The organism is Hallella multisaccharivorax DSM 17128 (genome assembly GCF_000218235.1).
GTDB classification, from domain to species: Bacteria; Bacteroidota; Bacteroidia; order Bacteroidales; family Bacteroidaceae; genus Prevotella; species Prevotella multisaccharivorax.
Genome location: NZ_GL945017.1, coordinates 1,819,775 through 1,935,117, shown reverse-complemented (window position 1 = coordinate 1,935,117; position 115,343 = coordinate 1,819,775). Strand labels below are relative to the sequence as shown.

At 47.6% G+C, this 115,343-nt stretch carries 93 protein-coding genes, 3 pseudogenes and 1 riboswitch (1 of these 97 cut by a window edge); of the genes and pseudogenes, 54 read left to right on the top strand and 42 right to left on the bottom strand.

The genetic code is table 11. The annotated features are described in order from the left end of the window. On the bottom strand, positions 1-1,204 hold the 5' portion of the coding sequence (locus tag PREMU_RS08360; RefSeq protein WP_007574509.1) for a nucleotide sugar dehydrogenase. The gene continues 47 nt to the left of window position 1, outside the view; only the first 1,204 of its 1,251 coding nucleotides appear in the window; its start codon is at positions 1,202-1,204; its stop codon lies off the left edge, out of view. 14 nt (positions 1,205-1,218) lie between these two features. Then, a complete protein-coding gene (locus tag PREMU_RS08355; protein ID WP_007574508.1) occupies positions 1,219-2,064 on the bottom strand; it encodes a lipocalin-like domain-containing protein in 846 nt (281 codons plus the stop codon). Between the two features lie 146 nt (positions 2,065-2,210). On the opposite strand from PREMU_RS08355, the gene PREMU_RS08350 reads away from it, so the two are divergent. The 4 genes from PREMU_RS08350 to PREMU_RS08335 all read left to right on the top strand — a co-directional run bounded on the left by PREMU_RS08350 (position 2,211) and on the right by PREMU_RS08335 (position 8,179). Beyond that, a complete protein-coding gene (locus PREMU_RS08350) occupies positions 2,211-3,980 on the top strand; it encodes a biotin/lipoyl-binding protein (RefSeq protein WP_007574507.1) in 1,770 nt (589 codons plus the stop codon). Positions 3,981-4,111: 131 nt separating this feature from the next. Beyond that, positions 4,112-4,648: an HDIG domain-containing metalloprotein gene (locus PREMU_RS08345; RefSeq protein WP_007574506.1), complete on the top strand. Its 537-nt coding sequence runs from the start codon at positions 4,112-4,114 to the stop codon at positions 4,646-4,648. 297 nt (positions 4,649-4,945) lie between these two features. Next, positions 4,946-6,169 carry a peptidase T gene (gene pepT, locus PREMU_RS08340; RefSeq protein ID WP_007574505.1) on the top strand — a complete coding sequence of 408 codons (1,224 nt, stop codon included), beginning with the start codon at positions 4,946-4,948 and terminating at the stop codon, positions 6,167-6,169. A 99-nt stretch (positions 6,170-6,268) separates the two neighbouring features. Next, the gene (locus PREMU_RS08335) at positions 6,269-8,179 is read left to right on the top strand and encodes a peptidase U32 family protein (RefSeq protein ID WP_007574504.1); all 1,911 of its coding nucleotides are present in this window, start codon (positions 6,269-6,271) and stop codon (positions 8,177-8,179) included. A gap of 7 nt (positions 8,180-8,186) precedes the next feature. Here PREMU_RS08335 and PREMU_RS08330 read toward each other — a convergent pair whose 3' ends face one another. The 11 genes from PREMU_RS08330 to PREMU_RS08280 form a co-directional block, all read right to left on the bottom strand. After that, entirely contained in the window at positions 8,187-10,073 is a 1,887-nt protein-coding gene (locus tag PREMU_RS08330) for a polysaccharide biosynthesis protein (protein ID WP_007574503.1), read from the bottom strand. 467 nt (positions 10,074-10,540) lie between these two features. Next, positions 10,541-12,649, bottom strand: coding sequence for a TonB-dependent receptor plug domain-containing protein (locus tag PREMU_RS08325; protein WP_007574501.1), 2,109 nt, complete (start codon positions 12,647-12,649; stop codon positions 10,541-10,543). A gap of 79 nt (positions 12,650-12,728) precedes the next feature. Then, a complete protein-coding gene (gene pnuC, locus PREMU_RS08320; protein ID WP_007574500.1) occupies positions 12,729-13,349 on the bottom strand; it encodes a nicotinamide riboside transporter PnuC in 621 nt (206 codons plus the stop codon). Next, complete coding sequence (locus PREMU_RS08315; RefSeq protein WP_007574499.1) at positions 13,346-13,981, bottom strand: thiamine diphosphokinase; 636 nt, start codon at positions 13,979-13,981, stop codon at positions 13,346-13,348. The genes pnuC and PREMU_RS08315 overlap by 4 nt, the downstream gene beginning before the upstream one ends. Positions 13,982-13,991: 10 nt before the next feature. Continuing rightward, positions 13,992-16,310 carry a TonB-dependent receptor gene (locus PREMU_RS08310; RefSeq protein WP_007574498.1) on the bottom strand — a complete coding sequence of 773 codons (2,319 nt, stop codon included), beginning with the start codon at positions 16,308-16,310 and terminating at the stop codon, positions 13,992-13,994. 29 nt (positions 16,311-16,339) lie between these two features. Continuing rightward, a riboswitch (TPP riboswitch) is annotated at positions 16,340-16,438 on the bottom strand. Between the two features lie 195 nt (positions 16,439-16,633). Continuing rightward, positions 16,634-17,833, bottom strand: coding sequence for a tetratricopeptide repeat protein (locus tag PREMU_RS08305; protein ID WP_007574497.1), 1,200 nt, complete (start codon positions 17,831-17,833; stop codon positions 16,634-16,636). 442 nt (positions 17,834-18,275) lie between these two features. Further along, a complete protein-coding gene (locus PREMU_RS08300) occupies positions 18,276-19,334 on the bottom strand; it encodes a relaxase/mobilization nuclease domain-containing protein (RefSeq protein ID WP_007574495.1) in 1,059 nt (352 codons plus the stop codon). Continuing rightward, the gene (locus PREMU_RS08295) at positions 19,324-19,749 is read right to left on the bottom strand and encodes a plasmid mobilization protein (protein ID WP_007574494.1); all 426 of its coding nucleotides are present in this window, start codon (positions 19,747-19,749) and stop codon (positions 19,324-19,326) included. Before PREMU_RS08295 ends, PREMU_RS08300 begins: the two co-directional genes overlap by 11 nt. 401 nt (positions 19,750-20,150) lie before the next feature. Then, positions 20,151-20,585, bottom strand: coding sequence for a DUF3408 domain-containing protein (locus tag PREMU_RS08290; RefSeq protein WP_007574491.1), 435 nt, complete (start codon positions 20,583-20,585; stop codon positions 20,151-20,153). Positions 20,586-20,587: 2 nt separating this feature from the next. Continuing rightward, entirely contained in the window at positions 20,588-21,568 is a 981-nt protein-coding gene (locus PREMU_RS08285; protein ID WP_007574490.1) for a toprim domain-containing protein, read from the bottom strand. A gap of 182 nt (positions 21,569-21,750) precedes the next feature. Then, complete coding sequence (locus PREMU_RS08280; protein ID WP_007574489.1) at positions 21,751-23,016, bottom strand: virulence-associated E family protein; 1,266 nt, start codon at positions 23,014-23,016, stop codon at positions 21,751-21,753. Positions 23,017-23,470: 454 nt separating this feature from the next. Here PREMU_RS08280 and PREMU_RS08275 point away from each other — a divergent pair, with 454 nt between their 5' ends. The 9 genes from PREMU_RS08275 (at position 23,471) to arsB (ending at position 28,818) form a co-directional block, all read left to right on the top strand. Further along, positions 23,471-23,761 (top strand): helix-turn-helix domain-containing protein, encoded by a 291-nt coding sequence (locus PREMU_RS08275; RefSeq protein WP_007574488.1) that lies wholly within the window; start codon positions 23,471-23,473, stop codon positions 23,759-23,761. Between the two features lie 23 nt (positions 23,762-23,784). Beyond that, entirely contained in the window at positions 23,785-24,090 is a 306-nt protein-coding gene (locus tag PREMU_RS08270; RefSeq protein ID WP_004359048.1) for a helix-turn-helix domain-containing protein, read from the top strand. 278 nt (positions 24,091-24,368) lie between these two features. Then, positions 24,369-24,692: an ArsR/SmtB family transcription factor gene (locus PREMU_RS08265; protein ID WP_028899680.1), complete on the top strand. Its 324-nt coding sequence runs from the start codon at positions 24,369-24,371 to the stop codon at positions 24,690-24,692. Positions 24,693-24,753: 61 nt separating this feature from the next. Next, positions 24,754-25,194 carry a nitrophenyl compound nitroreductase subunit ArsF family protein gene (locus tag PREMU_RS08260; protein WP_004359044.1) on the top strand — a complete coding sequence of 147 codons (441 nt, stop codon included), beginning with the start codon at positions 24,754-24,756 and terminating at the stop codon, positions 25,192-25,194. Between the two features lie 8 nt (positions 25,195-25,202). Then, positions 25,203-25,910, top strand: a complete 708-nt coding sequence (locus PREMU_RS08255) for an aromatic aminobenezylarsenical efflux permease ArsG family transporter (RefSeq protein WP_028899679.1) — start codon at positions 25,203-25,205, stop codon at positions 25,908-25,910. A 33-nt stretch (positions 25,911-25,943) separates the two neighbouring features. Continuing rightward, on the top strand, positions 25,944-26,177 hold the full coding sequence (locus PREMU_RS08250) for a thioredoxin family protein (protein ID WP_004359040.1): 234 nt from the start codon (positions 25,944-25,946) through the stop codon (positions 26,175-26,177). Positions 26,178-26,283: 106 nt separating this feature from the next. Next, the gene (locus PREMU_RS08245; protein ID WP_007574486.1) at positions 26,284-27,252 is read left to right on the top strand and encodes a permease; all 969 of its coding nucleotides are present in this window, start codon (positions 26,284-26,286) and stop codon (positions 27,250-27,252) included. A gap of 72 nt (positions 27,253-27,324) precedes the next feature. Continuing rightward, positions 27,325-27,753 (top strand): arsenate reductase ArsC, encoded by a 429-nt coding sequence (locus tag PREMU_RS08240; protein ID WP_007574484.1) that lies wholly within the window; start codon positions 27,325-27,327, stop codon positions 27,751-27,753. Between the two features lie 12 nt (positions 27,754-27,765). Next, positions 27,766-28,818: an ACR3 family arsenite efflux transporter gene (gene arsB / locus PREMU_RS08235; RefSeq protein WP_007574482.1), complete on the top strand. Its 1,053-nt coding sequence runs from the start codon at positions 27,766-27,768 to the stop codon at positions 28,816-28,818. 234 nt (positions 28,819-29,052) lie between these two features. On the opposite strand, the gene PREMU_RS08230 is transcribed toward arsB, so the two are convergent. The 3 genes from PREMU_RS08230 to PREMU_RS08220 are packed head-to-tail and all read right to left on the bottom strand — an operon-like array spanning position 29,053 to position 32,019. Then, positions 29,053-29,469 (bottom strand): hypothetical protein, encoded by a 417-nt coding sequence (locus PREMU_RS08230; RefSeq protein WP_007574481.1) that lies wholly within the window; start codon positions 29,467-29,469, stop codon positions 29,053-29,055. Continuing rightward, positions 29,466-30,761, bottom strand: coding sequence for a site-specific integrase (locus PREMU_RS08225; RefSeq protein WP_007574480.1), 1,296 nt, complete (start codon positions 30,759-30,761; stop codon positions 29,466-29,468). Before PREMU_RS08225 ends, PREMU_RS08230 begins: the two co-directional genes overlap by 4 nt. A 28-nt stretch (positions 30,762-30,789) precedes the next feature. Beyond that, the gene (locus PREMU_RS08220) at positions 30,790-32,019 is read right to left on the bottom strand and encodes a site-specific integrase (protein WP_004365301.1); all 1,230 of its coding nucleotides are present in this window, start codon (positions 32,017-32,019) and stop codon (positions 30,790-30,792) included. A gap of 519 nt (positions 32,020-32,538) precedes the next feature. On the opposite strand from PREMU_RS08220, the gene nth reads away from it, so the two are divergent. From nth to thiL, 6 genes are read left to right on the top strand one after another with little or no spacing between them, the layout of a single operon-like run. After that, entirely contained in the window at positions 32,539-33,189 is a 651-nt protein-coding gene (gene nth, locus PREMU_RS08215; RefSeq protein ID WP_040558802.1) for an endonuclease III, read from the top strand. Between the two features lie 25 nt (positions 33,190-33,214). Then, positions 33,215-33,928: a DUF2461 domain-containing protein gene (locus PREMU_RS08210; RefSeq protein WP_040558172.1), complete on the top strand. Its 714-nt coding sequence runs from the start codon at positions 33,215-33,217 to the stop codon at positions 33,926-33,928. Between the two features lie 51 nt (positions 33,929-33,979). After that, positions 33,980-35,773, top strand: coding sequence for a signal peptide peptidase SppA (gene sppA / locus PREMU_RS08205; RefSeq protein ID WP_007574476.1), 1,794 nt, complete (start codon positions 33,980-33,982; stop codon positions 35,771-35,773). A 26-nt stretch (positions 35,774-35,799) separates the two neighbouring features. Then, positions 35,800-36,975, top strand: coding sequence for a tetraacyldisaccharide 4'-kinase (gene lpxK / locus PREMU_RS08200; RefSeq protein ID WP_007574475.1), 1,176 nt, complete (start codon positions 35,800-35,802; stop codon positions 36,973-36,975). Continuing rightward, on the top strand, positions 36,860-37,672 hold the full coding sequence (locus PREMU_RS08195) for a purine-nucleoside phosphorylase (RefSeq protein ID WP_083819231.1): 813 nt from the start codon (positions 36,860-36,862) through the stop codon (positions 37,670-37,672). The genes lpxK and PREMU_RS08195 overlap by 116 nt, the downstream gene beginning before the upstream one ends. 15 nt (positions 37,673-37,687) lie before the next feature. Further along, positions 37,688-38,803: a thiamine-phosphate kinase gene (gene thiL, locus PREMU_RS08190; protein WP_007574472.1), complete on the top strand. Its 1,116-nt coding sequence runs from the start codon at positions 37,688-37,690 to the stop codon at positions 38,801-38,803. A gap of 93 nt (positions 38,804-38,896) precedes the next feature. Here the strand turns inward: thiL and lolA1 are convergent, their stop codons facing one another. Beyond that, positions 38,897-39,505, bottom strand: coding sequence for an outer membrane lipoprotein periplasmic chaperone LolA1 (lolA1, locus tag PREMU_RS08185; protein ID WP_007574471.1), 609 nt, complete (start codon positions 39,503-39,505; stop codon positions 38,897-38,899). Positions 39,506-39,550: 45 nt separating this feature from the next. Further along, on the bottom strand, positions 39,551-42,037 hold the full coding sequence (locus PREMU_RS08180; protein WP_040558168.1) for an FtsK/SpoIIIE family DNA translocase: 2,487 nt from the start codon (positions 42,035-42,037) through the stop codon (positions 39,551-39,553). 188 nt (positions 42,038-42,225) lie between these two features. On the opposite strand from PREMU_RS08180, the pseudogene PREMU_RS14570 reads away from it, so the two are divergent. Next, positions 42,226-42,492, top strand: a pseudogene (locus PREMU_RS14570) (NanQ anomerase/TabA/YiaL family protein); the annotation flags it as partial. Positions 42,493-42,651: 159 nt separating this feature from the next. Here the strand turns inward: PREMU_RS14570 and PREMU_RS08170 are convergent. Continuing rightward, complete coding sequence (locus PREMU_RS08170) at positions 42,652-43,284, bottom strand: HD domain-containing protein (RefSeq protein ID WP_007574469.1); 633 nt, start codon at positions 43,282-43,284, stop codon at positions 42,652-42,654. 187 nt (positions 43,285-43,471) lie between these two features. On the opposite strand from PREMU_RS08170, the gene rplU reads away from it, so the two are divergent. The 3 genes from rplU to ltrA all read left to right on the top strand — a co-directional run bounded on the left by rplU (position 43,472) and on the right by ltrA (position 46,055). Next, entirely contained in the window at positions 43,472-43,789 is a 318-nt protein-coding gene (gene rplU, locus PREMU_RS08165; RefSeq protein WP_040558800.1) for a 50S ribosomal protein L21, read from the top strand. A gap of 18 nt (positions 43,790-43,807) precedes the next feature. Continuing rightward, entirely contained in the window at positions 43,808-44,098 is a 291-nt protein-coding gene (gene rpmA, locus PREMU_RS08160) for a 50S ribosomal protein L27 (RefSeq protein WP_007574467.1), read from the top strand. Positions 44,099-44,609: 511 nt separating this feature from the next. Beyond that, positions 44,610-46,055, top strand: a complete 1,446-nt coding sequence (gene ltrA, locus PREMU_RS08155; protein ID WP_007572400.1) for a group II intron reverse transcriptase/maturase — start codon at positions 44,610-44,612, stop codon at positions 46,053-46,055. Between the two features lie 186 nt (positions 46,056-46,241). Here ltrA and PREMU_RS08150 read toward each other — a convergent pair whose 3' ends face one another. Then, complete coding sequence (locus PREMU_RS08150; protein ID WP_007574466.1) at positions 46,242-47,645, bottom strand: S8 family serine peptidase; 1,404 nt, start codon at positions 47,643-47,645, stop codon at positions 46,242-46,244. Beyond that, positions 47,645-47,959 (bottom strand): tetratricopeptide repeat protein, encoded by a 315-nt coding sequence (locus tag PREMU_RS08145; protein WP_007574465.1) that lies wholly within the window; start codon positions 47,957-47,959, stop codon positions 47,645-47,647. The genes PREMU_RS08150 and PREMU_RS08145 overlap by 1 nt, the downstream gene beginning before the upstream one ends. Positions 47,960-48,169: 210 nt before the next feature. Here PREMU_RS08145 and rho point away from each other — a divergent pair, with 210 nt between their 5' ends. Further along, positions 48,170-50,134: a transcription termination factor Rho gene (gene rho / locus PREMU_RS08140; RefSeq protein WP_007574463.1), complete on the top strand. Its 1,965-nt coding sequence runs from the start codon at positions 48,170-48,172 to the stop codon at positions 50,132-50,134. Here rho and PREMU_RS08135 read toward each other — a convergent pair. From PREMU_RS08135 to PREMU_RS08115, 5 genes are read right to left on the bottom strand one after another with little or no spacing between them, the layout of a single operon-like run. Further along, a complete protein-coding gene (locus tag PREMU_RS08135) occupies positions 50,131-52,338 on the bottom strand; it encodes a tetratricopeptide repeat protein (RefSeq protein WP_007574462.1) in 2,208 nt (735 codons plus the stop codon). The two genes, rho and PREMU_RS08135, sit on opposite strands and share 4 nt — an antisense overlap. A gap of 6 nt (positions 52,339-52,344) precedes the next feature. Beyond that, on the bottom strand, positions 52,345-53,289 hold the full coding sequence (locus PREMU_RS08130; protein ID WP_007574460.1) for an ABC transporter substrate-binding protein: 945 nt from the start codon (positions 53,287-53,289) through the stop codon (positions 52,345-52,347). Beyond that, on the bottom strand, positions 53,279-53,932 hold the full coding sequence (gene queC, locus PREMU_RS08125) for a 7-cyano-7-deazaguanine synthase QueC (RefSeq protein WP_007574458.1): 654 nt from the start codon (positions 53,930-53,932) through the stop codon (positions 53,279-53,281). The genes PREMU_RS08130 and queC overlap by 11 nt, the downstream gene beginning before the upstream one ends. Positions 53,933-53,956: 24 nt before the next feature. Continuing rightward, positions 53,957-55,366, bottom strand: a complete 1,410-nt coding sequence (gene radA / locus PREMU_RS08120) for a DNA repair protein RadA (RefSeq protein ID WP_007574456.1) — start codon at positions 55,364-55,366, stop codon at positions 53,957-53,959. A 9-nt stretch (positions 55,367-55,375) separates the two neighbouring features. After that, a complete protein-coding gene (locus PREMU_RS08115) occupies positions 55,376-55,699 on the bottom strand; it encodes a hypothetical protein (RefSeq protein WP_156803985.1) in 324 nt (107 codons plus the stop codon). 183 nt (positions 55,700-55,882) lie between these two features. On the opposite strand from PREMU_RS08115, the gene lepA reads away from it, so the two are divergent. Together lepA and PREMU_RS08105 are read left to right on the top strand one after the other, a co-directional pair. Then, entirely contained in the window at positions 55,883-57,664 is a 1,782-nt protein-coding gene (gene lepA / locus PREMU_RS08110) for a translation elongation factor 4 (RefSeq protein ID WP_007574452.1), read from the top strand. A 41-nt stretch (positions 57,665-57,705) separates the two neighbouring features. Beyond that, entirely contained in the window at positions 57,706-58,296 is a 591-nt protein-coding gene (locus PREMU_RS08105) for a Crp/Fnr family transcriptional regulator (protein ID WP_007574451.1), read from the top strand. A 244-nt stretch (positions 58,297-58,540) separates the two neighbouring features. Here the strand turns inward: PREMU_RS08105 and PREMU_RS08100 are convergent, their stop codons facing one another. Genes PREMU_RS08100 through lon form a run of 5 tightly spaced genes read right to left on the bottom strand, consistent with a single transcriptional unit; the run spans position 58,541 to position 66,641 of the window. Further along, a complete protein-coding gene (locus tag PREMU_RS08100) occupies positions 58,541-59,974 on the bottom strand; it encodes a C69 family dipeptidase (RefSeq protein ID WP_007574450.1) in 1,434 nt (477 codons plus the stop codon). Positions 59,975-59,999: 25 nt separating this feature from the next. Further along, positions 60,000-61,658: a DEAD/DEAH box helicase gene (locus PREMU_RS08095; RefSeq protein WP_007574449.1), complete on the bottom strand. Its 1,659-nt coding sequence runs from the start codon at positions 61,656-61,658 to the stop codon at positions 60,000-60,002. Positions 61,659-61,716: 58 nt separating this feature from the next. After that, on the bottom strand, positions 61,717-63,000 hold the full coding sequence (locus tag PREMU_RS08090) for an LptF/LptG family permease (RefSeq protein WP_007574448.1): 1,284 nt from the start codon (positions 62,998-63,000) through the stop codon (positions 61,717-61,719). A gap of 13 nt (positions 63,001-63,013) precedes the next feature. Then, positions 63,014-64,141 (bottom strand): tRNA guanosine(34) transglycosylase Tgt, encoded by a 1,128-nt coding sequence (gene tgt, locus PREMU_RS08085; protein ID WP_007574447.1) that lies wholly within the window; start codon positions 64,139-64,141, stop codon positions 63,014-63,016. Positions 64,142-64,175: 34 nt separating this feature from the next. Beyond that, on the bottom strand, positions 64,176-66,641 hold the full coding sequence (lon, locus tag PREMU_RS08080; protein WP_007574446.1) for an endopeptidase La: 2,466 nt from the start codon (positions 66,639-66,641) through the stop codon (positions 64,176-64,178). A gap of 71 nt (positions 66,642-66,712) precedes the next feature. Between lon and PREMU_RS08075 the strand changes: the two genes are divergently transcribed. Beyond that, positions 66,713-67,411, top strand: a complete 699-nt coding sequence (locus PREMU_RS08075) for a tRNA1(Val) (adenine(37)-N6)-methyltransferase (protein ID WP_007574444.1) — start codon at positions 66,713-66,715, stop codon at positions 67,409-67,411. 139 nt (positions 67,412-67,550) lie between these two features. On the opposite strand, the gene PREMU_RS08070 is transcribed toward PREMU_RS08075, so the two are convergent. Then, positions 67,551-68,063: an HD domain-containing protein gene (locus PREMU_RS08070; protein WP_040558796.1), complete on the bottom strand. Its 513-nt coding sequence runs from the start codon at positions 68,061-68,063 to the stop codon at positions 67,551-67,553. 136 nt (positions 68,064-68,199) lie between these two features. Between PREMU_RS08070 and PREMU_RS08065 the strand changes: the two genes are divergently transcribed. The 7 genes from PREMU_RS08065 to PREMU_RS14560 all read left to right on the top strand — a co-directional run bounded on the left by PREMU_RS08065 (position 68,200) and on the right by PREMU_RS14560 (position 72,463). Then, complete coding sequence (locus PREMU_RS08065) at positions 68,200-69,138, top strand: cation diffusion facilitator family transporter (protein WP_007574441.1); 939 nt, start codon at positions 68,200-68,202, stop codon at positions 69,136-69,138. A gap of 81 nt (positions 69,139-69,219) precedes the next feature. Then, positions 69,220-70,086, top strand: a complete 867-nt coding sequence (map, locus tag PREMU_RS08060) for a type I methionyl aminopeptidase (protein WP_007574440.1) — start codon at positions 69,220-69,222, stop codon at positions 70,084-70,086. Between the two features lie 65 nt (positions 70,087-70,151). Then, positions 70,152-71,177 carry a tRNA (adenosine(37)-N6)-threonylcarbamoyltransferase complex transferase subunit TsaD gene (tsaD, locus tag PREMU_RS08055; RefSeq protein WP_007574439.1) on the top strand — a complete coding sequence of 342 codons (1,026 nt, stop codon included), beginning with the start codon at positions 70,152-70,154 and terminating at the stop codon, positions 71,175-71,177. Between the two features lie 21 nt (positions 71,178-71,198). Beyond that, positions 71,199-71,696: a CinA family protein gene (locus tag PREMU_RS08050; protein ID WP_007574438.1), complete on the top strand. Its 498-nt coding sequence runs from the start codon at positions 71,199-71,201 to the stop codon at positions 71,694-71,696. Between the two features lie 117 nt (positions 71,697-71,813). Continuing rightward, positions 71,814-72,077 carry a 50S ribosomal protein L28 gene (rpmB, locus tag PREMU_RS08045; RefSeq protein ID WP_007574437.1) on the top strand — a complete coding sequence of 88 codons (264 nt, stop codon included), beginning with the start codon at positions 71,814-71,816 and terminating at the stop codon, positions 72,075-72,077. A 5-nt stretch (positions 72,078-72,082) separates the two neighbouring features. Further along, a complete protein-coding gene (gene rpmG, locus PREMU_RS08040; protein ID WP_004340645.1) occupies positions 72,083-72,271 on the top strand; it encodes a 50S ribosomal protein L33 in 189 nt (62 codons plus the stop codon). 36 nt (positions 72,272-72,307) lie between these two features. Further along, entirely contained in the window at positions 72,308-72,463 is a 156-nt protein-coding gene (locus PREMU_RS14560) for a DUF4295 domain-containing protein (protein WP_007574436.1), read from the top strand. 81 nt (positions 72,464-72,544) lie between these two features. Here PREMU_RS14560 and PREMU_RS08035 read toward each other — a convergent pair whose 3' ends face one another. Next, positions 72,545-73,366, bottom strand: a complete 822-nt coding sequence (locus tag PREMU_RS08035) for a hypothetical protein (RefSeq protein ID WP_007574435.1) — start codon at positions 73,364-73,366, stop codon at positions 72,545-72,547. A 136-nt stretch (positions 73,367-73,502) separates the two neighbouring features. Here PREMU_RS08035 and PREMU_RS08030 point away from each other — a divergent pair, with 136 nt between their 5' ends. Together PREMU_RS08030 and mfd are read left to right on the top strand one after the other, a co-directional pair. Beyond that, positions 73,503-74,252, top strand: a complete 750-nt coding sequence (locus tag PREMU_RS08030; RefSeq protein ID WP_007574434.1) for a polyprenol monophosphomannose synthase — start codon at positions 73,503-73,505, stop codon at positions 74,250-74,252. Further along, positions 74,249-77,653: a transcription-repair coupling factor gene (gene mfd / locus PREMU_RS08025; protein WP_007574432.1), complete on the top strand. Its 3,405-nt coding sequence runs from the start codon at positions 74,249-74,251 to the stop codon at positions 77,651-77,653. Before PREMU_RS08030 ends, mfd begins: the two co-directional genes overlap by 4 nt. Here the strand turns inward: mfd and PREMU_RS15680 are convergent. Further along, positions 77,648-77,815: pseudogene (locus PREMU_RS15680) on the bottom strand (carbon-nitrogen hydrolase); the annotation flags it as partial. The gene mfd and the pseudogene PREMU_RS15680 overlap by 6 nt on opposite strands. Before the next feature lie 130 nt (positions 77,816-77,945). Here PREMU_RS15680 and PREMU_RS08020 point away from each other — a divergent pair. The 3 genes from PREMU_RS08020 to PREMU_RS08010 all read left to right on the top strand — a co-directional run bounded on the left by PREMU_RS08020 (position 77,946) and on the right by PREMU_RS08010 (position 82,975). Next, complete coding sequence (locus PREMU_RS08020) at positions 77,946-78,839, top strand: Cbp1 family collagen-binding glycoprotein adhesin (RefSeq protein ID WP_007574430.1); 894 nt, start codon at positions 77,946-77,948, stop codon at positions 78,837-78,839. A 240-nt stretch (positions 78,840-79,079) separates the two neighbouring features. Continuing rightward, complete coding sequence (gene gyrA / locus PREMU_RS08015; RefSeq protein WP_007574428.1) at positions 79,080-81,716, top strand: DNA gyrase subunit A; 2,637 nt, start codon at positions 79,080-79,082, stop codon at positions 81,714-81,716. Positions 81,717-81,739: 23 nt separating this feature from the next. After that, positions 81,740-82,975, top strand: a complete 1,236-nt coding sequence (locus PREMU_RS08010; RefSeq protein ID WP_007574427.1) for a tetratricopeptide repeat protein — start codon at positions 81,740-81,742, stop codon at positions 82,973-82,975. A gap of 248 nt (positions 82,976-83,223) precedes the next feature. Here the strand turns inward: PREMU_RS08010 and PREMU_RS08005 are convergent, their stop codons facing one another. The 3 genes from PREMU_RS08005 to PREMU_RS07995 form a co-directional block, all read right to left on the bottom strand. Further along, the gene (locus PREMU_RS08005; protein WP_007574426.1) at positions 83,224-83,484 is read right to left on the bottom strand and encodes a SemiSWEET family transporter; all 261 of its coding nucleotides are present in this window, start codon (positions 83,482-83,484) and stop codon (positions 83,224-83,226) included. Between the two features lie 464 nt (positions 83,485-83,948). After that, a complete protein-coding gene (locus PREMU_RS08000; RefSeq protein WP_007574425.1) occupies positions 83,949-85,790 on the bottom strand; it encodes a hypothetical protein in 1,842 nt (613 codons plus the stop codon). Beyond that, positions 85,778-85,990, bottom strand: coding sequence for a hypothetical protein (locus PREMU_RS07995; RefSeq protein WP_007574424.1), 213 nt, complete (start codon positions 85,988-85,990; stop codon positions 85,778-85,780). The genes PREMU_RS08000 and PREMU_RS07995 overlap by 13 nt, the downstream gene beginning before the upstream one ends. A gap of 766 nt (positions 85,991-86,756) precedes the next feature. Between PREMU_RS07995 and yihA the strand changes: the two genes are divergently transcribed. From yihA to PREMU_RS07975, 3 genes are read left to right on the top strand one after another with little or no spacing between them, the layout of a single operon-like run. Further along, complete coding sequence (gene yihA / locus PREMU_RS07985) at positions 86,757-87,359, top strand: ribosome biogenesis GTP-binding protein YihA/YsxC (protein WP_007574422.1); 603 nt, start codon at positions 86,757-86,759, stop codon at positions 87,357-87,359. Further along, positions 87,356-89,146 (top strand): ribosomal protection-like ABC-F family protein, encoded by a 1,791-nt coding sequence (gene abc-f, locus PREMU_RS07980; protein ID WP_007574421.1) that lies wholly within the window; start codon positions 87,356-87,358, stop codon positions 89,144-89,146. The genes yihA and abc-f overlap by 4 nt, the downstream gene beginning before the upstream one ends. Then, the gene (locus tag PREMU_RS07975) at positions 89,119-91,182 is read left to right on the top strand and encodes a DUF5686 family protein (protein ID WP_244863879.1); all 2,064 of its coding nucleotides are present in this window, start codon (positions 89,119-89,121) and stop codon (positions 91,180-91,182) included. Before abc-f ends, PREMU_RS07975 begins: the two co-directional genes overlap by 28 nt. 43 nt (positions 91,183-91,225) lie before the next feature. On the opposite strand, the gene PREMU_RS07970 is transcribed toward PREMU_RS07975, so the two are convergent. After that, entirely contained in the window at positions 91,226-92,500 is a 1,275-nt protein-coding gene (locus PREMU_RS07970) for a DUF3078 domain-containing protein (protein WP_156803984.1), read from the bottom strand. Between the two features lie 154 nt (positions 92,501-92,654). Between PREMU_RS07970 and PREMU_RS07965 the strand changes: the two genes are divergently transcribed. The 7 genes and pseudogenes from PREMU_RS07965 (at position 92,655) to PREMU_RS07935 (ending at position 101,232) form a co-directional block, all read left to right on the top strand. Further along, complete coding sequence (locus PREMU_RS07965; protein WP_007574417.1) at positions 92,655-94,262, top strand: CTP synthase; 1,608 nt, start codon at positions 92,655-92,657, stop codon at positions 94,260-94,262. Further along, positions 94,263-96,206, top strand: a complete 1,944-nt coding sequence (gene yidC, locus PREMU_RS07960) for a membrane protein insertase YidC (protein ID WP_007574415.1) — start codon at positions 94,263-94,265, stop codon at positions 96,204-96,206. It begins immediately after the preceding gene. 5 nt (positions 96,207-96,211) lie between these two features. Continuing rightward, entirely contained in the window at positions 96,212-98,398 is a 2,187-nt protein-coding gene (gene dpp5, locus PREMU_RS07955) for a dipeptidyl-peptidase Dpp5 (RefSeq protein ID WP_007574412.1), read from the top strand. Between the two features lie 25 nt (positions 98,399-98,423). Further along, a complete protein-coding gene (locus PREMU_RS07950; RefSeq protein ID WP_007574411.1) occupies positions 98,424-100,040 on the top strand; it encodes an MFS transporter in 1,617 nt (538 codons plus the stop codon). Positions 100,041-100,050: 10 nt separating this feature from the next. Continuing rightward, a pseudogene (locus PREMU_RS15980) lies at positions 100,051-100,481 on the top strand (transposase); the annotation flags it as partial. Beyond that, positions 100,481-100,711: an IS66 family transposase gene (locus PREMU_RS07940; protein WP_040558155.1), complete on the top strand. Its 231-nt coding sequence runs from the start codon at positions 100,481-100,483 to the stop codon at positions 100,709-100,711. The pseudogene PREMU_RS15980 and the gene PREMU_RS07940, both read left to right, overlap by 1 nt. Before the next feature lie 230 nt (positions 100,712-100,941). After that, the gene (locus tag PREMU_RS07935; RefSeq protein WP_007574410.1) at positions 100,942-101,232 is read left to right on the top strand and encodes a hypothetical protein; all 291 of its coding nucleotides are present in this window, start codon (positions 100,942-100,944) and stop codon (positions 101,230-101,232) included. Positions 101,233-101,283: 51 nt separating this feature from the next. On the opposite strand, the gene PREMU_RS07930 is transcribed toward PREMU_RS07935, so the two are convergent. The 4 genes from PREMU_RS07930 to PREMU_RS07915 all read right to left on the bottom strand — a co-directional run bounded on the left by PREMU_RS07930 (position 101,284) and on the right by PREMU_RS07915 (position 109,317). Then, on the bottom strand, positions 101,284-101,661 hold the full coding sequence (locus tag PREMU_RS07930; RefSeq protein ID WP_040558153.1) for a hypothetical protein: 378 nt from the start codon (positions 101,659-101,661) through the stop codon (positions 101,284-101,286). A 202-nt stretch (positions 101,662-101,863) separates the two neighbouring features. Continuing rightward, positions 101,864-102,724 (bottom strand): 4-hydroxy-3-methylbut-2-enyl diphosphate reductase, encoded by an 861-nt coding sequence (locus tag PREMU_RS07925; protein WP_007574408.1) that lies wholly within the window; start codon positions 102,722-102,724, stop codon positions 101,864-101,866. Beyond that, on the bottom strand, positions 102,721-103,779 hold the full coding sequence (locus tag PREMU_RS07920) for a DUF1573 domain-containing protein (RefSeq protein ID WP_007574407.1): 1,059 nt from the start codon (positions 103,777-103,779) through the stop codon (positions 102,721-102,723). Before PREMU_RS07920 ends, PREMU_RS07925 begins: the two co-directional genes overlap by 4 nt. Positions 103,780-103,815: 36 nt before the next feature. Beyond that, positions 103,816-109,317 carry an MG2 domain-containing protein gene (locus PREMU_RS07915; RefSeq protein ID WP_007574406.1) on the bottom strand — a complete coding sequence of 1,834 codons (5,502 nt, stop codon included), beginning with the start codon at positions 109,315-109,317 and terminating at the stop codon, positions 103,816-103,818. A 485-nt stretch (positions 109,318-109,802) separates the two neighbouring features. Here PREMU_RS07915 and PREMU_RS15670 point away from each other — a divergent pair, with 485 nt between their 5' ends. The 5 genes from PREMU_RS15670 to PREMU_RS07895 all read left to right on the top strand — a co-directional run. Next, positions 109,803-110,267, top strand: coding sequence for a transposase (locus PREMU_RS15670; protein ID WP_083819229.1), 465 nt, complete (start codon positions 109,803-109,805; stop codon positions 110,265-110,267). A gap of 105 nt (positions 110,268-110,372) precedes the next feature. Next, entirely contained in the window at positions 110,373-110,648 is a 276-nt protein-coding gene (locus PREMU_RS15665; RefSeq protein WP_050796391.1) for a transposase, read from the top strand. After that, a complete protein-coding gene (locus PREMU_RS15880) occupies positions 110,617-110,757 on the top strand; it encodes a transposase (protein WP_156804063.1) in 141 nt (46 codons plus the stop codon). Before PREMU_RS15665 ends, PREMU_RS15880 begins: the two co-directional genes overlap by 32 nt. A 76-nt stretch (positions 110,758-110,833) precedes the next feature. Next, positions 110,834-113,161 carry a TonB-dependent receptor domain-containing protein gene (locus PREMU_RS07900; RefSeq protein ID WP_007574403.1) on the top strand — a complete coding sequence of 776 codons (2,328 nt, stop codon included), beginning with the start codon at positions 110,834-110,836 and terminating at the stop codon, positions 113,159-113,161. 103 nt (positions 113,162-113,264) lie between these two features. Next, positions 113,265-115,343, top strand: a 2,079-nt coding sequence (locus PREMU_RS07895) for a peptidase domain-containing ABC transporter (RefSeq protein ID WP_007574402.1), incomplete at its 3' end; no start/stop codon positions are given.

Below are 115,343 nucleotides of genomic sequence, written 5' to 3'. Positions count from 1 at the left end.
CGCCAAGAACCTTGTCGTAACGGTTGGCAATGATGGCCTGCGATAATCGTTTGAACGTATTGAGGTCGTTGACAACCTTTGATCCGAAGAAGGTGGAACCGTCTTTCAGTGTCGGTTCATAAATAATGACTGTGGCTCCCTTTGCCTTGACGCGCTTCATGACACCTTGGATGCTCGACTGCCGGAAGTTGTCAGAGTTTGATTTCATGGTCAGCCGGTAGACGCCAATGGTGCAGGGGTGCTCGCCGTCAGCATTGTAGGCGTTCTGGTCATTGTAACTGTAGTAGCCGGCGCGGCGCAACACTTGGTCGGCAATGAAGTCCTTGCGGGTACGATTGCTTTCCACAATGGCCTGAATAAGGTTCTCTGGCACGTCCCTGTAATTGGCAAGCAGTTGCTTGGTGTCCTTAGGCAGACAGTAGCCTCCATATCCGAAAGACGGGTTGTTATAGAAAGATCCGATGCGCGGGTCAAGACAAACGCCGTCGATGATGTTCTTGCTTGACAGTCCTTTCACCTCGGCATAAGTGTCAAGCTCGTTGAAATAGCTGACGCGCAGCGCAAGATAAGTGTTGGCAAAAAGCTTAACGGCCTCCGCCTCCGTAGTGCCCATGAAGAGGGTGGGGATGTCTTGCTTGATGGCCCCCTGTTGCAGCATGGCAGCAAAAGTGTGGGCAGCCTCGTCGAGACGTATGTCACCCTCAGGCCTTCCCACGATGATGCGCGACGGATACAGGTTGTCGTAGAGCGCTTTTGACTCGCGCAGGAATTCCGGTGCGAAGATAATGTTATCGGAATGGTATTTCTCCCGCACATGTGCCGTGTAGCCAACGGGGATGGTCGACTTGATGACCATGATGGCTTGGGGATTGACGCGCATGACGAGTTCGATTACTTCCTCGACGTGAGAAGTGTCGAAAAAGTTCTTTACGCTGTCATAATTGGTGGGCGTTGCGATGACGACGAAGTCGGCATCCTTGTATGCGGCCTCGCCGTTGGTAGTGAAATCGATGTCAAGCCGCTTTTCCTTGAGATACCCCTCAATATATTCGTCTTGTATAGGCGACTGATGCTGCTTGAGCATTTCCACTTTTTCGTTCACCACATCTACTGCGATGACGTGTTGGTGCTGGGCCAGCAGCGTGGCGATGCTTAGCCCCACGTAGCCTGTTCCGGCAACGGCGATATGAAGTTTCCTTTGCATGGATGGATAGGTTGTTAGTTCACAGTCTCTTTAAGTGCATTCTTCTTTAGTCTGTCGGCAATGGCTTGAGCTCGACGGTTCAGGTCGTTGATGTTCTCTTTCCGGTAATAACTGCGCGAAACGCCATCGCTTGACAACACCAGAGAGTCGCCTTCAAGGTAGTCGATGAAGCAGGTGTCAGTGCGTTGGTCCACTACATCGATATTCCCATTCTTATTTGTTTTCGGTGTTCCACTGGTGATGACGAGCATGCCATTCCACATGTGCCAGCCGATGAAATAGCCTAAAGGTGGATAGACAACAGGGCTTTCCTCTGCCAAAGCATTGTTATCGTCGACATAGCCCACGCTTTGAGCCACCCAGTCAGGTTTGAGATAGAATCCGTATTCACGTGGAATGAGGTAAGTCTCCTTGAGTGAATCGCTCATCTGGTCCATCATTTTAGACTGTACCTTGGCGCTCATGTTTTCTGCATAACGCATCTTCGGCATGACAATATAGCACCAGATACCCATGAGCTTGTCCATATTTACCACGAGGTCTGCCTTCGTCTTGTCGCGTTTGTTGAGCATGACACAAAGACGGTCACCAATCTGTAACTTCCCCAGAATGCGTTTGTTGCGCTTGGCGTCAATGGTGTTATAGGTGACGGGATCGCTGTTGTCTTCTGGCAACACCACGATAGTCGTGTCATTGCACCCGTCGCAGGCAAGACCGTAAATGGCCTGGTCACCAGGGAGCCGCTGCGTGAAGGCAGGCGTCTCTTCTTCTCTTATTTCCTTAGAGTTGCATGATCCTAAGAGAATGGCGGCACACAGAAACAGACATTCGGAGAGGAATGTGGTATATGCTGTTTTCATTTGTCTACTTGATTTCGGTTTACAAAGTTAGTTATTAATTATAAAAAAACGGATGTCCAAACATCATTTTGATGATTTTTATCTAATTTTGCACGTGGAATGTGAGGATTAGGTATTTCGAAAAACATAAAATAGAAGAAATAAAAATGAAGAAAAGAATTCAGTTTAGTCTCGTCTATCGGGACATGTGGCAAAGTAGTGGCAAGTTCCAGCCGCGTGCCGACCAGTTGGCTCGCATTGCTCCGGTGTTCGTTGAGATGGGTTGCTTCTCGCGTGTAGAGACTAATGGCGGCGCCTTTGAGCAGGTACAACTTCTCGCAGGTGAGAATCCGAATAAGGCCGTACGTGCTTTCACAGCCCCTCTCCATAAGGCTGGCATCAAGACCCACATGCTTGACCGTGGTCTCAACGCCCTGCGTATGTATCCCGTACCCGATGATGTGCGTGCGATGATGTACCGTGTCAAGCATGCCCAAGGCACTGATATCACCCGCATTTTTGATGGTTTGAACGATATCCGCAACATTGCGCCATCCATTAAATGGGCAAAGGAGGGCGGCATGACTCCGCAGGGCACGCTCTGCATCACAACCTCTCCGGTACACACGCTTGACTATTATGAGCAGCTTGCCGACGCCGAGATCGCCGCCGGTGCTGAGGAGATCTGCCTCAAGGATATGGCCGGCATCGGGCAGCCTGCATTCCTTGGTCAGCTTACCAGGCGCATCAAGACCAAGCATCCTGACATCATCATCGAATATCACGGTCACTCGGGTCCGGGTCTCTCCATGGCTTCAGTGCTCGAAGTGTGCGAGAATGGGGCCGACATCATCGATACAGCTATAGAGCCGTTAGCATGGGGCAAGGTGCATCCCGACGTGATCTCCGTCCAGAGCATGCTCCGCCACGCCGGCTTCGATGTGTCAGACATCAACATGAATGCTTACATGAAGGCGCGCGCCATGACACAGGAGTTTATAGATGAGTGGCTTGGCTACTTCATCAATCCCGGTAACAAGGTGATGTCTTCACTGTTGCTCACCTGCGGACTACCTGGCGGAATGATGGGCTCGATGATGGCCGACCTCGGCGGTATGCGTGAGACAATCAACCATCTGCGTGTGAAGAAGGGTGAGCCGGAGCTGTCTATGGACGACCTGCTCATCAAGCTGTTCGACGAGGTGGCTTATGTGTGGCCGCGTGTGGGTTATCCACCACTCGTGACTCCGTTCTCACAATACACCAAGAACATTGCGCTGATGAACCTCCTCACCATGGAGCAGGGCAAGGGCCGCTTTGTAATGATGGATGATAACATGTGGGGCATGATTCTTGGCAAGAGCGGAAAGGTGCCCGGTGAGATTGCGCCGGAGCTCGTGGAGCTTGCCAAGAAGCAAGGCCGCGAGTTTACTGACGTTGATCCCCATACGCTGCTTAAGCCTGCTCTCGACGATTTCCGCAAGGAGATGGATGAGAACGGCTGGGAGTATGGAGAGGACGACGAGGAGCTCTTCGAACTTGCCATGCACCCTGAGCAGTACCGCAACTATAAGAGCGGACAGGCAAAGAAGAACTTCCTCGCCGACCTGCAGAAGGCAAAGGATGCCAAGCTGGGTGCCAAGGTGTCGCCGGAGGAGGCTGCTGCCTACAAGCACGCGCAGGCCGACGCCATCGTGGCTCCCGTGCGCGGGCAGATCTTCTGGGACTTCCAAGGTGACGGTGAGGCCGAGCCTGCTGTGGAGCCCTACATCGGTAAGGATTATCAGGCGGGCGATGCCTTTTGTTGGATCCAGTCTCCTTGGGGCGAATTTGTGGAAGTAAAGGCTGATCTCGGCGGCAAACTGGTTGAAATCAACGCCAAGCAGGGCTCTAAGGTGCAGAAAGGCAACGTGATCGCCTACATTAAAAGGAATTAATGAGCATGCTGGAAGTTCAGAAGTTCTGAGGTTCATGAGTTCAACCTGCATCTTTCGCATCAATTGCTTGAGCCTTTGACGCAGCTTACGGGCTCCAGGACTTCTGAACAGCTGGACTCTTTCCATAGAATATGAATTATCATCTCATCATTGACAAATATTATCCCGAGGCCAATCGGCTTCGGGATATTTTGATGATCCACTCCACATTGGTCACGCGAAGGGCGCTCCATATCTGCGACGCGCATCCTGAACTGCAGCTCGACCGCCGCTTCGTGGAGGAGGCTGCGATGCTTCACGACATAGGCATCTGTCGTTGTGATGCGCCGAGCATCTGTTGCTTCGGCACGGAGCCTTATCTTCGCCATGGCCTGATTGGCGCGGAGATGATGCGGGCTGAGGGCTTTCCCCGTCATGCGCGCGTCTGCGAACGACATACGGGAGCTGGTCTCACGGCTAAGGAAATCATCGCACAAGACCTGCCTTTGCCCCACCGCGACTTTCTTCCGGAGACTCTCGAGGAAAAGCTTATCTGCTATGCCGACAAGTTTTATTCGAAGACGCATCCGGAAAGAGAGAAGACGTTTGAGCAAGCGGAACGGAGCATTGCACGTTTCGGTGAGGAGGGCTTGCAGCGCTTCCTTTCCTGGAAGGCATTGTTCGAGTAAATCCATCCCTACTTTGACGTATCGCCTCTACAGCGTAATGGCATTGCCTCTACAGTGTAGACGCATTGCCTTTACAGTGTAGAGGCAATGCCTTTACGGCGTAGACGCAATCCTAATGCAATGGCCTTATTTTATGCGGAATCACGAATTGTTTTTTCAGAAGGGCACTGTGGAGAGGCATTTGTTTTATAACTATATGATTTTTTGGTCTTTTAATAATTATTAAGTCATTATTCATCCTTTCTGTTGAATTATTTATTACTTTTGCGTTGTAAATAAAATCGACTTACCCGATATATGGATTTAGTAGAACGATTCATCAATTACACCAAGTTTGACACACAGTCGGCAGAAGATTCCCAGACTGTCCCCAGTACCCCAAAGCAGCTCGTCTTTGCCAAGTATCTCAAGGAGGAGCTTGAGCATGAGGGTTTAGAAGATGTGGAAATGGACGATATGGGTTATATCTACGCCACGCTTCCCCGCAATACACGAAAGGATGCGCCGACGATCGGGTTCATTTCCCATTACGATACCGCACTCGACGCCAGCGGTGCTAATATTCAGGCGCGTATCGTAGAGAACTACGATGGCAGTGACATTGAGCTTTCGCCGGGCATCGTCTCCTCTCCAAAGAAATTCCCTGAGCTGCTGCAGCACAAGGGCGAAGACCTGATTGTGACTGACGGCACCACGCTGCTCGGGGCTGACGACAAGGCGGGTGTGGCTGAGATCGTGCAGGCAATGTGCTATCTCCGCGACCATCCTGAGATTAAGCACGGCGACATTCGTGTGGGCTTCAATCCTGATGAGGAGATCGGTATGGGCGCACATCATTTTGATGTGGAGAAGTTCGGGTGCCAGTGGGCGTACACTATGGATGGAGGCGACATTGGCAACCTGGAGTATGAAAACTTCAATGCGGCTTCCGCCAAAGTCACTATCAAGGGCGTTAGCGTGCATACGGGCTACGCAAAGGGCAAGATGATCAATGCCTCGAGGCTCGCATGCGAGTTCAACAGCCATATCCCAGAGACAGACATTCCGGAGACAACGGAGGGCTATGAGGGTTTCTATCACCTGCTGTCCATCAACAGTCACTGTGAGGAGGCGAAGCTGTCCTATATCATCCGTGACCATGACCGCCGCAAGTTTGAGCAGCGAAAGGACTTCATGGAACAGATTGCGGAACAGATGAACGCTAAGTATGGCGCCGGCACCGTTGCCATTGAGATCAAGGACCAGTACTACAACATGAAGGAAAAGATAGATCCTAACATGTATGTCATTGACATTGTTCTCAAAGCCATGCAGGAGAGTGGCATCACGCCGAAGGTAGAACCTATCCGTGGCGGCACCGATGGGGCTCAGTTGTCGTTCCGTGGCCTGCCCTGCCCTAATATCTTCGCGGGTGGTGTCAACTTTCATGGACCTTACGAGTTCGTATCTGTACAGGTCATGGAAAAGGCGGTGGAGGTCATCGTGAAAATCTGTCAGATCACGGAAAACTTCAACGAATAAGATTTCACCAAACTGATAGACAGCACAGTCTATTAGCTTTTATAGTTGAACCGAAGGGGTTATTGCCAGCGGGCATACACCCCTTCTTTTTTCTTTTTTATGCGAACACTTGAACTTTTAGCTCCGGCCAAGAATCTTGTTTGCGGCATGGCCGCCATCAGTCATGGCGCTGATGCTGTGTATATTGGTGCCGACCGTTTCGGGGCACGTGCCTCAGCGGGAAACAGTGTCGACGACATCGCGCGCCTCTGCGATTATGCCCATCTCTTCGGTGCAAAGGTTTACGTGACAGTCAACACCATTATCTATGAGTCTGAGCTTCAGTCAACGCAGGAGCTTATTACGCAACTTGCAACGGTTGGCGTTGATGCGCTCTTGGTTCAGGATATGGCCACGCTTGCCATGCGGCGTGTGGCCTTGGAGCAAGTAGGGCATGTACCAGCACTCCATGCGTCCACACAGATGGACAACCGCACGGCAGAGAAGGTGGAATGGCTACGAAGTCTGGGGTTCGAGCGGGTTGTATTGGCGCGCGAGCTCTCCGCAGAGGAGATACGGGTCATCCATACAGCAGTACCCGATGTGGAGCTTGAGGTCTTTGTGCATGGAGCGCTTTGTGTGAGTTACTCGGGGCAGTGTTATGCCTCACAGCATCTCTTTGGGCGCTCTGCCAACCGTGGCGAGTGTGCACAGGTGTGCAGAATGAAGTACAATCTGGTGGATGCCGGTGGCAATGTCGTTGTGAAAGACCGTTATCTTCTTTCAATGAAAGACCTGAATCAATTGGACCATCTGGAGGCTCTCGTTGATGCCGGAGCGTCATCGTTCAAGATTGAGGGCAGGCTCAAAGAGGCGGATTATGTAAAAAACGTTGTTGCGGCTTATTCGCAACATCTTGATAATATCGTGAGAAAGCATCCTGCCGAGTATTGCAGGGCATCATGGGGAAAAGTGAACTATCGCTTTCAGCCTGACCTTAACAAGACATTCAATCGCGGTTACACCGATTATTTCTTTAAAGGCCGTGGGAATGGTCTTCCCACTATGGTGACTCCCAAGGCCCTGGGCGAGTTTGTGGGAACGGTAAAAGACCTTCAGGGCGACTCTTTCCGTGTTACCGGTACGGCCATATTTTCCAACGGCGATGGACTGTGCTTCATCAAGGACCGGTCCGGCAGCAGCGATCGCGAAGGCGAGCTGTTGGAAGGTTTCAGGGTCAACCGTGCAGAGGGCAACCGTCTCTTCCCCTTCCGCATGCCGCAGGGCTTAAGAAAGGGCATGTCGCTTTATCGCAACAACGATGTAGCTTTTGAGAAGACACTGTCAGGTGACACTGCTGTGCGCTCGATTCCCGTGCGGATGTTTTTTGACGCGACGCCGGATGGATTCTCTCTGAGAATGTCGTTCGCTACGCCAACAGGCAGCGAGCACTCCTGGTCGGCAAAGGTCGTGTTCGCCCATCGGGCTGCCAACCGTCCGCAGGAAGAGAATATCCGTAAGCAGTTGTCGAAGTTAGGTGGCACCGTTTTTGAGGCAGAGGATCTTCAAATAGGGGAGGAAGTGTCTCGTCTTTTCATCCCTTCCAGCTTGTTGGCACAGCTTCGTCGTGATGCGGTGGCTGCTTATCCGGAGGCTCTCGGCAAGAGTATAGAGTCTCATCAACAGGCTCTTCCTCAGGCGGATGCTATTGCATCTCCCGCTCATTTCTGGTCAGAGGAATACCGGAAGCATCCTTATTTGTTCAATATAGCGAACCATGCGGCACGCGAATTTTATGCTGCCCGTGGCTTGGAAAACCTTGCTCCCGCATTGGAGACATCGGAGCCGGAAGGCAGCGTGGTCATGCAGTGCCGTTATTGCATCCGTTATGAACTTGGGTTCTGTGCGCGGCGCGGCGGGAAGAAACCGTCGTGGCGCGAGCCATTGTCGTTGAGGCTGGGTGACGGACGTGGGTTCCGCCTCGATTTCCATTGTGATGAATGTCAGATGAATCTTATTGCAGAAACGTAATCTTGGCTTATCCCCATTGGCTGTTTGCCGGCTGATACTCTGGTACAAGCTGCTTCATCTGATCCACAACGGCGCGTGAGTTGCAGGTGATGGCCGTGTTGATGAGCTTGTCAATGGTTGTCGACACTTCTTTAAAGTCGTATTGCCGCACTTTGGCAATGCGGATCTTCTTGTTGAACGATGGCTCTGTGTTCTCGTCGTTGGCGAGCAATTCCTCGTAGAGCTTCTCTCCCGGCCTGAGTCCCGTGTATACTATTTCCACGCCTTCTGCATTGGAGAGCTTGACCATTCGCTTTGCGAGGTCGGCGATGCGCACAGGGTGCCCCATGTCGAACACGAAGATCTGCCCACCATGCCCATGCGTGCCGGCTTCCAATACCAGCTCACAGGCCTCGGGAATGAGCATGAAGAAGCGCGTCACTTCAGGGTCTGTAACCGTCACAGGGCCGCCTTCACGTATTTGTTTCTCAAAGATGGGAATGACAGAGCCATTACTTCCTAATACGTTGCCAAAGCGCGTGGTGACAAATTCCGTTGTCTGTTGGAAGCTGTTGAGACTTTGGATGTAGATCTCGCAAATGCGTTTTGAGCATCCCATCACATTAGTTGGGTTGACAGCTTTATCGGTAGAGATCATCACGAACTTCTTAACGCCGTATTTTACACTGAGGTCAGCGATGATTTTCGTGCCATACACATTATTATATATAGCCTCTGCTGGCATGTCTTCCATCATCGGAACATGCTTGTAGGCAGCTGCATGGAAGACGTAATCAGGTTGCCATTCCTTGAAAAGAAGCTCCATGAGCGCATCCTGTGTGATGCTGGCCACGAGGATATGGCTGTCGAGGTCGGGAAATTCCTTGCGCATCATCAGGCGGATATCATGTTGAGGTGTTTCCGCTTCATCCACAAGAACGAGATGCGCGGGTTGATAGGCGGCGATTTGCCTCACCATTTCCGAGCCGATGCTGCCTGCTGAGCCTGTAATAAGGATGGTCCGCCCGCGGAGCATGGCGCCGATGGCCTCCATATCCACGTGGATCTCGTCACGCGGCAGCAGGTCGGAGACGTCCACCGATTTGAGATTGTTGGCGCTGATGCTCTCTTTATCGCGCCATTCCTGCATATTGCGTATCACGTAGATGTGCACACCGAGGGCAAGCAGGCAGTCCTGCAAGTCGGTGTCTTCGCGGAAGAGGTTGATAACAGCCGGCGACACCAGCACAGCTTCTATGTTTCTTTCGGTGATGACTCTGTCAAGTGACTTGTTGTTGGCATAAACACGCTGGCCCATGATGATCTTTCCGCGCTCCTGATTGTTGGGTGAGATAAATCCCTGGAGGCGGAAGTGGTGTCCTGGGAAGCCGCTTCTCACGGCACGTGCCATGGCAGCCGCGCCCTCATGAATGCCGTAGATGAGCACATGTTGGGAATTGTGGCTTCCAATTACCTCGTCGTAGATTTCCTTGATGAGCAATCGCCACGACCACATGAGGACGGTTGAGATGGAATACATCAGTAAAATCTGGCGACCTTCCAACGGCAGTAACGGCAAATTGAAATAGAAGACGGCGTAGTGGAATATTTCTGCGAACGCGCATGCCAACACTTGTGAGGATAAGATACGTCGCAAGTCTTCTGTAGTAGAGTAGCGAATGATGCCGCTATAAGTTCTGAAGACGCGGCAGCCAATGATGTTGAATATCAGGTAGACAGAGATGGTCTGGGAAAGGGGGATGATATTGCCCACCGTGACGGCGCCACGGTAATACAACCAAAAGACTAAGAGTCCGGAGATGTAGCTGAACAGCAGGTCGGTGACGAAAATGCACCAGTAGGGCAGCGCGCTCCGTGTGAGGTACCAATGGGTGATTCTATGGACGATGTTCATGTGCAATGCTTTTATTATTGTAATTCTGAGAAGTTGCCTTTAAGAGGACCTTTCAGCACGTGGGGAGTCTTATGTATGGAGGCGCTCGCCCGACAAGACATGGGTAAGCACTTGAACCAGCCTGGACTCCATCACGTCTTTTCCAAGCTTACAGTTGCAAATTTACACATTTTTTCTGTTAAGGTGATAGTTTTCGCTTAAGTTTCTTTTGTTTTTATGTGTAGATGGCTTTTGATTACAGTATAGAGGCATTGCCTTTACAGTGTAGACGCATTGCCTTTACAGTGTAGAGGCGTTGCCTTTACAGTGTAGACGCATTGCCTTTACAGTGTAAAGGGAATGAGCTGGAATCGTGCAGAGGAAAATGGACGATAGCCACCGTAGGAGCAGGGCGAAACTGGGGGGAGGAAACCAAATTGTAAAGATGAAAAAGCGGCTGCCCCTACGGTGTCAATCGGAAGATGTCGCTACAGTGTGACTGTGGCGCCAGCCATGACCCACAGGCCGGGTTGTCGCACAGCACCGAGGTCGTAGTAACGATGGCAGGTAAGGTTGTCGGCCTTGACGTAGAGCACGCAGTGGGGGAGGGCATACTGCACCTTGCCGTCGAGCTTAAAGTAAGGATGATATCCGTTCATGCGTTGCTGCCAACGCAGTGACCACGATGCGGAGAGCCGGTTAACGATGGGGTGGGTGAGTGTCGCCACCACTTTATGACGCAGATACTCCAAGGCGTAGAGCGACCGGTAGATAGTCCGGTCAGTGTCGTGCTTCTGATGGATGTAGGCATATCCAAGGGTGAAGAGCCATGGTTCCTGCGGATTGCTATCTTTAGTATCTACTTGTGGTGCAAAGAGCTCGCTGAGATTGAACTTCGTATTGATGCTGAAGCCCATGTTGTTGAGCTTACCGATGTTCAGAGCATGGTATTTTTTAGCCTCCGGAGTTTCGTAGACCCAGTCGATCATATCGCGTCCACGGCTATAGAATGCGCTGGCGAGGGCACTGAAACCACGGTTACGGAAGCGCAGTCCTGTCTTGAAGGTACTGTTACGCTCCGGCTTGAGATTGCGGTCGCCCTGCTGCGCCGAGTTGTTCGTGAAGAGATCGGTGAAGGTGGGCAGTCGCAAGGCCTTATTCCAACTGGCATAGACTTTCCAGTGATCGTTTGGCCGGAAGCTGATGTCTGCACCCGGATAGAACCGGAAGTCATTGTCAAGTCCTGTGTTGCGATTGGCTAAAACGCCCGCAGAGACCGTGAGCCCTCCTATGATGACGTTGTGTTCAGCAAAGAGACTCGTATTGGTGCGGTTGCCCAGATGGTCGTAGACTCTGTCGGAGTGGCTGACAGCCTTCCAGTCGCTCTTTTGCATGAGGTCTCCGTAGGCTGTGGAGAGAATATGCTCCTTGCGGATATCAGCTCCGACGGCAGTCTTGCCGAGCGGCCAGTCGACGTGCGCGTTAAGCGAAGCCCCATAGACATCCATGCGATGATAGTTCTCTCCCTTCGCGGCCCCTGTACTGCCCTTGATGAGTTGGTAGTGGTCAATGTCGCGATGAGCATAGACGCTGGGGATGACCATTAATGAGCTGAGCCATCCGTCTTTGTGGAGGAACGGTCGGATGGAGGCGTCGGCGGAGGCGATGTAGCGGCGAGTCCATTCATATTGATTGGGGAAACGCGCGGAGTAGAATGTATTGGCGCCATAATCCTTCGACGTGATTCCTGCCTGCCAGTTGATGCTGACGACGTTGGCAGCATAGTTACCCTGATAGAACGCGTGTCGGTGGCGGAAGTCGGCGTTTTGTGTACCGCCGTCGCTCTGGGTGTAGCCCGCAGACAAAGCCGATGCCAGCCGCGGGGATGCTGTCGTTGAGAGCTGGAAATGTTTTTGAAACGCCACACGTGCATTTCCTCCAAAGGTGCCGAATGAGCCGCCTTCCAAGCTCATCTTACCCTCCCATGGTCTGCTTGCGGCAGGTTTTGGAGTGGTAACGATGTTGATGGCTCCTGAGAAAGCGGAGGCGCCGAAAACACGTGCCGCTGCGCCTTCGAGCACTTCGATGTGGTCGATGTCGTTGAGCGAGACGGGGAAGTCGGCTGCGTTGTGTCCGGTCTGCGGCGAATTCAGGGGCATGCCATTCAGGAGAATGGTGATCTGGTCGAAAGTGCCGCCGTTGATGGAGATGTCCGTCTGTACACCAAAGCCACCGCGCTGACGGACATCCACGCCCGTGGCTAATTTCAATACGTCGTTGATGGTCTGTGCCTCAGCACGATGAATGTCGTCGCGCGAGATGACCTCAACGATTTTGGCTGACTGCATGGCAGTCAGCGGCGCTCGCGATCCCATGACCTGCACTTCGTCAAGCCGCTGCTCTCCGAAAGAGAGCGTGTCGGCACCTTCCGTTGCGGGCTTGGTGGCAATGCCACCTGCACGGGCATAGGTAAGGGTAGGAATGGCAAGGACACCAATGACGACCACTTTGCCCAATGCAACAAAGAGGCTGTAGCCCTTGCGGTTGAAGTGCTTGAAGACGATCGCGTTGCGCTGGTTGAACGTTGTTGTTTTCATAAGCGCATGCAAAGGTAGGAAGAAAACGCCGCTTTCCGGCGTATTGACCGCATTTTTTTTTTCAAATCTTAGTGGAAAGTCAATGTTGGCGGTCCCCCGTCAGGTTGGTTTGGTGTTGACGGGCCATTGCTTTCCATTTATAATAGCCCATGATGGCAATGGCGACATAGAGGCCGTAGAGCGAGGCTTTGAAGGGAATACCTTTGATGATATAGAGGTAACAGCTCACGCCGTCAACAAGAATCCAGAAGAGCCACTGCTCAACATATTTGCGGGCGAGTGCCCACAGGCCCACGAAGCTCAGCGCATTGGTGAAGCCGTCAAGCACTGGCACCGTACTGTTGGTGTAGTGGGCGAGGACATACCAGGTAGCCAACCATGCCACGAGAAAAAACGAAATGGTGGCGGGATAAAGGTGTGCGGGCATATGGGTGACAGGCATTTCCTGCCCCTTCTTCTGCAGGTGCTTGCGGCCGAACTTCCATACGAGCCATCCGTAAATGGCGGCGAGGGTGTAATAGACCGCCATGGCTGCGTCGCCGTAAAGACCGTGGCTGTAATAGAGACAAATGTCGAGAGCCGGCATAACGATGCCCACGAGCCACAGCAGGATGTTAGCGCGGTATTCAAGATAGATGTAGAGAAGCCCCAAAAGGGTTGTGGTGATGTCGAGCCAGTGCTCGATGAGATAACTGTTCATTTAGCTTCGAATGTTTGATATATCAGATATTCGCCGTCTCCATTGATTTCAAAGCTGCTGTCTTCAGCCTCATTGAGTGTCCCCTGCCACAAGGAGGAGAAAGGATAGAGGTCCCATCTCAGCCCTTTGCCCTGCAGTTTTGTGCAATTGATGTTGAAAACACTGACCTGCTGTCGTGGAAAGGCTTTGAAGGTGCGGCAGCCTCCGGCTGCGACAAACCAGCCCTTGTCGGTGACCATCATCGCCTCTACGCCCAGACACTTGTGGTAATAGCCCAGAAGCGAGATATTGGCGAGGGTGTGGTCCTCACGTTTGCCTGTAGCACCGAGATAGACTATGTTTTTGAATCCCTTTGCAATGACAAACCGTGTGGCCTTTGTCAGATCGTTGTCGTCTTGCTCAGCGACGTGGTGGAAAATAGCGGCATATCGCTGCCTGAAGTTCTCAGGCAGCGAGTCTCCGTCGCCAACGATGGCGTCGGGCATGTATCCCTTTTGGATGGCCGTCATGCCGGCACGGTCGCAGCAGCAGAGATAGGTGGTCCGTCTCAACAGCGACAGGGGTATCTCATGTGTGGGGAAAGAGCCGTTGGCCAGAATGACGGTGGCTGGTGTGTTGAAGGAAATGCCCATGAATAGATGCTTAGAAGTCCAGGCTCAGATGCGCCATGACGTTGAAGGGCGCACTTGGAGCAAAGCCCGCAGCCCCCTGATCGCGTGTGCCCCAATCGTTGAAGGCAATGGCTTTGCCGTCTTTGGTCTTGGCGATCTGTGGGGACCCCCAGCCGTTGTTGTCGTATTTGGCGTTGAAAATGTTGTAGAGCGAGAGCCCCAATGTGGCACTCTTGATGCCAAGACGCCGGAGAGCGAAGTGGTAAGAGAGGTCGACATTGGTGGTGAAGTGGTCTTGAAGCATGAGCGTCTCACGGGTCTCGTTGCCATTTTTGTCGTGACACGCCATTTCCTTGAAGTTGGTATTGGTGAGATATTGTTCACCGATGTACTGGCTTTGCACTGAGGCGATGAAGCCCTTATAGTTGAATGTGAAGATATTGTTGACAATGATGTCGGGCGAGAAGGCCGTGTGAGTGTTGCCGAGATTGATGTTCTCGCCTGCTATATTGTTGCCTTTGGCGTCGTAGAGAGGTTTATTCTTTTCGTCGACACGGACGGTACTCTGCACCCAGTCCTTGTTGATGCTGCGCGAGAAGGTAGCATTGAGATCCCATCTGAAGAAGGGACAGGGCTTCCATGCACCTTCAAGCTCGATGCCTTCGCGGTAGGAACTCTTGCCATTGCTGGAGGCAATCATCTCGCCGATGTCGTTAAGGGCACCCGTGAGGACGTACTGGTGGTTGTAATACATATAATAGAGGTTGATGCCGGCTGTGAGTTGCCGGCTCCCAAACTTGTATCCGAGCTCAATATCCTGTAGTTTCTCCGCTTTGAGATGCTGCAATTCATTGTCTTGATAGTCGTTGCGAGTGGGCTCTTTGTGGCTGATGGCGTAGGAAGCATAGAGCCGATGATGATCGTTAAGCTGGTAATTGAGTCCGAACTTCGGATTGAAGAAGTCGAAATCGTCGTGTGCCCAGTAGCCTTTAGTGCGGTCTTCGTTGATAAAATAGTCGCGGGGATCCTGCAAGCGGTAGCCCACATGGCGGTATTGCAGGTCTATATAGCCATTCGCTCCAGGCAGGAAGGTCCACGATGCTTTCCCGAAGACGTTGAAATCCGACTTCCATGCGCGGTTGCGGTAATACTCATAGCCAGGATAATAGTCTTTTACCTTGTCTTTGGTCCACAGTACTTCACCCCAGTGGTCGCCGATATACTTGTTCCATCCGCCGCCGAATATGGCTTTATAATTGCGACGGTTGTCGTAGTTGACGCTTGCAATGATACCGTAAAGATTGTTTTCCATGAGTTTCTTTCGTGTGAGATCACTCTTGAATTTGGTATCAGAAAGCCCATAATCATGGTAATTTTTGTTCACCTTATATTCGTTATAATAGCCGTAACCGTGTGTGTAATGAAAGGTTACGTTGGTGTTCCAATATTGCCCATAGAGCTGATTCCAGATGGCCTGGTAGTTCTGTTGGAAGTAGTTGTCGGTCTGGTCGGGGTAAAAAGCCATGTTGCCATTGCCGTCTGTGTAGGCGCCACACGAGTTATAACGCCGGCCATAGAGGCTCTGATCATATTTAGACGTGTAGTTCCATGCATGGTAGGTGTTCTCTACACTATTCCAAGTGAGGAATTTTACCATTGTATTGTCAGAGAAATAACCACCTTGGAGGAAATAAGAGTTTAGCTTAGTCCATGCGCGGTCGATGTAGCCTTTTGATCCTATGTTAGACAGTCGGCCTTGCAGTCCCCAGTGATCGTGGAGCAGGCCTGTACCAAAGCGGAGAGTCTCTTTGTGGCTGTAGTATGAACCGCCGCTGACGTCAAGGCCAAAGAAAGGCTGCGTACCGATATTTTCTGTCTGCATGTTAATAGAGGCCCCGAAGGCACCACCGCCATTAGTGGACGTTCCAACGCCTCGCTGTATCTGCATGCTTTGGAGAGAAGAAGCAATGTCACCCATGTCGACAAAGTACAGTTGCGAGCTCTCTGCGTCGTTAAAAGGTACGCCGTTGGCGGTGACATTGATGCGGGTTGGGTCTATACCACGTATGCGGATAGAGGTGTAACCGATGCCGTTGCCGGCGTCGGAAGTGGTGGTGACCGATGGTGTGAGTGATAGAAGATAAGGGATGTCCTGTCCGAAATTGATTTGCCTGATTTGTTGTTGAGAGAGCGTTTGGAAAGCCATGGGTGTGGTTTTTGAAGCGCGTGTTGATGTCACCTGTACGTCTTGCAAGGTGTACGTGTTGAGCGTGTCGAGCTTTTCGGGATTGCTGGCAATGGCAGCCACCGCCGAAAGCGTCAGGCTCATCATGAAAAACAGTCTTTTCATAGATACCTTTTGTTTGTTTTAAATAATAACTAAAGGGATTATCCTTTACCTACGCCGGCATTGTCCGGATCAGGTTTATGGGTATGATCTCAGCCACAACACATGTTGTAGCACCCCTTAGAACACAATTCTTGTATTCCGATTGCAAAGTTACAAAGAAAAAGCGAAAGGGCGTCGCAAATGTTTAAGAAAAATATCAAAAGGTGAAATTTGCGTACACATACAGTGATTGAAGGCGGCAAAGTGTTGTCGCCCGCTTTCAGCAGATCGTCTGAAAAGCCTACGGGAACGCCCTCTGTTTATGCCTTTATCCTTCTTCTATATCATGGTTTCCTCATCAGTTTGTCGATTTCGTCAAACTGCTTGCCCATATTGAGGTTGAGGTAAATGGTATAGAGTGGTAAAGCCCATTTGTTTTGCTCTTGCGGTCTCATTTTTCTATATTGTTCCAGATAGGGCAGTGCCTGTTTATAGTAATTGACCATCTGTTGTCGTTTCTGCCTGACGGTTTGCGTGTTTTTGTCAAGCCGTACGCCTTGGTTGTACTTTGCCAGACCGGCATTGAGCCATGCCTCAGCCATCGTGCTGTCCTTTTTTATCAGGGAATCGGCAATGACGAAACTGCTCACATAGTCTCCAGTGTTGATGAGTATGGTGCTTTTGGCAAGCCATACCGTGGCGTTGGTACTGTCAGCCTTGATGGCTTTGTCCGTAAGTGCGGAGGCTTCTTTCCAGTCAGAGTGCATGGAGTAATATTCCATTAGATGCGAATAGAAGTATTCTGATTTAGAATTCAGGGAGAATCCTTCTTTCAAGGTGGTGATACTCCGTGTGGTATCCTTTTCCGACATATAAGTTTCCGCGAGATATTGCAGCATGGACTCATGGTGTTCCGTATCTTTCAGGGCAAGGTATGTGTTATGAAGGACCTTTTGCGTGTCTTTCATCTTGTAGCCGCAATATGCTGCCCAGTAAGCGGCCGATGGCAGATGCTTGTCCTTTGAAGAGTAATTAAACGCCTGGAACATAGGCATTTCCGCCGCACAGATGTATTGATTGAAAAGCTCATAAGCCCGGGCATAGTCATGCTTTCCTATGAAATAGATGCCTCCATTGAAGAGATTGGGACGCAGGGTGTTCAATATTTGTGCGTTCTGTTTGCGCATGTTGGGTCTTATTCTGCCTTTTTTGTCGGGAAGGGCATCAATGCTGTCATAGGCCGTCATGGCTGTGAACATGCGTGAAGCAATGTTGAAAAGAAAAGTAGTGTCGTATTTCTGTTTGAGGTACAGCTTCTCATTTCCAGCCTGATATTGCTTTTGCATTGACTCGAAGAGCAATCGCCATATTTTCTCTTTTCTTCTGTTGGCCGAGTCCTTCAGTAGAGTAGTCATGGAGACTTCGACTTTATCAAGGTTTTTATTGGCCTTGAGATGATCCATGGCTGCATTGATTTCCTTTTTCTGTGCAGCCATAGGTAGGAGAGATACAATAAACAGTAGAGTAAAAACAATCCTTTTCATACCTGCGAAGTTAACTAAAAAAAAGGAAAGGGGGTCGTTTTCCCTTTCCCATTTAATAATTATTATAAGACGCTCATTTGATTCAAGGCCTTCCCGAAAACTGGTAGAGAATGAGCGATGCCGTACGCTTCATTTCCACGATAATACGTTTCGCGATGCGATTACAGTGTAAAGGCGATGCGATTACAGTGTAAAGGCGATGCGATTACGCCGTAAGATATTTATTAAAGTGTATCTAATTGAAAATAAATAAGTTACATTATTAATGCAACTAAACTGGTAACGATTTGGAAACGAGCGAGCTACTTGGCTTCGCTGTTTTCTGCCTAACAAAGAACGCTTGTTATTCTGTTTGCAAAGATAATACTTTACTGGCGAATAACAAGCGTTTTTAATGAGATATTCTTCTTTCTGCACTTTTATAATGCGATTTGTGATTGGACTATAATCCTCGTTTGCGCTTCTTCTTTCTGTTGGCTTGGTTTCTGAGTTTACGCTGCCATGCTGCTTCAGCATAGTCGTCGCCTTGTGCGGTTGGTGTAATCAAATCGCCTAACCCTTCCACTACTTCATCGGCTACGCTAACGATGGTATCCACTGCACCAATGGAGTTCTGCACTTGTGGCGTGTCATTGTCTCGTGAGATTGAGGAACGGCTCTTGGGTACAAGCTCATAACCTGTATCAGGCAGTTCGTTCTTTTCTCTTGATTTTTGTACTGTTTGATGTAAATTCCTTGATTCTTCCCTGTCGGTTGGTTCAAAGCTTTTCTGCAAGGAACGGTAGCCGAATTCTCTGCCAATTTCAGATGCCTTGAAAGATTGTCCTGCGTATGAGAATTTTAAGCCATAGACCTTGCCCTGCTTGTTCTTCATGTGCTCTATGGTAATACCATTCTTGTTCAACTCGTAAAGGAACATGGAATGCCCCGTGACACCTGTTCCTTTGTACTTATCAAGCAGAGCATAACAGATATGTTGCACCTCTTTCTTTGTTTGCTCTCTTGTAGGGCTGGCTTTTTCCTTTTGGTGTTTCCTTTCTGCCTTGACCTCCTTTGCGATGGTCAAGCCTTTCTCCCTGCTGATTTCCTCCGCTACCCTCGCTGCTCTGTTGCTTACAAAGGTGGTATCATAGACTTCTCCATAAAGGCTGATACGATTGGCAATAATATGGATATGCCTGTTGTCGGTGTCCTTGTGCGTTACTGCCACCCATTGGTGGTTGTCAAGTCCCATTCGCTTGGCAAACAGATGGGCTATTCCCATAAGCTCGGATACAGGCAGCTTTTTCTCGTCCTGCGGTGCAATGCCTATTTCGATACGGAGAAACTTGTTCCTGCAACGGCTGTTATAGTCGTTGACCACTTTCATTTCCTCATAGATTGTCTTTGGTTCCCTGCTGCAAAGATTGTGGAAGGCAAGCCGATAGCCGAGCTTACCTTCTCTAAAAATATAGTCCAAAGCCGTGCTGCCGTGGGCTATCGCCTTACATTTACCTATCATCTCTCTTCAGATTTAAGACCTTATATATCTCATCGTCCACACGAAAATGGGGATTATAAAATCGCTTAAATGCCTCTTTTGCACATAGCGAGAGGTTCTTAGTGATATGTACCCACCTTTCATCCTTAACCTTGATAAGGTTAGAAACCTGCCCATAGAATCTTCCTGTATGTTGGAGGATGGCAATGGCTTCCCTCTCGTTGTCGGTCATCTTGGGAACGGCAGTCACTTCTCCGTTAAGGAGTATCTCACGGCAGTAGTCGGAGAACTTACGCCCAGCGCTTTCCGCCTTTGACTTAATACGCTGCTTTTCTTCTGAGGTGCATCTTGCCTTGATGAACTCTGTCTTGTTCATCTTCTGCTCTTCCTTATTCTGTTGCTGCCATTTGGCAGTCTTTCTATTATATCTGTTCATATAAGCTTCTTTGAAAGTTAATCATTATAGATGATTCATTGTCTCTTAATTCTTGAATACTGACCGATGAGAACGGAGTGATTACGGTCTAATCTCCCCGACAGTCTGACGAGGGGAGCAAGAGCAGTTTGTGGGTACAAACTGACGTCTTGCAATGCTACCGAACAAACCATTTACGCTTAAAACGTTTTATAGCCTAAAAACGAATGCCGTGCATTCTGTGTTTAACTGTGTTCGTGGTGTTCTCATCATTCAGATGTCTGCTTGCTAAAAATATGATGTCATATTTGCCCAAATATGACGTCTCATTTACGAGATATGACATCATATTTTAATGCGATAGTAGGATTAGAGCGGGAAATAAATCTTTTGAAATTCATCCCTCGCCCCCTTCCTGCGGTTTATAACCTTCTCCATTTCTCTATATCTTCACCATATTCCTCCAGATGCTGACGAACGATGTTCTCCACAAAGCTTGAAAGGTTGCTGCCCCTGTCGCCTAACCTACGCACAATGAAGTCGGCACGCTCCTGTGTCTCCCTACTCAGATAGACTGCCTTACGGTTGTTTAACTTGGTCGGCACAAGATAGGCTTGCTTGTAGGCTTCGAGTGTTTTCTTTCTCATCTTGGCACTGATACGTCTTTGAACAGTTGCACTCTCAGTGTTCCGTGCAGGCTCGGAGTGCATGGTATTCTCTGTGTCCTGCTTGTTTGTTGGTCTTTCTCTTTCAGGAACTGCAGTCGCTTCTTGTGAAGTAGATTCGTTCTCTGTTTCATCTTCCACACCCAAGAACCATGAAAGGTCTTTGTCACTCATCATAGTTTCCTTTTCCATTTCTATTTCATTTTAAGTTTGACTTGTTTTGATTTCTTGTTTTGTCCTGTAATTGATATGTGTGTCTGTTCCTGCGCTTTCCGTTTCTGCTGCTCACGGACACGGCTGACATGAAAATCGTTGAGATCCTTGAAGTCTTTGTAATGTATGTTCATGTCCTCAACATGGAAGCCTGCCTTTATGAAATCTTGAACAGCCCTCCGTCCTGCTTCATCATTGTCAAGGAAGGCGCGGATATTGGTGAGGTGTCGGTCATTCAAATAGCGGATAGTCCTTGCCACGTTGCTCACGGAGTTCATCACAAGGCAGTGGTTGGTAATCTCTTCTTTCATCGAAAGGAAGGAGAGGAAGTCCATGAAGCCTTCAAAGATACATACAGGCTCCGCTCTATCCGTGAATATCGGAGTAATGTCCTTCGGGGCTATTGTTCCCTTGAACGTCTTGTCGTCCCGAAGCTCATAGCCGCCAAAGAGATTGGCAAAGCCAATGGCTTGATAGCGCCTGCCCCTTGCCTCATAGCTGATACATTTGAGGAAAGGCATAGCCTTTTCCAAGTTGATGCAACGCACCTTTGTAAGGTACTCCTGAAAATGTGGTGGCAGAGTGTCTGATATTTCTATCAGTCTCCTTGCTCCACTTGGCTGCCATGGCGTGACTGGACTGGTATCGATGTCTGACTTCTCTTTTGAAAGACCGTACGCTGCATCAAGGGAAGCGTTCTGTCCCAAACGACGGATGGCTTCCGATAGCGTGCAGCCCTCCATACGCATACAGAGGTCGATTATGCTTCCGCCCCGTCCCTCGCCATAATCTATCCAAAGGTTCTTCTCTGTGTCCACCTTGAAGCTCGGATGCGTTTCCTCCCTGAGCGGTGAACAATACAGGGCATAGGCAGCAGTCCTACGTACAGGCTTGACGCCTTTCCTTTCAAGATACTCCACGATGGGGTATCGCTTGATACGTGATAAATCTTCTTCTTTCATTGTTTTGATACATTAATGGGTTGAATGATAATTATTTATGTTTGTCTGTTTTTGGGGTTTTACCTTTTCCAAAGTTTTCCCCCTCCAAACTTTTTCATCTTTCTTCTTACTACATACTATTTTGTGATAAGTGATTGATAATCAGTATTACTTTGTAGTATAAGACAATACTACACATTCTACTACATTTGGCTACTACAAGTTTGAAGGAGCGGGCATGGCAAGATTTTCCTAATCTTGTAGACATAGATGGGGCTACCACCGTTTCTTCGTTTGCTCACCTTTATGTATCCTGCTTTCTTCAAGGCTTCACCCATACGCTTGGCAACAAGTGGTTGGTGAGTATAAATACCCAAATAGGTGAGTATCTCCGTAGTGGTCATTAACGAATAACTTTCATCCTCCGTTGGCTTTTCAAAACAACGCAACAAAAGCTCCATCTCTGCAGTCTGTACTTGAAAGTCCTCACTCTCTCTGTATAGTTCGGCAATCTCATCATCATCAAACCAATAGCGAAAACCTGACTTTAACAGGGCTTTGGCTTCCGCATAGACATTGTTCATCGAGATCGCTTTTGCTCTCTCAATATCTATGGAAAGCACTTCAAAGGGCAGGAAGCGTCTGCTGCCCGTCGGGTCTGTCAGAAAGTCGTTGCCGTTCACTGATGCCACGAAACTTGCCAAGTGGGGATGTTCCTCGACATACTTGTCGTAGGGCATGCGGTACTTGACCATCGGGCAAGTGATGAGGTTCTTCAGTTCATTCTCGTCACGCTTGTTGAGTGCTTTGAGCTGGTCGTCTATGTTTACGATGAGGTTTTGCCCGATATAGGTGAGCGTGTCCTTCTCCTGCGGATATATCTTGCCAGTGTAGCTATAGCCATGCAATGCAGGTGGGCAGAGCAAATCCAAGAATGTAGTTTTGAACTTGCCCTGCTCGCCCGTCAGCACAAGGCAGGTGTGGTTACGGCACTCACGGTCGTCCATTACGTTGGCGACCACTGCCACGAGCCACTTGGTGAGATATTGTAACCACTTGTCAGAGTTGCGCACGACTACGCAACTTGCCAAGTGGGGAATGGCTTTCAGTGAAAAGGGAGAACTGCTACTTACATCCACCAATGGCAATCCCTTGAAATACTCCTGTATGGGGTTTATGCGTGGAGAGAAGCTGCTCTCGATGATAGAGTATAGATTTTCCGATGAGGTTATTATCCCGATGTCGTTGTCTATCTCCCTGCGGAGCGTGTTGATTTCATAGCGGCCCACCTTTGAGAAGTGAGCATCATTCTTGCTACGATATTCAGTTCTACCCAATACCGTATTGTATCTGAACTCGTAGTGAGTGGAGAGATAGGCTTCTATCTCCGAGTTCTTGGAGGAAATTCTTCTCGGTCTGGGCATATTGTTACTGCCTTCCGATTTGCCTTTATCTGCGCTTGTTTTCATTATATGCTTGGTTTGGTTTCCAAGAGTGAAGTTATTAAGAGAACGGATAAGTTCCAAGCATTCGGAGAGTGCTTGCATAATGTTGCGTCTGTCTGCTATAAAGTTCACATGTATATTTTGTCGTGGCAGGGCAAGAAAATGGGATTTTTGTGGAAAACAGAGTTGGGAATGATAGCTACAGCCAAAGACAGAAATGTGTGTATTGCCTATGTTTGCTGTATTTTGCGCCGATTGGGATTATCCTTCATATAGGATAAACGGTGAAAGAAGAAATCAAAGAATAATGCGAAAAAGGCAACCGATAAGATATGTTGTCTTTTCCTTCAAGTTCCCTATATTTCCCTGCTGTTCCCTGCTGCTTTGAGGTATGGAAAACACATCCTACTTTTGCAGGCAGAAACGTGCGGTAAGACGCAAAACAATAAGGAATTACAAACAAAATAACAATAAAACTATGGGATATTTTATCATTACGGATTCAAATTGGGCAAGGTTGAGGAACGAGATACTCAGTCTTGCCGAGACCTGCCACAAGGCATTCGGGGAACAGAGCAAGCATACCGATTGGCTGCACAATGGTGATGTATGCAAGTTGCTCAACATCAGCAAGCGCACATTGCAGCACTACCGGGATACAGGTGTACTTCCATTCTCTCAAATCGGGCATAAGTGCTATTACAGGCGTGAGGATGTGGAGCTATTGCTCCAAACCAAATCGGAGAAATCAAAACGGACAAATCCATGAATAACAAATAAGGCGAAAGAACTATGGAACAAGTAAGAGATTTGAACATGGAGGCAGACGATATGCAGGTGGTGCTGTCCGCACTAAAAGGGGTAAGCAAGCGGATTAAGGAAGTGGCAAAGACACACAAACCGCTCTTTGGCGGTGAGCACTTTCTCACGAGTAAAGAGGTGTGCGAAAGGCTGTACATCAGCCCTCGCACCTTGCAGGACTATCGGGATAGGGGAATTATCCCCTACACCCAGTTCGCAGGAAAAATCCTCTATAAGGCCTCAGATTTGGAAAAGATGCTGAAAGATAATTATAGGGAACAGAAACAAGTGCCTTAGGATATTTAGATTATATTTCAAAAGTTAAACTAACAGCTTATGATTTCACAAGTACCCTGCAAGAAGGAAGCAGCTATTCCTATGGATTTGGAAACCATAAGATGCTTTCACATAGAATCATTAACAACTTAGACTAGCGACTATAGCATAGGATTACTATTTATATTTTTCTGAGATACAGAAAAAAAACGATTTTCCCCAAAAATAACGATATTATTTGCATGTATCAGATATTGTTCGTAATTTTGCAAACAACAAACAATGATACATATAGAATAATGGAAGATAAACTGCACACAACAAATCTGGAACAGATAGCTCATTTTGCCAAAGCAATGGGACATCCAACGAGGATGGCAATTCTTGCTTTCTTGGCAAAACAAGATAGTTGCTTCTTCGGTGATATTCACGAAGAACTACCTATTGCCAAAGCAACCGTTTCGCAGCATTTGAAGGAATTGAAAGAAGCCGGCTTAATCCAGGGTGAAGTGGAAGCGCCCAAAGTTAAATATTGTATCAACAAGGATAATTGGCAAGCTGCGAAGAAGATGTTTGCAGATTTCTTTGCGCAACCCTGCAATAATAAGGGCTGTCGTAGGTGATTTTTTTTGAAGAATATGTTCGTAGTTTTGCGAATAACTAACAACAAAATATAAAAAAGGTATGAAAAAGTGTTTATTTTTAATCGTGGCATGTTTCACCTTTATCTTTTGCAACATGAATGCAAAGGACGGAACAGATGCCCAGGCTCTAAAAAAGACGACGGTAAAGGATTATGTAGAAGTGTTGTATTTTCATGGGAAACAGCGCTGTGCCACATGTATGGCTATCGAAAGCAACACAAAAGCTACAATGAAAAAGAACTTCGCTGACCAGATAAAAAAAGGCAAGGTGACTTTTAAGGTAATAGACATCAGCAAAAAGGAAAATGAGAAGATAGCAGAAAAGTATGAGGTAACATGGTCTTCACTATTTATCGTTAGACATAAGAATGGAAAGGAAACATACAAGAATATGACTGAATTTGCTTTTGCTAATGCACGCAAATCACCAGATGTATTTAGGGCTGGTGTCGTAAAATCCGTAAATGAAATGCTGAGATAATGGTGGATATGGATTGGTTACAGACATTGCTGGATAACAGTTCCACGCCTATACTGACAGCATTTCTGCTCGGACTACTGACAGCACTTTCACCTTGTCCGTTAGCAACGAACATAGCAGCTATAGGGTTTATCGGAAGAGATATTGAAAACAGGAAGCGCATATTCCGAAATGGCCTGCTTTATACGCTGGGGCGAATTCTTTCATACACCCTACTTGGTGTAATACTGATTACTATTCTGAAAGAAGGTTCCAGTATGTTCGGCATACAAAAGACAATAGGAACGTGGGGGGAGCTTATACTTGGACCTCTTCTACTCGTGATAGGCCTGTTCATGCTTTGGGGGGATAAACTCAACCTCCCCAAGTTTGGATTCACTGGAAATCCGGAAGGTCTTGCCAGGAAAGGCGGCTGGGGTGCTCTGATGATAGGGGTTCTGTTCGCCCTGGCTTTCTGTCCCACCAGTGGTGTGTTCTACTTCGGCATGCTGATACCGATGTCTGCCACGACCTCGGCAGGCTATCTTCTACCCATGATATTTGCTGTCGCTACGGCTATACCGGTACTTGCTGTTGCATGGGTTCTCGCCTTCAGCATACAACAAATGGGAAATTTTTACGGAAAGATACAGAAAGTGCAAAAATGGGCGAACCTTATTGTAGGCGTGGTATTCATCATCATCGGCATATATTATTGCTGGATAATGTATTTGTAAAATGAATTTAATAACAATAATATTTTTACTAATATGGAAATAAAAGTTTTAGGGCCGGGTTGTGCCAAATGTAAATCAACCTACAATGTAATTGAAAAGGTACTTAAAGAGAACGACATCGATGCAAAACTCACCAAGGTGGACGACATCATGGAAATGATGAATTACAATATCATGACATCGCCAGCCGTTGTCATTGACGAAGTGGTAAAATTGAAGGGGAAGGTACCGACAGAAAGTGAAGTAAAGGAACTTCTGGGCATCTGATTGACAGAATATGTTTAACCACGAGCGGCAGAAACAACCATTATGGTATCTGCCGCTTTTTTTCAAGAACATTGTTCGTATTTAAGCGAACAAAAAAAAGACTTCTATGATACAAGAATTTGCAGACAGGCTTGTTTACGGACTGTTCGGACTAAGTGCCGACACACCGATAGGAATTGCCGTAAACTTTTTCTTTTATGATACGATAAAAATACTTATCCTTTTGTTCTTCATCAGCGTATTGATGGGAATTATCAACGCCTACTTCCCAATTGAACGTTTGAGAAAATATCTGGTTACACACAATATGTACGGATTGCAGTACTTGCTGGCTTCCATATTCGGAGCGGTCACTCCTTTCTGTTCATGTTCTTCCATTCCTCTGTTTATCGGATTTGTAAAGGGCGGCATTCCTTTGGGCGTAACATTCGCATTTCTTATCACATCACCGTTGGTAAACGAGGTGGCTGTTGCCATGTTCCTTGGCTCCTTCGGATTGAAGGTGACTCTTATCTACGTCATCAGCGGCATTCTGTTAGGAGTAATAGGCGGTATAGTACTCGGTCGCATGCGCCTTGCTCCTTATCTGAGTGACTGGGTAAAGCAGATGCAGGCAAATTCATCCGCTCAGGCAGGGGAATGGGAAAAAGACCATACCACCTTTACCAAGAGGCTTCCCACTATTATCCGTGATGCATGGAAAATTGTCAGTGGTGTACTTATATATATTCTGATAGGTATAGGTATCGGTGCTTTCATGCATGGCTTTGTTCCTGAAGGATTCTTTGAGCAATACATGTCAAAAGACAACTGGTATGCAGTTCCTTTGTCTGTTATACTTGCCGTACCGATGTATGCTAATGCCGCAGGTATCGTCCCAGTAATCGAGGTATTTGTAGCGAAAGGCATTCCCATCGGAACGGCGATAGCCTTCATGATGGCTGTCGTTGGTCTTTCCTTGCCAGAGGCAACACTGCTCAAGAAAGTAATGACATGGAGACTTATCGGCATATTCTTCGGCACTGTGACGTTTTTCATCATCTTGTCCGGCTATCTGTTTAATTATATTCTATAATATGTAGAAGCTCCTTCCAAAAAGCATTCAAACTATATAGTAAGTCAAATCCCCAAATTTAAAAATAAAAAGATGAAAGTATTGATTCTTTGTACAGGAAACAGCTGCCGTAGCCAAATGGCTCATGGCTTTCTACAGTCATTCGACAAAAATATAGAAGTGTATTCTGGTGGAACGGTACCAGCGAAACAGGTAAACGCCAAGGCGGTGGAAGTAATGAAAGAAGCCAGAATAAACATTGCCTCACATGTCCCAACACATGTTAATACCTATCTTGACAAGGAATGGGATTACGTAATAACCGTTTGCGGTGGTGCAAACGAAAGTTGTCCTATGTTTACAGGTAAAGTAAGAAACAGGCTGCATATAGGGTTTGACGATCCCTCGGAAGCAACCGGAAGTCCCAAGTTTATCAACAGTGAGTTCCATCGGGTACGGGATGAAATTAAAGCCTGTTTCTATGACTTCTACCTGAACGAATTAAAACCACAATTAAAATAAATAGATATTGTTATGGAAAAGAAACAAGGAATTGGATTTTTTGAAAAATACCTGACTGTCTGGGTTGCCTTGTGCATCATTATTGGAATTGCCGTGGGACAATGGCTTCCGGCAATTCCGCAAACATTAAGCAAATTTGAATATGCCAACGTGTCTATACCCGTGGCAATCCTGATTTGGTTAATGATTTATCCGATGATGCTAAAAGTAGATTTTCAAAGTGTTAAGAATGTCGGCAAGCGTCCGAAAGGAATAATAGTCACTGGCGTTACAAATTGGCTGATAAAGCCATTTACCATGTTTGGAATTGCTTATTTGTTCTTCTATGTGGTTTTCAAAGCCTTTATACCTGCCGGATTAGCCGAAGAATATCTAGCCGGGGCGGTATTATTGGGGGCTGCACCTTGTACAGCTATGGTGTTCGTGTGGAGTTACCTTACTAAAGGGGATGCCGCTTATACACTGGTACAAGTGGCTGTGAACGATTTAATCATATTGGTAGCGTTTGCCCCTATCGTTGCTTTCTTGCTGGGAGTTGGCGGCGTATCTATCCCATGGGACACTCTGTTGCTATCCGTAGGGCTGTTTGTTGTGATACCACTTGCTGCCGGGGTCATTACCCGAATAATGGTTGTCCGCCGCAAAGGTGTGGAGTATTTCAACAATGTATTTATTGAGAAATTTAATAATTACATGGTAGGTGGATTGCTATTAACGCTTATTATCCTGTTTTCATTTCAAGGAGAAACGATACTAAACAATCCCCTGCATATCTTATTGATCGCAGTTCCGCTTGTGTTGCAAACGGTTCTGATATTCTTCGTTGCTTACGGTTGGGCGAAATGGTGGAAATTACCCCATGATGTTGCCGCACCTGCCGGAATGATTGGGGCAAGTAATTTCTTTGAATTGGCGGTTGCTGTAGCTATTTCTCTTTTTGGTTTACAATCTGGGGCTGCATTGGCTACGGTGGTAGGCGTGTTGGTCGAAGTTCCGGTGATGTTGATGTTAGTAAGGATTGTCAATAACACACGACATAATTTCACAGAGATATATCATTCTTAGAGGCAATTGCATAATAAGAAGATATAATAAAGGTAAGATACCTAAATATTATGCCCCCAAAGGGCTAAACGGCTCTCAGTTATTCCCATATAAGATAGAATGTAGTCATAGGGTAGTAATTTTCATTTCTTGTTCTAACTACATTATAACCCTTTTTCTTTCACTGCCTTATCTCTTGTTGTAGTAAGTAGTAGGATAATATCGGTGAAAGAAAAAGGAAATCAATACAGATTATCAGTTATCCGTGCTGCCAAGCAGAAATATCGGTGTTATCACGGATGCAGGTTTCTGCAACCTCTCACAGAGATACTTCCTGAACAAATGCGCTTCTGTGCTGTTCAACTGAAAAGATAGAGCAATGATGATAGGAAGCGGATAGAGCGGAGCATAACCTTTTAGTTGTTCGTTTACATAAATATCATCCTCACCTGCACTCCTTTCATCGGGATGCAGGTTAGAAAATCTCATCAACGCTTGCAGTCTATGGTTAAGTTTACTCCACGTTACACCGAAGAACTTCGCAAGTTCTCCCTCCGTCATGGTTATGTCTCCATTTCCTTTTCTGACAACCTGCATATTGCTGCCCCAATCAAAGATACTGCGATGACAGGCAGTGTTTGTTACGGCTTTTAAGTTATCGTTTGCTTTCATGCCGTTTCCTCCATTTTATAGATTGATACCTTCGAAGGTTCACAAGCCTCTCTCTCCATAGTTTCTTTATCCTTTGCCGATTGTTTGGCAATAAGCCTGTCCATATCCTCCGAAATCTTGTTGTCCGTTACCTGCGCATAAATCTGCGTGCTTGATATGGAAGCGTGCCCCATCATCTTGGCTATACTCTCAATAGGTATTCCTGCACTTAGGCTCATCGTACCGAAGGTATGCCTTGCAACATGGTACGACAATCTCTGTCTGATACCGCAAGCCTTGCCAACAATACTCAGTCTGCCGTCTATCACGCTCCGGCTGCACTCACGGGGAAAGATATGTTTTTTACCTTTTTCTTTCACCGTCTGCTGTTCTTCATTCCCTTTCTGCTCTTCCAGACAATGGCGGATAATAGCCTCTGCTATCGGGTGCAATGGTACGACAAACTCAACCTTTGTCTTCTGACGCTCCTTGCGGATATACTTCCGCCCATCCGCTGCCGTTTGGATATGCCTGTATTCCAAATTTTCCATATCAGCGATAGCCATACCTGTGAAGCAGGAGAAGACGAACATCAGCCGTGCCAATTCCGATTCTCTGTCGTTCATCGTCATTGCCATAAGTTTCATTACATCGCCCTTTTGCAAGAAGCGTATCTTCTTTTCCTCCTTCTCATACTTGGCGTTCTCAAAGGAATTGCAGCGGATAATCCTGCTGCTCACCGCACGAAACATCAGTCGGCTCAGCCAACTGAGATTGGTATTGACAGTCGATGCTTTCAGCCCACGCTTTTTTAGGAAGAAACGGTATTCCTCGAACAAACTCTCCGTAATGGTGACGATAGATATGTCTTGTACTCCTTTGTTTTCGATAAAATCTCGGAGATTTTTATCAGAATAGTAAAGGTTCAGATAAGTCCCCTCTGCCCTTGACTTTCCAACGCTTTCCTTGACGGCTTGCAGTTCCGCTTTGCTCATTGCAAGGAGCGTGGTGGGGTTAGTGGCAATGCCTTGCAAACTGTTCTTGATAAGTTCCACACTTACCACTCCGTCCCTCGTCAGTATGTCCCGATAGGTTTTTTCTACCAATTCCCTGAACTCATTGATTCTTTGGTTGGTCTTCCTATTGGTTGTCAAACCCTGTTTGGAGTTCCACTCGGCAGGCTGGCACTCTTCGCCTGTGGTAATGGCTGTGTTCTTTCCGTCTATGGTGATACGGCAGAGAATGGCGGTATTGCCGTCTGCCTTAGTTTTCTGTCTGTTGATATAGAACAGTATCTTGAATGTACTTCTCATAATGATTTTAGTTTTAATATGTCTATTGCTAAATACTCATCTGCATATCCTCCGTGAAAGAAAGAAAACGATTAAACTCCTCAAAGAGTTTTTGGGGTGTAACCTTTGCATAACGCTCGGTCATACTTACGTTGCTATGTCCGAGCATCTTGCTCACAGTTTCAATCGGAACTCCTTGCTCAAGCGTGATGAGCGTAGCAAAGGTGTGCCTTGCCGTATGCGTGGTAAAGGGAAAGGCAATGCCCACTCTAAGGCGCAATGCTTTAAGATACGATTGATAGGTGGCATACTTCATCTGTGGCAGCAGCGTTTCCCTTTCTTCGCTTCGATACTTCTCTATTATCCTAATCGCTTCGGGCAACAACTTAATACGGCAAAGTACACCTGTCTTCTGCCTATTGAACTTCATCCAAAGATTTTCCTCATCATCACGGACAAGATGTGTCTTACTTAATCCCATTAAATCACAATAGGCTGCACCTGTATGACAGGCAAAAACAAACAAATCCCTTGCTGTTTCCATTTCTTCCTCCAACTCTCCGAAGTGGGTATTCATTAGTTTGTCAAGTGAACGTCTGTCAAGTGCCTTTGGGAGTTTCTTATCACCTCTTGCTATCTTTACATTAGCAAATAATAAGGTGTCAGCCAATCCTTCACGGTATGCCAACCTGCATACGGTCTTTATTTGGGATGCAACTGCATAGAAACTACTTTCCTGAAACCCTAATTTGTTCAAGTAGTAGTCCCTGAAATCATAAATGAAATTTTCTGTAAGTTGCGAGAAAGACAAATCTTCCACCTTGTACTTGTCTTCGATAAATGTCCTAAGATTATTACGGGTAGTATAGTAATTGGAAATTGTTTCTCTCTTAATGTCAATTCCAATATGTTCTTTCTTCTCCCTGATGAGGATGTCCAATCGTTCGATAAGCATACATCGTGTCTGTACGCTGCCTTGAAACAGTTCCTTTACATCGGTTGCGTCAAATGGGCAACCTTTGGAAAGTAAGGCTTGATAAGCCGACTGAACAGACAACAGCAAACTCTCCAACCTGCCGTTTATCTCTACTGCCTCACGACTCTTGCCGTCCACTCTACTCTCACGGGGATTCCACAACTCTGGATTGCAGGAGAGTTTACAACTGAACTGGGCAACATTCCTTCCAAGTGTGATACGTCCCATAATCGGAGCCTTGCCCGACTTGTCAAGACCGCTCTTTTTGAGGTAGAGCAACACCTTCATTTTCTCTTGTTTCATACGCTTTAATTTTTATGGGCAAAGTTACCCGAATTAAAGCGTTCCTCACTTATGCAGAAAACTGCCGACCACAGCAACAGCCACACGAGCGAAAATAATTCGGTTACCGGACATTACTCCATCGTTACCTATCCCAAAATCAGGTAATGCTTTGGTAACTGAACTTTTGCCTAAATCTGCATATTCCTACCCTTTTTGAAAAGAGCACCTCTATGCAAATCGTTCCATTTCTCACTCATTATCAGTTAGTTTACGCCAACTTCTACTTTTCTTCATTTTCGTTGATTAGTTACAGTGTAGAGGCATCGCGATTACAGTGTAAAGGCATCGCGATTACGGTGTAAAGGCGATGGCTTATTTGCCGTTCAGGGGGGAAGCTATCCATTAATTTCTGTCAATATGGATCCTTAAATGCCCACGTTTTTTGGTCGTGCCATATTATTTATGTATCTTTGCACGAAATAAGGCCCATTGGGGAGACCTGTTCATATGGGCGAAATTAATTATGCTTTTTTCAGTATGACACGGAAGGAGAGATATAAGTTTATCCTTGACTATTTTAAGGAGCACCAACCTGTCGTTACCACACAGTTAGAGTTTGGTTCGGCATTTCAACTGTTGTGTGCCACGCTTCTCTCCGCCCAATGCACGGACAAGCGCATCAATGAGATTACACCCGCTCTTTTCAGGCGCTATCCGGATGCGGCAAGCATGGCGACGGCAGAGCCGGACGACCTGCTCGAATTTATTCACAGTGTGAGTTATCCCAATGCCAAGGCACGCCATCTTGTGGCGATGGCGCGCAAGCTTGTCAGTGACTTTGGCGGGGAAGTACCTGACAATACCGCCGACCTTGTGAGCCTTCCCGGTGTGGGCAGGAAAACAGCCAATGTGTTGCAAGCTGTATGGTTTGGTAAAGCGGTGATGGCCGTTGACACGCATGTCTATCGGGTCGCGCACCGGTTGGGTCTTGTGCCTTCCACAGCTAACACTCCGCTGAAAGTGGAGGAGAGTCTTGAAAAGAATATTCCGAAAGAAGACATTCCCCGCGCCCATCACTGGTTGCTTCTGCATGGACGCTATGTGTGTCTGAGCGCGAAGCCGAAGTGCGACAAGTGCCCGTTCAATGATATTTGTCCAAAATTACTAAAGAATAGTAAACTCTCTTAGTTTATTGACTATTGACATTCAACCCATGAATATACAGTTAATACTGAATTTTCTCAAAGAAATAGCTGCCAATAACAATCGTCCGTGGTTTCAGGAGCATAAGGCAGAATATGAGCGTGCGAAGCATGAGTTTGAAGATGGCGTTCAGTTGTTCATCAAGGAATTGTCGGCCTTTGATTCAGAAATTACTCATCTGACCCCCAAGGATTGCTGCTATCGCTTTTATCGCGACGTAAGGTTCTCACCTGACAAGTCGCCTTACAAACGGCATTTTGGCGCATATATCTGCGCACATGGCAGGAAGTCGTTGCGTGGGGGCTATTATCTTCATCTTCAGCCTGGACATAGCCTGATGGCAATAGGCTCTTACTGGCTTCCCACCAACATCCTGACGGCCATGCGCAATGAGATCATGGGCAATATTGATGAGTGGCGGCGGTGTGTAGAAGACGGCCGGTTCATTCACTATTTCGGATACCCCAACATGGCGGCATGGGAAGGAGAGTTTCCCACGAGCGGCAAGGGCTTTGGAATCAGCAGCCTGAGGAAAGCGCCCAAGGACTTCCCCAAGGACTATGAGTTTCTGAGCTATCTGAAGATGAAGGACTATTGTGCGTGGCGTAGTGTAGATGATAACTTCTTTGAAAAGCCTGATTGGGCACATCAGGCGGCGGCGATCTGCAGGGTGGGCAAGCCGATGATGGACTTCGTCAATAGCGTGGTCGATGACTATGAATGATGTGAAATAACAATAATTGAATGTTTTACCCGAAAACCAACTTAACAAACAATGAATAATTTCTTGAAAAACGTCTTGGCTACCTTTGTTGGCATTCTGCTGTTCACCGTGGTGGCTACAGTGATCGGTCTTGTCGGCATCTTGGGTATGGCTGCATCAGCCGGCACATCTTCTTCCATCGAAGATGGCAGTGTGCTTGTGCTCAATCTCCGCGGCACCCTGCAGGACCAGGCGTCAGATAGCTCCCCGCTGAAGATGCTGCAGGGCGACGATGAAGCGAATCAGGGACTTGCCGATATGCTTACGGCCGTAAGGGAAGCAAAGACGTCTGATAAGATAAAAGGCATTTATATAGAAGCTGATGGAATGGAATCGGACATGGCGCAGGCTCAGGAGCTACGCGATGCTTTGGCTGATTTCAAGACTTCAGGGAAATGGATCATTGCCTTTGGAGAACAATACGCCACCAACGACTATTACATTGCTTCTGTTGCCGACAAGGTTTATATCAACCCCCAAGGGGAGTTTCAATGGCAGGGCCTGGGTGCAAAAATCGTATTTCTCAAAGACCTGTTTAAGAAGGTGGGCATCAGTACAATGGCTTTCAAATGCGGCAAGTACAAGAGTGCCACAGAAACCTTTACGGAAGAGAAAATGAGCGATCCCAGCCGCGAGCAGGCACAACGCTATCTCGACGGCATATGGGATGTGGTTGTAGATGCAGTCTCTAAGAGCCGTCACATCAGTAAGACAGACCTCAACAGGTATGCCGACGACATGGTGTCGATGGAGGATGCAAGGCAGTTGGTGAAATACAAGTTCTTCGACGGAGTGCTCTATAATGATGAGATAAGAGGCATTATCAGAAAGAAGTTAGGCCTTGACACTGACAAGACCATTCCTCAGGCGACGGTTGCAGACATGATGACTGTGAACAACGATAACAGTGGTGATGAGATAGCTGTCTATTACGCTTCGGGTGAAATTGTCTATCAGGAGCCGAGCGGCAACATTTATAAAAACACCCGCTATATCGTCGGCAAGGACATGAGTCGGGATATGAATGATTTGGCCAAAGATAACGATGTGAAAGCGGTTGTCATCCGTGTCAACTCCCCCGGTGGATCAAGCTATGACTCCGAACAGATCTGGCATGCTATCGGGCAATTGAAAAAATCAGGGAAGCCTGTCGTGGTTTCTATGAGTGGTTATGCGGCTTCTGGCGGATACTATATCAGCAGTGGAGCCGACTACATCTTTGCTGACCCCACAACCATTACGGGTTCCATCGGTATTTTCGGTATGCTGCAGGAAGGATCTGGACTGGCACAAAAGCTTGGCCTGAAGTTTGACGGGGTGGAGACCAACCGCAACGCAACTATGGGCATGTCGATATACGGACTTATGCTTGCACCGCTCAACGCAGAGCAGGGAGCAAAGATGCAGGCAAGCGTCAATAGGGGCTATCAGCTCTTCAAGTCGCGTGTGGCGGCAGGACGCCATCTTTCCATGGATGCAGTGGAGCAATGTGCACAGGGGCATGTCTTTTTGGGTATGGATGCCTTGAAGCTGAGACTCGTCGATGGTTTGGGTGGGATGGACAAGGCTGTTGCCAAGGCAGCGAAATTGGCAAAGCTGAAAAAATACCATACTGTGGATTATCCGACACAGAAAAGTTTCCTCGCCAAGTTACTGGGCAACAGTGATGAAGCGACAGGTTCGCTTTTGGATGAGAAACTGCAATCACTTCTGGGGCCCTATTATATGTCTTTCGTGCTGATGGATCAGGCCAGGTCAATGGGTAAGATGCAGGCACGCCTGCCTTATCTCATCATTCGGAACTGAGGCTGACATTTTAAATTTTACATTCTATGGAGGGTGATCTTATCAAGATACGTGAGTGGCTTTTGCCGTTGAGCTGGATCTACGGCGTGGGCGTAAGCTTTCGCAACTGGCTTTTCAACGTAGGTTTGCTTCATCAACAGTCTTACGATATCCCTGTCATAGCCGTCGGCAACATCACCGTCGGCGGGACAGGCAAGACCCCTCACGTAGAATACCTCGTGCGTATGCTTGACAGTATTGCCAGGGTGGCAGTGTTGTCAAGGGGATATAAGCGGAAGAGTAAGGGCTATGTATTGGCCGACGACAATTCGACTGTGACTGAAATCGGCGACGAACCTTTCCAGGTGAAGCGGAAATTCCGTAATATTTATGTTGCCGTGGATGCCAACCGCAGACAGGGAATAGACCGCCTGATAAACGACGAAGCTACTAAAGACGTGGATGTGATTCTCCTTGACGACGCCTTCCAGCACCGTTATGTCAAGCCTGGAATTAATATACTGCTTGTTGATTACCACCGGCTTGTCATCTACGACAAGTTGCTTCCCGCCGGACGACTGCGTGAACCCTTGTCGGGGAAACAGCGCGCTGATTTCGTTATAGTGACCAAATGCCCGGAGGATTTAAAGCCGATGGATATTCGTGTGTTGACAAAGGCGATGAATCTTTTTCCTTATCAGGAGCTTTTCTTCACTACGATGGAATACGGAGATCTCTACTCGCTTTATCATCAAGGGACAGCAATGGCTTTGCCTGATTTGAAGAAGTATAATGTGCTGCTCTTGGCTGGCATTGCCTCTCCTGAGGAGATGGAGAATGATATCAGATTAAAGTGCCGAAGTTTGATCCCTCTTACTTTTAATGATCACCATTCTTTCACGCAAAAGGATGTGGAAACAATCAATCAAGCTTTTGCCAAACTGGATGGTCCAAAGATAATAGTGACTACAGAGAAAGACTCTACACGGCTCTTGCAGACGGAAGGCTTGAGTCAGGAGGTGAAAGACTCTCTGTATGTTTTGCCTATACAGGTAAGATTTATGCAGGAGCCGGAAGAAGAATTATTTACTAATAAGATAATAAGCTATGTACGAAAAAATTCAAGAGACAGCATCTTGGCTAAGGGAAAGAATGCCCGCACGGCCAACGACGGCGATCATACTGGGAACAGGACTCGGACAATTAGCTTCCGAGATAACTGATACCACAGAATTTCCTTATAAGGAAATTCCCAACTTCCCTGTTTCGACAGTGGATGGACATGCCGGTAAGCTCATCTTCGGTAAGCTCGGCGGAAGGGATATCATGGCCATGGACGGTCGTTTCCATTATTATGAAGGTTATTCGATGAAGGAAGTGACTTTCCCTGTGAGAGTGATGTATGAGCTCGGTATCAATACGCTTTTTGTCAGCAATGCTGCGGGAGGAATGAATCCCAGCTTCAAGATCGGGGACCTGATGATTATTGATGATCACATCAACTTCTTCCCAGAACATCCGCTTCATGGCAAGAACTTCCCCACCGGTCCACGTTTCCCTGATATGCATGAGGTTTACGACAAGCAGTTGCGTGACCTGGCCGATGAGATAGGCAGAGAGAAGGGCATTCGCCTGATGCATGGTGTATATGTCGGCGTGCAGGGGCCCACGTTTGAGACTCCTTCTGAATACCGTATGTACCATCTACTTGGCGGTAGTGCAGTGGGCATGAGCACGGTGCCGGAGGTCATAGTGGCGCACCACTGTGGCATGAAGGTGTTTGGTATCAGCGTTATCACCGATCTTGGAGGATTTGACGTGCCAGTGGAGGTGAGCCATGAGGAGGTGCAGCAGGCAGCAAACGCATCACAACCTCTCATGGCTGAGATTTTCAGGGAGATGATCAGGCGCTGTAACTAAATATCTTTACCATCTATGGAAATAAAGGAACTTGGTGAATTCGGCCTTATTAACCGGCTCACCAAAGATATTAAAGTCGGCAATCCGTCAACGCTGAAAGGGGTAGGTGACGACTGCACGGTGCTTTCCTATCCCGACAAGGAGGTGCTTGTCACGACGGACATGCTGATGGAAGGGGTGCATTTCGACCTTACTTACAACAGCATGGAGCAATTGGGTTACAAGGGTGCAATGGTCAATCTGAGTGATGTGTTTGCCATGAATGGCACGCCGCGACAGCTTTTGGTAAGCATTGCTCTTGGCAAACGTTTCAAAGTGGAGGATCTTGACGATTTTTATGCGGGGCTTCACCAAGCTTGCGACAAGTGGAATGTGGATATCGTCGGTGGAGACACTTGCTCATCAATGACGGGGCTTGCCATCAGTATCACGTGTGTGGGAGAAGCAGCAAGGGAAGATATTGTTTATCGTAATGGCGCCAATGAGACGGATCTCATTTGTGTCAGTGGTGATTTGGGAGCCTCTTACATGGGATTGCAGCTGTTAGAGCGTGAGAAGAGTGTGTATTATCAACAGATTGACGAACTTAACGCTAAAATCAGAAGTGCACAAAAAGACGGTAATGATGCACTTGTGAAGCATTTACAGGAGGAAGGTATGAAGATAATCGATTTCCAACCTGATTTTGCCGGACGTGAGTATCTGCTTCAACGCCAATTAAGGCCGGAGGCAAGAGGGGATATCATCAATCTTCTGCGTGAGAATCATATTCGTCCTACCGCGATGATGGACATCTCGGACGGTCTCTCATCTGAACTGTTGCATATCTGCCATCAAAGTCATTGCGGTTGCCGTATCTATGAAAAAAATATCCCCATTGACTATCAAACGGCAGTCACGGCGGAAGAATTTAATATGAATGTGACTACTTGCGCCATGAATGGGGGAGAGGACTATGAGCTGCTTTTCACTTGCCCCATTGGCGACCACGATAAGCTTAATGCTTTAGAAAGTCAAGGAATTAGGCAGATAGGCTACATCACTAAAGAAGAATTAGGTTGCCGCCTTATCTCGCGTGGGGACGGTCAGGAGTTTGACATTACGGCACAAGGATGGAATCCACTCCTTTAGTTGGATAGACCTTAGTTACTAAAGTGTTGGGTGATAATGATTGTTTTGTTCTGCCTTGACATGTTTCATTATCACCCAAAAGCTAATACTTATTTATCTCAAATCAATAACATCAGCCTTAGGGAAGTCCTTTGCATTGAAAGAGAACTTGCTGTCGGGTTGGTCCTTGGCAACAAAATTACGGATAGTAATAGTGGTCCAATCACGGCCTTGTCGCATTTTTACTTCTGACGGCTTGTAAGATCCTTTGTTGATAGTGATATAAGCTTCTTGTACACTCCGTTGTTTGTTTTCTGCAATCATGTGGACTATATAATTGCCGCCAGCCTTTGTCATTGAGAGTTTATATCCATTCTTGTACATGGAGATGAAGGTACAAGGATTCATGCTCATGCGTTTGGCTTCTGTAGGTGTGGAGATGTTGACCTCATTTGTCATCTTGAGGTAGCTCCACTGTGTTTTTCCGTTATACCATACAACTGCCTTTTTAGTGCGCGCCTGAAACATATTTCCTTTAATGGCAATCGTTCCAGTTTGTGTACCAACCTTTTTACCTGATACAGTGAAATCTGCTTGAGCTCCGCCATTGCGTCCCACGACGGCAGCAGTCTTGTCCAATACTTCCATTGCCTGCTTGCTACCTTGTGCAAAGACGCTTATACAGAGTAACAGCAGGATGTTCAAAACTAATGATTTCTTCATGGTCTTAAATGCTATCCTTTTTATAGAAAACTATATATATTGTCATCAAACACCGTGTATTCTGGCCAACAGTGCATTCAGGCTATTCTCATCCTGCAGCAGCACGTCGCGAGGCTTTGCGCCTTGTGCAGGCCCCACAATGCCAGCTTTCTCCAGTTGGTCCATGAGACGTCCCGCACGGTTATATCCAATGGAGAACCTCCGCTGAATCATACTTGTGGAGCCTTGTTGTGAGATGACGATGGCATGTGCCACCTCATCGAAATATGGATCAAAGTTTTTGGCCTCGCCATCTCCTCCTGCACTGACACCCATGGCATTGGGATCATCGGGCTCAGGCAATTCAAAAGGATCCACGGGACCTGGCTCCGCGGAAACAAAATCGTTGATGGCTTCTATCTCCGATGTATCAATGAAAGCGCATTGTACTCGCACCGGCTCACCGCCACCAAGGAACAGCATATCACCTCTTCCGATGAGCTGGTCGGCGCCCGTACGGTCGAGGATAGTCCGTGAGTCAATTTGCGAAGCAACGCGGAATGCCATACGGCCAGGGAAGTTAGCTTTGATATTTCCGGTAATAATCTTCGTGGTGGGTCGCTGTGTGGCTATTATCATATGGATTCCTACAGCACGCGCTAATTGTGCGATGCGGGCTATGGGCATTTCTATTTCCTTGCCAGCCGTCATAATCAGGTCACCGAACTCATCGATGACTACCACGATATACGGCATATACTCATGTCCATCTGTGAGCCGTAACTTGTGATGAATAAACTTGTCGTTGTATTCGTCAATCTTCTTCACATTGGCGAGTTTCAGCAAATCATAGCGATGGTCCATGAGTTTACAAAGTGAATTAAGCGTCCTCACTACCTTTTGCACGTCGGTAATGATGGGTTCGTCCTCATTTTCAGGCAGCGCAGCCATATAATGGGGCGCAATCTTATTGTAAATGCTGAACTCCACCTTTTTCGGATCTACGAGAACGAATTTCAGTTCGTTGGGATGTTTCTTATATAATAAAGAGGTGATGATGGCATTTAATCCTACCGACTTACCCTGTCCGGTGGCGCCAGCCACAAGTAAATGGGGCAGCTTGGCAAGGTCAACCATAAACACCTCGTTGGTAATGGTCTTACCCAATGCCATGGGGAGTATCATCTTCGTGGTTTGGAATTTCTTGGTATTGAGCACACTCTCCATAGAGACGATCTGCGGCTTTTTATTAGGCACCTCAATGCCGATAGTGCCCTTACCGGGTATAGGCGCTATGATGCGAATGCCCAGCGCAGCGAGGCTCAGCGCAATGTCAGCTTCAAGGCCACGTATCTTGCTAATACGTACGCCCTCTGCGGGCGTAATCTCATAGAGTGTTACCGTAGGCCCTACCGTAGCGTTGATTTTGCTGATGGTGACATTGAAACTCTTGAGGACATCTACAATGCGGGCATTGTTTGATTTTATCTCTTCCATGTCGATCACCGGTTTACTGTCGCACCTCTTAAGCAGGTCATAACTGGGGAACTTGTAGTGTGTGAAGGGCTCCCAAGGATTGATAGGTGTATCGAGATCGCTCAAAGTCTTTGCCGTATTCTGGGTGGCTGCAGCCTCTGTGGATGTCTTCTCCACTGTCAGACTTGCTATCTCATCGGCTTTTCCAACGACGGCATTAGTCTTAGGCATTCTTTTGTCGATGCCTTCCTTCGCGTTTTTTTCTGTATTAGAACCCTTAAATTGGGTGAAGTCAGTGAGATCGACCACAGTTGGCGCACTGTCGTCATCGGTATGTGTCTCTTCAGAAAGCGCCTCTTCCTCATTAGCTTGGGCGTCTGTGTCATCGGAATCAAAAGATCCATCCTCGTTGATTGCATGGTTGTTGACCGTGAGCTTGACGCGCTCTGTGAAATATTTCACCGGATTCAGCGCTTTGCGCACCACCTCTATAGTCTCATGACTGAGGTAAGTAAGAAAGGCGATGGCCGTGACAGCAAGAAGCGCTATTAAGCCGGGAGCACCGATGATGTCTTCTATACGCTTCACGCAGAAAAGTCCGTGCATTCCACCCGGATTATATACTTCTTCGCCCATGAATGGCGAGAGTACCTTCGCTAAAAATATTGAGAGCCATACCATTATGAAGGCCATGCAAAGAAACCATTTCAGTAGGCTAACGGAATAAGCCCTCATTAGTTTCAATGCCACTAAAATCACAAAGGCGGGTATGAGAAAGGCGGGCAACCCAAAGTTGATGGTAATCAGATAATACGATATGATTGCCCCAATAGATCCACAATAGTTGCCAAACTCATGGTTTCCATTGAGAAACTCCATTGGTCTCAATGATTCCAATATGCTTTGGTCCGCTGGGCCTGTTGACAAATAGCTCACCATCGCAATAATGAGATACACAGACACTGCTAAGAGTACAAGGCCGAAAAAGAAGTTAGCCGTGTCACTCTCAAATCTATTTCTTATTCCCACCGCTTCTCCAAAAGATTTGGATTTTTTGGTTGAACGTCTCTTCGTCATTTCTTTGCTTTTATCATGCAAAAGTACCTTTTTTAATTGGAATGGCAAAATATAGCCGTCCACTTTTTTGACGATCTTCTGAGAAAGTGGTCTTTATGGTTGGAAAAGCATTGCGTTATTGTTTTTCTTACTTATCTTTGTAGCAATTGGTATTTTCTTGAAACATTCAATCTCATTTAATTACAATTATAATTTACGGAAAACTCACTCATGCAGGCCGTTATGGATCTCTTCATTCTCTTTTCCATGAACTTTTCGCATACGTTGACGCTCACGATCTTCTCCATGCGCCATTGGGCAGAATAAGGCTCGAGGGCGACAAGCTTTTTATCAACAATGTCAATCCCGACACACTCTCTCAGGATCAGCAAACGCTTGAAGTGCATCGCCGATACATTGATGTGCATATCCTTCTTGAGGGCCATGAGCGGGTGGGGTGGCGAGCTTTGGAAGATTGTACCCAGACACTACATTCCTTCATATGCCCTTTTGTACATCGAATTTGATACCTTTTACCCATGTGTCGGCAAGTGCCGCTGCCGCGTGATCATAATGGTTTCAGCTAAGGGCTGCCGCCGGTCATGGTTGACCGCCTCTTCTTGTTAGTGGGAAGGTTAGAGCTCGTCGCGATCCTGTGGTGTCACTTCCATGATGGCAGCCGCCATGGAGTCAGCACATTGTACGATGCAGCACAATGGGTATTCCTGTCTTGCGGTGTCATAGCAACGCTCGTCCTCATAGGAGTTCATGTTCAGCCCGAACGCGCCCATATGCCATCTGATGGCGAGCATCTCGTCATCGTGCAGGTCCAGGCCGCTGAGCAGGAGCATGATGACCGATTTCTCTCCATGCCCCATGGGAAAATCTTTATAACTGATGTTATAGCCCTCGGCATCTTCCCATTGTCCGAGCTTATTCTTATGCTTTTTGATGGTCTTTTTATAAATGTCGGTTTTGCAGACATCGTGCAGCAGGGTAGCGATGATGACACTTTCGCGCTTCACCTCTCCAGCCGATGCGGCGTCAAGAGTCTTAAGTCCGTCAAAGATCATCAGTCCAGCCTTACACACGTTAAGGCTATGCTGGCACAGTCCGCCGGCAATATTGAGGTGATGTCCGGCTGAAGCCGGCGCTTCGAAAAAGCCGCTCTTCTCTAAGTCCTCGATGACATAGTCCATACCCTCACGCTTAGTAGAGCGAAGCAGCGATTCGAACTCTTCCTGATTCTTTCTCTTGTCTATTTCCATTTAAATCTGATATTTCCCTGCAAAATTAATCAAAAATATTGGTGCGGACTAAAATAATCGGTTGAAAAAGATGGTTCTATGAATAGAAATGCGTAACTTTGCACCCGATTATGAGTCCGTGGAGGCTAAAGAAGAGACGACGATAGCTCGTCCGCCTTGCGGAAAAAACCGTTTATATATTTATAAAATGTACGCAATCGTAGAGATTAACGGTCAGCAGTTCAAGGCAGAGGCAGGCAAAAAGCTTTTTGTCAACCATTTGAAGGATGCTGAGGCCGGCAAGACTGTTGAGTTCGACCGTGTGCTGCTCGTAGACAATGATGGGGCAGTGACTGTCGGTGCGCCTACTGTTGATGGCGCAAAGGTTGTTGCCGAGGTGGTCAACCCACTGGTTAAGGGCGACAAGGTAGTGGTGTTCAAGATGAAACGCCGTAAGGATTACCGTGTGAAGAATGGTCACCGTACTCACTTCACAGAGGTAGAAGTTAAATCAATTAACGCTTAAAACAGGAGGTAAAACAAGATGGCTCATAAGAAAGGACAGACCAGTTCACGCAACGGTCGTGAATCAGCAGCTCAACGTTTAGGTGTTAAGATCTGGGGTGGCCAGAAGATTGTTGCCGGTAACATCATTGTTCGCCAGCGTGGCAACAAGCACTTCGCAGGTGAGAATGTGGCTCAGGGTAAGGATGATACACTCTACGCTCTGACCGACGGTGTGGTTTACTTCCACAAGGGTGCCCGCAATAAGAGTACTGTTTCCGTGCTCAGCCCCGAGGCTTACGCAGCTAAGACAAACAAAGCTGACGCTTAACGTTAATAAGTCGTTAAGACAAATAAAAACTTATTCCAAACAAACATAGGAGCCTGCACCCGTGAGGGAGCAGGCTCCGCTCTTTTAGTATGCTCGGCATGAGTATTGTCTAACGGGTGCAAGTCCCGAGTAAGCCTTAATAGCGGGAATTACATAGCCAAAGGCAAGGGCGTCCATCGTGAGGTGGAATCTGAAAGAAGCCGGCGGCAAACATCTGACCTAACGAACAGAAACTTCATACAAGGCATATGACCGTGGGTAAGGTTGCTAAACAAATCAAAGCCCTATAGCTATTCGGAACGGTTGGTGTAAATGAAGTGGGTATAAGATGGAAAGACAATGCCCTTATCCGAGGAGGTCTCACGGACACTTCAAATAGTTTTTTTTTACGAAAGAAGTGGAGTAAAGCTTGCCGTGAGAAGTCAGCAGACGCCATAGTAGTGCAATACTCGATAACGTTGCATGAAGGGCTGAACCTAACAATCAAGCGATAGTAATTGAAACATACCTCATGAAGGAAAGAATGCAGAAAACATTATCCCAAGTTAATGGCTGCCCCCAAAGAGATAGGTCGGAAACCGAATGGTATGGGGGAGTGCAGACCTACATGTGGATGTGTGAAGACAACATCGTGGAAGTACCATTCGACAAGGAACACCTTTTCGAGCAAATCCTTAGCCCTTCAAATCTCAACCGAGCCTACAAGGCAGTTATGAGAAACAAAGGCTGTGGTGGTATCGACAAGATGTCGTGTGAGCAGTTGCTCCCATGGCTATTGACCAATAAGGACTTGCTCATCCGTTCCTTGATGGACGGCTCTTACCGTCCAAACCCAGTGAAAAGGGTAGAAATACCCAAAGACAATGGCAAGATGCGCCTGTTGGGAATACCTACAGTAGTAGACCGTTTGGTGCAACAAGCCATAAACCAAGTATTGACCCCCATCTATGAGAACCAATTTTCCAAGACGAGCTACGGCTTCCGTCCGAGAAGAGGATGCCATGACGCAATACGAGGAGCGCAAAGTATAATTAATGAAGGCTACATATATGTAGTAGACCTTGACCTTGAACGCTTCTTCGATACCGTGAGCCATAGCAAACTCATAGAAATTCTCAGCCGTACGATAAAAGACGGCAGAGTGGTCAGTCTTATACACAAATATCTCCGAAGTGGTGTAATGAACAAAGGCTTGTTTGAAGCGAGCGAAGAGGGAACTCCCCAAGGAGGACCGCTAAGTCCGTTGTTGAGTAACATCATACTCAACGAATTGGACAAAGAACTTGAACGCAGAGGGCTTCCCTTTGTACGCTATGCCGATGACTCGATGATATTCTGTAAGTCCAAAAGGGCTGCAATGCGAGTGAAGGAGTCTATAACCCGATTTATAGAAAATGTTCTATATCTCAGAGTCAACAAGGAAAAGACCGTAGTGTCGTATGTACGTGGAGTGAAATATCTGGGCTACTCCTTTTATGTGATGAAAGGCAAATGCCAACTCACTGTGCACCCAAAATCCAAAGCCAAGATGAAGTCAAGGTTGAAAGAACTGACAAGTCGCAGCAATGGATGGGGATATGCCAAGAGAAAGCAAAAGCTGAAAGAATACATAAGAGGGTGGGTTGGCTATTATCACCTTGCCAATATGAAGCGTCTCTTGCTTGAAACAGACGAATGGTTAAGACGTAGAATACGCATGTGTATATGGAAAGCTTGGAAGAAAGTCAAGACAAAAGTGGCAAACCTCATTAGATGTGGTATTAATAAATACCAAGCATACGAATGGGGTAATACTCGTAAGGGTTATTGGCATATAGCTAATAGTCCTATTTTAGCAACTGCAATAAGTAACAACAATCTACGTGCAGCAGGGTATGCTACTTTAATGGGGACGTATCTCGAATGGCACCCCAAAATAGGAACCGCCGTATGCGGGACCGCATGTACGGTGGTGTGAGAGGTCGGAAAACGAAAGTAGGAAGAAAACTACTTCGTTTTCCTCCTACTCGATTGGCGTTGCCTTTACAGTGTAAACGCATTGTCTTTACAGTGTAAACGCGTTGCCTTTACAGTGTAAACGCGTTGCCTTTACGGTGTAGACGCGTTGCCATAAAGTATAAAGGTAATTTCCCATTGGTTGCCATCATTTCTTGAAGCCTGATGTAGCGTTGTTGTATGCCTTCCAGAAATCGGGTATGCCATAGCCGTAGACATTGTCAGGCCACTGGGCCCTGTCGGCAGAGAGACGTATGAGGCTCATGAGCTGTCTGGCATTGAGTGTGGGCAGGGCCTGCCAAAGGCATGCCGTGAGCCCGCAGACGATGGGCGAGGCAAACGACGTACCGTTGTTGGTTGTTTTCACTCCATTGCTGCCGATGACGCTCACATTGACTCCCATTGCGCTGATATCAGGTTTGATGCGCCCGTCCTGCGTCGGGCCAAGACTGGAGAACGACGCACTGAGACTGTCGGTGTCTATGGCACCAACGGTGAGTATGTCGGTGGCATCGGCAGGAATGTTCACCTTATGCCACGAAGAACTGCCCTCGTTGCCTGCTGAATTGCAGAGAATGATTCCCTTGGAGGCCAGCATCGCAGCGGTTTGGCTCACATAGCTTTGTCCGTTGAGGTCACGCAGATGAAGTCTCATGGTGTCTCCGTCCCAGTGCGTGTATCCTAACGAGGAATTGATGAGGTCGGCTCCAATAGAGTCGGCAAACTCAGCTCCCATGGTCCACGAATCCTCTTCTGCAGGGGTTTCGGTCTCCATGTCTTCCGTACGTATGAGCGCGTAGTCTGCTTCGGGAGCACTCCCAGTCATGATGCTGGAGTTGTTCGCAGCCATGACCGACAGCACCATGGTGCCGTGTGCGTGCTCGGCAAAGATATTAGCCGACCGCCGGGGCGCAAAATCGGCTGTGGCTTTGATGCTTACGTTGCTCAGGGCCTCAATTTTGTCGGCATTGTTGAATCCTGCATCGAGGATGGCAATCAGCATGCCCTTACCTCTGAATCCGGCATTATGCAGCAGGATACCGTTTTCTAATTGGATTTGTCTGTATCCTGACCCGTAGACATTGTGTTGGGAAGTGGTTGTCGACTCATGGTTCTCGATTTCGTTTCTCATCATTGGCTTGACGGAATCAGGTGATTCATAGAGCTTGAACCACTTTTTGACAAAGGGCAGAGCGGCTAAATTGATCGCGATATTGTCTTTTGACGATGACACTGTGATTGTGTTATGCCATCGGCTGGTTCCCATGACGGTGAGTCCGGCCTGCTTCACTCGGGCAACGTAGGCTGGCGAAACGGGCAGGTCAGTGGAGTCGATGGCAATGGCTTGACGCTGTCTGCGACGAATAGCACGTTGTGAAAGGTATTGCTCTGGATGGGTAATAGAGTAGGGAGAGCCTTTTTTATCAGCAAGATACAGACGATAGATGAAGTTTTTTTCCATGGCTATCTTGCGGCTGTTGTAGCAAGGGGCTGTCGTTGCCAACCATGACAGGGTGGCAACAAGCAGCAAGAAAATCGGTGGAGTTCTCATCAGATGCTGTTGATAAAGTCTTTGATTTCTTCGCAGCGTGTCTTGGCAGGCTGATAACCCAATGCCGCCGATTTCTTCCAAAGCTTGACGGCTTTTGCGGCATCTTCCACAACGCCCTGACCTCTCCAGCAGCACCACCCGTAGAGATAAAGCCCCTCGGCATCTTGATAGCGGTCCGCGAATTTGAGGATGCGGCAGGCATCCTCGTAGTTTTGCATCTCAAGGAGATGGCGGGCACGACCCATGGCATGAGCAAATGTCTCGTTGTCGCCTTCGTCTGAGAAACCAAAGAAGGTTCGCCAAAGACTTTTCATATTGTATCTTTATTATTTGGCTGCAAAGTTACACTATTTTAGACGAAGTCAGAGAAAATAGTGCTGGCAATAGAAAAAAAGAGCATGAAAATAGTGGAATAATGTTTTTTCTGATTACCTTTGCAGACACTAATAGGATTATTGAGGATGTTTCTACTTCCGTGGAAGCATTTGATCTTATTTTGAAAAATCATATTTCATATATCATATATGTATAATAAAGACGAATTATCTGTCAAAAACAGAGAGGAGTTGTCAGGCATCGCTCAGGGTCTTGAGCTTAATCCCGATGCCTTTGGCTCTACAGAAGAACTGGTCTATGCCATTCTGGACAGGCAGGCAGAGATGGAAGGAAGCAAGAATCCTCTTGACGACAACCGCCGCAAGCACAACCGTACGGTCTCACAGAGTCCGCGGACAGCCAAAGACATGCTGTTTCCGAGTGATGGTACCGATCCCGCAAAGTTGCTGTCTGACCTTGAAGCGCAGCTGAAGGCGCAGCCCAGGCACAGAGGACCTAAAACAAAGAAGGAGCGTGGGCTGATGGCACAGATTGACATGCTTAAACGGCAGATAGCCGCTAACAATGTTTCCGCCTCAACGCAGTCATCATTAAAGACGGTTGACGCGAATCGCTCTGATGAGCTTTCTTTGAATCATCCAGCTGTCTCCACTACTGACAAGGCTGTTGACGCTGACATGGCGACTCAGTTGAAAGCCAAAGTAAAGGCCCACAATGAGCAGGTGAAAGCTGTCAATGAGCAAATGAAAGAGAGACTGGACAAGGACAATGAACGGACGCCTCATGACGTGGCAGAGAATGGTCATGGGCATCAGCAGGAAGCCAATGTTGATGGTGTGTGGGACGGTGACCCAGGTGATGGCACCGACTTCATTACGGTTGTCGACTTGCCGGTTGAAGATCAGGGTGTTACTCCCAATTATGATATGTTTGACCAACCCACTACAGGTCCTTCGTTTGTGCAGCAACCGCAAGCCGCACCGCAAATGACGTGGGTGAATGAGCCTGTTGAAGAGCAGGAAAGCTATGATTTTGCCGACATCATTTCCGCAAACGGCGTGCTTGAAGTCATGCCGGACGGATATGGGTTCCTGCGTTCGAGTGACTATAACTATCTGTCTTCTCCCGATGATGTTTATGTGCCTAATAATCTGGTGCGCCGTTTCGGCTTGAAGACAGGTGATGTCATAGAGGCGCGTGTGCGCCCGCCACATGAGGGTGAGAAGTTCTTCCCCTTGACAACCATTGTTTCTATCAATGGCCGTCATCCTGAAGAGGTACGCGACCGTGTGCCTTTTGAGAACCTTACGCCGTTGTTCCCCGATGAGAAGTTTAATCTTACAGGGAATCCCTCGACGACGAATCTCTCTACCCGGATCGTCGATCTTTTTGCTCCTATCGGAAAGGGTCAGCGTGCGCTGATTGTGGCACAGCCAAAGACTGGTAAGACAATCTTGATGAAAAACATCGCTAACGCCATCGCTGCCAACCACCCCGAGGCTTACTTGATGATGCTGCTCATTGATGAGCGTCCTGAGGAGGTGACTGATATGGCCCGTACTGTCAATGCCGAGGTGATAGCTTCTACGTTTGATGAGCCTGCCGAACGTCACGTCAAGATAGCCGGCATTGTGCTTGAGAAGGCCAAGCGAATGGTGGAATGCGGCCACGATGTCGTCATCTTCCTTGATTCTATTACGCGTCTTGCCCGTGCATACAACACGGTCTCTCCAGCTTCAGGAAAGGTGCTTACCGGCGGTGTGGATGCCAATGCGCTACAGAAGCCTAAGCGATTCTTTGGTGCTGCAAGAAATATTGAAGGCGGCGGTTCATTGACTATTGTTGCTACAGCGCTGATTGATACGGGTTCGAAGATGGACGAAGTCATCTTTGAGGAGTTCAAGGGAACGGGTAACATGGAGCTGCAACTCGACCGTACTATCTCTAACAAACGTATCTTCCCAGCTGTCAATCTTGTGGCATCAAGTACCCGTCGTGATGATCTTCTTCAGGATAAGACTACGCTTGACCGTATGTGGATTCTTAGAAAGTACATTGCTGACATGAATCCACTGGAGGCTATGAACACCATTCACGACCGTATGGAGCATACACGCAATAACATTGAGTTTCTCGCCTCGATGAACAGTTAACTCATTCCCGCCATGATGTCGCGGTCTATTGCCGCGATACCATAGCGGTCGAGCAGGGAAGCGTCTTCTCTGAACTTCAAGGCAAGTGTCGGATTCGGAAGTTGCTTCCGTGTTTCTTTATCGATGGATGATAGAGCGACATAGTCTTTAAAAAGTTGGGCAGCCTCTTCTCCTTTGCCTAAGACCCAAGCACAGTAGCCTGCATTCAAATGGTCGGCAGCGACATGATCAGCTTTTAGGATGCTATCGTAGAGTTTTTCAGCCTTCTCCGGCTCTTTCATGCAAAGCAATCCCCAGGCCAACACCCGTTTTACATCAAGGTCGTCTTGGCGTTTATAATACAGCTCATATAATATTCTGACACCTTCACGAGCCTCATTATTGTTGATCAAGGCAATGGCGTCGTTGAGCGTATATTGTTCTTTGTCAGGATATAGGGCGGATAATTGCTGGTAGAGCTCTGCTGCCTTGGCGTAGTGTGCACAGTGGAGACTTGCGATAGCATACCCTTTGAGCGCTGCGGTGGAGTCGCTCTCAATGGCATAGGCTTTAGCATAGATCGCCTCAGCCCTATTATATGATCCTTCTTTTAAGGCGATTCGGCCGGCAAGAAGAAGGTCGGTTGGGGAGTCTTCGCGGTAATAACAGTTTAGCATGGCCTTTGCTTCAGCAAACTTCTTACGCTTCAGCAGAAAGCCAATGATGCGTAGGGCCTCATCGTGCATAGTAGAGTGATAGATATTTCTGTCTAAAAAGAGATGATGATCTTTGGCCTCAAACGGATTGGCAAAAGCAGAGCGGCTATCGTTGATCCGGAAGAATCGGTAGAGATCTTGTAGGAACTGGCGTCGGAAAAATGCAGGGGTGTTAATGACTTCATCGGCTCCAGGCGCCTGCATCGTAGCCCCATTGCCAATCATTTCCTTAATACTATCGGGCAGTTGCGTATAAATGGAAGACATCGCAAGTGAGAAACTGTACTTGTCTGAATCGCAGAACGGCATATTTTTCAGCAAGCTTTCCATAAACTGCGTGCGTTTTATTTCCGGTGAGAGATGCTCTAAACCAGGATGATTAATGTAGTACGGAGTGAACCAATTTGACAGGGTATAGAAGAAACCGAAGCGTTTCATCTTTGAGAATCCACCGAAATAGATGTCTGCACCGCGTTTCTGCATGTCTATCATCTTACGCATGCTCTCTTCCATCTCTTCTATTTTACGGTCGCTGTCATCCCCATGGAGGATCTCGTCCATTGTATTCTCTTCCTTCTCACGGATGCCAAGGCGTGTGATTTCAATGTTTTGGTTCTTGATTATATTTGGCATGACATCCTTTTGTATCGTTTCCGAGTCCTCATCAGCCGCCATACAGAGGATAACCTGCATCTGCAGCTCTGCCAACTCATCGCGGAGGCCTTTTCTTGACATCAGTTGGTCCACTTCGTTCTTCGTCTCTGGAAATAGCCTGAAGTCGCCGTTGTCGATGGCAAGAGCCCATCCGATGAGCGCTCTCTGCTTTAATTTCTCGTCGGTTGCTTCTTGATATACTTTTAAAAGCATTGATACTTTGGCTGGATCGGGCTCTAATAGTGAAGCCATCATCACGGCTGCGCAAAGCGTGAGCGCATCGATGATGTCAATAGTAGGGGAGAGAATGAGATTGGCAAAATCGTTGGTGTGCTCGTTGCTCCATTGTCCGGACAACAAGATGCGATTGAAAGTTTTCGCGATAACAGCCTGACGGCGCTCGTAGAGCTGCTTACTTTCTGCCGTAGCCTGTTCAGTAGGCTCAAGCGTAAGTATGGCCATATCGGAAACGAAGGCTTCAAGTGTGCCGCGAAGGCTGTCTGTATCTATTGTCGAGGTATCGGCGGGAGAAGAGAATGTGGCTAATGACGGGTCATACTTAAGTCGGACATGAAGTCGCAGATCGGCGAGCACGCGATAGAGTCGCCGTTGTAATTGTCGGTAAAGATTGGCGCGTTGGTTGTCCTGGTAACCACGGAGCATGTAGTCGCTCATCAGTCTGTAGCTGTCGCTGATACTCTCCACCTCATCGTCGGACGGTTGAGAATATTCGACGAAAAGTCGCACAACTCCTTGCAGCACGGTTCCGAGGGGTGTACCGTCAGACAATTCTTCTTGCAGTGAGGAGATACTTTTCGTAAAGTCTTTCCAGTTGTGGGAATCGAGTTTTGTCATAGGTCCTTAATATCTTTTCGCCACGTTGATGTCGCGTTGTCTTGGCGGGTTGACATGATTGAACTTGAGTTTGGGCAATGCTTTGATAGTCTTTTCGTCAGCATTGGTGTATTTCATGATGATGGCAGCGTAATGTCCGAATCCGTAATAGTTAATGGAATCAACTGCCATATTGTAGACCTTGGTAAACGCTTTCAGCTGTTTCTGCCGCCGTTTATCCTTTAATGCGCTCTCTCTAAAAGCAATGACTCCAAAGCGAATGTTCTTGTCGCGGCTGTCCATGAGCATGGGATTATTGTAGATCCTGGCTGTTGTGGCCTGTGGTTCAGTGAACAATGCCGCATCCATCTCATTATTTATCATCATCTTGATACGCGTACGAGGATCATTGATTTGAATCTTGAAGACATCGTATTGAGGCTTGGCACTATCAATGGCATAATCGGCAAGATAATTGGTCGCCGAGTATCTCGTCATGGCAATCATTTTGTCAGACAGCTGTTTAAGCTCCTTGATACGTGAGATATGGTTGGTGTATAGCTGCCAGTAGGCATTGGTGGCAGTGAGATATCTCAATGCGATGCCTTCCTCTTTCAGTCGTTCCGTGCGTATAAGATCGCTGACGATACCTTCCACATACTTGCCCCGAATGAGTGTGTCACAGTCTATTTGACCATTGCGTTGTTTGAGATGGACGTCTACCCCGTTGTGTTCAAATAGACTGTCTTCTACTCCAATGAACAATGGAAGGCAGTCTAAAGTGGGGACTGTTGCTATTTTCAGGGCCAGACTGTCTTTTCGTAGGGTCTCTGCAAGCGTCTTCTTTTCCTCCTGTTTCTGCTCTTGGTAGCTCTTGTTGCAAGCGACAAAAAGCGACAAAAGTACCACGACGCATATAATGAAAGTTAGGGAAGAAGTGGCAGTGAAGCGTAATTGAGTTTTATTCTTCATATTCAGTTGTGTCTACAATTCCTGCTTTGTGGAGCGCGTCCTTGCGTTCACGACAAGTACCGCACTTTCCACAGTGTCTTTCTCCACCTTTATAGCAGCTCCATGTCTCGCTATAGTCTATGCCAAGAGCCTTGCCATGACGTGCAATATCGGCTTTGGTGATATGGGTGTAGGGTGCCCATATCTCGACATTCTCATAGGTACCGGCTGTGGTGGCAGCTGACATGGCCTTGACAAACTCCGGACGACAGTCAGGGTAGATGGCGTGATCGCCACCGTGGTTGGCCATCATGACATACTTCAGATGATTTGATTCCGCAATGCCGACAGCTATTGAGAGCATGATACCGTTGCGGAAAGGTACCACGGTTGACTTCATGTTCTCGTCATCATAGTTGCCTTCAGGAATAGCGTCTGCACCCTCGAGAAGGCTTGACTTAAGGTATTGTGGCATGAAAGCGAGATCTATAGTGATGTATGGAATGCCTAACCGTTTACAATGCATTTCGGCGAAAGGGATCTCCCTTTGGTTATGATTGCTGCCGTAATTGAACGATACGCCTAAGGCGATACGGTCTTTATATTCATAAAGCATAGTGATGGAGTCCATTCCTCCGCTCACAATGATAATGCTGTCCTTCATATCTCTTTGAAAATTAATACATGTTTATGAGTTGAATAAATCCCTGAGCGCTTCTTCTACTTTCTTTACAGGGTGGATCTGGATGGCGTACTTGTGTGGGTTGATACCTTTGAGATTGTAAGCCGGTAAGATGATATGGTTGAAGCCGAGCTTCTCTGCTTCAGCTATCCGCTGCTCTACTCTGCTCACGGGTCTTACCTCTCCGCTCAGTCCTACTTCCCCGCACATGCACCATCCACTCTCAATTGGCGTATCGACATTGCTTGACAGTACGGCGGCAATGACACTGAGATCCATCGCCATATCCGTAACCCGCATGCCTCCCGCAATGTTGAGAAACACGTCTTTTTGTATCAGCTTGAATCCTACGCGCTTCTCAAGGACGGCGAGAAGCATGTTCAGACGCCTCTGGTCGAAGCCGGTAGCTGAACGTTGTGGTGTGCCATAAGCTGCTGTAGATACAAGTGCCTGGGTCTCAACAAGGAACGGCCGCATACCTTCTATAGTAGAGCTGATGGCAACTCCCGACAGTCCCTCATGGTCTTCGGTGAGAAGCAGCTCCGATGGATTGGAGACAGCACGCAGTCCGTTGTGGCGCATCTCGTAGATGCCGAGCTCAGAGGTGCTGCCAAAGCGGTTCTTGATGCTTCTCAAGATGCGGTAGACATAATGCTGGTCGCCCTCAAACTGAATCACCGTATCGACGATATGCTCCAGAATTTTTGGCCCTGCAAGCGTGCCCTCCTTATTGATATGTCCGATAAGCAGTACGGGGACGCCGCTGCTTTTAGCAAACCGAAGCAGCGAGGCAGCGCATTCCCTGACTTGCGAAATGCTTCCTGGGGAGGAGTCAACCTGCTCGGTAGAGATCGTCTGAATGGAGTCGATGACCAACAAGTTCGGGTGCAGTTGCTGGATGCCAGCGTAAATTCTCTCCAGTGAAGTCTCGCAAAGGATGAAAACATTATCGCGTACTTCTTTCTGTATTCTCTCGGCTCTCATCTTGATTTGGTGCGCGCTCTCCTCACCACTGACATAAAGAATGGACATGTTTTCCATTCCAAGTATTGTTTGTAACGTGAGCGTGGATTTGCCTATTCCTGGCTCACCACCTAACAGAACGATGCTCCCCGGTACAATACCGCCTCCAAGCACCCTGTTAAACTCTTCGTCACGTGTATCTATTCTTGGCGCATCCTGCAACGGAATCTCCTTCAGCCTCAATGGACTGTTGTCCTTATGGGGCATCATCACTTTTTCACCGCCTTGCCTTATCGATGCAGCCGTGTTTTTGGCATTCAATGAGCCATAGTCGGCAGCAACCTTTATCTCTTTGAAGCTGTCCCATTCTCCGCAGGAAGGACAGCGTCCAAGCCATTTTGCTGATTCGTATCCGCAATTGCTGCAGACGAACATGGTCTTATCCTTTGGCATTGATTCGGATTATTTATAATCTTTCTGTTTGAAGGTTTTGTCAATCATCACATTCCCATTCTTCTGTGAACGATAAACGTAGCGGAAGTTATAGCCAGCCTGCTTATAGTCCTTCATGCTGGTGTTTTCCTTGAGACTTCCTATGATAGTGGCAAGAATCTGTTTTTCCCCTTTCTCAATGACGGCCGGATCATCTATCTTTCCTGTCAGCGTATAATAGTAGCTGAACGTGTGCGTGCCGCGATCAAAGGTGATGCTGTCAGTGCGTTGAAAGTCTTCCACCGGCGTTGGACAATAGCGCTCCGTATAATCAGATGCCGTCTTTGCGGCCATATCCTCTAATGTCGCGCGGTGACAAGCTGTTAAAAAAAACGTCATCAAAGTAAGAAACAATAATTTTTTATGCCTCATCTTGCATTCTTTTCTTTTTAGCGCAAAGTTAAGAAAAATATATATTTTTAAGTCATACTTGTCCCGTCTTTTTAGTAACTTTGCGTCAAAGAATTGTAAATCCGAATGGAAAACATCCGAAATTTCTGCATCATAGCTCATATTGATCATGGCAAGTCAACGCTTGCCGACCGTATGCTTGAGTACACCAAAACCATCAAGATTACTGAGAACCAGATGCTTGACGACATGGACCTTGAGCGTGAACGGGGCATTACCATTAAAAGTCATGCCATACAGATGGAGTATTCGCTTGATGGGAAGAAATATATCCTCAACCTGATTGACACTCCGGGGCACGTTGACTTCAGCTATGAGGTCTCAAGGAGCATTGCTGCCTGTGAAGGGGCATTGCTTGTCGTTGATGCTACCCAAGGTGTGCAGGCGCAAACCATTTCTAATCTTTACATGGCCATTGACCATGACTTGGAGATCATTCCGGTGATCAATAAGATTGATATGCCCAATGCGATGCCCGAAGAGGTGGAAGATGAAATATTGGATCTCATTGGCTGTGATCCAGAGGACATCATCAGGGCGAGTGGCAAGACGGGTGAGGGTGTACCCGATATTCTGAAAGCTGTTGTGGAACGTATTCCGGCTCCTAAAGGCGACCCTGAGAAACCCTTGCAGATGCTCATATTCGATTCTATTTTCAATTCTTTCCGGGGTATTATTGTTCTTGGAAAGGTTGTCAATGGCGTGGTTCGGCAGGGCGACGAGGTGAAGTTTGTGCAGACAGGCATGGAGTACACGGCTGATGAGGTTGGTGTATTGAAAATGGATTTAGAGCCTCGGAAGACGCTCTCAACGGGCGAGGTCGGCTATATCATATCGGGTATCAAGAATGCCACCGAAGTGAAAGTCGGCGATACAATCACTCATGTGGACCAGCCTTGCGATAAGGCCATAGAGGGATTCCAGGAGGTGAAGCCCATGGTGTTTGCAGGTGTATATCCTATTGACCCCACTGAATATGAGAATTTGCGCAGTTCCCTTGAGAAATTGCAGCTCAATGACGCCAGTCTGACCTTTATGCCGGAATCATCACAGGCACTCGGTTTTGGCTTCAGGTGTGGATTCCTCGGCCTCCTTCACATGGAGATCGTGCAGGAGCGTCTCGACCGCGAGTTTAATATGGAGGTCATCACCACTGTTCCTAATGTATCGTATCTGGTTTACACCAAGCAGGGTGAGGAACTGGAGGTGCACAATCCGAGCGGACTTCCTGATCCGACAGAGATAGACCACATAGACGAGCCGTATATCAAGGCGAGCATCATCACGTCGGCCGACTATATCGGACCAATCATCAAGCTTTGTCTTGACAAGCGCGGTGAACTTCTTGACCAACAGTATATTTCCGGCAATCGTGTGGAGTTACACTTCATGTTGCCCTTGGGAGAGATCGTGATTGACTTCTACGATAAGCTCAAGTCTATCTCGAAAGGTTATGCTTCTTTTGATTACCACATAGACAGCTACCGGCCTTCTAAGCTCATCAAGCTTGACATTCTGCTCAATGGAGAACCGGTAGACGCGCTCTCGACACTGACCCATCAGGATAACGCTGTGACCTTGGGCCGTAATATGTGTGAGAAACTTAAGGAGCTCATACCCCGTCAGCAATTTGACATTGCCATTCAGGCTGCCATTGGCGCGAAGATCGTGGCTCGCGAGACGGTGAAACAAGTGCGCAAGGATGTCCTTGCCAAGTGCTATGGCGGTGATGTGAGCCGAAAGCGGAAGCTCTTAGAGAAGCAGAAGAAAGGGAAAAAGAGGATGAAACAGATTGGTAACGTGCAGGTGCCACAAAAGGCATTCCTCGCCGTACTCAAGTTGGATTAATCGTGTTCAACCAGATAACCTAAATATTGATTTATTGAGAAATGAAAGAATTACAGAGCACTACACGTGATATTGCTCGTGAGTTAGCGCGAAAGTACAGTACGATGACGCACGAGGAGCTTGACACATTGGAGAGCATCCTTGTGCCCAGGAAAGTCTCGAAAGGAGAGACGATTCTTAAAGAAGGAGATGTTTGTGACAGCATTTATTATATGGACAAGGGCCTTGTCCGTCAGTTCTATTTCAAAAATGACAAGGAGCTGACCGAGCACATCGGCGCCGATGGTGAGATTTTTATGTGCATAGAGAGCCTTTTTAAAGAGGAACCGACGAAGCTTCAGGTAGAGGCATTGGAGCCGTGTTCACTCTATCTTATCCCTAAGCACCGTTTGGAGCAGGTGGCATTGCATAATGTCAATATCCAGATCCTTTATCGGAAGATTTTGGAGGAAAGCTTGATCATCTCACAAATTCATGCGGATCTTTTGCGCTTCGAGACTGCCCAGAACCGTTATCTGCGTCTCTGCAAAATGAATCCGCAGGTCATCTTGCGGGCGCCACTTGTGTATATTGCAAGTTATCTTCAGATGACTCCGGAGACATTGAGTCGTGTGAGGGCAGCGACGCTCTGATAGCCTCAGCTTCGTTGGCTGCTGCTATGAGGGGAATCAGGCCTTTGTGATCGATACGCCGTAATTACCGTTTATAATCGTGCGACAGCTGTTTAACAATCGTCAAGCAACTGTCGCACAATCGTCAAACAGCTGCTTGACGATTGTTAAACAGCTGTCGAACGATGACATAACGCTATAAAGCGTTTTGTGTCTTACTTAGGATGTCTCAAGCCGACGTCCAGCCCATCTCTTTTTGCCATCTTTAAGCTCCGTGGAACATATAGTTCTTCATCGTGTCTTCTGTCAGGTGGGTGAAGAGTTCCAGTGTGAGCTCATCGGCAACTTCCAGTGCACGATTGAGCAGTTTGTCGCTAAATGCCTGGAGCTTGTCTTGTGCCTCCATGGGTCTTTTCTTGTAGATGGCGAGATAATCTGTCTCAAATTCTTTCTGTCTCAGGTCGTTTTCGGCCTCGAGTTTTGCATAGGTCTCTTTTACCAGTGGGGCGTAAGCATTGTAGTTGGTCATGGCAAGAGTCATTACCTTACGGAATTTCCAGTAGGCCGATTCGTCAGAACAGTAGTTGTCGCCAATCTGATAGGCTTCCGGAAAGCTCTTAATGCCTTGGTAGACAGGCAGGAACACGCCAAGATCTGCCATTCCGTTGGCCACATAAGTAATGTGTCCGATGGCATCCGGAAGCCAGGGACGTACCTGCAGAAGGTGCGTTTGCGTCGTGCGGAAAATGGACACAGGGCGCCAGGGCTCATGGCCGTTGTTGTGCAAGTACGGGTCGTGGTCGGTACCATCGTAGTGGAATCGGAAAGCATTGCGCAGTTCCTTGATACCTATCAAACCGCTGTCAGGCTTGGCGTAAACAGGGAAATCGTTCACGTTCACGTCCTGAACCATAGAAGGTGTGAAGAGCTTTTGCAGTCCCCATACACGTGTATAATTGTAGGTGTGGTCCGCAATGTCGTCTTTTGAGTATGCCTGATGGAAATCGAACTTGCCTTCCTTTGGATTCCAAAGGCCATGCTTCTCTGCAAAGGTAAGTAAGTCTTTGTCGGCAAGGAAGTTCTCCTTGTCCTCCGGCTCATATTCACGGAAACGGCTTTGGTTACCGGTCACGAAATACTTGTCGTCAGGAATACGGCATGCAAGCCAGTGATGTCCGCATGCGTTTTCAAGGTACCAGGTCTCCTTGTTGTCGATAAAGCCAATGCCAAATCCCTCGGCAGAGCCATACTTTTCAATCATGGCTCCAAGCCGTTCCACACCTTCACGGGCAGTGTGAATGTACGGCAGCACCGTGTTATACGTGCAGTTTTCCGCCAGGCCGTTGGCTACATAAGGGTCGTGAGCGAGTGCTTCGGGACTGCTGAAGATGGTTTCTGTTGAGCTCTCTCCAACGCCGGCGGTATTGAATCCCGCACTTCCCCACTCATGGTGAAACTGATAGTCGGGCAGTGCGGTGTAGCCCAAGCGTTTTTTAGGCAGTGGACATTTGAAGGCACTGTCGTCAGCAACGAACTCTTCCGGACCGTTGTCGGTCTCGTCAAAGACAAGCCAGTTCTTGCAGCGCATGGCATCGAAATCTTCACTGCGGGCGTAGATACGTGAACCGTCACCTGTCAGTTTTCCACCTACAACGATAGTGGTGCACGCTGACAAACTGCTTTTTCTTTTCTTTTCCATTGTATTTCTTATTTAAATTCTCTGGCTATTTTTTACCAATATTCATGATCCACCGAATCGGGTGCTTAATGAAGCCCTTCAGGCCACGCTCATTAAGGTTGGGCTGCACCACACCTTTCTTTTTGCTTTGTTGAGGCTTTTCGCTTTGTTTATTCTGTCCTTGTAGCTTTTGCTGATTCCGTTTTGTCTGCTGTCCACGTTGCTTGTCGGCATATTTGTGACGCCCGCGCTGCTTCTGGCCTTCAGCAGAGGGCTGTGCCTGCTGCTGTGCGTGCTGCCGTTCTTGCTTTTGTCCTCTCCCGCGCTGGCGTTTCTCCTGCTTGGGTTGCTCTTGCCGCTGCTTGTCTTGCGTTTCCTTTGAAGGGCTGTCTTGAGCGTCTTGTCCCTTCTTTGACGGTCCTTTTGGAGTGCTTTTTCGGCTTTCGGTCCCGGGCTTTCGGTCACCACGCTGTCTCGAATCTTTATGTGCGTTGTTGTCGCGGTCCTTTCTGCGGCGGCTTTTGGCAGAGGTTTTACCAGGACGTTTCGATGTAGTGTAATCGGGTCCTTCCCCACAACCCTCGGGTAATGGGTTCTTTTGAATGTCCTTATCCAGGAATTTCTCAATTTGGTGGAATGCGAACATGTCGTCCTCATTGACGAAAGTGATGGCGACACCATCCCTGTCGGCACGTGCTGTACGCCCGATACGGTGGACATAGTCCTCGGCATCGTGGGGCACATCATAGTTGATGATCATAGCTATGTCATCAATGTCTATGCCGCGGGCTACAATATCGGTAGCCACAAGTACGTCAATCTGTCCGCTCTTGAACTTAAACATGATGTCGTCGCGCTCAGCCTGCTCCAGGTCAGAGTGCATCTCACCACTGTTGATCTTCATTTTGAGCAGTGCCTGATTGATTTGTTTGACTTTCATCTTGCTCCCTGAGAAGATGATGACACGTTTCAGATCGCCGGCCTTGAAGATGTCCTGGATGATCTGCAGCTTCTGTGTCTCATAGCAGATATATGCACTCTGCTGAATCTTTTCGGCGGGCTTGCTCACGGCGAGCTTCACTTCGATAGGATTTTTCAGCAAGCTTTGCGCCAGTTTCTCAATGTCTTTAGGCATCGTTGCGGAGAACATGATGGTCTGACACTCCTTGGGAAGCTTTGATGCAATCTTGAGAATGTCGTCGGAAAAGCCCATATCGAGCATGCGGTCAGCTTCGTCAAGAACAAAGAAGCTGACCTTTGACAGGTTGATATTCCCCATAGAGATGTGGGAAATCAGTCTTCCAGGTGTGGCGATGATGACATCGGCGCCGAGTCTCATGCTCTTCATCTCCTGGTCATAGCGGTTGCCGTCGTTGCCGCCATAGACGGCGACACTGGACACATCGGGCAGGTAATAGGCAAATCCCTGCATGGCCTGGTCGATCTGTTGCGCCAGTTCCCGAGTTGGTGACATGACGATACAGTTGACGGCATCTTTCGGATAGCCTCCGTCGTCAAGCCTGGAGAGAATGGGTAGCAGATATGCAGCCGTTTTTCCGGTGCCGGTTTGGGCAACGCCAAGCACATCGCGACCTTCGAGTATGGGGGGTATACACTTTTCCTGAACGGGGGTGCAATCCTCGAAATGCATGTCGTAAAGAGCATCGAGGATGTTGTCGTTAAGATTTAATTCTTCAAATTTCATGTTTTCTTTTTCTTTAGATGGTGGCTATTTATAGCCTGACGGGGGTGGGGGAGTGATATTAATTAGGCGCCTTCAAATAACAGAAGAAGGCAATCACCGCAAAGACAATGTTTGGCATCCAGGCTGCAAGCATTGGTGGAAAGCCTGCATTGATGGCGAATGTCGCAGAAATAGTCTGAAACATGATGTACGTAAACGATAGTGCCAAGCCGATACCGAGGTACACTCCCATACCACCTTTCCGCTTTCTGGCCGAGAGAGACGCACCGATGATGGTGAGAATGAACGAGGCAAACGACGCCGCGATGCGTTTGTAATACTCTACCTGGTATTGCACTACGTTGCTCGAGCCTCGGTTGATCTGCTTGGAAATGTAGTCTTTCAACTCAGGCGATGTGAAGGTTTCCTGCTGTCCTTTGGAGTAGACCAGGTCTGTTGGTTCCATTTGGATGATGGAATCTTTCTCTGAGCCCGTGGTAATGTGCTCACGTAAACCTTTCAATTGGCGTAATTTCCAGTTGGAAAGCTTCCAATGGTACTTACTGTCGGAGATAGTGTCGTATTGCACATCGGTAGCGGTGAGGTGGGAGATGAGCTTCTTTTCCTGAAACTTGTCAAGACAAAAACCATAGCCGTGCTTCATGTTGTTGTCGTAGTGCTGGATGTAGGCAATCACTCCCGGTGCTACTTGCAGCTGAACGTTCTCGGCGGCTGTGTTTTTCTTCTTGTTCTTGTACATCGACTCAAAGTTCTGTCGGATGACAGTACCGTGTGGGATGACGTAGGCAGAAAGATAGTAAGACAGCGCCGAGAGGAATACGCATGACAGCATGTACGGCCTGAGCAGGCGTCTGAACGAGATGCCGGCCGACAGCATGGCGATGATTTCAGAGTTGCCGGCCAACTTCGTGGTGAAGAAGATGACGGCAATAAAGACGAAGAGCGCGCTGAAAAGATTGGCGAAATAGGGGACGAAGTTGGCGTAGTAGTCGAAGACAATAGCTCTTAAGGGTGCGTGATACTGCGTGAATTTCGCCAGGTTCTCATTGACATCAAAGACGATGGAGATAGAGATGATCAGGGCAATCGAGAAGAAATAGGTCCCGATGAACTTTCTGATGATGTACCAGTCAATCTTCTTGACGTAGCGGAAGGGATTGATGTATTTGAGTACCCTAAGGAATCGCAGCCTCCTACTTATCCATTTACAGACGTGTTGCAGCAGGCGTGTGTGCCGGACTATCCAGCCAAAGAAGCGGTGCAGCCACTTGGGGTGCCTGTCCAGCCATCTTCCGGCCTTGTATAACCGACGGTGTTTCCTTATCTTGCTATAGCTCTTCATACTCCATGCTTACTTATCGTCTCTGTCCCAACTGCCCGACGATGCTGTTTTTCCACTGTACAAAGTCACCTGCGAGGATGTGCTGCCTTGCGTCGGTGACGAGCCGGAGGTAGAAAGCAAGGTTATGGATACTTGCAATCTGCATGGCAAGCAGCTCCTGTGCCTTGAAGAGGTGGTGCAGATAGGCTTTGGTCGTTACGCGGTCTGTCTCGCATCCGTTAGGATCCAAGGGAGAAAAGTCCATCTCCCATTTCTTGTTGCGCATGTTCATCGTGCCCTCATAGGTGAAGAGCATGGCATTGCGGCCATTGCGTGTGGGCATCACACAGTCGAACATATCCACTCCTCGCTCGATGCCTTCAAGGATATTCTGTGGCGTGCCCACACCCATGAGATAGCGTGGCTTGTCCTTAGGCAGGATCCCGTTGACTACCTCAATCATCTCATACATCACTTCGGTGGGCTCTCCGACAGCCAGTCCGCCGATGGCATTGCCTTCTGCGCCTTTGTCTGCGACATACTTTGCGGCCTCCTGCCTGAGGTCTTTATAAGTGCATCCCTGCACGATAGGGAAGAGACTCTGGTGGTATCCGTAGAGCGGTTCTGTCTCATTGAAACGGTTAATGCACCGGTCAAGCCATCGCTGTGTCATGGCGAGACTCTTTTTGGCATACGCATAATCACTGAGTCCTGGTGGGCACTCGTCAAGCGCCATCATAATATCGGCCCCGATAATGCGCTCTGTATCCATGACGTTCTCAGGGGTAAAGATATGCTTTGAACCGTCAATATGTGAGCGGAACTCACAGCCTTCCTCCGTGAGTTTGCGGATACCTGAAAGCGAGAACACCTGAAAGCCACCGCTGTCGGTAAGGATGGGACGCTCCCAGCCGTTGAATTCATGCAGTCCGCCGGCCGCACGCAGCACCTCAAGTCCTGGCCGAAGATAAAGGTGATAGGTGTTGCCAAGAATGATCTGCGCCTTTACCTGCTGGCGCAGCTCACTGAAATGGACAGCCTTCACGGCACCAGCTGTACCCACGGGCATAAAGATGGGGGTCTCTATCTTGCCATGGCCGGTGGTGATGACACCTGCGCGGGCATCAGAGGCTTTATCTGTATATTGGAGTTGAAAATCCATTTGTCTTCATGAGGACACTGGGTCCGATTCCACATTATTTATCTTTCTTCTCTTCTTCACGTATGGTGAGGTCGACGGCATCGGTCACTTTCTCATCTGTTAACGCGAAATCCCACACATCCTGCACGTTCTCGACATAGTGGAAATCCACACCGTTGAGATACTTCTGCGGTATCTCCTCGATGTCCTTCTGATTGTCCTTGCAGATGACGATGTCAGTGATGCCGGCTCTTTTGGCCGCGAGAATCTTCTCCCTGATGCCTCCCACGGGCAGCACTTTGCCGCGCAGGGTGATCTCTCCTGTCATAGCGGTATGGGCTCTCACCTTGCGTTGTGTCAGGGCAGAGGCTATTGAGGTGGCGATGGTGATGCCGGCAGAGGGCCCGTCCTTGGGTGTGGCCCCCTCAGGCACGTGGATATGGATGTTCCAGTTGTCGAACACGCGGTAGTCGACCCCTAACTTGTCGCAATGAGCCTTGACGTATTGCAGGGCGATGATGGCGCTCTCCTTCATCACGTCACCGAGATTTCCGGTCAACGTGAGCTTGCCGCCCTTGCCTTTGGAGAGAGATGTCTCGATGAAGAGGATCTCTCCGCCTACAGAGGTCCATGCCAGTCCGGTGACCACTCCAGCGTAGTTGTTGCCCTGGTAGATGTCGCGGCTGAACGGCGGCTTACCTAACAGGCCCTCAATATCGTTGGGCGCTATGGGCTTTTCAGGCAGCGACTTTCCCAAGGCCTTTTGGAGAGCTATCTTGCGGAGGGCTTTGTCAATATCCTTCTCCAGTTGTCTCACACCGCTTTCACGCGTGTACGACTCAATGATCTTCTCCAAGGCCGGCTTAGAGAACTTGATTTTTGGAGTCTCTTTGTCCAGTCCGGTATTCTTCAGTTCTCTGGGCACGAGGTGTCGTTTGGCTATCTCGATCTTCTCTTCAGTGACATATCCCGGTACCTCGATAAGCTCCATGCGGTCGAGCAAAGGCCGGGGTATGGTGCTGATGTCATTAGCTGTGGCGATGAAGAACACCTTCGAGAGATCGTAGTCCACGTCGAGATAGTTGTCGTGGAAGGTACTGTTCTGTTCCGGATCAAGCACTTCGAGCAGCGCCGACGATGGGTCCCCGTTGTAGTTGTTGGCTGATACCTTGTCGATTTCATCGAGGATGAACACGGGATTCGACGATCCGGCCTTCTGAATGCTCTTGACGATTCGTCCGGGCATGGCTCCTACGTAGGTTCTACGGTGTCCTCGTATCTCGCTCTCATCGTGCAGTCCGCCGAGCGACATGCGCACATATTTGCGCTTCATGGCAGCGGCAATACTTTTCCCCAATGAGGTTTTTCCAACCCCCGGCGGGCCGTAAAGACAGAGGATAGGCGACTTCAGATCGCCGCGGAGCTGCAAAACGGCGAGATACTCTAATATGCGCTCCTTCACCTTCTCCATGCCATAATGGTTGCGGTCGAGGATGGTTTGGGCGCGTTTAAGGTCGAGGTCGTCTGCCGTGCAATAGTTCCAGGGCAGCGAAACCAACATGTCGAGATAGTTGACCTGTACGCTGTATTCCGGACTCTGCGGGTTGAAGGTGTCCAGACGCTCCAGCTCTTTCTTGAAGACCTTAGCCACGGCGTCGGGCCAATCCTTGTCTTTGGCTTTGGCTTCGAGTGAGGCTTTGGCTGCCGACTCAGTATTATCTCCGAGCTCTTCCTTGATATTCTTCATCTGCTGATGCAGGAAGTATTCTTTCTGCTGTTCGTCGAGGTCAACACGTGTCTTGTTTTTGATGTCGCCTTTGAGCTGTTCGAACTGTATCTCGCGGCTTTCCACCTTGAGCAACTCAAGGCCGCGATCACGCATGTCGTCAATGCTGATGAGCTTGACCTTGTCTTCTAAGGGAATAGGAAGGTTGGTACAGGCAAAGTTGACCAGCATCACGTTATTGGTGATGTTGATAAACGACATGATGCTGTCATCGGGGATCTCATCGTTGAGCCGTATCAGGTCTTGTGTAGAAGAGCGGATATTGTCGACGATGGAGTTGAACTCCTTATCGTTTTTTGCAGGTACCTTTTCTGGGATGGGCACTACATGTCCTTTCAGATAATTGCGATGCGAGGAGATTTTTTCCAGCTTACATCTGCTTGTGGCCTGAAAAATAGCTGTGACGGCATTGGACGAAGGCATCTCAATGATGCGCACCAAGTGGGCCATGACGCCCACTTCGTGGAGCTCATCCTTATGGATGGGATCGTCGTTGTTGGGGTCTTTCTGGCAGAAGATGGCGCACGTCCGCTTCTCTGGGTCTTTCTCCAGATATCTTGCCAGGCTGATGCTTGTGGTTCTGCCTAACAACACGGGGGCTATGATGCCCGGAAGCACCACCATGTTTCGTGTGGGCAGGATGGGGCAGTCACATTCTTTGCCTTCCTTGAAGATACTGGCAATATCGCCTTCATAGTCGGCGATCATCTGTATGGTTGGATTTCCTTTTGGCATGATAAATGCATATAAAGCAGTGCAAAGTTACGAAGAATATAATAAATTTGAGCAATTGTCGTTGGAAAAGTATGGATAATGCATTCCGCTTCAAGCATTTTACTGTCTCTCATGACCGCTGTGCGATGAAAGTAGGCACTGACGGCGTGCTTCTTGGCGCATGGGCGCGCGGTGGTCACCATATTCTCGACATAGGTGCAGGCACCGGTCTGGTGGCTCTTATGATGGCCCAGCGGTTTCCACAGGCTGTCGTTGACGCAGTGGAAATGGATAATGAGGCCGCAGAACAGGCTAAAGAGAACGCAGCGCGCTCACCTTTTGAAGGGCGCGTGCGTGTCTATGGGGCTGCGCTTCAGCTTTTTTCCCCATTGGAGCCTTACAATGCCATTGTGACCAATCCGCCTTTCTTTGCGCATAGTTTATCCTCACCCGACAGGGGACGACGCATGGCACGGCAGGCTGACAGCCTTCCCTTCGCAGATATTTTCTCTTTTTCGGCAACCCACTTGTTGCCCGACGGCGAATTGTCGGCTATCATTCCGACAGATTTTCTCGCTGAGTTTTCTCAGGAGGCTTATCTCCGTGGCATGTTTCTGGCCCGTCAATACGATGTCAAAACAGTTGCCCGCAAGCCGGCCAGGCGATGCCTTGTGGCTTTCTCACCTTCGCGTCCGCAGGAGCTTGACCGTCGCGAGGTCATGCTTCAAGAGGCTGATGGCACTCGCTCGATGTGGTATCAGAGGCTTACCGAAGATTTCTACCTTTGGTGATCTTGCCGTATACGCATCGCCTTTACACTGTATACGCATCGCCTTTACACTGTATACGCATCGCCTTTACACTGTATACGCATTGCCTTTACACTGTAGACGCGTTGCCTTTACGGCGTAGACGGAAGATGACCTTTGCCTATTTTCTTAACTCCTTGTAAATCAACTGGCAGAGCTTCTTACCGGATTCAGTCTTGAAAACATGGCTCATAGCATGGTCAATGCCATTTTGGGAAATGCCGTCCTCGTAGAAGTTGACAAGAAAATCAGCTTCTACAAGTATCTGATAATCAATACCATCAATGTTTGAATAAGTGTGATGATGCCCCACAAGATAGCAAACGCGTTCAATGTCGGGTGCACTGAACCCCATACGAGTCAGCAACTCGCGTGCAGGTTCAGGGCCGAGCTCCTCCTGATACTTCCCGTTTGAGCTGCCATATTTGGCTTCGGCCGCATGAATGCCGATGTCGTGGACCACGGCGGCCATCTCGGTGATGAGTTGTGTGTGGTTGTCGACATGCTCCATCTTGGCGATGAGCTGGGCGAAACGGTGCACTTTCAGGAAGTGCTGGATGCGCATGGCATCACCCTTGTCAAACTCGATCATGGCAAGGGTGAGGCGGTCAATTTGTACGGTTATTGCGTCCATGTTGGTACTCTCTTTTCTGAAGTGATATGACATAGATTAAATGTTGGGGCAAAAGTACTTCTTTTTTGCAGATTCAATGCTTTTTTTGTGCAAAAAATATGTAAGTTTGCGGCCTGTTGTGAAAATAGTTTGAGCTATGGCAGATAAAGAAGAATTAACGCGTCAACATGCTATATATAAGGTGACCATTGGCGGCAGCGCAGTCAATGTCTTCCTTCTGATCTTCAAGTTTATAGCTGGTATTCTTGGCGGTTCATCGGCTATGATTGCCGATGCCGTCCATTCTCTGAGCGATTTTCTGACCGACATCGCCGTATTGGTGTTTGTCAGGCTGAGCAATAAGCCTCAAGACAAGGACCATGACTTTGGGCATGGCAAATACGAGACGCTGGCCACGGCTCTCATCGGGATAGCCCTGCTGTTGGTGGGCACCATGATCTGTGTCAGTGGACTGGAGAAAATCCGGTTGGTCATTCACGGTACGGTGCTCCCCAGCCCCGGTATCATTGCTTTTGTGGCTGCCATTGTCAGCATCCTATTGAAAGAGTGGTGCTTTCAATTTACCATGAAGGTGGGCCGGCACTACAATTCGCAGGCTGTCGTGGCCAATGCCTGGCATCACCGCTCAGACGCCCTCTCGTCCATCGGCACCGCCGTGGGCATTGGTGGGGCCATTATCCTGGGAGAAAAATGGACGGTATTGGACCCGCTGACGGCCATTGCGGTGAGTGTTTTCATCATTTGGGAAGCTGTGAAGCTCATCCGTCAGTCATCGAGCGAACTTCTGGAGGCGAGCCTGCCGGATGACATTGAGCAGCAGATTGTGAATACTGCGCTTCGGGAAAAAGGCGTGAGTGAGGTACATAACCTTCGGACACGTCGTATCGGTGATCATTATGCCATTGAGATGCACATCAGAATGCCGGGGGAGATGAACCTTTACGAAGCACACAAGCACGCTACGAGGATTGAGGATGCCATTCGCCAGTTGTTCGGCTCAGCCACACATATTATTATACATTTAGAGCCTTTGAAAGTCGATGGCAGATATGTAGATCCCGATGAAGCACAATAAGCAGTTGCTTTTTTCGGGTGATTTATACCGCTTTCAGTTAAAAAGCAGTAACTTTGCATGTTGGAAAGATTATAGAAGTCTATGAATTTGAATAAGAAACGCCGTTGGCACTGTCTCTCTGGACAGGAGCCGACGGAGCTGGACAAGAAAGTGATGGCGTTCGAGTCAAAGGGTAAACTCGTGCCTACGCGTGACATGATTCGTACCCCGGAGCAGATAGAGGGCATCCGGCAGGCAGGGAAGCTCAATACGGGTTGCCTTGACGCTGTGGAGGCAATGATTGAGCCAGGAATCACTACGCAGGATATCGATGACGTGGTGATGCAGTACTGCAAGGATCACGACTGCCACCCCTCGTGTCTCAACTACGAGGGCTTCCCCAAGGCTGTGTGCACGAGCATCAACGAGGTTGTTTGCCACGGCATCCCTAAGAAGAAAGACGTGCTGGAGCCCGGCGACATTGTCAACGTGGACATGACTCTCGACTACAAAGGTTACTTCGGCGACGCCTCGCGCATGTTCATCATCGGGGGCAAAACCACTCCGGAGAAGGAGCAATTGGTCAGGGTGACGAAGGAGTGTCTCGACTTAGGTGCCGAGGCCGCTAAGCCTTGGGGCTTCCTGGGCGATATTGGTCATACCATCCAGAAGCACGCCGAGAAGTACGGTTATGGCGTGGTGCGTGATCTTTGCGGTCACGGCGTGGGGCTTGCCATGCATGAGGAGCCGGAGGTGCTGCACTATGGTCACAAAGGCACGGGCATGCTGTTGGTGCCCGGCATGACTTTTACCATCGAGCCGATGATCAACATGGGCACGTGGAAAGTGTTTATCGACGCCGATGACCCATACGGTTGGGAAGTCATTTCGGCCGACGAGCAGCCCTCTGCGCAATGGGAGCATACCTTCCTTATGACAGAGCACGGTGTGGAAATCCTGAGCTATTAGTGACAGACAGAGGTCTCTTTGTAGAAGTCAGAGGATCGGGATCAAGTAAATAGAAGTTGGAGAACGTGAGCGATATATATATATTAGGTATAGAAAGCAGTTGTGACGACACGTCGGCTGCTGTCCTGCGCAATGGTGTGCTGTTGAGCAATGTCACTGCGTCGCAGGAGGTGCATCGCGCCTATGGTGGTGTGGTGCCCGAGTTGGCCAGCCGTGCCCACCAGCAGAATGTGGTGCCGGTGGTGGATCAGGCACTCAAGCGTGCCGGCATTACAAAGGAGCAGCTGTCGGCCGTGGCTTTCACGCGCGGACCGGGATTGATGGGCTCTTTGCTCGTCGGCGTGAGCTTTGCTAAAGGCTTTGCCCGCAGTTTGGGAATACCTTTGATTGACGTGAACCATCTGCAGGGACACGTCATGGCCCATTTTATCAAGGAGAGTGACGACGACAACCACATGCCGCCACTGCCGTTTATTTGCCTTTTGGTGTCGGGTGGTAACTCGCAGATCGTGAAGGTCAATGCCTACAATGACATGGAGGTGCTTGGCCAAACCATTGACGATGCGGCAGGAGAGGCTATCGACAAGTGCTCCAAGGTTATGGGGCTGGGCTATCCAGGTGGACCTATCATCGACAAATTGGCTCGTAAAGGCAACCCTCTCGCTTATCAATTTGCTGAGCCGCACATTCCCGGATACGATTATTCATTCTCCGGATTGAAGACTTCTTTCCTCTACAATATGCGTAAGTGGGTGGCCGAGGATCCCGACTTTGTGGAGCATCATAAGGAGGATATTGCCGCGAGCCTTGAGCATACTATCGTTGATATCCTGATGAAGAAGTTGTGTCTGGCGGTAAAGGCGACAGGTATTAAGCACGTAGCGGTAGCCGGTGGTGTGTCAGCCAACAACGGTTTGCGCAATGCTTTCCGCGAGTATGCGGAGAAGTACGGTTGGACCATCTATATTCCCAAGTTCAGTTATACCACTGATAACGCGGCCATGATAGGTATCGTGGGCTATTATAAATATTTGGACAAAGACTTTTGTCCGATTGATGCGCCTGCATTCTCAAAGGTTACATTCAAATAAAGGTTACACACATTATATTATATGGAATTAGAAACTAAGGTCTTAAGCCTTCAGATACAGGAGGCTTTCTATAATAGTAAGGAGACGCTGGGGACAGCTGAGAGTTGTACGGGCGGGCGAATAGCCGAGGCCCTCATTGCCGTCCCCGGCACGTCCCAGTATTTCAAGGGCGGAATAGTGAGCTATACCAACGAAGTGAAAGAGAACCTTCTCGGAGTCTCACACGAGGTGTTGGAGGAGCAGACTGCCGTTTGTGAGGAGGTGGCAAAGGAGATGGTGATAGGAGCTTGCAAGACGCTCAACGTGGACTATGCCATTTCATCGACAGGCATTGCCGGACCAACAGGCGGCACTCCGAATATTCCTGTGGGTACTATCTGGCTGGGGTATGGCTCCAAGGATGATGTGCGTACCTTTCTGTTGACAGAGGATTATGGCCGAGACATCAATCTCGCTATCGCCACCAATAAGGCGTTGCACCTGCTGATAGACTACCTTAAAGAGAAGCACAAACAGTAAAAAAGCTTAATTGAAAATATTTTATCTCACTTTGCTTTGTGGTTTTGAAGATATTTTGTAATTTTGCACTCTGTTTGGAATAAGTAGTTAAAATCGCATCAAAAACAAAGAATAGCAATGTCTAAGATTTGTCAGATAACAGGCAAGAAGGCACAGATCGGTTGCAATGTGTCTCACTCAAAGCACCATACAAAGCGAAGCTTTGATGTCAACCTCTTCAGCAAGAAGTTCTTCTATGTAGAGGAGAACTGCTGGATCTCTCTGAAGGTCAGCGCAGCTGGTCTTCGTCTTATCAATAAAGTTGGTCTTGACGCAGCTCTTAAGCAGGCCGTTGCAAAGGGCTATTGCGACTGGAAGGACATTAAAGTAATAGGAGACTAATAACGATGGCAAAGAAAGCTAAGGGCAATAGAGTACAGGTGATTCTTGAGTGCACGGAGATGAAGAACTCTGGACTGCCTGGCACAAGCCGCTACGTGACAACAAAGAATCGTAAGAATACTCCTGAGCGTTTAGAGCTAATGAAGTACAACCCCATCTTGAAGAAGATGACGCTTCATAAGGAGATCAAGTAATCGGGAGTCAGTAATTTAAATTAATCATATTAGACTATGGCAAAGAAAGCTGTCGCTACCCTTCACGAAGGTAGCACTGATGGTCGTGCTTATTCAAAGGTCATCAAGATGGTGAAGAGCCCAAAGACTGGTGCTTACGTCTTCGACGAGCAGATGGTGCCCAATGAGGCAGTTAAGGACTTCTTCAAATAAGATTATTCTTTCCTTTTAGGATCAAATAAAAAGGCGTACCGTTTCTGGTGCGCCTTTTTCATAATCCTTTATCGGTGGCTGTTAGAAATTGGAATCGCCTTCGTCGTCTGTAATTTCCTCAGCCTCATAGTTGAGTTCGTCAGGATTGGTCTCATAGGTTGTGCGGTAGCTCTCTTCCGTTAGCTTGTCGTCGTCAAAGGAGTCGTCGCCCTCCTCTTCGGCGTTTCCGTCCTTGCCAGAATCCTCTGGGTCTTTATTCTCACTATCTTCGTCTGAGCCGTCTTCGCCATCATTAACAGGGGCCACTATCTCCTGACTGACTGTTTTCTCTTCTATCTCTGGCTTCTCTTTCACAAAGATAGCTTCAGTCCACGTGCCTTTTGGTATCTCAAGCACTTCATAGCCATCGTTGATCTTCTTGTCGTAAAGTCCACCTTCTTTGTGTAAACGATCAGCTGGCAAAGTGGTGGTTGAGATGTCGAAAGCGCCCTGGATAATGTCTTGTATGCTCTGTGAAAGGCTCTCCCAACCGCTGCCGAAATTTCTCTCTAATATCTCCACCAATTTTGCTGCGGAGATATGGCCGACATTTTCATAGGTGAGATCGGTAACTCTCATAATAGCACGCTTCTTGATAGCATACTTACGCGTTGCCTCTTCAGGTCCTACGACACCTATCTTGAAGCCGCGGCTCTCCAGCTTCTCAATGACAATGGGGTTGTCAACTTTCACTTCTTCGATTTCAAAAGCAGTGCGGATAATGTCGGTGTAATGATTCAAATTGTCTTTGAGATCGGCATCTTTCTCTGCTGCTTCCCACATACGGATAACGTCATTCTCCTGGATGTCCCATACATTGCTCTTAGTCAATGTCTTAAGGGTAATGGCTTTTTTGTCTTTCATAATCTGATTTTTATATGCTTGCAAAATTAGTTATAAATCCGAAATAAGCAAACATTTCGATGAAAATTATTGTTGGTTAGTGAATAGAGTATGCAAATAATTTCTTAATTTTGCAAAAAAGTAAAGAATAGTTCTTATGTGTGAGAGTGACTCGATCGTAATTATCCCCACTTACAATGAGAAGGAGAACATAGAAAAAATCATACGTGCTGTGTTTTCCCTTGAGAAGTGTTTCCACATTTTAGTGATTGATGACGGCAGCCCTGATGGCACAGCATCTATCGTAAAAAGTTTACAAAAAGATGAGTTCGGCGACTGTCTTTTTCTTATTGAACGGCAAGGCAAGCAAGGCCTTGGCACTGCTTATATAGCAGGTTTCAGATGGGCTTTAGAACGTACTTATGAGTATGTTTTTGAGATGGACGCTGATTTCAGCCATAATCCTGATGATTTGCCGCGCCTTTACGCCGCTTGCCATGACGGGGGTGCTGATGTGGCTGTCGGCTCACGATATATTTCAGGCGTGAATGTGGTTAACTGGCCAATGGGTCGAGTGCTGATGAGCTACTTCGCCTCTAAGTATGTAAGGGTGGTGACGGGTATTGATGTGCATGATACTACCGCAGGATTCGTTTGTTATCGCCGACGTGTGCTGAAGACCATAGATTTCGATAGGATTCGTTTTAAAGGTTATGCTTTCCAGATAGAAATGAAATACACGGCTTATAAGATTGGCTTCAAGATTAAAGAAGTATCAGTGATCTTCGTCAATCGTCGTGAAGGCACGAGTAAGATGAGTGGTGGTATCTTCTCGGAGGCTTTGTTTGGTGTCATACGCCTTAGACTTGACGGATGGTTCAGGAAATATCCCCAGCCCGCGGAATGAGGTTCAGCCAATTAGTAGATTCATATGGTCATCTGCTGCAGGCGGGTACACTTTTAAAGACATTAGGAGATCAATCTGTTAAAAGAGTTGTTCTCCAAGGTCTTGTAGGGTCTTCTGTGTCGGTACTATTCTCATCCGTGTTCGATCGTATCGGTCGAACCATTCTGTTTATTCTTGATGATGCCGACGAGGCAGGCTATTTCTTTAATGATCTGTCTGTCAGTAGGGCCTATTACTTTCCTTCAGCATATCGTCGGGCAGTGAAATACGGTCAGCGAGACGCTGCAAATGAAATATCACGCACGGAGACACTTGCTTCACTTTCATCTTCCGAGTCTGAGCCATTGGCAATTGTGGCAAGTCCACAGGCAATGGCAGAACTGGTTGTCTCACAGCATCAGTTAGACGAGCGCCGTATTTCTTTGAAAACATCACAGTTAATTGCCATCACGGATCTCGAGCATCGTTTGCGTGATTTGGGCTTTACGGAAGTGGATTATGTCTATGAGCCTGGGCAATTCGCTCTGCGTGGAAGTATCGTGGACGTCTATTCTTACAGTAGTGAGCTGCCTTATCGCATCGACTTCTTTGGCGATGAGATTGATACGATCCGTACATTTTCAGTAGAGGATCAACTGTCTCAAGACCGTAAGACACAAGTAGAGATTGTACCTGAACTTGCTTCGTTAGAGACGGAAAAAGTATCTTTTCTGCATTTTCTTCCTGATGATGCACTCATTGTGATGAAGGACGAGCGATTCGTCTTTGACATGATTCAGCGTATTTATAATGAGGGATTCTCAACACAGGCAATGACGGAGCGCATGGAAGGTGCTACTGAACTGGAACAAGAACATATACGTCAAGAAATGAATCGTGAGAATGTGCTCTGCAAACCTACAGTGTTTGCTGACGAATTGTCACGTTTTCAAACGGTCTCTCTTACTAATACTGTTACGGATTCCTCGCGCAGCGATACCACTATTATCTCTTTTCATACTACTCCTCAGCCATTATACCATAAGAATTTTGATCTGCTCAGACAGTCGTTAGAGGACTATCAGCTTCAAGGATATCATCTTTATATTCTTGCCGACAGCGAGAAACAGCAGCAACGTCTTAGGGATATTCTCAATGATATGACTGCGGATGATGCTACCGAAAGGCTTGGCAATCATCTTGTTGCAGTAGACAGAACTGTCCATGAAGGCTTTGTGGACGGTGATCTGAAGGCTTGTTTCTTTACCGATCATCAGATCTTCGACCGTTTTCATAAATACAATCTCAAGTCTGACAAGGCGCGTGCGGGCAAGATGGCACTCACGATGAAGGAACTTCAGGAGATGCAACCTGGGGATTATCTCGTTCATGTCGACTTGGGTATAGGCAAGTTCGGCGGGTTGATAAAGGTTCCTAATCCGCAGGGTGGCTATCAGGAAGTGATTCGGATTATTTATCAAAATAATGATAAGGTGGATGTTTCCATCCATTCGCTTTATAAGATTTCGAAATATAGGGCTGCAGACAGCGGCAAAGCCCCACACTTGTCGACACTTGGTACAGGTGCATGGGAGAGACTGAAAGAGCGGACAAAGAAGAAAATCAAGGATATAGCCCGTGATCTCATACGCCTTTACGCCAAACGTCGCCATGAGAAAGGTTTTGCCTTTTCTCCTGATAATTTCATGCAGCATGAACTTGAGGCCAGTTTTTTATATGAAGATACCCCTGATCAGTTGAAGGCGACTCAAGACATCAAGGCTGATATGGAGCGGGCTGTTCCAATGGATCGTCTTGTCTGTGGAGACGTAGGCTTTGGAAAAACAGAACTTGCCATTCGGGCTGCATTCAAGGCTGCATGCGACGGTAAGCAGACTGCTTTACTCGTTCCTACAACGGTGCTTGCTTATCAGCATTACCAAACTTTTAAAAAACGGTTGCGTGACTTTCCTGTCACTGTAGAGTATCTGTCGCGTGCGCGAACGGCTAAACAGGCGCGGCAAGTGACAGAGGGCTTGGAGTCCGGGCGTGTGGATATTATTATAGGTACGCATAAACTGATAGGAAAGTCGGTGAAATGGCACGACTTAGGTCTTCTCATCATTGACGAAGAGCAGAAATTTGGAGTCTCAACGAAAGAAAAGTTACGCAAACTCAAAACAAATGTGGACACGCTCACCATGTCGGCGACACCAATACCTCGCACTTTGCAGTTCTCGCTAATGGGTGCGCGTGACATGAGCATCATGCGAACCCCACCACCGAACAGATACCCTATCCATACGGAGCTTTGCACCTTTTCTCATGAGGTCATAGCCGATGCTATCAATTTTGAGATGAGCCGCTCTGGACAGGTTTTCTTTGTAAGCGATCGTATATCGGGTCTGACGCATATTGCAGAGCTGATCCATCAGTATGTACCCGATTGTCGTGTGGCTATCGGTTATGGGCAGATGCCTCCAGAGAATCTGGAGAAGATCATTATGGGCTTTATCAATTATGAGTACGATGTATTGCTGTCTACTACAATAGTTGAGAACGGTGTTGATATCCCTAATGCGAATACGATTATTATCAATGACGCTCATCATTTTGGACTTTCAGATCTTCACCAGATGCGTGGCAGAGTAGGGCGCTCCAATCGAAAGGCTTTCTGCTATCTTCTTGCACCACCACGTTCCTCCCTGACTCCTGAGGCTCGCCGCAGGCTTGAGGCTCTTGAGACATTCTCTGATTTAGGGAGCGGATTCAGCCTTGCCATGCAGGATCTGGACATTCGAGGTGCCGGTAATTTGTTAGGATCCGAACAAAGTGGTTTCATGGAGGATTTGGGTTATGAGACATATCAGAAGATATTAAGCCAGGCAGTGACAGAGTTGAAGAATGACGAATTTCAAGATCTATACACTGAAGACATTAAGGAGGGGCGAGAAATATCCGGTGATGAGTTTGTGGAGGATTGTGCAGTAGAGAGTGATCTGCCGATGTTCTTCCCTGATACTTATGTGCCCACAAGTTCTGAGCGGATGCTGCTCTATCGTGAACTTGACAATATTACGGATGACGAGGCCTTGAAAGCATATCGTCAGAGGCTTGTTGACCGCTTTGGCAGTGTACCCCATGAGGGTGAAGAGTTGATGCAAGTAGTCATGTTGAGGCGCTTTGGTAGAAGGCTTGGATGTGAGAAAATCATGCTTCGACAGAGTCTGATGACCATGCAGTTTGTCTCCAATCAGTCATCAGCATTCTATCAGAGCAGGACTTTTGGGCGCATCATTCATTTTGTGATGGACAATCCGCGCCGTTGCAATTTTAAAGACAGCAACGGTCACCGCCTGATAAAAATCAGTAATGTGCCAAGTGTAGCAGAAGCGGTGACGGTACTTAGAAACATGCTATAGCCGTTTCATCTGATACAAATCGCCGCGGTAATCCTGCAGGTCCCGTGTTGAACCGTAGGTGTAAAGCTCTGATAACAGGTTTAGATCCACAACATCGGAAACAAGAATCATCTCAGTGATGAGTGCCGCTTCAGCGCATTGTCTGTCATAGGGAAAGGCAAAGACAAAGTTATTGGAGAATGTAGATAAAGCAACAATAAATCATAAAAAATAGTAAAAACGGGTCTCAAAAGGATGCTGGTATTCATAAATTGTCTATTTTTGCGGTGTTGGAACATTAAAATAATAGATTATGAAGACACAAAACATTATTTTATCAGGGTTGCTGAGTCTTGCCTTGGCTTTAGGCATGATTAGTTGCAACGGTGGAAAGACCAATAAAATGCAATCTGCTATTGACTCTCTGTCTAATTCGGATAGCTTGCATCAAGAGGATATTAGGCAGATGGCAGACTTCGTCAACGTGATGTCTGTGGGTCTTGACAGTATTTCTGCGCAAGAGGGTCTCATTAAACAGATGGGAAACAAAGAAGGTCGTCTGGATAAAGCACAGATGCGTACACAGCTGCAAAATCTTGCGGAGTTGCTGCGCAAACAGCGTACGCGCATCAATGAGCTTGAGGCTGAAGTGTCAGGCAACAACTCTTCTTATGGTCAGCGAATCAAGAAGCTTATTGCTAACTATAAGGCACAGCTGAATGAGAAAGACGCTCAGATTGCTGATTTGAGGAAGCAGTTGGACGACAAAAACGCTAACATTGCCCAGCTCAATGAGAGTGTGAACAATCTCACCACGACTAACACGCAATTGCAATCAACCGTTGAGACCCAAAACAAGGCCATTGATCAGCAGAAGACGACAATTGCCCAGCAGGATGAGTCGCTGCATACAGGGTTTGTGGCGATTGGTACTGCCAAGGAGCTTAAGACAAAAGGAATTATCAGGGGTGGCTTCCTTGCCAAGAAAACAGTGGATGTGGCGAGCTTGCAGCCGGGCAGCTTCTCCAAGGTTGATATCCGCAACTTCAATGACATCCGGCTTAGCTCTTCTAATCCGAAGATCATGACGCAGATGCCATCCGATTCCTATACGATAGAGAAGAACGCTAACGGCTCTTCTACACTTCATATTAAGGATATGCAGACATTCTGGAGTGTGAGTAAGTATCTTGTTGTGAGGCTGTAACCCGTAAAACCCATTTCCGTCATTTTTATAGCCCATGGTCTGAGAGGATCATGGGCTTTTTAGTTAATCTTCGCCACCGATAAAAAATAATGGGTGTAAGTGCTATTTTTTCTTCATTTAATCGTCTCTTTCTCATATAAAATGTGTAATTTTACATTTTGAAAAAGGCATGTAAGTGGATTTTCTCGCATTTAAATGCCCTTAAATCGCATTTTAACACAAATAAAGACATAAAGTATAATGGATGAAAATCTGACTATTGATCAGGACCGGATCATGAAGATTAACATCGAGGAAGAGATGAAATCCTCTTACATCGACTATTCGATGTCAGTCATTGTGGCCCGTGCACTTCCTGATGTCAGGGACGGTTTCAAGCCCGTGCATCGCCGTATTCTTTACGGTATGCTTGGCTTGGGAAACACAAGTGACAAACCTTATAAGAAATGCGCGCGTGTCGTTGGCGACGTTCTTGGTAAGTACCATCCCCATGGCGACAGCTCTGTCTATCTTGCCTTGGTGCGTATGGGCCAGGAGTGGAACATGCGTTACAAACTTGTCGATGGACAAGGTAACTTCGGCAGCGTTGATGGAGACTCACCAGCCGCCATGCGATACACAGAGTGCCGCCTGTCGAAGATGGGCGAGCACATTATGGACGATATTGACAAAGATACTGTCGATATGGTCAACAACTTCGACGACACGTTGAAGGAGCCCTCTGTGATGCCCACGAAAATCCCCAATCTGCTTGTCAATGGTGGCAATGGAATCGCCGTTGGTATGGCCACGAACATCCCGACCCATAATCTTGGGGAGGTTATTGATGGCTGTTGTGCCTATATTGACGATCCAGATATCGACGTGGATGGACTGATGAGGTATATCCCAGCTCCTGATTTCCCAACGGGTGCCTATATATATGGTCTTCAGGGTGTCAAGGACGCCTATCGTACCGGCCGCGGCCGTGTCGTTATCCGTGCAAAGGCGGAGATAGAAAGCGATGACAACCACGACCGTATCGTAGTGACAGAGATTCCTTACGGTGTCAACAAGCAGCAGCTCATTGAGTATATAGCCGATCTTGTGAAAGAAGGCAAACTGGAAGGTATCAGCAATGTCAATGATGAAACCGGACGCCAGGGCATGCGAATTGTCGTGGACGTGAAGAAAGATGCCAATGCCAAGGTCATCCTGAACAAGCTTTTCAAGATGACAGCCCTGCAGAGCAGTTTCTCTGTCAACTGCATTGCCCTTGTGCCTAATAAGCATGACCATTCCCAGCTTCGCCCGAAGCTGCTCTCGCTGAAAGAGTGCATCAGCTATTTCATAGAGCATCGGCATGAAGTGACCATCCGCCGCACAAAGTTCGATTTGAATAAGGCCAAAGACCGCGCACACATCCTTGAGGGATTGATCATTGCAAGTGACAATATCGATGAGGTGGTGCACATTATCCGCGGAAGTGAAAGCCCATCGGATGCACAGCGCAATTTAGAGACACGTTTCTCACTGGATGAGTTGCAGTCGAAAGCTATTGTGGATATGCGTCTGTCCCAACTCACAAAACTTCGCCTTGATGACTTGCATGCTGAGTACGAAGAGTTGGAAAAGCGAATCACCTATCTGCAGCAGATTCTCGATGATCCTGAGCTTTGCAAGAAAGTGATGAAGGACGACCTCCTCGAAGTGAAACAGAAGTATGGCGATGAGCGCCGCACGCAGATCATTCCCGATGAGCACGAGTTCAATGCTGAGGATTTCTATCCCAACGACCCTGTGGTCATCACTGTCAGCCATTTAGGCTACATCAAGCGTACGCCGCTCAAGGAGTTCAGGGAACAAGCGCGCGGAGGCGTAGGCTCAAAGGGTGCACATACGCGTGAGAAAGACTTCACCGAGTTTATCTATCCGGCCACGATGCATCAGACAATGCTCATCTTCACTCGCCTTGGACGATGCTATTGGCTGCACTGCTACGATATACCTGAGGGCGATAAGGCTTCGAAGGGTAGGGCAATCCAGAACCTTCTCAACCTTGAGTCAGGAGACACGGTGAATGCATTCCTCCGTCTTCGTGGCGGCGGCCTTGGCGATGAGGAATTCACCAACTCGCACTATGTGGTCTTTGCTACAAAGAACGGTACGGTAAAGAAGACCTGCCTGAAGGAGTATTCGCGTCCGCGTGCCAATGGTGTCAAGGCGCTGATCATAGCCGATGGAGATGAGGTTGTGGACGTGCGTCTGACCAATGGCTCCAATGAGCTGATTCTTGCTGACCGCAATGGTCGGGCTGTATACTTTGATGAGAAGCAAGTACGTCCTTCCGGCCGTGCAGCAATGGGTGTCAGGGGTATGGTACTCGATGGCAACGACGATGCCGTCGTGGGTATGATCGTTGTCAACAACCCAGAAAAGGAGACGGCGATGGTCGTCTCAGAGAACGGTTACGGCAAACGTTCTGAGATTGTGGAATACCGCAAGACAAGCCGTGCCAAGAAGGGTGTGAAGACCATTGCCATCACTGAGAAGACAGGTAAGCTTGTGGCCATCAAGAACGTGACCGATGAAAACGACCTCATGATCATCAATAAGAGCGGCATCGTCATCCGCATGGCTGTGGCTGATGTGCGTGTCATGGGCCGTGCCACGCAGGGCGTGCGCCTCATCAACCTCACCAAGAAGAATGATTGCATCGCCAGCGTCTGCAAGGTGATGAGTTCTGAGCTTGAGGCGACAGTGGAAGAGGAAAGCCGTCAGAAGTGGAATGAGACCAATGCGAAGTTAGAAAAGGACATCAACTCACAAGAGCCTCAGGACGCGACGACCTTGAATCCCGGATCACTCGACGTGACGGATACAAACGTAGAAAACTGATAATACATAATTTTTCAACGCTTATGAGAAAACTAATGATTGCAGCTTTGATGATGCTTGGCACATCAGCTGCTTTTGCGGGCGACAGCGAACCACTGAAAGCTGTGCTTGCTGCAAAGGATTTCACTCAGGCTTCGCAACTTCTGAAGCAGAATCTTGGACAGATGGCCAATGCTGCCGAGAAAGCAAAGGCCTATGACTATGTGACAAATCTTGCATTGAAGACTTTCGATGCACAGAATGCTATTGAGGCTCAGAACATCCAGGCTAAGATGCTTAAGCAGAAGACGACACCTTACGACACGCTTGCTTTCTACCAGGCAGCCTACGATGCCACAATCAATGGTGTAGAGTGCGCTAAGTATGACGCAGAGCCTAACGAGAAGGGCAAGGTGAAGCCAAAGTACACAGATGGTCTGTCTACAACTGTCGGTAACGCCCGTCTGCAGCTCGTCAACGCCGGTAACTATTATGCTCAGCGCAACGATCAGGACAACGTTCTGAAATATTGGGGAGCTTTTCTCGATACGGACGACAATCCCATGTTTGCAAAGACCCATGAAAGTGAGAAGCAGTATCTCGGACAGGTAGCTTATTATACGGCTCTCTATGCTAATCAGGCTAAGCAGTACGCAAAGGCTGAGAAGTATGCCGATATTGCCATGCAGGACACGGCTATGCGTAAGCAGGCAGAGTCGTTCAAGTATTCCATGGCCCAGATGAATCTCAAGACACGCGCTGACTCATTGGCTTTCGCTAACAAAATGAAGGCTTCTTACGCTGCTGATCCCAGCAATGAGACTGTCTTTGGGCTGCTTTGCAACATGTATAGCGGTCTTGGCATGGAGACAGAACTCAACGCTCTGCTCGACCAGGCAATTGCTGCCAATCCTAAGAACTTCACTGCCTGGGCAATGAAAGGACAGAATTTGGTCAACAAGGAGTCGAAGTCGCAAAATCCCAACTGGGATGAGTGCATTGAGGACTTCAAGAAAGCCATCGCCATCAAGGGTGATAACTCGGTTGTGCTGACTTATTTAGGTTTCGCCATTAATGCCAAAGCTGCTGCCCTTAATGGAAATCCGGCACAGCAGAAGCAGCTCTATAACGAGTCCATGGGGTATCTGGAGCAGGCCAAGCAGGTTGATCCAAACCGCGCGCAGAGTAACTGGGCTTATCCTCTCTATCAGTGCTATTATTCGATTTATGGTGCTACAGATCCTCGTACAAAGGAGCTTGAGAGCATGTTGAAAAAGTAAAGTCTTTTAGGGCAAACAGAATGGGGGCGGCTTTGAAGTCGCCCTTTTTTTGTGTATCTTCCTGTAGACAGGTGTAATGGCGATCACTACATGTGATGACCAAAGCGTGGTCATCTCATGACCACGGCGTGGTCACATGATGACCACGCCGTGGTCGCGTGACGATGAAAGTGTAATTAGGGCCCGCTAAATGAAAACAATGACAAGATCATTGCCATGAGTGCCGTTATAATCTTCCCTACTTTGTCTTACAGAGAGGTGAAAGCGGTGATTAAGCCGAAGACTACTCCAGGCGCATTTGCTAAGGCAAGTGGCAGGTCACGCTTCTCTTTGAAGAGTCCATAACATACCCACAGCGTGCAGTTAATAGCAGCCATGAATGGCTGAATGAATGTACCTTTCTGTCCGGCAAGGTTGTTTTGGATCTGCGCAATATAGAAAACATACATCAAAACGGATGTAACCATACCAACCCAGCCTAAATTTGTGAAGAACTTTTCTTTTGTCATTGTCTTCCTTAATTCTGCAACACTTGGTTTAACTATTATAAGTTTTGGGCAACAATTAGTTGCTCAAGATTTTGCCATGTCGCAAAATCTACTTGCCTTAGTGTTGCAAAATCAGGCAGCGAATTCAGCGATTGACGTGGCAAACTTACAAATAAAATCCGAGAAACTCACTCCTTTTGGAGATATTTTTTCAATTATGGACTGTAACGTGTGTCCTTGGAAGACTTGAACCTGGAGCCACAATCAAAGTCTATCCAGATATGAAACTCACAGGCATTGGACTCATCCAATAAACGGAATTGGCTCTTCACCACTTTCCACGGGGAGAATCAACGCAGACCCATATATAAGTAGTGGGGTACTAAAGTATAATTAGTACCCCACTGAAGTATATTTAGCTTGGATCTGTATCTGCACCGCTCATTGGCCGGTTAATATTCAGCTTATTTGAGAGGCTGCAAAACTTAGAAAGCGATTACCGAACGAGCCGCATAGCCATTGTTTTCATCGGTACCATTTCGTTTGCCGAGATAAGTAAAGTCTATTTCCGTTGGTGCAAGGCGCACGCAGCAAGCAGAACCGTCCGACTTTGCTTCATCGCAAGCCCAAAGATACCACAGGTCTGTCCGACCATCATCGGTGGGAAGGTAAAATGCTGACTCTGGTATTCTGCCATCGTCGCGATACTGACCGAGGATAGGATTAAAATAAGTATCGAAACAGTTTATGAAATTCTTTAGATATTTATTCTTCTCATCTGCCGAGCTGAACAGCCAACTCAGGCTGTATACATTTCCTCCCGCATCCCGTGCGATCTGCAGCTCGTTTGGATCCAGTCCCGAAAGATTGGCAAACATCAGAAACCACTGTCCGATACTTGGCAGATACCATCCGCTTGTGTGTGGCGGCCTGGGAACAAGCGGAATTGGATCGTAAGCGTATTCCCATCCTGCTCCGCCATACTCCATAGCAAGAGGTATCGCGGCCTTGCTTCCTCCATGGTTGAAGTAATTCTCATAAGTATAATTTTTCAGGTATCTCTCGTTCAGGGTCTGGCAGAGGCTCAACCCGTCCAAGTTGTTCATCATTGTGAGCGGTGCTGTGGCATCAATATGATCAAACAGATTGGGAGCTTCAGGATAATCCCTATTGTCAGGGCCCCATGGTGTAGGCCAAGCTGCATCACGCAGTCCGACGGCATATCCGTGTGTGTATCCTTTTTCTCTGTCGGTCGGACTTGTATAATTACTGAACACCAAGGCTACAGGGTATTTGTTAGTGTAATAGACCAAAGGTCCCCAGGTGCCGTCACTGTACAGATAGTCTCCGATATTAGGTGTCCTCTCCGATGCTTTCAGCTTCACGGTCTTTGCTACGACCTTCTGTGCAGGGAAAGATTTCTCTTTGATGTTGAGATGGCGGCGGAAGGTGCTGCCGTTGTCGCATTTAACCTTTATGGATAGTTCGCCCGTGAGTTTCCCGTTTGCAGGAACAACCACATAAACACTCGCCTTGCCGTTAGTTAAAGGTATGCGGCTAAGCTTCGGACTGAAAAAGGTTACGCCGTTATATTCGTCGGTTTCACCCTCTTTGCCGAACGCAAAAGTTGCCTTATCTGCAAACATGCTCTTGCTGGTAGAGGTCTTCGGAATATAGATAAAGGATGTCTCACTAAGCGAATTGCTGCCGGAAGAGGCAGAAGGATCACAGTCAAAGTCCATACGGACTACACACATCTTGTGGTTAAAGCGCAGTCCGGCGGAAGCCTTTCCTTCTGCATAGAGGAGGTCATAATTGGCTATTTGGCTGGCTTGACCGTCTTGTCCTGACAAATCAACAGAGACCTTCAGTTTGTTGTTATCTATTGACGCGTCTATCTTGTCAGTTTCCTTATTGTTCACAGCATATAAGGTACTTGTCTTGAAGGCCTGTGCATCCTCACTGCTTTCCACATTTCCATGGAAAGTAGCCGAGTTCCCGTTTATGGATGCTATTGTCAGATCTGTCTTCTTCAGAGTTCCTCCGCTGCGGTATGCAACCGTCAGCTTGTCGTCAGTTTCCCAAGTAGTCTTTAATCCGCTGGCATCATTCTCCTCCACACCGACTCTCGTCATCAGTTTATTGTATGGTGCAACCGCAGGATTATCGATTGCTACATCGAGCGAAACCTCATAAGGAGAGTTGCTCGTCTTCTTTGTCGTCGCAGATTCATCCTGCTCGGAACAGGATGAAAGCATAAGTCCCCCTAAGACACTACCATACAAGAGTAGGGAACGCACGAATCTCATACCAATTACTTTTCCCATGGGTTGTTCCACATTAATTTTTTACTGTTATTTGAACTGTTATTTGAATTGTCGTCACTCCAGTCGTCATCACCGGACTCATCGTTTTCCTCCGACCACCCATTGATTGTCCCCGAGACACAGAAGAAATGGCTGGGTTCTACAGCTATTACTTCTATCTCCGGTTTTTGATACTTCTTTTTCTTCACTTTTTTCTTCATTGTAATTCCAATTTAGTTAAATGTCATGTTTTTCCTTTTACAGACAGTATAGGATATTGAATTGCTGTGCCTTGCCGCCACAGTGAAATTTGTCAGACCGTTCTGCTTGTTTTGCACCTTGTCGGGAACGGTTACGGCACCCGTTCCTTCGATTTGCCGCACAGATACTTTATTATCGTGCGTCATCAAGTTCTTGACAGTAACCTTAATAACTCTTAATGCAATAAAATCCAGATGGAGTTCCCCCAATAAGAAAGTTGGGCTTATCTCAAATGATAAGCCTTCGCAAGGAATACAAAAATCCAGGCGAAGGAACCACATGTATGTCCTTTGCCTAAAGAGGGTGCGCCGTGTCTCACGCGCGCGTATGCGAGGAGGTTTTTGTAAGAAGTTACACCGGTAGCGCCTGTGTGTGTGTGTGTGTGTGTGTGTGTGTGTTAGCAAAATATCCGAGCTAACCAAATATAGCGAGTTAAAAATCGCAAAGAAGTTATTATCCTCTTGCAACTCGTCCATGTTCTTATGATATAATGCGGAATTACACATTTTATCTGACTCTTTTTGACACACTTTTCTTCTAAATCGGTGCAAAGGTAAGCAATGTATCTTAAATGTGCAAGAAAAAATAAAGAATTATGCAGAAATAGTGTGCAAACGAGCGCGTTTCAGTGTCTTTTGCAATAGTTGTCTTTTTTTCTGCATCGCATTTTCATAGTTATCTCAGAAAAAGATATTAAATTTGCAGATAAATTTGATAAAGACACAAATGGACATCACGACCGCCGAATACTCCGTTTCCTCCCCCACCGTAAGTCACTGCCCAAAGGACCACCGCGCCGAATTCGCTTTCATCGGGCGTAGCAATGTGGGCAAGTCGAGCCTCATCAATATGCTCTGCCAGCACAAGGGGCTTGCCAAGACGTCTGCCGTGCCAGGCAAGACGCTGCTCATCAACCACTTCATCATCAACCGGGAGTGGTATCTCGTTGACCTGCCAGGCTACGGCTATGCCAAACGCTCCAAGACCGACCGCGATAAACTGGACCGCATGATCCGCTCCTACATCCTGCAGCGTGAGGAGCTGAGCAACGTATTCGTGCTCATTGACATCCGCCTTGAGCAGCAGAAGATCGACCGTGAGTTCGTTGACTGGCTCGGAGCCAGCGGCATACCCTTCTCCATCATCTTCACAAAAGCTGACAAACTCTCCGTATCCAAAGCTAAGGCCAACGCCCAAGCGTGGATGAATGCGCTGCTCGATACCTGGGAGTCGCTTCCGACCTATTTCATCACCAGTGCCGACAGAAGGACGGGTAGGGAAGAGGTGCTCGACTATATCGGACAGATACTCAACGACATTAAACAATGACACCCTATTTAGACATACAGAACTTAACGAAGCGCTTCGGAGCACAGACACTCTTTGACCAGATCAGCTTCTCTGTGGCCGAGGGGCAGAAGACAGGCCTCATCGCCAAAAACGGGACTGGCAAGTCAACGCTCTTGGAGATCATCACCGGCCGCGAGGGCTACGACAGCGGCTCCATCATTTTCCATAACGATGTCTGCGTAGGCTATCTTGAACAGACACCAAGGTTTGATCCGGAAGAATCAGTACTGGATGCATGCTTCAACCATCATGGCGAGTCCGAACGGGTGTTGAAAGCTAAGCAAATACTCACGCAGCTCCATATCGAGAATCTCTCACAACCCATGAAAGAGCTTAGCGGTGGGCAGCAGAAGCGTGTAGCACTGGCCAATGTGCTCATCACAGAGCCAGACTTTCTCATCCTCGACGAGCCCACGAACCACCTCGACCTGGACATGATTGTGTGGCTGGAGAACTATCTCTCCCGCTCCAAGCTGACGCTGCTCATGGTCACCCACGACCGTTACTTTCTCGACCATGTGTGCAATGTCATCCTTGAGCTTGACGATGAGACCATCTACACCTATCGTGGCAATTACAGCTACTATCTCGATAAGCGACAGGAGCGCATCGATAACCGGCGTGCCGAGCTGGCACGCACCAACAACCTATTTCGCAGGGAGCTTGAATGGATGCGTGCTACGCCTCAGGCGCGCAGCCACAAGGCCCGTTTCCGCGAGGAGGCCTTCTATGAGCTGCAACAACGTGCCCGTCAACGCATAGAGGAACGGCAGATGCGGCTTAAGGCCGGCAATATTTATATCGGATCAAAGATCTTCGAGTGCCAGTACGTGTCGAAGAAGTTCACCGACGCACGTGGAAATGAGAAAATCATTCTCGATAATTTCTACTACAACTTCGCGCGTTTTGAGAAAATGGGCATCGTGGGCAACAACGGCACGGGAAAATCTACATTCATCAAAATGCTCTTAGGCCTCGTGACGGCGGACAGCGGCAAGTTCGACATCGGCGAGACCGTGCGCTTCGGCTATTTCTCGCAGGACGGACTGAAATTCAGAGAAGACCAGAAAGTAATCGACATCATTACGGACATCGCAGACTACATCGATTTAGGCGGCGGAAGGAAAATGACCGCGTCACAGTTTCTCAACTATTTCCTCTTCACGCCTGAACAACAGCAAAACTATGTCTACAAGCTCAGTGGAGGCGAACGACGAAAGCTCTATCTTTGTACGGTACTGATGAAGAACCCTAACTTCCTTGTATTGGATGAGCCTACTAATGATCTCGACATTCAGACCTTGCAGGTGCTGGAGGAGTATCTGCAGGATTTCCCAGGGTGTGTCATCGTGGTCAGCCATGACCGATATTTCATGGACAAGGTCGTCGACCATCTGCTTGTCTTCCAAGGTAACGGCATCATCAAGGATTTTCCTGGCAACTATACTCAATACCGCGAATGGAAGGCCTTGAAGCCGAAGGAGGGGGCTGACAAGTCTAAGACGCCTAATGAGCCTAAGAAAAGCAAGAAAGACTATCATCACGACACCCGCCGCCGGCTGTCGTTCAAGGAGAAGAGCGAGTTAGAGCAGCTCAGCAAGGACATCACAGTCCTCGAAGACGAGCAGAAGCTGCTGGAGACGGAGCTATGCAGCGGAAAACTGTCGGTAGACGAGCTCACGGAGAAGAGCAAGCGGCTGCCACAGCTTAAGGAAGAGCTTGATGAAAAAGAAATGAGATGGCTGGAACTCAGCGATTTGGAATGAGACGTGTGATAGTTGGGCTTCTAATGCTCCTGCCATTGTATGCCGCGGCAAGAAAGGACAATAAGTTCTCCCTGCTTCGGCGTGTCCATACTTATGCTACAGCGATTGATACTGTTCATGCTCCCAAGACGACATTTTCCTATGCGCGCGCCTCTCTCCGTGTTGACAAACGAAACCCAATACTCTTGTTGGTGCCTTCGGCCTATATCATTGCCCGCGGAGAACGGAGAGAGTTTCTCACCGAGAGTTATTCAAAGGTCCAACTAAGAGATTATAATGACTTTGATATCAAGCCATTGATTCGTATCACTACAATTCCAGGATATAGACGGACAATGGCCAGTTTCAATCGGTATATGACGCCAACCATCTATAGTGAGACCCTTTGTGGCAATACCATCCTTTCTCCTTTCCATCCCAATAATTTCCGTTTCTATAAGTATAAGATATATGGCGAGAGCGGTGACACGGTCAATATCCGTTTTTATGGCCGTCGCTCTAACACGCAGCTCGTACGTGGAAACGCATCTATAGACAAGCTTACTGGACGAATCATCAGCTGTAATTACAAGAGCGAATACGACATGATTCACTCTTGGGTGTCGATGGAAATGGGCGAGAGAGGTGCCAGTTCTCTCTTCCCCAGGGACTGTGAGGCGCTCTTCTATTTCCGGTTTTTCGGCAATAAGGTATCCGCACACTATCGGTCCTTTTTCGGACTAAAGGACACCTTGCGTCTTGATGGCCGGCAAGAGCTCAATGACCCGCTTCTCATGGCCCAGGTAAGGCCTGACAGTCTCAATGAAAATGAGTCAAGGATGTACCAGGAAATGGTGACTTCCTATGCTAACAGGGATTCAGATCGGCTCCAGGATACTGTACGGAAGAAGCACAACTGGGTTAAAACGATCTTCTGGGATGCTGTAGGCAATAACGTCCTCAATCGTGTGAAGATGCATTTTGGGCAAAACAGTCAGGGCTATCTGCGTGTGAATCCCATGCTCAATCCACTGTATATGAGCTACAGCCGAGGCAGGGGTTTTACCTATAAGTTTGATGTCCATGCAAGCTATCAGCTTGGGTACGACAGTGAGCTGCTTGGCCGCTTCCGGTCAGGCTACTCGTTCAAGCTCCATCAATTCTATTTCCGCCTGCCCATCTATTATTATATGAGCAGAAGAAAAAACCGATATGTTAAGTTCGAGATAGGAAACGGCAATCATATTAGCAACAACCTGATAGAGAAAGAAATGATGATCTCTCCACAATCAGGTGACCTGAAGCCGGTGATATCGCCTAAGAACTTTAATGAGTTTCGTCAAGCAGATTCCCGCCTCATCCTTAACTTTGATATCAACAGTCGTTTAGGGTTTCAAATAGGTTCGCTGTTTCAAAGATATGCTGCTGTCAATCCGGGATTCTTTCATTTTCTTGATAAACCGTCAGAATATACTGCGTTCGCGCCGGTATTAGAATTACAATATCGCCCATGGGGGTGGACAGGGCCTATCTTCACCTTTGACTATGACCGTGGCATCAACGGGATTATGAAATCAAACATGAAGTATACGCGATTTGAGTTCAATGCCGAATATATTCATCACCTCAATCGCCTGCAGTCGCTTCAAACGCGCTTAGGGTCAGGCTTCTATAGCCACAAGGGAAGAAACACTTATTTTCTTAACTATGAAAACTTCAGAGAGAATAACATCCCCGGCGGCTGGAATGACGACTGGAGCGGCGAGTTTGAATTGCTCAGAAGCAACTCATATAACGCATCATCCTACTATCTGCGTGGAAACATGACTTATGAGAGCCCATTGATGCTTTTGAGCTGGCTGCCTATAGCTGGGCATTATATGGAAATGGAGCGCTTTTATGTCTCATGGCTCGATGTGGATCATATTCATCCTTACATAGAGTTAGGCTACGGTTTTACGACAAGGCTGCTGTCGGCAGGCATCTTCGTCAGCAATGGTAAGGGCAACCGCACGATAGGCTGTAAGTTTGGCTTTGAGCTTTTTCGACATTGGTGATGAAGCGATGCCGTCACAGCCTGCTTGTCATTGTGCCACGGCCTTAGATGCTATAGGAGAGACCTACCGAGAAATATTCCCTGAACATCCAGTATACTAACTTGTCATCACGCATTCTGCCATCGTCAAACCGAGGATAGAGATAAACCTTTGTAGCAAAATATCGGTTGAACTGGAAAGACAATGTGTTTTCCCATTCTGCTTCCATGCGTTTGTAAGTTGTATATCCATAGAGGCGGGTCCTCCACGAGAAATTATCCGTAATATTCCAATTGAGGTCAATGGTCGTCTGGGAGCCAAAGTCGTGCAAAGAGTGATGCCCGCTGTCGATGCCATTGTTGGCGGCCAAAGCCAGTCTGCCCACATATTTTAAGTTGTAGGCAAATGGTGCGAGATGAATACTGCCTTTGAGCCTTCCCTTCAGCAAGTCCACATTATAGTCCATACCAATTGAGGCATTGACGTTGAGCGGGGAAAAAATGTCCGACTGTACATAATTACTATTGGTATTAAAGTGTCGTGCCCACTGCGTTTGGGCTATGAGTTGGAAGGTATAATACCATTTGTTTGCTGCCTGAAGACCGAGTTTCCCGGTATAGCGGAGCATGTCCTCTGTAGGTCGCGTGTGGTGAACGGAGTCGCTCTTGGTGGTCTGCATACCGAATTTCATCTCCAGCATATTGTCCCATTTCACTTTCTGCTTATTGTTGTAGTTGGCTGTCAGCGTCACTGCTCCCATCATCGAATAGTTGCTCTCGCCGCCTTGATACCAATTGCCAGAGAGATAGTTTTGCAGGAATTGCAAATAGTAATCCCCGCCAAAATCCCAAAAATTGGGTTTAAAGACTATAAGATCCATCGGCAAGGCTTCTGGGTCTTTTGGTGCGGACTTATTCACAAAGGCGGAGGGATTCTCCGCCACCGTCTTCGGCTTGATGACAGACCCTTTCTGCTCTAATTGCCGGTCGGTCTCTGTCACCAATTCCGGATGCTTAAGATAGACCGAAAGCAAATGCTTATCCGTTCCCGTCAGAGTCTTATCCAAAGAAAATGCATTCCCAGCCACGTCACTGTAAAAAGTCAGTGGCAAAAAATAAGGTGCGGTATCAATAGGGTTGAGCGCATGGGCCTGTGTGGAATCGTTATAAATAGAATCTCTGTAAGCAATCAATGCATCAGTATAACGCCGCATGATCTTCGACATTTCATCAGAGTAAGTGCTGCGCCAACGATGTTGAGGCGCCTTTTCGCTCCAGCCATAAAGGGAGAGCGGAAGCAAAAACACAAGAAAGATATATTTCTGAAACTTAATCATCATGATGAAAATTAAAACACTGCAAAGGTAGCAAAAGTGAAAGAAACGACCAAGGAAGAAATATAAAATGATTTCTAAATTGATTTGTTGTTTATCTCGTAAAATTGCCGTAACTTTGCAACAAATTGTTTATAATTACTTAATATCCTCACAGATTGTGGCAGAAACAAAATACATTTTCGTCACTGGCGGTGTGGTTTCCTCACTTGGAAAGGGAATTATCTCATCGTCGATAGGAAAGCTTCTTCAGGCAAGAGGCTACAATATTACTATCCAGAAGTTCGACCCCTATATCAACATTGATCCAGGCACGCTTAATCCTTATGAGCATGGCGAATGCTATGTCACCGTTGACGGTATGGAGACGGACCTCGATCTTGGCCACTATGAGCGTTTCACGGATATCAAGACGACAAAGGCCAATTCCATGACGACTGGACGTATCTATAAATTGGTCATTGACAAAGAGCGCCGCGGCGATTATCTTGGAAAGACTATCCAGGTGGTACCCCACATCACCGATGAGATTAAGCGAAACATCAAGCTACTTGGCTCCAAATACCACTACAACTTTGTCATTACTGAGATAGGAGGCACCATTGGTGACATCGAGAGTGCTCCCTTTCTTGAGGCCATTCGCCAGTTGAAGTGGGAGTTGGGTAAAAATGCAGTCAACATCCATCTAACTTATATACCTTATCTTAAGGCGGCAGGGGAATTGAAAACTAAACCTACCCAACACAGTGTAAAGGAGCTGCAGAGTGTCGGCATTCAGCCTGACATTCTTGTGCTTCGTACTGAGAAACATCTTAATGACGGTATTCGCAAAAAGGTTGCAGCATTCTGCAATGTTGACATCGACTGTGTGGTGCAAAGCGAGGATCTCCCCAGCATCTACGAGGTGCCTGTAAATATGCAGAACCAAGGCCTTGATGCCGCAATCCTTCGCAAAGTGGGTGAAACCGTTGGACCTACGCCTGCATTGGGACCATGGAAAGCTTTTCTTGAACGCAGAAGCAAGGCTACCGAAGAGGTGCATATCGGCCTCGTTGGTAAATACGATCTGCAGGATGCTTACAAAAGTATTCGTGAGAGTCTCTCACAAGCGGGCACTTATAATGACCATAAGACCGTTATCACCTTTATCAATTCAGAATATCTCACTTCGGAGAACGTGGGGGAGAAGACGAAAGGGCAAGACGGAATCGTCATCTGCCCAGGATTTGGCCAACGTGGTATCGAAGGAAAAATCGTGGCAGCCAAATATTGTCGTGAGCACGATATTCCCACCTTTGGTATTTGCCTTGGCATGCAGATGATGGTCATCGAGTTTGCTCGCAATGTACTGGGCTACAAAGATGCCAACAGCCGAGAAATGGATGAGACAACTCCCCACAATGTTATCGACATCATGGAGGAGCAGAAAAACATTACCAATATGGGTGGTACCATGCGTTTGGGAGCCTACGAGTGCGACTTGAAACAGGGCTCGCGCGTGTTTAATATCTATAAACAAGAGCATATCCAGGAGCGCCACCGCCACCGCTATGAGTTCAACAATGATTTTGAGAAAGAGTTTGAGCGCAATGGCATGATGTGTGTTGGTCGAAATCCAGAGAGCGATCTGGTGGAAATTGTGGAGATACCCTCGCTCAAATGGTACATAGGTACACAGTTTCACCCCGAATATCAGTCGACAGTGCTTCATCCACATCCACTCTTCCTTGACTTTGTGAAGACTGCTATAGAAAATCATCAAAAATAAATGGACAAGAATTCAATCATAGGCTTTGTACTCATAGCCGCTCTGCTCATCGGTTTCAGTATTTATTCGCAGCCGTCGGAGCAGGAGCGCCGTGCAGCTTTCGTCAAAGACTCTATCGAACAGGCTAATCGCGCCAAAGTTGAGCAAGCCGCAAGAGTGGCCTTGCTAAAACGACAGCAGACCGCAAAGCAAAGAGTAGCGGAAGACACTACCGCTCTCTTCCATAAGGCGCTTACAGGCAATGCGCAAGATATCATCCTAAGTAATGAGAAGGTGGCATTAACTCTCTCTACTAAAGGAGCCACCGTAGTTAAAGCTTATTTGAAGAATCCCAAGGGTTCCAGGCAGTTTATTGGTCATAACATGGCCGATAAAAGCGGAGCACTTGACGACCTCCATGGTGTTACATTGTTCAAGGGCAACCGCCAGTCACTCGACTATACGCTTGTGGCTAAGGAAATGAACATCAGCACTTCTGAATTATATTTCACTCCGTCTGCTATTACTGATTCAACGGTAACGCTCACCGCTGAAGCAGGAGAGGGCAGGCAGCTTGTCCTTGCATATCGTTTGGGTAAGGACTATATGCTCCACCTTAGCATCAAGGCTACGGGTATGACTGGTTTGTTTGACCCGAACACCTCACGCCTCAATATCAATTGGCACGAAACGGTTAGACAGCAGGAGCGTGGCTTTAACTTTGAGAACCGCTATGCGCGACTCGACTGGAAAAATTCTGAGGGCGGCACTGACTATCTGAGTAATGCAGCTTCTAAACAGCAGACTACTAAGGAGTCGATGGATTGGGTAGCGTTTAAAAACCAGTTCTTCTCAACGGTCATCATTTCGAAAGATGGTTTCGATAAGGGTGCAGATCTTGAGAGCACCGTTTACAATAAGGAGTCACAAGACAACTGGAAGGTCCGTTACCTTAAGGACTTCAAGGCAAATATGAAGACTGCCTTCGACCCGAGTGGGAAGAAAGCCACAGAGTTGGAGTTCTATTACGGTCCCAACGATTTTTATACACTTAAGAAGGTAGAGAAAGAAAGCTCCTTTGGCAAAGATCTTGACTTGGAGCGACTGGTCTATCTTGGTTGGCCACTTTTCCGAATCATTAACCGATGGTTCACTATGCCGGTCTTTACCTGGCTTACGTCATGGGGCTTCAACATGGGCATCGTGCTCATCCTCATCACTCTATTGCTTAAGGCCATCACCTATCCGATGGTGAAGAAGAGCTATATGTCGTCTGCGAAGATGCGTGTCCTCAAGCCGAAGCTCGACGAAGCTACCAAGCAGTTCGATAAGCCAGAGGATGCAATGCAGAAGCAGCAGGCTATGATGGCAGAGTATTCCAAGTATGGGGTTTCCCCCCTCAGCGGCTGCCTGCCTATGTTGATCCAAATGCCTATCTGGGTTGCCATGTTCAATTTTGTACCTAATGCCATTCAGCTTCGTGGCGAGAGCTTCTTATGGATACATGATCTTTCCACCTATGATCCCATTATTGAGTGGGGGCATACACTGCCTGTCATCGGCGATCATCTTTCGCTGACCTGTATTCTCTTCGTTGGTGCACAGCTGCTCTATTCTTGGTTTACCATGCAGTTGCAGAAAGATCAGATGGTTGGCCAACAGGCGGAACAGATGAAAATGATGCAGTGGATGATGTATCTCATGCCACTCATGTTCTTCTTCATGTTCAACGATTACTCTGCAGGTCTTAACTTCTATTATTTCATCTCACTGTTCTTCTCAGCTATTATCATGTTTGTGCTCCGCAAGACCACCAACGATGAAAAACTTTTAGCTATTCTTGAACGTCGCTATCAAGAAAACAAAGACAACCCTAAGAAGATGAGTGGTCTCGCTGCCCGTATGCAGGCTCTCCAGCAGATGCAGCAAGAACAGATGAGGCAACAGCAAAACCGCAAAAAATAATATTTATGAATAATATATTAGCATGCGTCATGGGTGCCATGTTGCTCGGTACTCCCATGGCAGATGCATCAACCATGATTGGGAAAAGTAACATCACGCTGAAGTCAGACTTAATGTCACCTGAAGCTCTTTGGGCAATGGGACGCATCGGTTCTGCCGCTGCCTCCCCTGATGGCAGGCGGGTGGTTTACCAAGTGAGCTATTATAGCATTAAGGAAAATAAAAGTCACACAGTACTTTATATACAAAGCATTAAAACCGGCAAAGCCATTGTCAAGCCTACGCTTCTCACTACCAATGAGAAAAGTGAGAGCGATCCCGCATGGATAGAGAATGGCACGAAAATAGCCTTTCTCTGTGGTGGTCAACTATGGAAGATGAGTCCTGACGGATCGGGGCGCGTGAAGCTTACCGATTCAAAGATTGATATTGAAGGATTCAAATTCTCTCCAGATGGCTCTAAAGTCATTCTCGTCAAGAGTCTGCCTTATCACGAGTCCATCAAGAAGAATCCAGAAGACCTGCCTCTTGCCACAGGCAGAGTTGTGACCGATCTCAACTATCGCCACTGGGACCATTACGTTGAGAGTGTGGCCCATCCATTCGTTGCCAATGTCAACGACAATAAAGTGGACGATGGTACAGACATTCTCAATGGCGAGCCGTATGAATGTCCGATGGCTCCTTTCGGTGGGTTGGAGCAACTTGACTGGAGCAAAGACTCTAAAAGCATTGCCTACACCTGTCGTAAAAAGACGGGTGTTGACTATGCTGTCTCGACTGACGCAGATATTTACCTTTATTATTTGAACGAGAAAACGACGCGGGATCTCTGCAAGCCGGATGGCTATCAGGAGCCCAAGATTGATCCGACCAAAAGCATGCGTGAGCAAGCCGTCAATCATCAGAAAGGCGATATGCAGGTGGGTTACGATGTCAATCCTCAGTTCTCCCCTGACGGCAAGTATGTGGCGTGGCAGAGCATGGCCCACGACGGTTATGAAAGTGATCGTAACCGTCTTTGTGTCATGAACTTGCAGACAGGTGAAAAGAAGTATGTGACCGAGAGCTTTGACTCTAACGTAGATGCCTTTGCCTGGGGCAACGACAGCAAGACACTTTATTTCCTTGGCTGTTGGCATGCGACCGTGAACGTCTATCAGACTAACCTCAATGGCAATGTGATGCAGTTGAGCAAGGATGAATGGGCGGACTACGGTTCTCTGCAAATGCTTGGTACGGGCGCCAAAAACAATCAGTTGCTTGTTACCAAGCATTCGATGCTGCATCCCGATGACCTCTACGTGCTGACACCCAACAACAAGAAGCCAAAAGCTTCTGCTCTGATCCAGATTACGGATGAGAATAAGCAGATTCTTGACCAGCTTGCCATGCCTACAGTGCAGCAGCGCTGGGTGGCTACGACTGATGGTAAGCAGGAACTCGTCTGGATTATCCTGCCGCCTCATTTCGATGCCAATAAAAGATATCCCACATTATTATATTGTGAGGGTGGACCGCAAAGCCCAGTTTCGCAGTTCTGGAGCTATCGTTGGAACTTTTTCATCATGGCTTCCCATGGCTATGTCATCGTAGCACCCAACCGTCGTGGTCTCCCCGGCTTCGGTTCTGCATGGAATGAGGAGGTCTCACGCGACTGGACTGGTCAATGCATGAACGACTATCTCTCTGCCATTGATGATGCCGCAACAAATCTGCCCTATGTCGACAAGGACAAATTGGGTGCTGTTGGCGCCAGTTTCGGTGGTTTCTCCGTCTATTATCTTGCCGGTCACCACAACAAGCGCTTCAAATGTTTCATCGCTCATGACGGTGCTTTCAACCTTGAATCGATGTACACGGATACTGAAGAGGCTTGGTTCTCTAACTGGGAGTATGACGATGCTTACTGGAATCAGGATGCTACCGATGCAGCCAAGCGCACTTATGAAAATAGCCCCCATAGGGCTGTCAGCAGCTGGGATACGCCAATACTCTGCATTCATGGTGAGAAGGACTACCGCATCAATGCCAACCAGGGCTTTGGCGCCTTCAATGCCGCACGCCTGAAAGGCATCCCTGCTGAGCTTCTTATTTTCCCAGATGAGAATCACTGGGTACTGAAACCACAAAATGGTATTCTGTGGCAGCGAACCTTTTTCAACTGGCTTGACAAATGGCTGAAGAAATAAAGAGAAATAGTTATTTTCAATCAATATGACAGAAACAAAAACACTAAGAGATTCCGCTGCCCTACGCTGGACGGCCCTCCTGCTATTGGCACTGGCAATGTTCTGTGCCTACATCTTCGTAGACATCCTATCTCCTATCAAGGATCTCATGCTCTCACAGCGCCATTGGGATTCTACGGCATTCGGTACCATGCAGGGTGCTGAGACATTCCTCAACGTATTCGCTTTCTTCCTCATATTTGCAGGAATCATTCTAGACAAGATGGGCGTGCGCTTCACAGCGCTGCTATCAGGTTGTGTGATGCTTGCTGGTGCATGCATCAAGTACTACGCCATTAGTGAAAACTTCATCGGAAGTGGTTTGGAAAAATGGTTTACCGATAATCTCAATTACATACCTGTCTTCGACGAACTGGGCGTCTCTCCTTTCTATAAGGGCATGCCTGCCTCAGCAAAGCTTGCAGCCATTGGCTTCATGATTTTTGGATGTGGCACTGAGATGGGAGGCATTACCGTTAGCCGAGGTATCGTAAAGTGGTTCAAGGGTCGCGAGATGGCTCTTGCCATGGGCTCCGAGATGGCACTTGCCCGTTTGGGCGTGGCAACAGTGATGATTTTCTCACCGTTTTTTGCCAAGCTCGGTGGAAAGATTGACGTGAGTCGTTCGGTTGCTTTCGGAGTGGTATTACTCTGCATTGCACTCATCATGCTGGTAGTGTATTTCTTCATGGATAAAAAACTTGACTCGCAGACTCACGAGGCTGAGGAAAAGGACGATCCGTTCAAGATCAGCGATCTTGGAAAGATACTCTCTTCCCAAGGTTTCTGGCTCGTGAGTTTGCTGTGCGTACTTTATTACTCAGCTATCTTCCCATTCCAGAAGTATGCAGTAAACATGTTGCAATGCAACCTGACATTCCATGCTCTTGAACCTAATAGTTTCTGGGCATCGAATGTTGTTACCTACGTACAGTATATCATCATGTTGATCGTCGCTGCTACATCGTTTGCAAGTAATTTCCAAAAGAATAAGGCTGCGAAATACATTCTGATGGTCCTTTCCGTGGTCTTCCTCCTTGGCTACTGCTATATGGGGTTCGAGCGCCAGTCAGCAGAATCTATTTTTGCTGTGTTCCCGCTGCTTGCTGTTGGCATCACCCCAATCCTTGGCAATTACGTAGATCATAAGGGTAAGGCCGCATCAATGCTGATTCTTGGTTCTTTCCTGCTCATTTTCTGCCACCTGACATTCGCCTTCATTCTTCCCGTATTTAAAGGCAATCTTATAGGTGGTGCTATTGTGGCCTATGTCACCATTCTCGTTTTAGGCGCTTCGTTCTCCCTTGTACCTGCTGCGCTGTGGCCTTCAGTGCCAAAGCTTGTAGCACCGAAGATCATAGGTTCCGCCTATGCCTTGATTTTCTGGATTCAGAACATCGGCTTGTGGCTGTTTCCATTACTCATCGGGAAAGTGCTCGACAAGACGAATGTCGGAGTAACCGATCCAACTAAACTTAATTATACATGGCCATTGGTGATGCTTGCATGCCTTGGTGTCGCCGCCCTTTTCATAGGGCTTTATCTTAAGGTAATTGACAAGAAGAAGGGACTTGGACTTGAAGAGCCCAATATTAAAGACTAAGTGAAATCTTCTCAAACGGGGGCACGGAAGTCAACGGGAAAAGGCAGTCCTTGTCATGGCGGAAAGTGCTGTCCCCATAGATACGCCAACCAAGAAGTACAGTACGGTAAAAAAGTCGGTCACATCAAGATGATGGTCATACCTGACTTGAGGCCGTAACGGAGGAAGACAGGATAAAGAGGTCAATAGATGCGAAGGTGGAGGCAGCGACTGATGCCACCAGTTCTTATTCAACACTCGTCAAGAATAGTGTGGTTGCCAGATGAGGCTTATGGCATGAAGGACAAGACCATCGTCGGTAGGGTGCTCCCGTGGGTACACATATCCATCAGCAATGCCAAGCATAGTATTCTTGACACATATCACGATGTTAAAGCAGATTTCCGGCAGCTCTATCCCAATGAGTTCTGCTATAAGCTCAACCGGAGATATTTCGGCTGATGGATGTCTCACCGTTTGAGAGCAAGGAAAAGAAAGACTTCCAAACATTGCAGAAAGGACTGATAAAATGCGAACAATACATTTTCACATTCCTTGAACATGATGAAGTTCCGCACCACAACAACTCCAGCGAGGGAGCCATTAGAATCTTGAAAGTCAAGACAAAGGTTGCAGGATGCTTTAGGACGCTCGTCTCCGACATGGCCTCCCAAGGAGAACTTCTTCGATGAACTCTTTGCTGAGAATGACTAAGAAATAGTCATTCGGAATTTGTCATGCCTGAAAAGACTGAGTTGTTACTATTGTATTTAGCAAGTCCAAAAAAAAATTAAATAAATAACAGAAAAGCAGAAAACGGTTGCATTTAATCGATATTTTTATTAACTTTAGCGCATTAATCTACGAGATAGGTAGTAATGTTATCAGAGCCAATTGCTAAAACTAAATTAAACTAACGAGTATGAGCACAACAACCATTATTATTGTGATTGTCATAGCCTGTCTGACCTTGGTAGCCCTCAATCGCTATCATCATCGACGTCGTCATTTCAGTACAGAGCGTTTGCATCAGACGGTGAAAGACATCCTTGACATCCAACCCGACCACATCATGCAACGTAAAGACTTTACAAAGTCGTTACGCGATCAATACAACTGTACAGACAAGGAAGCCTTATGGCTATTAGGGCGTGCAAAAGAGATGGGGTTCGTAAAGTATGATGACAAGTGGGTGGAAGAGGAAGAGCACTAAAAAAGGCAGCCATTTTCTGACCGCCCTATAGATGTATTGGATTGTAACAGCTTATTTGTTCAAACCACGGTTGTTGAGAGTAACGTTGAGCAGTTTGACATACTCACGGTACTGATCGTTGTCGAGCACAGCGTGCATGTAAGACAAGTTGTGCCTGATAGACTTCTTGTAGAGTCTGTCGCGTTCCTCTCCCTCTGCAGCACCAGCCTTTTTCATGTCGCGGTGGAGATCCTCGCTGATATAGTTGACAGCATCAATCTCATCACTGCTCAGTCCCAGTGTGCGGGCTAGAGCGTTCACATTGATGTTCATCTCATATTTCTGAACCTCTGCTGCCACTGCTGCGTTATCCTTGGTGGATGTCTCTCCCTCTGCAAAAGCCAGGGTCATGGTCATCATTGCTGCGAGTGTGAATACAATCTTCTTCATAGTGTTATCCTTTCTTTTTAAATTGAAACATAACAGACTCATTAGTGCCTCTCTTACTTTGGAGTCTTTTCTTTTAATGTTGCTCCTGTTATTCTTTTGACGCTGCAAAGTTAAAAAGAAGATCTTTTCCCACAAACAATTTGTCAGGATTAGTACAGAATTTGTGATAGTTTTTGACAGAAATCAACCTAATTGATATAAATCAGTAATGTAGAATAGCATTCCTGCATTCTTCCATCAGCCATTTGGGCGTACTGGTAGCACCACAAATGCCTACTGTCTGTGCCCCGTCAAACCAGCTGTAGTCTATCTCTTCCTCACGCTCTATGAGGTGGCTGTTGGCGTTCACCTCTTTACAGCGTGTGAAAAGCGCATGACCGTTGCTGCTTTTACGTCCACTAACGAACAGAATGACATCGTGATGGGCTGCAAATTCGGCAATGTGGGGCATACGGTTGGCCACTTGCCGGCAGATAGTGTCGTAGCTCTTGAAAGCTGTGGAGGGCGAGATATGGTTTTGTATATAATCGACGATGCGCCGGTACTCATCAAGGTTTTTTGTAGTTTGTGAATAAAGATTGATGTCCTTGATGAAGTCGAGCTTCTGTTTTACTTCTTCTAAACTTTCTACTACAATGGCCTCTCCATGAGTCTGACCAACGAGTCCGAGCACTTCGGCATGTCCTTTTTTCCCGAAAATGACGGTTTGTGCGTTTTGGCTGTCGGCCCATTTGTGCTTGATTCTCCTCTGCAAAGCCAGCACTACAGGACAGGTGGCGTCGATAATTTCAATATTGTTCTGCCTGGCAATCTCGTAAGTTTCAGGAGGCTCTCCATGAGCCCGCAACAGTACTTTCGCATTACGGAGCTCACGGAGCTGCTGATGATCAATGGTGACAAGCCCCTGCCCGTGCAGGCGCTCCACCTCCATCCCGTTATGTACAATGTCGCCAAGGCAATAGAGCTTGTTTCCTTTGGCAAGTTCTTCTTCAGCCTTATGGATGGCTGTGGTCACGCCAAAACAGAAACCGCTGCCGTTGTCTATCTCTATCTTAAGGTTCATTTCACATCAACATTAATGATTACTTTCCCCTGTGTAGGATCATTGGTGATCATCAGAATTCGCGGTTTCGACCGTGCGCGGTCTATCATATCCCTAATTGCGGTAACTTTGAGTTTGGCTGTTTCTCCTGGATCAATATTGCGCTTGCTGAGCGACACTTCGAGTCCTGCGCTTATGACTTGTAAGGATCGGATGGACAGGGAAGATTTACCGATGTTGGTAATCAGGAGCTCATCTTTCTTCCTGCTCTTTCCTTCAAATGACCCAATGTCAATCTGTCCTTTAGAAAGTTGCAATATGGGGGCATTGACCCGCTGTGTTTTGGTGAGTCCGCTGAACGCCGGCATAAGGATGACATTGACTGTAATCTCTTTTTCTGGTGACACTTTGTCTCCAGGGAAACTTCCGAGATAGATCGAGGTCTGCGATAATCCAAGATCACTCAACTTCTTTGAGTCTATCTGCAACGTAATGGTAGCCGAGCGTCCCGGCCCTATTCGTGAAGGCTTCACTTCTCCTTTGAGATAGGGTGGCAAGTGCATAAGTTGTGGACTGACAACATCGTCTCCATTGTTCATGACATGAATCTGCTCAACAGGCATATCACCACGGTTGACATTATCAAAGAACAGTTCGTTTTTATCAGCCATCATGGTACCAATGACATAGGGATATTTGCCTTTGAAATCGCTCACTTTCTGAACTACCACACCTTTAACTGTCAGCAGAAGCGGTTTCTCGGATGCGTTGCTGTACACTCCGATTTCCTTTTGGAAATGTCCCATTTGCCTGGCGTCATATATAGCGTTCACAGAAAAGGCTTTGCCGGGGGCAATGGCTTCCTTGGGAAAAGAGACTGTCGTACAACCGCACGATGTGCGCACCTGACTGATGACCAAAGACTTGTCACCCGTATTCTTTAAGGTGAATTCAGCCTTTACTGGTTGTTTGAAAACCACCTGGCCGCAGTCGATCATTTTCGATGACGTGCTGATGACCTGGGCATGGAGCCAAAGCGGCAGGAATACCAACAAGGGCACTATCTGTTTTCTCATGAGTATCTTTTAACTTTTTTGATTCATTCTTATTCTCTACTTTTTAACCTCAATGGCCTTTCCTTCTTCTCTCCCGCCAAATGCCGGCGCATAGGCACACTGGACGGTGGCGATGCCCGAGGTGTAGTCTCCCATACGGTCTACATAATAGATTGTCTCGACGATATGACGACCTTTTCTCAGATGGTCAAAGAAATAATTGGTCACATTGTCTTTCGGATTCTGGTAACATCCGTTGCGGTAACCGCTTAATGCGTTGGCCGGTTCCAGGCAAGAGGCGCGTTTATCCTGTACCTGCACAAAGTCGTAGTCACGATCGGCAATAATAGTGATACGCACGGTCACCTTTTTGCCAACAGCGAGTGTCGTGGGCGCTTCCGTAATCTCCCGTTTAATGGTCAGACCGGAGGCTACGGCCTTCACATGCGACGCTTTCTGCGTGAACTGTGCATAGACAGCACCCCACGATGTACCCGTCGTACTTTTCCGTATAGTCAGTTCATGGACATCGTTGCCATTCATGGTCGTCTTCACACAGCCTATTCCACTGGTGGCTTCCGGCAGGGAAATTACCTTTCCATCTACCGTCATCGTGACTTCCTGCTCTCCATTCATCGTCGGAGCGAGTCTCCCTATACCTCCATCCATCAAGAAGGCATACACAGCATTGACAGCATTGATGGAGTTTGACCATCCCGTCGTGCGTTTCTCATGCAACAGCCACTGCTGCATCTGCCGAATGCTGAGTGTATCATCCGGCTCAACAAGGTGTAGGGCCTCGATGGCAAATGTCTGCGAAGGGATGCGGTAGTCGCACCAACTGTACATCGCGTGAGGCGTATCAAAGTAGCGTCCTGCCTCTTCCGTGTAAACCGAATACTGGCGGATACTCTCGATGTATTCCTTTGCGTGCCGTATCTTTCCATATTGCGCAAGAATCACCGCTGTGCCGGCTTTGCCGTAGATGGTCAACTGGGTAGCCGACTTATCGAGGAGATTGACCAGGTAGCTTCTGTCCGCCGTAAGAGGCTGCTTAGAGAGTGCTGAAGCATAGAGCCAATGGCAGGCTACCTCACTCGGTACCAGAGTTCTGATCCCTTTTTTCTCCATTTTCTTCAATTCTGCCACTTCGTCCGCCATTCTGCGGTTGAGGAACCGGAAGCCTTTGCTGATCATCTCGCCAAGCGCATCTTGTTGACCGACGATTTTGTTGAGTCTTACGAGGGTCTCCACCACATTCATAGTCATGTAGGTACTTCCGTCCATCCCCGGCCACCATGAGAAGGAGCCGTCGGCATTTTGCAGCGACTGCAACTTATTGATGCAGTCAGTAGTGCGGTAATCGAGCTGATTCCCGTCGAGATAGTCAGTAAGCCGGTGCTTGCGCTCCGTCTCATCGTCGGCATTAGCTACCCATGGTGTCTCGTCGAGAAGCATGGTCTTCAGCTCGTCATTTTTCTGCAACTGGCTTGTGAGCGAGTTATCCTTGCCGCTCTCCTGCTTCCATTGTGCAATGGTCTTAGCGATGAGTGGTGAAGCTGTCAACACTTTTTTGCCTATGATGTTTGCATAGACGGCTGCAGCAAGTGAGGCTGCATCCTTGTTGTCAGGATTTGCCAAAGTGGGCATAGCCTGGATGACGAGCCAGGCGGGATTATCCGTATATTCGAGCGTGAGCTTTCGGTCACGACTGTCTGTTGGGAAGAGCTTCGAGAGATCTATTGTTTTCTTACCGGCCTGATGCTGATAGAAAGGTATGGTCGTGATGATACTTTCACGGTCCTGCAAGATGGGGAGCCAGTGCTGCTCGCCATCGCTGAAGCCATCGCCTTCCGCCAGGACCCGTGCCGTGAGCAGCGTCTTACCGTTCGCGCGATGCAGCAGGTCTGAGGCATCCACATCAAAGGAGGCTGACGTGGTGCCATTAGCAAGAAGAGTGAAAGACTTGCTCTGCTCAGCGATCACTTTCTCCGTTTCCTGATCCACGATTTGCAGGCGGGCCGTGCCGTTGATAGTGTGATCGGTGGTATTGAAGATGCGTGTGGAAATCGTGCCCTTGTCGCCCTCACGCAGAAAGCGCGGCATGTTAGGCTGCACCATCAGGGATTTAGAGGTAACAGCCTCAGCGTCGATCAGGGCGTTGTTCATCTGTTTGTCGTGCGCCAGTCCTAAGAACCGCCAGGTCGTGACGCTCTCAGGAAGCGTGAAAGAGATGTTCACGCATCCTGCGTTGTCCGTGAAAAGGGCTGGATAGAAGAAGGTTGTCTCGTCGAGTTTCTCCCTGAGTCCTGCTTTTAATGGCTGGTCACCCGTTGCCCCATTGCTGTTGTCAAGAGTCTTGACTCCGTTCATGGCCGTGCCCTCTCCCCTGCTCTCCAACTTGGCAAGCGGCTCCGCGTCAGCAGCCATAGGTGCGGCCATACTTACCATGGCCCTTGACATCAGTACACGTCCTTTGCCGCCACGACCGTAGCCTGTGATGAAGACTGGATCGCTGGACCACGAGAAAAGGCTATTGTCAAAATGCGTGAATGACAAGGCCTTGCAGGAAAGACTGCGGATATATTTACTTCCTGACAGATAACCGTTGGCCGCAAAGGTGCCTCGCCATGCCGAAAAAGGTAAAACAACGGAGAAGGTGTTGTTCAACGACCATGCTTGTGGGTAGAGCGCATCAAGACTCTTGTCGAACATCGTCACCATGAGTTGTGCCTGGGCTGGCTTGCCTGCAGGTGAGACAATGCGGAGTGTCCAGGTCTCCTTCTGGCCAGGAACCAGCTTGTTGCGGAAGGTCTTCCAATCCATCTGCAGCTTTGTGTCAGGCTCCGGACGAGAGATTTGAACGTTGTGCTCACAGAGTTTCCCGCCTACCACCCACGCAGTGGTCACCGTGATGCCGTTGCCCCATGAGGAATCATACCTGAATGCGCGAGTATACACATTATTATTAATGACCTTGCTGCCACTCTCAATGACCTTATCGGCAGAGAAGATGGTGTAGTACATCTGCACACTCTTATCCGACGCACCTGTCTGGATATAGACCGGAGCGCCGTTTTGGGGGAACTGCTTGGCGGAAGCGTAGAACCAGTCGTGTGTCTCTACAGCGGGCTCTTTGTCCTTGAGTGTGAAGACGACAATGTCTTTCTTTAGCGAGTCGGTGCCACACACGGCCTCCAGTCGGTGCCGTCCGGAAGCGAGTCTGTCTGTCAGGACAAACATGGTGTTCGTCTTCACCTCTTTCCAGGCTCCGTTGTCAAACCGGTATTTCACAATGCCGTCCACTTCCTCTCCTAAGAGATTCTTGTAGGCGAATGATGTAGACATGAGACTGTCCCGCAGCATTTTATCCTTCAGACTGCTGCTGAGCATGGCCTTGCGGTTGCTTAGAGGCAGGGAGGTCTCGACCTCATGAGTCTCGCCGGCCACGTCGGTCACCTTAGCATTGACTTCAAAGTCATAGTAGACGGCGCCGTCCGCCTTCATGTTTTCCGGATAGTTCATGGGCACGCGCACGATGAATGATCCGTCGTCGGCAGTTGTTGTAGAATTATCCAACACCTGCTTCTGGTTACGCCGGCCCCACCAGAACCAGCGCAAGCCCTCACAGCGGACGATGGTGTAGTCCACTTTTGCATTTTGTACGGGCACACCCGAATAAGTCGTAGCTACACCGCGCAGGCTGATAGTGTCGCCAGCCTGATAGGCTTCCTTATAGTTGTCGAACACTACTTGGAAGGTAGGCTGCTTGTATTCTTCCACTTGGAGGGTGGCAGTACCCATGCGGTCGTTGGAGGTAGTCTTCACATGCACGCAGAAAGCGCCGGTCAGACCTTCTCGTGGCAGTGTAAAGTCGACGGCAGCAGTGCCGAACTCATCGGTCGTTGCTGCCTTCTCGGCTACGGTCTTATAGTTGGCATCCAAGAGCGAGAACATGAGTTTCTGGCTCATTTTTACTTGGGATGCACGAGTTTTGGGATCGGCATCCCACGCGATGGCCGATGCGTGCACCGTCTGCCCGGGGCGGTAAATGGCGCGGTCGGTGTAGACCGCGATTCGCTGTGTCTGGTCTGATGCCTCCCAATAATTATAATAGGTGTTCAGATTTGTCTCCGGTGCAGCCTTGTCGTCTGCTGTATAAACGTAGACCAAGTCAGGCGCATTTTTGGTGTAGGCATAGACGGTTTGTCCGTCCTTGTCAGTGTATAGGATTTGCTTTTCTGCCCTTTCCTTTCCGTTATAGTATTGGGTGGTGAGCTGTATCTTAGCTTGTGGCAACGGCTTTCCTGTCGTTGCACTGACGACAGCAAGGCGGAGTTTATTGTCTGGCAACGACTGATTGAGCACAAAGACATCGCTCACACGCAGTAGACTTCTGCGTGGTGTGATGTTCTTGTTGTCTGTCGTGGCCTCCATCAGATAAACTCCCACAGGCAGTCCGTCAAGGACGATGCTGTCCGTAAGAATCTCCCATGGCTTATGGCCCGTGTAGCTCCTCTCGATGGAAGCCACAGGTGAAGACTCCATGCAGCCTTTCAGTTTTGTATAGTCAGCGTTAACAGTGGGATCCAAATGTGTGTCTCCGCCGATATTGAGTCTATAGAGGCGCAGACTGAGCTTGCCGATATTCCGGATCGACTGTATGTGCAGCGTCTTGGGTTTGCCGGGCAGGGCGATGGTCTTGCCTGTGGAGACTGTGAACGAGGGCTGCTCCAGATTGTTCAGACTATTGCGCAGACTGTTGGCCCGCTTCCATGATCCCCATTTCTCCAAGGCCTGTTGGATAAATGCCACTTTCTCGTCCGGGGTGTTGTCGTCCATCGTATTGAGACGGAGAATGGCCAGCTCACAGGCCACCGGCAGGTCGTTGTAGACCTGTAGCAGCGAGTCAATCGTCGCGCAGCATGATTTCATGCCGATCTTGTTCATCTTCTCCCGCATCGCCAGCACGGCGGTATAGCAGGCTGCATCGCGGTTGCCATGTCCGGCATAGAACTGTCGCAGGGTTTCGTAACGCTGGGTCTCCAGTCCGATGACATGCAGCAGGTCGTCAGAGAAAAGCGCGTCGTCGTCGCCCTTGACCATCGCGGGTTCATATCCGCTACCTTTCTTCGTGGCTAAGAAAGCGGGATCCGCCATGGCTCTGTCAAACCACATCCCTGATGTCTTCACTTTCCCCTGGCCGTCGTCGGTGATCGGTAGCCGCTGATACAGTTTGCCGATGGCCGTAGCGTAGACAGCTTTCAGGGCCGGATCGGTGAGACGAGCATACCGCAACTCCATGTCGTTGATCTGTATACTGAGCGAGTCAGGGGAAATGGCAGTCTCCACGGCGCCCAGCATGAGCTGTGCTTTCAGCAGTTGCCCGTACTGCTTTTCCTCCTCAGCATTCCTGGCAATCTGCCTGATGACCGTCAGTTGCGATTGCGGCAAGTCTCTCTTTGCAGCCTCCTCAACCTTCCGCCATAGTTGGTCATAGGTCTGCGCCATGGTGAACAAAGGTATCATGAATATCAAGGTAAACAGTATTCTTTTCATCTGACTGGTGTTTTACTACGGCAAAGTTAAGGAAAAACTTTCAATCATTTATAAGCTTTTATCCAATAATCCTTAATACAGGCCATTCAGTAGCTACGGATTACTACAAAAAAATGTAATTTTGCGGCTGAATATGAATAAACATGCAATACAAGGTCCCTCTTTAATTTGATGAATTGATGAATAGGTGTATAACGAGAATCAAGAATTCACACGATGGAGAGGGTAGGTGCACTTTTCTCTCACAGAGACGCCTGAGGACAAAATGCCCATAATTGAGTATTACGACAAGGGCGAACTCGCTAATGTCAAATCGTGCTCCTTTCCCCTGCCTGTTGGTTCTGGTGGATGGAAACAGCAGGAACGAGCTCCGTATGCATTCGTTTGCGCAGGATTTCTGCATAATTTTTACATTTTGCTTGTAGGTCTGGATATGTTTGCTTATCTTTGCACTCATTATAACTGTCATCGAGTGAACGGATTAGATAGCAACGACTTTCAGCAGTATCTTCCCTTATATCATAAAGGTATGTGCGTGGGACTGGGAAACGATAAAAATCGGGCGCAATGTCTATACGATACTCATCAACAAGGACGCGCATGGCCATGCGGGAACCATCATTGCTTATTGTGTTAGCACACAAATAAAAACGGTATCTGATATACTGCTTAAAATACCCAGGGATCTGAGAAACAATGTAGTAGAGGTCACGATGGACTTCTCTGACAGTATGCGTGGCATCGTCAGGACCTGTTTCCCTCAGGCCAGGATAACCCTTGACTGCTTCCACATGATGAAGATGATATGTGACGCTGTAGAGGAAAGAAGACTGCGTTGCAAGCGTAAAGCCATAAAGGAGCTGAACAAGCTCAGAGCTGCCTTTAAAAAGAAACTGAAGAAACTATCCGAACGGCGTTCCAAGTACAGGAAGGCTCATCCAAAGAATTAAAAAGGGCACAAGCGTGGCAGAAAGCCTACGAGAGCCTTCAGGTCGCCCAAGATGTCCAATGGTGAGACTCTGTTGGACGTTATGCTCAGAAGTCGTACTCAACTTATGGAAAGCGGCGACAAATGGAACGAGAACCAAAAGAAGAGATATAATGTAATCAAGGAAAAGTACCCTGAAATTGCAAGGGACTATGAGTTACTATGCTCCATACGCAGCATATTCAGGAACAGAAAACTCGATCGGGAGGCGGCAAGGATTAAATTACATGAGTGGTATGACAAGGTCACAAAGTGCACATCACGGGAGATGAAGTCAGCAAGAGATCTCATCAAGATCAGGGGGGTAGGATATACTCAATTACTTTATAGACAGGTCTTCTAATGCCTTATCTGAATCATTAAACTCAAGAATCAAAAGGTTCTTAGCCCAAAGCAACGGTACCAAGGATACAGCATTTTTCATGTACAGGGTATTCAAAGTTTTTGGGTAACCCTTCCACGGAATTTTGCATATGCGCCGACTTTTTGCCAAGCCTGATAATTGTCTTATAGATAAAGTAGAATAATATGAGAAAGTATTTTGAATTACTAATAATGTTCTTAGGGTTATGCCCAATGCTGATGGCACAGAACATTCAAGGGGTTGTGACAGACACAAAAGGTATGCCAATTTCATTTGCCAATGTTGTGGAACTGTTACAAGCAGACTCTTCTTTCGTTAAAGGAACGGTTAGCAAGGAAGATGGAACTTTCATGCTTGAAGATATAAAAACTGGCAATATCATTCGAGTTTCTCTCATCGGTTATGAAACACAATATATAAATTATACGGGGCAAACTACCGTCACCTTAAAACTTAAGGAAAGCACCAATATGCTTGGCGAGGTTGTTGTCAAAAGTTCGTTGCCAAAGACCATGCTGCGAGGAGAGGGAATGATAACAAATATAGAAGGCAGTGTATTGGAGAAAACTTCCAATATGGAACAGTTGCTTTCACGCATTCCTAATGTGTCTGCCAAAGATGGACAAATAGAAGTGTTTGGTCGTGGCACACCTGTAATATTTATCAATGGTCGGAAGATGCAAGACCAAATGGATTTGCAACGTTTGCAACCAAGCAACATAAAGAAAATTGAAGTAATCAACAACCCTGGTGCACGATATGATGCCAGTGTGAAGAGTGTCATACGCATTACCACAAAGAAGACGCGGGGCGAAGGCTTCAGCTTTGACAATAAAACTACGTTTTCGGTCAATGAAGAAAAACGTTTGAGCTCTTATGAGTCGTTCCAAGGAAATTATCGAAGAGGAGGATTGGATGTCAATGGGTTCTTGTATGGTGCATATGCTCACACTCCAGAAAACAAACAGGTGACGCAATATTCATACATCACAGATACTTGGCAGCAGAATATGAACGTCAATCAAGAATTCACGAACATCAACCCATACGCACGCTTGGGGGTTAGCTATATGCTTGGCGAAGAAAGCAATTTGGGTGCCAGCATCAGCTACAATCGTTTCGCAAAGGACAATGGCGAAGGAACTCAGACGTTCAATATAATGCAGAACAATGTACAGAAGGAATCGTCAATCGTTGATTATCTTAGTCCAGGTCAGTCAACGACTTATTCCGCCAATGCTTATTATGTTGGCAAGATAGGAGGGCTGAATGTGGATTTCAATACAGATTATTATTGGTATGGCAAGAAGCAGTGGATGGACTTACACGAAATGGTGTTTGACGAATATCGCCAGGCAGAGACGGAAAAGTCAGATGTCTGCTCTTATCGCAACAATCGCAACTCTTTGTTGGCATCCAAACTTGTCCTTAGTATTCCTTTGTTGAATGGCACTTTTTCGTTGGGCGGTGAATACAGTCATGTGAATCGAAGAAGTCACTACCAAGTGGATCCTGAAGTGGTTGATAACGAGAAAGAAAAAGTCAAGGAGTCAATGACTTCTGCGTTCGTTGACTATAGCCGTAGATTCGGGCAACTGACGATGCAAGCAGGGCTTCGCTATGAATACATCAACTTTGACTATTATTACAATGATTTGTATATAGCAGAACAGAGCAAGACTTACGGCAATTGGTTTCCGTCTTTGGCTCTCTCGCTTCCTGTTGGCAAGACACAGATGCAACTGACGTATGCCACCGACATCTATCGTCCAAGCTACAACGAGCTTAGAAGCGGTGTGCAGTATGACAACCAATACACATACGAGTCGGGCAATCCATTCCTCGTTCCTTCAATTACACACAATCTTACCTACGGACTCTCTTGGGAATGGCTCAATCTGCAATTGGTTTATTCGCATATCTCAGATGAGGTTTGTACGATGACGCAGACTTATCGTGGAGATCCGATGCAGTCACTCGCTCGCCCAGAGAACATCAATAGCTACAACTCTTTCCAAGCAGGACTGACGCTGAACCCTACCTTTGGTATTTGGCATCCAACATTGGAAACAATGCTCTATAAGCAATGGCTCAAGATGAATACGCATGTGGGCAATAAGCTTGACAATCCTGTGGCAGTTTTCCAACTTACCAATGCGTTTGACTTCGAGTTGCTGACGGCTTCATTTGTAATGACCGCACAGACCGAAGGTAATATGGGTAACAAATGTATCCGCCAAGGCTATTTCAATACAGACCTGTCACTCTACAAGTCGTTGCTCAAGAATCGCCTTACGTTGACACTTGACGTTTCAGATGTATTTGGAACGGGGAACCAACATCGCACATTCTATTCAGGTGCGCAAAGAACAATGTTATATGACCTAAATTCCACAAGTACCATTACCTTTAGCATCCGCTATCGCTTTAACGCAACGAACAGCAAGTATAAAGGAACTGGTGCAGGTCAATCTCAAAAGAACAGAATGTAAAGTCATAAAACTAAAGCTTCGGAAAAGAATAAAAATCAACTTGTTGCAAACAGAAAGTTTCTTAAAATGAAAACATAGAAAGTTAATTTTTAAAATAAATGATATGATTTTTCCTATGATACGTCAACATGACTCTATGCAATGTGGCATAGCCTGCTTGCAAATGATTTGCAAATATTTCGGCAGAGAATATTCTATGAATTCTCTGTCGAAACTTTGTTTTGCCACTAAGGAAGGGGTGTCTCTGCTAGGTATCAATGAAGCTGCAAATACTTTAGGTTTGCATACCACATGTGCAAGAGCTACAACTTCGACTTTAAGCGAAGCACCTCTACCTTGTATTCTTCATTGGAACCAAAATCATTTTGTAGTTTTATACAAGGTGAAGAAAGGGAAGATATTCTATGTAGCAGACCCAGGAAAAGGATTGGGGACTTATAATCTTGATGAATTCAAGAAGCATTGGATTAGCACAAGGACCAATGATGAGGACAAGGGCATTGCCATGTTCTTGGAAACAACCCCTGCATTCTTCACTTATAAAATTCAGGGGGAAGAGAACATCAAAGAGAAGAAGTCTTTCCGCTTTCTCTTTGGTTATGTGAAGAAATATCGCAAGTACTTCGGGCAAATCATCTTGGGATTAATCGTAGGAAGCCTTTTGCAACTGGTCTTGCCATTCCTTACCCAATCCATTGTGGATGTCGGCATCAAGAACCAAGACATAGGTTTCGTCTGGCTTATCTTGTTGGGGCAATTGATGCTTACCATCAGTCGCACCGCTATCGACTTTATCCGCAGATGGCTGTTGCTGCATATCTCCCTGCGCATCAACATCTCATTGGTGAGCGACTTCTTCATCAAACTATTGAAGTTGCCTATGTCTTTCTTTGACACGAAGCTCATGGGCGACTTGATGCAGAGAATGAACGACCATAGCCGTGTGAACAACTTCCTCACCCAGCAGACACTCAACATTACCTTTGCTATGCTTACTTTCGTGGTATTCTCGATGGTGCTGTTCTTCTACAATAAGTTGGTGTTTGCTATCTTCTTGTTGGGAAGCATCCTCTATGGCGCATGGATGACCTTGTTTTTAAAGAGAAGGAAGGAGCTTGATTATGAGCTATTTGAACAGCAAGCTATCAACACCAACAAGACCTACGAGTTTATCACCTCCATGCAAGAAATCAAGTTGCAGGATTGTGAACAACGCAGAAGATGGGAATGGGAGGATACACAAGCTGATCTGTTCGGTGTGCAAATGAAGTCGCTGAAACTTCAACAGACACAGGAGGCAGGAAGTATCTTCATCAACGAGGTGAAGAACATCATCATTACGGTAGTTGCTGCAACCGCCGTAATTCATGGGCAAATGACTCTCGGTATGATGCTTGCTGTGCAATACATCATCGGACAGCTCAACTCACCTGTGGAGCAACTGATGAACTTCTTCTATTCTCTGCAAGATGTGAAGATTAGCTTGGAACGTATCAACGAGATTCACCAGATGGATGATGAGAATGGAAAGGAAAGCTTGCTAACTTCTATCGAGGACAAGAGTGAGGGCATTGATGTCAAGAACATCATGTTCAAGTACGACCCCCATGCTTTGCGCAAGACCATAGATGATGTAAGTATTCACATTCCACAAGGCAAGGTAACAGCCATCGTGGGTGCGTCTGGTAGTGGAAAGACTACTCTCATCCGTTTGATGCTTGGTTATTATCCTGTTTTGGAGGGACAAATCGACATTGGTAACACCGACATCAACAAGCTCAACAAGAAATGGTGGCGCAGACAATGCGGTGTTGTTATGCAGGATGGTGTTATCTTCTCTGAGAGTATCGCGCGAAACATTGCCGTTGATGATGGCGACATAGACAAGGAACGATTGTTGAAAGCAGCCGAGATAGCCTGCATCAAAGATTATGTGATGGCTTTGCCACTGAAGTTCAACACCAAGATAGGGCGTGATGGAGTGGGGCTGAGCCAAGGACAGAAACAGCGTATATTGATAGCGAGAGCCGTCTATAAGAACCCCAACTATATTTTCCTTGACGAAGCCACCAACTCGCTCGATGCCAACAATGAGAGAAGCATTGTGGAGAACTTGGATAAGTTCTACAAGGGAAAGACGGTCGTGATTGTGGCTCATCGCTTAAGCACAGTGAAGAATGCT

What these genes read in the sequence shown, in the direction of transcription:
- PREMU_RS08280 (WP_007574489.1), bottom strand. Translation starts at nt 23,016, where the DNA reads ATGAAAACAAGCGCAGATAAAGGCAAATCGGAAGGCAGTAACAATATG.
- rpmA (WP_007574467.1), top strand. Translation starts at nt 43,808, where the DNA reads ATGGCTCATAAGAAAGGACAGACCAGTTCACGCAACGGTCGTGAATCA.
- nth (WP_040558802.1), top strand. Translation starts at nt 32,539, where the DNA reads ATGACACGGAAGGAGAGATATAAGTTTATCCTTGACTATTTTAAGGAG.
- PREMU_RS08230 (WP_007574481.1), bottom strand. Translation starts at nt 29,469, where the DNA reads ATGAAAGCAAACGATAACTTAAAAGCCGTAACAAACACTGCCTGTCAT.
- PREMU_RS08100 (WP_007574450.1), bottom strand. Translation starts at nt 59,974, where the DNA reads ATGGAAAAGAAAAGAAAAAGCAGTTTGTCAGCGTGCACCACTATCGTT.
- PREMU_RS07950 (WP_007574411.1), top strand. Translation starts at nt 98,424, where the DNA reads ATGACAGAAACAAAAACACTAAGAGATTCCGCTGCCCTACGCTGGACG.
- PREMU_RS15665 (WP_050796391.1), top strand. Translation starts at nt 110,373, where the DNA reads ATGGAAAGCGGCGACAAATGGAACGAGAACCAAAAGAAGAGATATAAT.
- PREMU_RS08300 (WP_007574495.1), bottom strand. Translation starts at nt 19,334, where the DNA reads ATGATAGGTAAATGTAAGGCGATAGCCCACGGCAGCACGGCTTTGGAC.
- PREMU_RS08050 (WP_007574438.1), top strand. Translation starts at nt 71,199, where the DNA reads ATGGAATTAGAAACTAAGGTCTTAAGCCTTCAGATACAGGAGGCTTTC.
- PREMU_RS08245 (WP_007574486.1), top strand. Translation starts at nt 26,284, where the DNA reads ATGATACAAGAATTTGCAGACAGGCTTGTTTACGGACTGTTCGGACTA.
- PREMU_RS07925 (WP_007574408.1), bottom strand. Translation starts at nt 102,724, where the DNA reads ATGAACCTTAAGATAGAGATAGACAACGGCAGCGGTTTCTGTTTTGGC.
- rho (WP_007574463.1), top strand. Translation starts at nt 48,170, where the DNA reads ATGTATAATAAAGACGAATTATCTGTCAAAAACAGAGAGGAGTTGTCA.
- PREMU_RS07975 (WP_244863879.1), top strand. Translation starts at nt 89,119, where the DNA reads ATGGCTGGAACTCAGCGATTTGGAATGAGACGTGTGATAGTTGGGCTT.
- yidC (WP_007574415.1), top strand. Translation starts at nt 94,263, where the DNA reads ATGGACAAGAATTCAATCATAGGCTTTGTACTCATAGCCGCTCTGCTC.
- PREMU_RS08330 (WP_007574503.1), bottom strand. Translation starts at nt 10,073, where the DNA reads ATGAACATCGTCCATAGAATCACCCATTGGTACCTCACACGGAGCGCG.
- PREMU_RS08290 (WP_007574491.1), bottom strand. Translation starts at nt 20,585, where the DNA reads ATGGAAAAGGAAACTATGATGAGTGACAAAGACCTTTCATGGTTCTTG.
- PREMU_RS08090 (WP_007574448.1), bottom strand. Translation starts at nt 63,000, where the DNA reads ATGAAGAGCTATAGCAAGATAAGGAAACACCGTCGGTTATACAAGGCC.
- PREMU_RS14560 (WP_007574436.1), top strand. Translation starts at nt 72,308, where the DNA reads ATGGCAAAGAAAGCTGTCGCTACCCTTCACGAAGGTAGCACTGATGGT.
- lepA (WP_007574452.1), top strand. Translation starts at nt 55,883, where the DNA reads ATGGAAAACATCCGAAATTTCTGCATCATAGCTCATATTGATCATGGC.
- PREMU_RS08270 (WP_004359048.1), top strand. Translation starts at nt 23,785, where the DNA reads ATGGAACAAGTAAGAGATTTGAACATGGAGGCAGACGATATGCAGGTG.
- PREMU_RS07900 (WP_007574403.1), top strand. Translation starts at nt 110,834, where the DNA reads ATGAGAAAGTATTTTGAATTACTAATAATGTTCTTAGGGTTATGCCCA.
- ltrA (WP_007572400.1), top strand. Translation starts at nt 44,610, where the DNA reads ATGAAGGAAAGAATGCAGAAAACATTATCCCAAGTTAATGGCTGCCCC.
- PREMU_RS08220 (WP_004365301.1), bottom strand. Translation starts at nt 32,019, where the DNA reads ATGAAACAAGAGAAAATGAAGGTGTTGCTCTACCTCAAAAAGAGCGGT.
- PREMU_RS08005 (WP_007574426.1), bottom strand. Translation starts at nt 83,484, where the DNA reads ATGACAAAAGAAAAGTTCTTCACAAATTTAGGCTGGGTTGGTATGGTT.
- PREMU_RS08240 (WP_007574484.1), top strand. Translation starts at nt 27,325, where the DNA reads ATGAAAGTATTGATTCTTTGTACAGGAAACAGCTGCCGTAGCCAAATG.
- mfd (WP_007574432.1), top strand. Translation starts at nt 74,249, where the DNA reads ATGAGGTTCAGCCAATTAGTAGATTCATATGGTCATCTGCTGCAGGCG.
- PREMU_RS08350 (WP_007574507.1), top strand. Translation starts at nt 2,211, where the DNA reads ATGAAGAAAAGAATTCAGTTTAGTCTCGTCTATCGGGACATGTGGCAA.
- PREMU_RS07935 (WP_007574410.1), top strand. Translation starts at nt 100,942, where the DNA reads ATGAGCACAACAACCATTATTATTGTGATTGTCATAGCCTGTCTGACC.
- tgt (WP_007574447.1), bottom strand. Translation starts at nt 64,141, where the DNA reads ATGGATTTTCAACTCCAATATACAGATAAAGCCTCTGATGCCCGCGCA.
- PREMU_RS08130 (WP_007574460.1), bottom strand. Translation starts at nt 53,289, where the DNA reads ATGAAGAATAAAACTCAATTACGCTTCACTGCCACTTCTTCCCTAACT.
- PREMU_RS08020 (WP_007574430.1), top strand. Translation starts at nt 77,946, where the DNA reads ATGAAGACACAAAACATTATTTTATCAGGGTTGCTGAGTCTTGCCTTG.
- PREMU_RS08065 (WP_007574441.1), top strand. Translation starts at nt 68,200, where the DNA reads ATGGCAGATAAAGAAGAATTAACGCGTCAACATGCTATATATAAGGTG.
- PREMU_RS08210 (WP_040558172.1), top strand. Translation starts at nt 33,215, where the DNA reads ATGAATATACAGTTAATACTGAATTTTCTCAAAGAAATAGCTGCCAAT.
- PREMU_RS08115 (WP_156803985.1), bottom strand. Translation starts at nt 55,699, where the DNA reads ATGGCCGCAAAGACGGCATCTGATTATACGGAGCGCTATTGTCCAACG.
- PREMU_RS08075 (WP_007574444.1), top strand. Translation starts at nt 66,713, where the DNA reads ATGGATAATGCATTCCGCTTCAAGCATTTTACTGTCTCTCATGACCGC.
- lolA1 (WP_007574471.1), bottom strand. Translation starts at nt 39,505, where the DNA reads ATGAAGAAATCATTAGTTTTGAACATCCTGCTGTTACTCTGTATAAGC.
- PREMU_RS08295 (WP_007574494.1), bottom strand. Translation starts at nt 19,749, where the DNA reads ATGAACAGATATAATAGAAAGACTGCCAAATGGCAGCAACAGAATAAG.
- PREMU_RS08170 (WP_007574469.1), bottom strand. Translation starts at nt 43,284, where the DNA reads ATGGAAATAGACAAGAGAAAGAATCAGGAAGAGTTCGAATCGCTGCTT.
- PREMU_RS08000 (WP_007574425.1), bottom strand. Translation starts at nt 85,790, where the DNA reads ATGGGAAAAGTAATTGGTATGAGATTCGTGCGTTCCCTACTCTTGTAT.
- PREMU_RS08145 (WP_007574465.1), bottom strand. Translation starts at nt 47,959, where the DNA reads ATGAAAAGTCTTTGGCGAACCTTCTTTGGTTTCTCAGACGAAGGCGAC.
- PREMU_RS07915 (WP_007574406.1), bottom strand. Translation starts at nt 109,317, where the DNA reads ATGAAAAGAATACTGTTTACCTTGATATTCATGATACCTTTGTTCACC.
- lpxK (WP_007574475.1), top strand. Translation starts at nt 35,800, where the DNA reads ATGGAGGGTGATCTTATCAAGATACGTGAGTGGCTTTTGCCGTTGAGC.
- PREMU_RS08195 (WP_083819231.1), top strand. Translation starts at nt 36,860, where the DNA reads ATGTACGAAAAAATTCAAGAGACAGCATCTTGGCTAAGGGAAAGAATG.
- PREMU_RS08070 (WP_040558796.1), bottom strand. Translation starts at nt 68,063, where the DNA reads ATGGACGCAATAACCGTACAAATTGACCGCCTCACCCTTGCCATGATC.
- thiL (WP_007574472.1), top strand. Translation starts at nt 37,688, where the DNA reads ATGGAAATAAAGGAACTTGGTGAATTCGGCCTTATTAACCGGCTCACC.
- map (WP_007574440.1), top strand. Translation starts at nt 69,220, where the DNA reads ATGAATTTGAATAAGAAACGCCGTTGGCACTGTCTCTCTGGACAGGAG.
- PREMU_RS08315 (WP_007574499.1), bottom strand. Translation starts at nt 13,981, where the DNA reads ATGGGCATTTCCTTCAACACACCAGCCACCGTCATTCTGGCCAACGGC.
- PREMU_RS08030 (WP_007574434.1), top strand. Translation starts at nt 73,503, where the DNA reads ATGTGTGAGAGTGACTCGATCGTAATTATCCCCACTTACAATGAGAAG.
- PREMU_RS08225 (WP_007574480.1), bottom strand. Translation starts at nt 30,761, where the DNA reads ATGAGAAGTACATTCAAGATACTGTTCTATATCAACAGACAGAAAACT.
- PREMU_RS08095 (WP_007574449.1), bottom strand. Translation starts at nt 61,658, where the DNA reads ATGAAATTTGAAGAATTAAATCTTAACGACAACATCCTCGATGCTCTT.
- PREMU_RS08180 (WP_040558168.1), bottom strand. Translation starts at nt 42,037, where the DNA reads ATGACGAAGAGACGTTCAACCAAAAAATCCAAATCTTTTGGAGAAGCG.
- PREMU_RS08275 (WP_007574488.1), top strand. Translation starts at nt 23,471, where the DNA reads ATGGGATATTTTATCATTACGGATTCAAATTGGGCAAGGTTGAGGAAC.
- PREMU_RS08265 (WP_028899680.1), top strand. Translation starts at nt 24,369, where the DNA reads ATGGAAGATAAACTGCACACAACAAATCTGGAACAGATAGCTCATTTT.
- PREMU_RS08325 (WP_007574501.1), bottom strand. Translation starts at nt 12,649, where the DNA reads ATGAAAACAACAACGTTCAACCAGCGCAACGCGATCGTCTTCAAGCAC.
- PREMU_RS08035 (WP_007574435.1), bottom strand. Translation starts at nt 73,366, where the DNA reads ATGAAAGACAAAAAAGCCATTACCCTTAAGACATTGACTAAGAGCAAT.
- sppA (WP_007574476.1), top strand. Translation starts at nt 33,980, where the DNA reads ATGAATAATTTCTTGAAAAACGTCTTGGCTACCTTTGTTGGCATTCTG.
- PREMU_RS07995 (WP_007574424.1), bottom strand. Translation starts at nt 85,990, where the DNA reads ATGAAGAAAAAAGTGAAGAAAAAGAAGTATCAAAAACCGGAGATAGAA.
- PREMU_RS08355 (WP_007574508.1), bottom strand. Translation starts at nt 2,064, where the DNA reads ATGAAAACAGCATATACCACATTCCTCTCCGAATGTCTGTTTCTGTGT.
- radA (WP_007574456.1), bottom strand. Translation starts at nt 55,366, where the DNA reads ATGCCAAAGGATAAGACCATGTTCGTCTGCAGCAATTGCGGATACGAA.
- PREMU_RS08150 (WP_007574466.1), bottom strand. Translation starts at nt 47,645, where the DNA reads ATGAGAACTCCACCGATTTTCTTGCTGCTTGTTGCCACCCTGTCATGG.
- PREMU_RS08135 (WP_007574462.1), bottom strand. Translation starts at nt 52,338, where the DNA reads ATGACAAAACTCGATTCCCACAACTGGAAAGACTTTACGAAAAGTATC.
- PREMU_RS08305 (WP_007574497.1), bottom strand. Translation starts at nt 17,833, where the DNA reads ATGAAAAGGATTGTTTTTACTCTACTGTTTATTGTATCTCTCCTACCT.
- pepT (WP_007574505.1), top strand. Translation starts at nt 4,946, where the DNA reads ATGGATTTAGTAGAACGATTCATCAATTACACCAAGTTTGACACACAG.
- pnuC (WP_007574500.1), bottom strand. Translation starts at nt 13,349, where the DNA reads ATGAACAGTTATCTCATCGAGCACTGGCTCGACATCACCACAACCCTT.
- PREMU_RS08250 (WP_004359040.1), top strand. Translation starts at nt 25,944, where the DNA reads ATGGAAATAAAAGTTTTAGGGCCGGGTTGTGCCAAATGTAAATCAACC.
- PREMU_RS08345 (WP_007574506.1), top strand. Translation starts at nt 4,112, where the DNA reads ATGAATTATCATCTCATCATTGACAAATATTATCCCGAGGCCAATCGG.
- dpp5 (WP_007574412.1), top strand. Translation starts at nt 96,212, where the DNA reads ATGAATAATATATTAGCATGCGTCATGGGTGCCATGTTGCTCGGTACT.
- rpmB (WP_007574437.1), top strand. Translation starts at nt 71,814, where the DNA reads ATGTCTAAGATTTGTCAGATAACAGGCAAGAAGGCACAGATCGGTTGC.
- PREMU_RS08255 (WP_028899679.1), top strand. Translation starts at nt 25,203, where the DNA reads ATGGATTGGTTACAGACATTGCTGGATAACAGTTCCACGCCTATACTG.
- gyrA (WP_007574428.1), top strand. Translation starts at nt 79,080, where the DNA reads ATGGATGAAAATCTGACTATTGATCAGGACCGGATCATGAAGATTAAC.
- rplU (WP_040558800.1), top strand. Translation starts at nt 43,472, where the DNA reads ATGTACGCAATCGTAGAGATTAACGGTCAGCAGTTCAAGGCAGAGGCA.
- PREMU_RS08105 (WP_007574451.1), top strand. Translation starts at nt 57,706, where the DNA reads ATGAAAGAATTACAGAGCACTACACGTGATATTGCTCGTGAGTTAGCG.
- PREMU_RS08335 (WP_007574504.1), top strand. Translation starts at nt 6,269, where the DNA reads ATGCGAACACTTGAACTTTTAGCTCCGGCCAAGAATCTTGTTTGCGGC.
- queC (WP_007574458.1), bottom strand. Translation starts at nt 53,932, where the DNA reads ATGAAGGACAGCATTATCATTGTGAGCGGAGGAATGGACTCCATCACT.
- PREMU_RS07940 (WP_040558155.1), top strand. Translation starts at nt 100,481, where the DNA reads ATGGATGTCTCACCGTTTGAGAGCAAGGAAAAGAAAGACTTCCAAACA.
- PREMU_RS08010 (WP_007574427.1), top strand. Translation starts at nt 81,740, where the DNA reads ATGAGAAAACTAATGATTGCAGCTTTGATGATGCTTGGCACATCAGCT.
- arsB (WP_007574482.1), top strand. Translation starts at nt 27,766, where the DNA reads ATGGAAAAGAAACAAGGAATTGGATTTTTTGAAAAATACCTGACTGTC.
- abc-f (WP_007574421.1), top strand. Translation starts at nt 87,356, where the DNA reads ATGACACCCTATTTAGACATACAGAACTTAACGAAGCGCTTCGGAGCA.
- PREMU_RS08310 (WP_007574498.1), bottom strand. Translation starts at nt 16,310, where the DNA reads ATGAAAAGACTGTTTTTCATGATGAGCCTGACGCTTTCGGCGGTGGCT.
- PREMU_RS07920 (WP_007574407.1), bottom strand. Translation starts at nt 103,779, where the DNA reads ATGAGAAAACAGATAGTGCCCTTGTTGGTATTCCTGCCGCTTTGGCTC.
- yihA (WP_007574422.1), top strand. Translation starts at nt 86,757, where the DNA reads ATGGACATCACGACCGCCGAATACTCCGTTTCCTCCCCCACCGTAAGT.
- PREMU_RS07970 (WP_156803984.1), bottom strand. Translation starts at nt 92,500, where the DNA reads ATGATGATTAAGTTTCAGAAATATATCTTTCTTGTGTTTTTGCTTCCG.
- PREMU_RS08260 (WP_004359044.1), top strand. Translation starts at nt 24,754, where the DNA reads ATGAAAAAGTGTTTATTTTTAATCGTGGCATGTTTCACCTTTATCTTT.
- PREMU_RS08285 (WP_007574490.1), bottom strand. Translation starts at nt 21,568, where the DNA reads ATGAAAGAAGAAGATTTATCACGTATCAAGCGATACCCCATCGTGGAG.
- rpmG (WP_004340645.1), top strand. Translation starts at nt 72,083, where the DNA reads ATGGCAAAGAAAGCTAAGGGCAATAGAGTACAGGTGATTCTTGAGTGC.
- lon (WP_007574446.1), bottom strand. Translation starts at nt 66,641, where the DNA reads ATGCCAAAAGGAAATCCAACCATACAGATGATCGCCGACTATGAAGGC.
- PREMU_RS07930 (WP_040558153.1), bottom strand. Translation starts at nt 101,661, where the DNA reads ATGAAGAAGATTGTATTCACACTCGCAGCAATGATGACCATGACCCTG.